Below are 110,897 nucleotides of genomic sequence, written 5' to 3'. Positions count from 1 at the left end.
CAGGATAACCGGTGGGCGTGCGGACTACCCAAAAAGCACCCCCGATTCAACGTCGAAGGTGCTTTTTCTGGGTGGAAACCTAGTGGAAGAAGTGGCGCTCTCCCGTGAAGTACATCGAGATCCCCGCCGCGGTCGCTGCGGCGATGACCTCGGGGTCGCGCACCGATCCGCCGGGCTGCACGACGGCGGCGATGCCGGCGTCGAGCAGCACTTCGAGGCCGTCCGCGAAGGGGAAGAACGCATCCGACGCGGCGACCGAACCCGCGGCTCGTTCGCCGGCGCGGCTCACGGCGAGGTGACAGGAGTCGACCCGGTTGACCTGGCCCATACCTACCCCGACGGATGCCCCGGCGTGCGCGAGCAGAATAGCGTTCGACTTCACGGAGCGGCAGGACTTCCAGGCGAATTCCAGATCGGCGCGGGTGGCGGCATCCACTTCGGGACCGGCTACGAGAGTCCAACCGTTTGAGCTGAAGTCTTCGAAGCTGTCGGTCTCCTGCACGAGCAGGCCGCCGGAGATCTGGTGCAGTTCGAGCGAAGAACGCTCATAGTCGGCGGGCAACTCAAGCAAGCGGATGTTCTTCTTCTTGGTGAGCAGTTCCACCGCTGACGGTTCAAAGCCGGGGGCGACGAGCACTTCGGTGAAGATCTCGCTGATGGTTTCGGCCATTCCCAAAGTGACGACGCGGTTTGCAGCGATCACGCCACCGAACGCCGAGGTGGGGTCGCAGGCGTGCGCGCGCAGGTGGGCGGATGCGATGGGATCCGGTGCATTGGGCTTGGCGATGGCGATGCCACAGGGGTTGGCGTGCTTGACGATCGCAACGGCCGGCTCGCTGAAGTCGAAGGCTGCGCGCACCGCGGCATCCGCATCGACGTAGTTGTTGTACGACATTTCTTTGCCGTGCAGTTGCCGGGCTTGTGCGATGCCGCGGCCGCCGTCCCCGACGTAGAGCGCGGCTGCCTGGTGCGAGTTCTCGCCGTAGCGCAAGATCGCGTCGCGAGTGACCTCGATGCCGAGCCCCTCGGGGAACGGCGACTCGTCGTCGTCATCGTCATCATCGTCGTCGTCATCAAAGGTGGCGTCTTCATCGAGCGCCTCCGTGTCGTCCTGCCACTGGTCGTAGATGTTCTCGGTGAACCAGGCCGAGACGCTCAGGTCGTAGTCGGCGGTGTGCTCGAAGGCGAGCGAGGCGAGCTTCTGACGCAGCTTGAGCGTTGAGCCACCCGCGGCCATAGCTTCGATGATCTCACCGTAGTTGACCGGGTCGACGACGATGGCCACGTTGGCATGGTTTTTAGCGGATGCCCGCACGAGCGCCGGTCCGCCGATGTCGATCTGCTCGATCACGTCGGCCGGTTCGGCGCCGCTCAGGGCGGTTTCGACGAAGGGGTACAGGTTGACGACGACAAGCTGGAAGGCCTTGATACCGAGCTCGGCCAGCTGCACTTCGTGCGCTTCGAGGCGCAGGTCGGCGAGGATGCCGGCGTGCACCCCGGGGTGCAGGGTCTTGACCCGGCCGTCGAGCGATTCCGGAAAGCCCGTCACCGAAAAAACGTCTGTGACGTCGTAGCCGGCGGCGCGAATGGTGGCCGCGGTGGAGCCGGTGGAAACAATTTCGACGCCTCCGGTTGTCAGTGCAGCGGCGAGCTCGAGCAGTCCGGTCTTGTCGCTAACGGAGATGAGCGCACGCTCGATCACGATCTGGTCCCGGTTACGGTACGAGCTGGGCGCGCTGGTGTGAGCGGTCATGCGTTGCTGTTCTCCTTGAGGTTCATGTGTCCGTTGGCGATGTCGAGCACAGCCTGGATGAGTAGGCGCCTCTCGACGATCTTGATGCGATTCTGCAGGGAAGCTTCGGTGTCACCGGTCAGAACGTCGACGCGCTCCTGAACCAGGATGGGGCCCGCGTCGACACCGTTGTCGACCACGATGATGCTCGCTCCGGTTCGAACCGCGCCAGCGGCCAGGGCGTCGCGCACGGCGTGCGCCCCCGGAAACTCAGGCAAGAACGCGGGATGGGTGTTGATCAGGTTCGGCGACAGGGCGGCGACCACGCGCGGCGGCAGCAGCCGCATCAGGCCGCTGAGCACAACCAGGTCGGGCTGCCACTGCTGAATCTGCGCGAGCAGTTCGTCGCCCCAGGCCGCCCGGTCAGCGAAAGAGGAGAACGGAACGGAGAAGGCGGGGACACCGAATTCGACGCCGAGCTCAAGCCCGTCAGCATCGCGATCAGCTCCGATCGCCACGATTCGTGCCGGAAACTCGGCGTCTTCTGACGCTTCCAGCAGGGCCCGCAGGTTGGATCCTCCGCCGGAGATCAGCACGACAATAGACAGCACGATCTTCAGCCTACCGTTTGGCAGAGCGCCGAGACGGGAGCCGTACCCGGCCGGCGAGCATGCCGAGTGCCGCAGCGACGCCGATTTCGGCGGCGGCGAGCGCGCCGACCAGGAGCGGGTTCGGCCCGACCTGAGCCAGTCGACCCGGGCCCATCGCTCCGGCCGACCACCAGGCGAGCAGGCCGAGGAGTGCGCCGGCGACGACGCCCATGCCGAGGCCGGTGAAAACGTGCGCGAGCGTGGTTCTCTCAGGGACCCCAGCGCGGTCCAAAAACTGCCGGGTCACGACTGCGAAAACGAAACCGATCAGAACGGGCGCAAGCAATCCGAGGAAGCCGTAAGTCGGGGTGCCCTGCGGCAGGGCGCCAAACAGAGGCAGGCCGGGAAGGGTTCCCACGACCGTGCCGATCGGCGAGACGGTGGTACCGATGCCGAGCGCGATGCCGGGCCCGACAAACCACGCGGCAGCCCAGATAACGAGGTTGGGAATGAGTGCGAGCTGCGCCAGGGTGATGGTAGCGCCACCGAAGACACCGGCCTGCACCGCCTCATAGAGCCCGATAATGGTCGCGTAATTGACCGCGATGAGCACGGCAACAGCCACGGCCGACACGATCAGCACGCCCGCGGCGGCGGCTGTTCCACCGCGCAGTGCACCCTCGATGACGGTGCGACCGGTGTGCGGTATCCGTTGGTAGGCCGCGCGGATACCGCGGTTCACCCGATNGCGACCGGTGTGCGGTATCCGTTGGTAGGCCGCGCGGATACCGCGGTTCACCCGATCCAGGCCCACCACCGCCCCCCCGGTCTTGCGCCGCCCCAGTTCCGCCCCCACCAGAACCCCGGCAGCATAGATGAGCGTCGGCAGCACGAGCCCCTGCAGTTGGTTGGGCGCAACCGTTTCCGACACCGCGGACAGGGTCACCAGCGCGGCGAGAACGGCATACGTGCCCACGGCGACGCCGACGCCGGTGACGAGGTGCGGGGTCTCGGCGGCGCGACGGCCAGTGTGCACGCCCATCAGCACCGAGAGCATGGCGAAGCCGAGCGGCACCACCGAGATGAGAAAGGGGGTGTCTGCGCCGGTCAGGGCGAGCGCGGCGGCGACGTCAGGGCCAAGCTGCACCGTGAGGTCGACGCCGTTGCCGAGCAACCAGATATCAGCAGCAGCGCGCCAGAAGACGAACCATTCCACAGAGAGGCCAAAGTGGGCGGCCCAGAGCACGGTGAGCGGCACCATCGCGATGCCGATGCCGATGGCGACGACAAGTAGAGCCTCAAGAGCGGCGAGCAGGGCGGTCGTTATGCGATTCATCCGTTGCGAGCCTATATCGCTGGGCCGGCAATGCTCACCAGCACGCGCCCACCCATGCAGAAAGGGCCCGCCGAAATTTCGGCGAGCCCTTTCCGACAGCGAATTACAGTGCGGCGAGTGCCTCACGCAGCAGGTTCGCAGCCTCGCTCGGCGTCTTGCCGACCTTGACTCCGGCGGCTTCGAGGGCTTCCTTCTTGCCCTGGGCGGTTCCGGCTCCGTCGGAGACGATGGCGCCGGCGTGGCCCATGGTCTTACCCTCGGGGGCGGTGAAACCGGCCACGTAGCCGATGACCGGCTTTGTGACGTGCGCCTTGATGTACTCGGCGGCCTTCTCTTCAGCGTCGCCGCCGATTTCGCCGATCATGACGATGGCCTTGGTCTCCGGGTCGTTCTCGAAGGCCTCGAGGGCATCGATGTGCGTGGTGCCGATGATGGGGTCGCCACCGATACCGATCGCGGTGGAGAAGCCGAGGTCCCGCAGTTCATACATCATCTGGTAGGTGAGGGTACCCGACTTGGAGACGAGTCCGACCGGGCCCTTGACCGTGATGTTCGCCGGGGTGATGCCGACGAGTGCTTCACCGGGCGTGATGATGCCGGGGCAATTCGGGCCGATGATGCGGGTCTTGTTGCCCTTTTTGATGGCGTAGGCCCAGAACTCGGCCGAGTCCTGCACGGGAACACCCTCGGTGATGATGACGAGAAGCGGAATCTCGGCATCGATCGCTTCAATGACGGCGTCCTTGGTGAACACCGGCGGCACGAAGATGATCGACACGTCGGCGCCGGTCTTGGCGACGGCCTCGGCGACCGTACCGAAAACGGGCAGTTCGACGGTGCCGTGCACGACAGTGGTGCCGGCCTTGCGGGCGTTGACGCCACCGACGACCTGGGTACCGGCCTTGAGCATGAGGGCGGTGTGCTTGGTGCCCTCACCTCCGGTGATGCCCTGAACGATGACCTTGGAGTCCTTGTTGAGGAAGATTGACATGCGTGGTTGTCCCTTACTTCGCTGCGTGGGCGAGTTCGGCGGCCTTGGCGGCGCCCTCGTCCATGGTGGCGGCCAGTGTTACGAGCGGGTGGTTCGCCTCGGCGAGGATGCGACGACCCTCCTCGACGTTGTTGCCGTCGAGGCGAACGACGAGCGGCTTGTTGGCGCTCGAACCAAGTTCGGCGAGCGCACCCACGATGCCCTTGGCGACGGCGTCACACGCGGTGATGCCACCGAAGACGTTGACGAACACGCTCTTAACCTGCGGGTCGCCCAGAATGACGTCGAGGCCGGCGGCCATTACCTCAGCGGATGCTCCGCCCCCGATGTCGAGAAAGTTGGCCGGCTTGACGCTGCCGAAGTTCTCGCCGGCGTAGGCGACGACGTCGAGGGTACTCATGACGAGCCCCGCGCCGTTGCCGATGATGCCGACTTCACCGTCAAGCTTGACGTAGTTGAGGCCGGCAGCCTTGGCCTTGGCTTCGAGCGGATCGGCCGCAGCAGCGTCCTCGAGCAGAGCGTGCTTGGGGTGACGGAAGTCGGCGTTCTCATCGAGGGTGACCTTACCGTCGAGCGCGATGATGTCGCCCTCTTCGGTGAGCACCAGCGGGTTGACCTCGACCAGGGTCGCGTCTTCACCCGTGAATACGTTGTAGAGCTTGACGAAGACCGGGGCGACCTTGTCAACGAGCTCGGCCGGGAACTTGGCGTCGATAGCGATCTGCTTCGCCACGGCGAGGTCGATGCCGACCGAGGGATCGATGGCCGTGTAGGCGAGCGCTTCGGGCTTCTCGACGGCGAGAACTTCGATCTCCACGCCGCCCTCGTAGCTGGCGAGCGACAGGTAGGACCGGTTGGAGCGGTCCAGCAGAACCGAGAAGTAGAACTCCGACTTGATGCGGGCTCCACCGGCCACCATGACGCGGTGCACGGTGTGGCCCTTGATGTCGAGGCCCAGGATGCTCTGCCCAGCGGCCTCGGCGTCATCCGGAGTCTTGGCTACCTTGACGCCGCCGGCCTTGCCGCGGCCGCCGACCTTGACCTGCGCCTTGACCACGACAACGCCACCGAGCTTCTCGGCCGCTGCGCGCACTTCGGCGGGGGTGTCCGCGATGATGCCCGGCAGAACCGGCACACCATATTCCTCAAAAAGGTCTCTCGCTTGGTACTCGTAAAGATCCACGCTGCTCTTCCAATCCGCGTCTTGGCGATCACACCGCCGGTGAAGATATATGAGGTTGTTGGTAACAGCAGTCCTCGCCGTAAATTAGCTCGACATCAAGACATACCGGCCCGTGAAAACTCTAGCGCGTGATTCGAGCGCCAAGGCGCACTCGCGGAACTGCCGAAACACCGCCGTGCTGCCACAAAACACGACCGCGAAGGCTAGCCACACCTTGCTGGACGACGCCCCCGCTCGGTGCTTATCTTGTACTATGCCTGATCTTGCTCAAGCGGTCGAACCGCACGCCGCCGGCCTCGCTTCCCGGCTGAACTGGCTGCGCGCCGGTGTTCTGGGCGCGAACGATGGCATTGTCTCTGTCGCCGCCCTCGTCGTCGGTGTTGCCGCCGCCACCACCGACTCCCACGTCATCCTCATCGCCGGGGTTGCGAGCCTGCTCGCCGGCGCCATTTCGATGGCCTTGGGCGAGTACGTGTCGGTGAGCAGCCAACGCGACTCCGAACGCGCCCTCATCGCCAAGGAAACCTGGGAACTCGAGAACGAGCCCGAGGAGGAGCTCGCCGAATTGGCTGGCTTCTACGAAGCCAAGGGACTCTCATCCGAGACCGCCCGGCAGGTCGCGGTCGAGCTCACCCAGCATGACGCCCTCGCAGCCCACCTCGAGGTTGAGTTGCACATCACCGAACAAGACGTGTCGAACCCCTGGCATGCGGCCTACGCATCCGCCATCGCCTTCACCGTCGGCGCTGCGCTCCCCCTGCTCGCCGTGCTGCTGCCGCCGGCTGAATACCGTATCGGTGCCACGTTCGTCGCGGTCCTGATCGCCCTGGTCATCACCGGCTGGCTCAGCGCCCACCTCGGTAACAGCCCCAAACCGCGGGCCATCGCCCGCATCGTCATCGGCGGAATCCTCGCCCTCGCCGTGACTTATGTGATCGGCGCCCTCATCGGCGGCAGCGTCTGATCGAGCTGAGCTCACAGCCAACTCCGGGTTCCGGACCGACCGGGTGGATAGGCTGAAAATATGGCAACACTGCGCATCGGAGCTGGCCCCACATCGCGATCATCGATCAGTACGGCGGGCGTTTTTGACGCGGCCCTCGTGCTGGCTTTCGCGGCGATCGGCCGATTGAGTCACGGCGAGAGTCTGGCCGGACTCGGCGTGACCTATTGGCCGTTCCTCGGCGCCCTGATTATCGGCTGGCTCCTGCTGCGCGCTTGGCGACACCCGCGCCGTATCGTCTGGATCGGCGTCGGCATTTGGATTGCCACCGTAGCGGGTGGCCTGCTGCTGCGCCTCGCCAGCGGCCAGGGCGTTCAACTCAGTTTCGCGATCGTCACGACTATCGTGCTCGGCGTGTTCCTGCTCGGCTGGCGGGCCATCGCCGCGCTCCTGCTCCGCCGAGGCCGCCAGCGGATGCCCGCCGCGGCCTGAGTTCAGGATCAGCCCCTCCCGCACGCGAGCGCGGTCGATTCACAGCAACAGAACCGTCGCGTCACCAGACGACCAGACGCCACGGACCAACTGTCCACCACGCTGTCCACCACGAAGAATCGCCTATGCGGTCCGCCTCAGTCCCGGAGTTACGAGCAACTGACCGTCGCGCAGCACCGCGAGTGCGTCGACGGCGAAGCGCTCGGTCATCTCATTCAGCGTCGACTCTCCGCCGGCCACGATCGCCGTCGCGAGCACGTCAGCAGTGACGATATCGGCCGCGAACACACTCACCTGTCGAAACGGCGACGGTTCACCGTTCAGGGCCGTCCAAATGTGTTCGCCGCGTTCCGCGCTGCCCGACGTGGCCACGGCCCGAAGCAGATACCCCAGCGGCACGTTCGCAATCACCTCACTCCGATTGCCCGGATCGACGATTGCCACGACCCATTCGGGGTGCCCGGCATTCCCACCGACCAGGACATCACCGCCAGCGTTGATCGACCAATTGGCCGGGCTGCTCACCGTCAGGACGGCTCCGGCTTCGGCGATGGCGAGCGCTTTGACCACGCCCGAGAGGTCGATGACGCCATCGGCACGATGTGGCGTGAACACGCCCTGGGTGCGTTCACGCCAGTCCAACGCGAGGGCGTAGCAGGTACGCAGACTCTTGCTCGCCTCGGTCAAACGGATGTCCCCGCGCGCGATCCGACTCAGTTCCGAGTCCTCCCGGTACAGGCTGAACCGCTCGTCCCAGCGACGAAAGACCGTCTCGACCGCTTCAACGGCAGCGCAATCAACAGCTGCGGCGAAATCACCCAGGCGCAGGCTCACGACCGTCCCCATCGTTGCAAAGGTGCGCGCCGGCATCCCCTCGTAGTCCCCGACCACAGTCGCCGCCCTAGAATCCGGCCGTATCGAGCGCCGATTGCAGCGACCGCAGGTAGCCCTCGCTCGTGTACGTGGCACCGCTGACGTTCTGCACCTTCGCTGACTGCGCGGTGAGCACCTCGGAGCGCAGAATCGGCGCGGCCTGATTACTGATGCCGACCGACCGACCGCCACGGTTGGTCAGCTGCAGCGGGAGGACTTCGGTGATCGCGCCGTTGGCGATGGTCACCGACACCTGCATGTTGCCGTATTGGGTCTGCACCACCGCGCCGGTGAAGGTGCCTGACTGCGCTGCCGCCTGGGCCGCTGTTGCGGCAGCGGCCGTCGCGGCGGCTTGGGCGGCAGCAGCAGCATTGGCCGCCGCGGCATCCGCTGCAGCTTGGGCGGACGCGGCGGTGTTCGCGGTGTCGGCCTGAGCTTTGGCGGCGGCGGCGACATCGGCGGCGCCCTTGGCGGCGGCGGCGGCGCGCGCCGCGGCATCCGTTGTGGCGGTCACGGTTGCGGCCATGGCGGTGCCGCCGCTGGACGCGGTCAGGCTCTGCGAGGCCTCAATCGCCGAGGAACCCAACTGCCACCCGATACCGACGATCGAAACAGAGGCCAGGGTGGCCAGAGCTACCGCGCGTGCTCTCACCAGTCAAACCTTTCGTAGTGGATCTGCTTTTTGGGCACCCCCGCGGAGCGGGCGTCGCGCACGACGGCGTCGGTCCAGGGTCGGGGACCGCAGATATAGATGTCTGAGCTTTCCAGCTCGGGCACGATCGTGCTCAGGGAGATCCCGGCACTGACGGCATCTGCTGGAAGCCAGGTACTGACTCCCTTGGGACGTTTGCCGGCGATGATGCGCAGCTCGGCGCCGCGCCGCCGGCACAGGTCGGTGAGTTCATCGACCAGGTAGGTATCGCCGAGGCTGTGCGAGCGGAGCAGCACGGTGGCGTTGCCGGGCGCGAACGACACCGTTTCCAGCAGCGACCGAATGGGGGCGACGCCGATGCCTGCGGCGATCAGCACGACCCGGAGCAAAGTTCGAGCGTTCTCGGTGAACAGGCCATATGGACCTTCGAAGCTGACCCGAGTGCCGCGTTTCACGTGGGGAAGCTGCTTCGAAGCATCGCCCAGGCCGCGAACCGTGATGCGCAGTCCGCGCGCACTCGGCGCTGACGACAGCGAGAACGGATGCGCCTGCCACCAGAGCCCATCGGCCCAGAACCGCCAGACGAAGAACTGTCCGGAGGTCGCCCTGAGCCTGTCCAGCTTGCGGCCGGTCAGTGTGATCGAGGCGACGCCCGGAGCGACCGCGTCCACCCGGTCTACGACCAGGCGGTGGCGCAACGACCGGATGACCGGCAGCAAAAATCGGAACACGATGATGGAGCCGGCCACCGCCGCGTACAGGGCGAGCCAGTAATACCGTGCGATGGCACCGTCCCTGAGCAGACCACCGACGCTCAACTGGTGCGGGATAGCCACGAGCACCGAGAAATAGGCGAGCAGATGCACAGCGTGCCAGGCCTCGTAGCGAAACTTGCGGCGCACCACCACGAGCGAGGTGATGACGACACCGATCATGAGCGCGAGGCCGAGAAAAGCGAGCGGCATGTCGGGCAGGGTCGTGAACATGTTCCAGGTTTCGACGACCACGTTGACGTTTTCGGCGAGCGAGTAGCCGGTGATGAGCAGCGCAGCGTGACCGAGGATGAGGTAGAGGGCCGGCTTGCCGAGCGACTGATGCACGGCCATCGCCTGGTCATGCCCGAAGGCGCGGTCGATCGGGGGCAGCCGAGCGGCCAGCACGAGCATGATGAGCAGCAGGTCGGTTCCGACCAGGCCCGCGATGATTCCCAGGGACGTAAACGCGTCGGCGGGCGTGCCGAACTTGGCTGCTCCCCCGTCGGCGAGAAAGATGGCGATGACGATGGCGACCGAGGCAATACAGAGAATCTGCAGGCTGTCAGCGAGGCGCATCCGCTTCTGGTACGCGGGGTGCGGCGAGGTCACCCGTGGGGTGTTTGCAGGCGCGGTGCCGACTCGAGTTTTGCGCGTGTCAAGGCTCATGAATAGAGCATCGGGCGGGCGCCCCTCGAACAGCTATCGAGAGCCTGTGAACAGTCTGTGTGTTACCAATGCGTCGAGCACTGCCGCAACAAGCACGCTAGATCTTTTCGATCGGGGCGATCTTGATCAACAGCTTTTTGGCACCCGCTGTGTCGAATTGCACGTGCGCGATGCGCTTGGTGCCCTCACCGGTGACCTGGTTGACCCGGCCTTCGCCGAAGTCGTGGTGACGGATGCGGTCGCCCGCTTCCAGCTCGAGGCCGCCGTTGTCGCGCACCGTTCCGGTGATCTTGTTGGCCCACTCGGTCTTGGGCTTGCCCGGCGGCAGCCCACCCTGCTTCGCGCTGTTGCCGTAACCGCTGCGCCCGCCGTAGCCGTCGCTCGAACTGCCGTTCAACGAATTACCAAAACCGCCGAAGCCACCGTCGCGGCGCGCGTTGAGAGCACGCGGCTGGGTCCCCCCGCGAGAGTTGGCCATGCCCGGCGATTGCTTCCAGTCGATCAGCTCGGCCGGAATCTCCTGCAGGTACCGGCTCGGCATGGCCACGTTGATGTCACCGAACTGTGCCCGGGTCATAGCGAGCGAGAGGTAAAGCCGTTTGCGCGCCCGGGTGATGCCGACGTAGAACAGGCGACGTTCCTCGGCCGGACCGCCGGGCTCGTTCGCCGACATCTGGTGCGGCAGCAGCCCTTCCTCGACCCCGGTGAGGAACACGGCCTCATATTCGAGGCCCTTCGCGGTGTGCAGGGTCATCAGCGACACCGTTCCCGAGGCGTCGTCGAGGTCGTCGGCGGCCGCCACGAGTGACACCTGCGTGAGAAAGTCGACCAGGCCGCCGTCGGGGTTTTCCTTGTTGAAGTCCTTGGTCTGGGCCACGAGCTCTTCGATGTTCTCGGCCCGAACCTCGTCTTGCGGGTCGCGGCTGTTTCGCAGTACGGCGAGCAGCCCGCTGCCGCTCAGCAGAAACTCCAACACGTCGGACACGTTGGAGCCGCCGACCGGCACACCGTCATCGGTGACCGAGGTCGGCACGAGCATGAGCGCTGCGGCATCGAGCAGTTCGGCCAGTTTCAGGATGGCCCCGGTCACCTTGGGGCCGAGGCCGAGCGCGGCGGAGTTGCGCATGGCCTGCCGAAACGTGAGGTCGTTGTCGTCGGCGAAGCTCGACAGCCCGGTCTCGGTGGCCGGGCCGATGCCGCGCTTGGGGGTGTTCAGGATGCGGCGGAGGGCGAGTTCGTCGACCGGGTTGGCGACGGCGATGAGGTAGGCCAGGGCATCCTTGATCTCGGCTCGCTCGTAGAACTTGGTGCCGCCGACCACCCGGTACGGTGTGGCCGAGCGCACCAAAATCTCTTCGAGCGCTCGGGTCTGCGCGTTGGTGCGATAAAACACCGCCATGTCGCGGTAGGCCATGCCGGCGCCGTGCAGCACCTGGATCTCGTCGGAGACGAACTGGGCTTCGTCGTGCCCGGAATAAGCGGTAAAACCGACGATCTTCTCGCCGTCGCCGCCCGCGCTCCACAGCTTCTTGTCGGTGCGGTCGAAGTTGTGGCCGATCACCGCATTCGCTGCGGAGAGAATATTCTGTGTGGACCGGTAGTTCTGCTCGAGCAGAATCACCTTCGCGCCCGGGTAGTCCCGTTCGAAACCACTGATGTTGCGGGTGTCTGCGCCGCGGAAGGCGTAGATCGACTGGTCGGAGTCGCCGACCACGGTCAGCGACGCTCCGGGGATGGCGCCGGTGGCGTCACGCAGGTTGCGCACGTGTACGCCATCGTCTTCCATCTCCTGGGCGAGCTCGGCGGTGACCGGCCGGGTGAGCTCGTGCACGAGGGCGTACTGGGCGTGGTTGGTGTCCTGGTATTCGTCGACCAACAGGTGCCGGAACCTACGCCGATAGAGGGCGGCCACCTTGGGGAATGCGCGGAACAGGTACACAGTCTCGCCGATGAGATCGTCGAAGTCGAGCGCACTCGCGGCGCGCAGCCGGGCCGAATACTGTCGAAAAATCTCGACGAACATGACTTCCTGCGGGTCGCTCATGTTCGCATTGCGGGCGTAGGAATCCGCGTCGGCGAGCTCATTCTTGAGCTTGGAGATCTTGGCGCCGGCCGAGCCGGGCGTGAACCCGTAGGTGTCGGCGTCGAGAGCCTTGATGATGCGCTTGAGGGTGACCTTGGTGTCGGCCGAGTCGTAAATGCTGAACGTGCGGGCAAGGCCGATCTTCTCGGCTTCGCGGCGCAGGATGCGCACGCAGGAGGAGTGGAAGGTGCTGATCCACATTCCGTCGGAGGCCTGACCGAGGATGGCGTGCACGCGTTCGCGCATTTCGGCGGCGGCCTTGTTGGTGAAGGTGATCGCCAGAATCTGGCTCGGCCAGGCATCGCGGGTTTCGAGCAGGCTTGCGACTCGACGGGTGAGCACACTGGTCTTGCCCGAACCGGCGCCGGCGATGATGAGCAGCGCCTGGCCGCGGTATTCGACCGCCTCTTTCTGCTGCGGATTAAGCCCATCGAGCAATGGGCTCTGTGCGCTTTGCCCCGTGCCCGCGTACCCGTTGGAATCGAGAATGATCGGCGTGGCCGAGCGGCCGGTGGTAGCGGGCGCGGATTCCGCGTTCAGAGGTGTGGTCATGTCGGTTTCCAGTGTAGGCGAGGCCCCTGACATGAGGCCGGGTCAGCGCAACCCGTCGCGCACGTGCACGGCCAGATCGGGGTGGTCAGCGAACACACCGTCGACGCCCGAATCGAGGATGACGCGAAACTCCGCCTGCCAATAGCCGAAGTCCGCCCGGCGAATACCGCGCTGGAACGTTTTCGCCAGAAACTTATTCTCTGGCCGCAGAGTCCAGCAGTAAATCTCCAGCCCTGCTTTGTGGGCATCATCGACCAGAGCGGATGCCCCGACAACATCACCCCCTTCATCCGTTTCGAGAATGAGCGATTTCACAACGCTGATGCCGTCGATACTTTCAGGCCCGGCGGCGAGGTTCGCAAGCCCATCTGGCGTGAGGTGGTCGGCGTAGCTGAGCGCGCCGGCGCCGTACTCGGCGACCTGGTCAGCCGGGTGCCCCCGGTCTTCGAGCAGGAAGATGCGTGTGCCGCGCACCCCTTCGGCCCGCACCTGGGCGAGCACGCTCGGTTCGAAGCTTTCCACGGTGAGCCGGTCGGTATTCCAGCCGGCCGCGGAGACCTCGGCGGCGAACAGTTCGGAAAGGGGCAGGTCGAGCCCCGCAAAATAGTTGGCGTGCTTGATTTCAGCGACGATGCCGAGCACCCGGTCGGTCCGCTCGGCCGCGGCATCGACGAGGTCGAACAGGTCGCGCAGTCGCAGAATCGGCTGCTGACCGTCGAAGGTAGCGTTGTTCTGCCGCAACCTCGGCAGCCTTTCGCGTGCACGCAGGGTGCTCAGTTCGGCCCAGGTGAAGTCCTCGGTGAACCAGCCGGTGACCAGCTTGCCGTCGACGCGCTTCTCGGTGCGGCGAGCGGCGAATTCGGTGCGGGTGGCGACATCCGTTGTGCCGGAGATCTCGTTTTCGTGGCGGATCACGAGCACGCCGTCGCGAGTTGCCACCAGGTCGGGTTCGACGGCGTCGGCGCCGAGCGCGAAGGCAAGATCGAAGGCGGCACGGGTGTGTTCTGGCCGGTGGCCGCTCGCCCCGCGGTGTCCAATGACGATCGCTTGCATGGTTTCAGGCTAACCGCGCCGCCGGAACGGATGCTGAGGGGAAGATCCGCTGCGAGCGGAACGCATTCGCGTGCCGCCCGGAATACTGCAAATCGGCTGATCCCCAGCACATTCGAATGCGCTCTCGGGTACCTTTAATGAAGTGCCGCACTAGGCGCTGCGTGTTGGTCCGCCCGCGCGCACCCGTTACTCCCCCACCTGATTGTGAGTACAGCAACACATGGCATCCTCCAACCCCGCTTTCTCCCGCAACGAGGCGTTCGGCCCTCGCGGCGCAGTGGCGTCGTCGCAGGCCCTCTCGGACAACGATCTGCAGTCGATGTACAACCGGCCGTCTGCTGGTTCGCAAGACACCGAGCGCATGACCTATGAAGACACCATCACCAAGACCGGTCTCGGTTTTGCGCTGCTGCTCGTGGCGGCAATGATCTCCTGGGTCGCCACGCCGGTGCTTCCCTTCCTCTTCATTCTGGGAGCCATCGCCGGCTTCGTACTCGGCCTGGTCAACACCTTCAAGAAAGAGCCGTCGGCTCCGCTGATCCTGGCCTTCGCCGCGGCGCAGGGCCTGTTCGTCGGTGGCATCTCGCGCGTCTTTGAGATCCAGTGGCCCGGCGTTGTGCTACAGGCTGTGCTGGCCACCCTCGTGGTGGTCGGTGTGACACTGGCCCTCTTCAAGAGCGGCAAAATCCGGGCCTCGAAGAAGGCCACCAAGGTCTTCCTGATCGCCATGATCGGCTATGCCGCCTTCTCGCTGATCAACGTCGGCCTGATGATCTTCGGTGGCAGCGACCAGGCCTTCGGCCTCCGCAGTCAGAGCATCAACATTCTGGGCTTCGACATCAAGCTCGGCATCATTATCGGAATTCTCGCCGTGCTCATGGCCGCGTACTCTCTCGTACTCGACTTTGATTTCATCCAGAAGGGCGTCAATAACCGCCTTCCGCGCAAGTACGGCTGGACCGGCGCCTTCGGCATCATGATGACCGTCGTCTGGCTCTACGTCGAGCTGCTGCGCATTTTCGCCCTCAGTCGCGAGTAGCAGTACCCCTCGATAAAGCGTCCTCGTTCCCCGGAGCGAGGGCGCTTTTTTCGTTCCCGCGGCACACCAAAATGTGGTTGGCTGAAGCAATGAGTTTTACTGACCTGCATGCGCTGCTCCCGCTCGAAGCAAACGGCATGAACGCCGTGTTCGGCTATATCGGCAGCGCCATCGTGCTCCTCGGCCTCGCCTGGGTGGTCATCATCGCTATCCGGCGCTACCTCAAGGCCCCCAAGGACTGATCTGCCGGCGAGGACTGATCTGCCGACGAGGAGAGCGCCGTCGGCCAGCAGCGACGCCGTCATCGCGTTCGCCTGTCCTAAACTCGGAGTCATGTCGCTCGGTCTCCCCTTTCGAGCGCTGTGGACATCGAGCGTCTCCTCTAATCTCGCTGACGGGGTTGCGTTCATCTCGATGCCGCTCCTGGCCGCATCACTCACCGATGATCCGCGACTGGTCGCAGGGCTGGCGACGACCTACGCCTTGGTTCGACTTCTGGTAGCGCTGCCCATCGGGGTCTGGGTCGACCGGGTCGATCGGCGCACGCTGCTGATCGGCGCCAACCTCATCAGGGGACTCGTCGTGATCGCTTTGGCCGTCTGTGTGCACCTGGAGCTTGGAAACTTGCCGCTGCTCTATGCCGTGTTTGCGGTGGTCGGAACGCTGGAGAGCGCGGCGGATAACGCATCCGTTTCTCTGCTGCCCGGGGTTGTGCCGGTCGAGCAGCTGGATCGTGCGAATGGCCGTATCTCGGCGGCACAGCTGGTTGCCGATGAGTTCGCGGGCCCCCCGCTCGGCGGACTGTTGTTCGCCGTCGCGGCCGCGGCTCCCCTATACCTTATGGGCGGGCTGTGGGCTGCGGCCGGGCTTCTCGCACTGGCGCTGCCGGTGCACGGGCTCGAGGTGCACGGGCTCGAGGTGCGCAGTGGAAGCTCGCTGATACGACGCCAGCCCGCCGTCCACGAGGCCATGCAGGGTGCCCGGTGGCTGGCCGGCAACCGCACGGTTGGCGGGCTCGCACTAATCGGTGCCCTCGCGAGCGTGGGCTATATGCTCCCCTTCTCGATCCTCGTTCTGTTCGCTGCGGAGCGGCTTCACCTCGATGGCTTGGGCTACGGGGTGATCCTCGCCGTTTCCGCACTCGGTGGGCTCGTCGCATCGTTCGCCACACCACGCGCGATAGGCCGCATCGGCTACCGCGGCACGATCATCGCAAGCCTCGTCACGGGTGCCGTGTCACTGTTCGCGCTCTCCATCAGCACGAGTGGTGCCATCGCCGCCGCGATTCTGGCGGTCTATATCCTCCACGCTGTGGCATGGGGAATCTGCGCAACCTCGCTCCGACAACGGCTCGTCCCCGACGATCTACGCGGCCGAGTCAACGCAGCGTCCCGCGTGCTCAGCCTTCTCGGGCTGGCGCTCGGTTCCGCGCTCGGCGGCCTGCTGGCCGTGGTGAGTCTGCCGCTTTCGATCGCCGTCGGTGGCGGAGTCTTCGTATGCTGCGCGGTACTGGCGGCCATCGTCATTCCTCACGACGGAAAGCACAACTAGCCCTGCCTGTCCCTTACGCAGGAATCACTCCCACTCAATGGTTCCCGGCGGCTTCGACGTGACGTCGAGCACCACGCGGTTGACCCCGTCCACCTCGTTGGTGATGCGGTTCGAAATCTTGGCCAGCAGATCGTAGGGCAGGCGAGTCCAGTCGGCGGTCATGGCGTCTTCCGACGACACCGGGCGCAGCACGATCGGATGCCCATAGGTACGTCCGTCGCCCTGCACGCCCACTGACCGCACATCGGCGAGCAGCACGACCGGGCACTGCCAAATCTCACGGTCGAGGCCGGCGGCGGTCAACTCGAAGCGCACGATCGCATCCGCTTTGCGCAGCAGATCGAGGCGTTCCTGGGTAATCGACCCGACGATGCGAATGCCCAGGCCGGGGCCCGGGAAAGGCTGACGCTGCACGATCTCCGCCGGCAGGCCGAGCTCGGCACCGATTGAGCGCACCTCGTCTTTAAACAGGGTACGCAGCGGTTCGACCAGTTCGAACTTCAGGTCGTCGGGCAGTCCGCCCACGTTGTGGTGGCTCTTGATGTTGGCGGTGCCGCTGCCGCCGCCGGACTCGACGACGTCGGGGTAGAGGGTGCCCTGTACCAGGAAGCGGATCGGGTCGCCGTCGATTTCCTTGGCCTCTTCGATCAGTTCAGCCTGGGCCTGCTCGAAGGTGCGGATGAACTCGCGACCGATGATCTTGCGCTTGGTCTCCGGGTCGCTCACGCCTTTCAGCGCATCGAGGAACTGCTCGCGCACATCCACGGTGACCAGGCGAATGCCGGTGGCCTTGACGTAGTCCTCCTCGACCTGGCGGCGCTCGTCTTCGCGCAACAGGCCGTGGTCGACGAAGACGCACACCAGCTGGTCACCGATGGCCTTGTGCACGAGGGCTGCGGCCACGGCGGAATCGACTCCGCCGGAGAGGCCGCAGATGACCTTTCCGGTGCCGACCTGGGCGCGAATCTTCGCAACCTGCTCCGCGATGACGTTGCCGCTGTTCCAGTCTGGGTTGATTCCGGCGGCGCGGTGCAGAAAGTTTTCGAGCACGTGCTGGCCGTTTTCGGAGTGTTTGACCTCGGGGTGCCACTGCACGCCATAGAGCCGCTTCTCGTCGTTGGCAAACGCGGCGACCGGGGTCGACGTCGACGAGGCAAGCACGGTGAAGCCGTCAGGCGCGGTGGCAACGGAGTCGCCGTGGCTCATCCAGACCGTCTGACTGTCGGGCTGGTCGGCCAACAGAACGTTGTCGGCGTTGCTCACAACGACCGGGGTCGAGCCGTATTCGCGGGCTCCGGTCTGGGCGACGGTACCGCCGAGTGCCGTCGCCATCACCTGGAAGCCGTAGCAAATACCGAGCACGGGCACCCCGAGCTCAAAGATCGCGGCGTCGAAGGTGGGTGCCCCCTCGGCGTAAACGCTCGATGGGCCACCGCTCAGAACGATTCCGCGCGGGTTCTTGGCGAGTACCTCGGCGGCGGTGATGCAGTGCGGCACGATCTCCGAATAGACGGATGCCTCACGCACGCGCCGTGCGATCAGCTGCGCGTACTGCGCACCGAAATCGACCACGAGAACGGGGCGATCGAGTCCTGAATCTGGGAGGGCCGGCTTCGCCGATGCGGTGTCGAAGGTATCCCTCATGAACGCACCTCGGCAGCCTTTTTCGCTTCGAGCTGCGCGAGGGAACGTTTGACGCGGCGGGTCATGGGGCCTTCCAGGAAGAACGAGAGCGTGGGGATGATGCCGCCGAGCGCGATCAGCACGAAGAGTGGCAACGGCCAGCGCATCAGGCTCCACAAGCGGAAATCGGCGAACAGGTACAGCACGTAGAACCAGCCGTGCACGATCAGAATGATCGTGCTGAGGTTGATCGCGACGACCGTGTCGCGCGGCACGAAGGCAAGAAAACCCTCGGAGCCGTTCATCTCGAGTTCGTAGCCGAGCACGAACTTGGCATAGACCTCGGCGCAGAGCAGCAGCAGAAAAACACCGGTGATGATGGACGACACCTGGTAGAGCCGCAGCGCACCGGGGATTCGAGAGATGTCGGCGGGCTTGGGATCAAGTGGCATAGGGCAATTCTATGCGCCCGTGCTGGGAGCCCCTGCAGCCACGTCTTCGAGCGCGGCTTCTTCCTGCTCACGTTCCAGGGCATCGCGCACCAATCGGTACCAGAAGAACACAGCGAACCCAGCGAAGACGACCCACTCGATGGCGTAGAAGATGTTCAGCCAGTTCAACGACTGGTCGACTTGGGGTATCGGGGAGTCAATCAGGTCGAGGCCGGCCGTGGCGTCAGCGCTGACGATGTAGGCCGAATAGACCGACTCGTCCGTGAAATCGGCCCACAGATTGATCAAAGCGGATGGCGCGACCTTCGTCAGCTCCATCGAATCGCCCTCGGGGTCGGGCAGCTCAGGGGCCTCCCCGGTGAGAAAACGCCCGGTCACAGTAGCCGGGGTGTTTTTCGGATCGGTCTGAAGTTCAGCGATGACGGTCTCGGCCGTGGCTTTGTCTGCAGCCCAGCCGCGCGCGACGGCGATGCTGGCTGCGCTATCCGTTCGAAAATGGCTGACGACCCAGAACCCTTCGACACCGCCGTTGAAGCGGCTGGTGATGAGGGTCTCGTCACCGGCCACCCAGGTGCCCGTGGTGGCTACCATCTGGCCGGTCGCGATCTGTGTCACCCCGCCGTCAGGCTGCGCCACCTCGGCGAGCGGCTTCACCTGCTCGGTGGCTCGCTCCACTACGACGCCGGACTCGATGGCGCGCTCCAACTGCCAGTGCCCGAGCAGGGCAAAGGCAGCGGCAACACCGAGGGCAAGCAGCAGTGCGGCCACCCAGCGGGGGCGCAGCATCATTCTGATCACGAATAGTCACCTGTGTGGGTTTCTCGCCCGGGTTTGCGTGCCGGTGTGTCGGCCGTGTCATCGGGTTCTAGAGGGTGCTGACCGAGAGCGAAATCGGCCATAGAATCTGCGTCTGAATCGCCCGAACGCGAAGGTCGTACCGTGTTCACAGTATCGGCCGACGCTTGGGAATTGGCCGAGTCGCGCTTGGACCCCCGGCGCGTGGATACGTCGGCATCCGCTGCCTGAACGGCCGTTGCCGCGTCGACGAGCGCGATCTCTTCGTCGAGCATCGGGTTACGCGGCGCACGAGTAACCACGGATGCTGGCCCCCGGCCGCGCAGCGCCGACCCGATCTTCTCGGAATTCGCTGCGAACAGCGGACCAAGAATTGCCATGACCAAAACGTAGAGGCCCGCGAACGGTTGCAACCGCGGGTCGAGCCCGGCCGCGACGGAGAGCGTTGCCAGAATCAATGTGAACTCGCCGCGGTTGACGAAGATCGCGGCGGTGTTGAGGGCCTCGCGTGGCCCCATTTTGTGCAGCCAGGCCAGCAGTGCTCCCGACAGCAGGCTCAAGACGAAGGTCATCACGATGGCTACGAGCACCACGCCGATCACCGATCCGAACTGGGCCACGTCGAGGGCGAGGCCGAAGTTGAGAAAGAAGAACGCCGCGAAAATGTCGCGCAACGGTACCGCGACGCGCTCGATTCGGGCGCGGTAACTGCTCGCTCCGAGCACGACGCCGATCAGGAATGCGCCAATCGCGTCGGTCACGCCGATGATCTCACCGATGCCGCCGAACAACACGACGAGGCCGAAGAACAAAATAGTGAACAGTTCGTCGTCTTTGGTACGCATGAGGCGGGACACCACTCGGCCGCCCCACCTGGCGAGCGAGAACATGGCCACGAGAAAGAGGAAAGCGATGGAAAGCTGGAGCACGATCGGCCAGATCTCGGTCTTGCCGCTGAGCACGACGGAGACAATCGACAGGTAGATGGCGATGAAAATGTCGCCGACCACGGTCACGCCAAGGATCATCGGTGTCTCTTTGTTCGCGAGGCGGCGCAGTTCGATGAGCAGTTTGGTGATGATCGCGCTCGAGGAGGTGCCGGTCATGCCGGCGATGACGAGGGCTTCGCGCGGTCCCCAACCCACGAGCAGACCGAAAATGAAGCCGGCGCCCATGTTGATGAGAATCCAGGATCCACCGGAGATGATCAGGGTTTTGGCATTGCCGAAGAATTCCTCCTGGTCGAACTCGAGGCCGAGGCTGAACAACAACAGGATCAGGCCGAACACGGCGATGAGTTCGATGTCTGCGGACTCAAAGTCGAGGGGAAAGAAGTCGGTGTTCGGGCTCGCGAGCAGGCCCACGATCATGTAGATCGGGATGGTGGGGAGCCCGATCAGTTTGCCCAGGCGGCCAAGAACATACGCGACGACGAGCAGGGTGCCAAGAACGAGGAGATCTTCGCCCACGTGCATCGCTTACCCCCCGGGTGGAGCGTCGACGGTCTTCGCCTTCACTTCACCGGTACGGAAGAACGCGAAGGCCTTGACGACTTTTTCGGGCGAGCCCGCGACGACCAGGGTGTCACCGGGGAAGACCTTGAAGTCGGCAGCGGGGGCCGGATTGGCCGATTCGCCGCGCACGACGGCGACGACGGTGAGTCCGGCGATGCCGCGGTCGGCCGGGTTGCCGAGAGCCTGGCCGGCGATGTGGTCTTCGTAGTCGACGGTGAACCAGTCGATACTGAGGCCGGGAATCTGGTCGAGGGCACTGAGCGACTCGGTGATCTGAGTACCGCCGAGCAACTCCGCGAGGGTGTGCGCCTCGTCTTCGTTGAGCCGAAGCGACACCTTGCTCGCGTCGGGCCCGCCCTCGTCGTCGGCGAAGGTGATGAGGTCGCTGTGGCCGGAGCGGTGGGCGATGACGCCGACCTTGCCGCCGTCATCCGTGATGAAGGTGTGCAGAACACCCACGCCGGGAAGTTTGACCCGCCGAACATCAACCATTGTCATGACTCCTGAGGTCTAGGGGCAGTCCTCTTATTCTACCGGAGCCGCTTTCGCTGTCCGCGCGCCGCCTGTTGCGTCACCGCGCCCAGTGCCGGTGGGCGCTCCCGCTAGAGGTGGCGCGACCGGCGGCACTGGGCGCGGTCAGCGCCGATCCACCGGTGTTCTCCCACCACTCCGCGGCGGCGATCTGGGGGTTCCCCCGACCTACAAGCTGGCCGACGGATGTCCACATCACCGTCCCGCAGTCGTTGGGCGGTCGTTCCAAGCCCGCAATCGTGCGGCATAGCGCCACCACCCCGGACGCCCTGCCGAGCGGCGCTATCGCGCGCGGCGGACTGTTGGTCACGTCTGCGGCCCAGACCGGCGTCACGATGGCACGCGTACTGCCGTTTCCGCAGGCTGTCGCAATGATGGACAAGGCCATTCACATTCCACGCAGGATGGCACCCGGAGGCAGCCCAGTGACGATACTGGTGACGCGCGACGAGTTGCAGTCGGCCATGGACACGCTCGCCGGCTCTGGCCGACGCTATGGCAAAAGCGCAGCACTCCGCGCCGGGGACTTCGCGTCGACGCAGTCCGATTCCGGCGAGGAGTCGATCAGCCGCGCGCACATGTTTCTGCTCGGATTCACCGCTCCCGAGTTGCAGGTGCGCTTCGACGATGCTGCAGGGTTCATCGCTTATGTCGATTTCTTCTGGCGAGGCATCAACAAGGTCGGCGAGTGCGACGGGCTCGGCAAGTACGTCAAGGAGGCCTACATGAGCGGACGCACTACGGCCGAGATCGTGATGAACGAGAAGCGCCGTGAAGATCGAATTCGCGCGTGCGGACCGTCCGTTTCGCGGTGGGACTGGCCGGTCGCGCGCGACCTCGGGGCCTTCGGAATATTTCTCTCCCGAATCGGCGTCCCCCGGACTCGCTAGCACACCCGCGTCCTAGCGCCGTCACCGCGCCCGGTACCGGTGGGCGCTCCCACTAGAGGTGGCGCGGCGACCGATAGCGGGCGCGACCACCGGAAGTGGGCGCGGACGGGCTAGTTGGTGACCACGATGTCGGGGGCCTCGAGGCGCACCCGGTCAGCGGATTCGTCGTTGGGCTCCTCCTGCGACGCACGCTCGGCGGCAACCCGGGTGAGGTAGAAGCCGACCTCGCGGTCGATGCGCTCCTGGTCCCAGCCGAGCACGCCCGCCATCAGCGCTGCGGCGACCGGCGCGGCCGAGACCCCGCGGTCCCACGCCTCGATCGAGATGCGGGTGCGGCGGGCGAGCACGTCTTCAAGGTGCAGCGCGCCCTCGTGCGAGGCCGCGTAGACGACCTCGGCACCGATGTAGTCGTCGGCGCCAGGCAACGGTTCGGCGAGCGCCGGGTTGGCGCGAATGAGGTCAAGCAGCTCGTCGGTGAGGGTTCCGTAGCGGTTGAGCAGGTGTTCCACCCGCACCGTGTGCACACCGAACGCCTTGGCTATCTTGCCGCGCTTATTCCAGGCCGCCTGATAGCCCTCAGCACCGAGCAGGGGGATGTCCTGGGTCGCCGAAGCGGGAATGCGGCCATCGAGGGCCGACACCGCGGCATCCACTGCGTCCTTGGCCATGATGCGGTAGGTGGTCCACTTGCCGCCGGCGATCACAACCAGGCCGGGAACGGAGTGTCCGACGAGGTGTTCGCGGGACAACTTGGAAGTCTGGTCGCTCTCACCGGCCAGCAACGGTCGCAGGCCGGCATAGACACCCTCGACGTCTTCCCGTGTCAGAGGAACCGTCAAAACCTCATTGATGTGCTCGAGGATGTAGTCGATGTCGGCCGCCGTCGCGGCGGGATGCGCCTTGTCGAGGTACCAGTCGGTATCGGTCGTGCCGATGAGCCAGTGCCGGCCCCAGGGAATGACGAACAAGACGCTCTTCTCGGTGCGCAGCAACAGGCCCATGGCGCTCTGGAACCGGTCGCGCGGTACCACGAGGTGCACGCCTTTGGACGCCCGCACCTTGAAGGTTCCCCGCTCGCCGACCATGCGTTGGGTGTCGTCGGTCCAGACTCCGGTCGCGTTCACGACCTGCTTGGCCCGCACCTCGAAGTGTTCGTCGGTCTGCAGGTCGTGGGCGCGCACGCCGACGACGCGCTCCCCCACCTTGATGAAGCCTTCGACGCGCACCCGGCTGGCCGCATGGGCACCATAGAACGAGGCGGTGCGCACGAGCGACGAGACGTAACGGGCGTCGTCGACCTGGGCATCGTAGTAGGTGATACCGCCGATCAGGGCGTCGTTGGCCAGGCTCGGAATGAGCTTCTGCACCTGACTCTTCGACAGGTGGCGGTGGTGCGGCACGCCGGGCGGGCGGCCTCCGGTATAGGAAAAGATGTCGTAGAGCAGCATTCCGGCGCCGATATAGAACCGCTCGGTGAAGCGCTTCTTGAGCGGATAGAGAAACCGGACCGGCTTCACCAAATGCGGCGCGATGCGCTGCAGCAGCAGACCACGCTCGGTGAGTGCCTCGCGCACGAGGCGAAAGTCGAGTTGCTCCAGGTAGCGGATGCCACCGTGCACGAGCTTGGACGACCGGCTCGAGGTGCCCGACGCCCAGTCCCGCGCCTCGAGGATGCCCACGCTCAGACCGCGGGTGACGGCATCGAGTGCGGCGCCGGCGCCGACGATGCCGCCGCCGACGACGAGAATGTCGAGTTCCTTTTCTCGGAGCTTGGCGAGAGCGGAGACCCGCTCCTCAGGACCCATTTTCGTGGACCGCGTGACCGAATTGTGAGAGGCCATTACTACTCCTGTTCAGACTCAGTGTTTAAGACGAGAGGTCAGGGGAGGTGCGACAAACAACTGCGACATCAGTGTTGCGGGTAATGCTGAAAAGTACGTCTGTTTTCGACGCTAGTTCACTCGGTACGGCGCGACAACCACTTCAACCCGCTGAAATTCCTTGAGATCGGAATATCCGGTGGTTGCCATCGACCGACGCAATGCGCCAATGAGGTTGGCCGTGCCATCGGCAACCGGTGCCGGACCGTACAGAATCTCTTCGAGCGGGGCAACCGTGCCCACCTCGACCCGCTTGCCGCGCGGCAGCTGTGGGTGGTGCGCCTCGGCGCCCCAGTGGAATCCCCCGCCGGGGGCATCCGTCGCCCGGGCCAGCGCGGTTCCGAGCATGACGGCATCAGCGCCGCAGGCGACGGCCTTGACGATGTCCCCCGAGGCACCGAGGCCACCGTCGGCGATGACGTGCACGTAGCGCCCGCCGGATTCGTCCATGTAGTCGCGGCGCGCGCCGGCGACATCCGCTACGGCAGTGGCCATGGGCGCGTGGATGCCGAGGGTCGCCCGGGTGGTCGACGCCGCTCCCCCGCCGAAACCGACCAGAACGCCCGCTGCGCCCGTGCGCATGAGATGGAGCGCCGCCGTGTAGGTGGCTGCGCCGCCGACGATAACGGGTACATCGAGTTCGTAAATGAACTTCTTAAGGTTGAGCGGTTCCTGGTTCTGCGACACGTGCTCGGCCGACACCGTGGTTCCGCGAATGACGAACAGGTCGACGCCAGCGGCAACGACGGTTTCATAGAGTTCCTGGGTGCGCTGGGGCGAGAGCGCCCCAGCTACCGTGACGCCTCCCGCACGAATCTCCGCGAGCCGGGCAGTGACCAGGGCCGGCTGAATCGGGGCGGAGTACATCTCCTGCATACGTGCTGTGGCCTTATCGGCGGGCAGGTTACGAATTTCAGCGAGCAGCGGCTCGGGGTTCTCGTGCCGGGTCCAGAGGCCCTCGAGGTCGAGAACACCGACGCCGCCGAGCTGCCCCATCATGATGGCCGTGGTGGGCGAAACGACGGAGTCCATTGGCGCGGCGAGTACCGGAATGGCGAACTGGTACGCATCGATGGTCCAGCTAACCGACACGTCCTCCGGGTCGCGGGTGCGCCGACTGGGCACCACCGCGATGTCGTCAAAGGCGTATACGCGGCGTGCGCGCTTGGAACGGCCGATCTCGATTTCCATGGTCCTAGTTTAGACGGAGCGACCGACATCCCTTTTTCGAGCGGACGCCGCCGCCCCTGCCCGATTCAGAAGCAGGAGCGGCGAACCGACAAGCCCTACCGACGGTAGTTCGGGGCTTCAACCACGATCTGCACGTCGTGCGGGTGCGATTCCTTGAGTCCGGCGGGCGTGATACGCACGAACTTGCCTTTTTGCTTGAGCTCGGCGATGGTGCGGGCTCCGACGTAGAACATGGACTGCCGCAGGCCGCCGACCAGCTGGTACGCCACGGCGGCGAGCGGGCCGCGGAACGGAACCTGACCCTCGATGCCTTCGGGAATGAGTTTTTCGTCACTGGGAACGTCGTTCTGAAAGTAACGGTCTTTGGAATAGGACGTCTTCGTGCCGCGGGTCTGCAGCGCTCCGAGCGATCCCATGCCGCGATAGGTCTTGAACTGCTTGCCGTTGACGAAGACGAGTTCCCCGGGGCTTTCGGTGCAGCCGGCGAGCAGAGAACCGAGCATGACGGTGTCAGCGCCGGCCACGAGAGCCTTGGCGATGTCACCGGAGTATTGCAGCCCGCCGTCGGCGATGACTGGAATACCGGTTTCCCGTGCGGCCAGCGAGGCCTGGTAGACGGCGGTGATCTGGGGTACGCCTACCCCGGCCACGATGCGGGTGGTGCAAATTGAGCCGGGGCCAACGCCCACCTTGATCGCGTCCGCGCCCGCGTCAATGAGCGCCTGGGCACCGGACCGGGTGGCCACGTTCCCGCCGATCACATCGACGTCGGCAAAGGCTTTGTCGGCCTTCAGTCGTCGAATGATGTCGAGCACGCCGGCGCTGTCACCGTTGGCGGTGTCTACCACGAGCACGTCCACCCCGGATTCGAGCAGTGCGGTCGCGCGCTGCCAGGCATCACCGAAGAAGCCGATGGCCGCGCCGACGCGGAGGCGTCCTGCATCGTCCTTGGTGGCGAGGGGATATTCCTCGCTCTTGTCGAAGTCCTTCACGGTGATCAGGCCGGTGAGCTTGCCGTTGGCGTCGATCAGGGGAAGCTTTTCGATCTTGTGTTTCGCGAAGATCGCCAGGGCGTCTTCGGGAGCCATTCCGACCTTGCCGGTGATCAGCGGGGACCTCGTCATGACCTCGCTCACCCGGGTGGACGCCTTCCGGGCGTATGGCACGAAGCGCATGTCCCGGTTGGTGATGATGCCGACCAGAATTCCGCCGCCGTCGATGACGGGCAGCCCGCTCACGCGGAATTGGCCGCACAGGGCGTCGACCTCGGCCACTGTGGCGTCGGGCGACGTCGTGACCGGGTTGGTGATCATTCCGGATTCGCTGCGCTTGACCAGGTCGACCTGTTCGGCCTGATCATCGATGGAGAGGTTGCGGTGCAGAATTCCCAGGCCGCCCTCGCGGGCCATGGCGATCGCCATGCGCGTTTCGGTGACCGTGTCCATGGCGCTGGAGAGCAGCGGCAGCGACACGTCGATTCGTCGGGTCAAGCGGGATTTGGTTACCGCTTCGCTGGGAATGACGTCGGTGTGCCCCGGCAGGAGCAGCACGTCGTCGTAGGTGAGCCCGGTGAATCCGAACGGATCTGGCTGATCCATGTAACCCCTTACCTATAGCTGAAAACAGAAAATTGTCCGCCAAATCGCATGATTTAACGGGTTCTTCAATGTTAAGCGTGTTTGCGCTCATCACATTCCGCCCACGAATCGTGAACTGGTGCGAACTTTCGAAAAAATTAGGACATAATCGGCTCTTACAACACCAACGACGCTGGCTGTACTTGTCCGGCGCCCGCTCGGTCAGCCACCGGTCGGCACCAACATGGAGGTCCCGTGAAGTCCACTCTGACGGCTCAGAGATACCTACCCAGAATGCTGGTCATTCTGTTCGTAACGCTCCTCGCAGCTCTGTCCATGGCTACGTTCTCGGCGGGCAGCGCGCACGCCGACGAGGTAGGCACCGAGTACGGCTTCACTCTTTCGGGCAACGTGAAGTTCAATGGTGAAGCCCTTGACGGTGTGGCCATCGCAGTCAAGGGCAACGGCTACACAGCCGACACCGTGACGGATGCCGCCGGCAAGTGGGCGATCGGCGTTCCCGAGAAGGGCACCTACGAGGTAACCCTGGACGAGCAAACCCTGCCGAAGGGCGTCGTCGTGGCCAAGGGAGGTAACGTTATCGACACGGAATTCGGCCTGACCGACCGCAAGTCGGTCAACTTCTTCCTCGGCGAAGGCACCCGTAACACGGTGAGTTTCTTCGACCAGTTCGTCAACCGGTTCGTGAATGGTTTGAACTTTGGTCTGCTGCTCGCGCTCGCGGCGATCGGGCTGTCGCTGATCTTTGGCACCACCGGCCTGAGCAACTTCGCACACGCCGAGATGATCACCCTTGGCGCCCTGATGACTCTGGTCTTCTCGGTCAACCTCGGGCTTCCGATCTGGCTCGCCATTCTGATCGCCATCGCGCTCAGCGGCGCGCTGGGGTACGGCCTCGATGCGGTGATCTGGAAACCATTGCGCCGCAAGGGTGTGGCCGTGATCCCCCTCATGATCGTGAGCATCGGCCTGTCGCTCGCCCTGCGCTACCTGTACCAGTATTTTTTCGGCGGCAGCACGAGTCAGCTCCCCGGATCCGGAATGACCGACCTGAAGTTCGGTCCGATCTCGTTGTCTCCGATTGACCTGGCCAGTATGGGCATCAGCATCGTGGTGCTGCTCGCCGTGGCTTTCTTTTTGCTGCGCACTCGCATTGGCAAGGCCACTCGCGCCGTCTCGGATAATCCCAGCCTGGCGTCGGCTAGTGGCATTGACGTTGATAACGTCATTCGCATCGTCTGGGTGGTCGGAGCCGCGCTGGCCGGGCTCAGCGGCGTCTTGTGGGCATACTTTCGCCCAGGCGTCAGCTGGGACATGGGATTTCAGATATTGCTTCTCGTCTTCGCCGCGGTGACCCTCGGCGGTCTCGGCACGGCCTTTGGAGCCCTCGTCGGTTCCCTCATCGTCGGGCTCTTCGTTGAGCTGTCGACGCTCTGGCTTCCGTCCGACATGAAAGTCGTCGGCGCCCTGGTTATTTTGATCCTGGTATTGCTGTTTCGACCGCAAGGCATTCTGGGTCGTAAAGAAAGAATTGGTTAGGGGTTCACATGGACTGGGGAGCAATCTTTAGCAATGCGGCCGTCGAGCTGATCAGCCCGACCACTGCCGCCTATGCACTCGCCGCCCTCGGGCTGGCCGTGCACTTCGGTTACACCGGCCTGCTGAACTTCGGCCAGGCCGGCTTCATGGCTCTCGGGGCGTACGGCTACGCGATCTCGATCCTGACCTTCGGGTTTCCCGTCTGGGGTGCCTTTCTGGTCGGCGTCGGCGCGTCCGTTATCTTTGCGCTAATTTTGGGGATTCCAACGCTGCGACTGCGCGCCGACTACCTCGCGATCGTCACAATTGCTGCCGCCGAGATTGTGCGGCTGTTGTTCACGACGAACACCTACGCCTCCGTCACGGGTTCGGCCAACGGGCTGAGTGGCTACAAGAACGAGTTCGCGGCCCTCAACCCGCTCGCCGACGGCACCTACGGTTTCGGCCCTTTCACGAACAACGCCTATGACACCTGGCTGCGGATCGTGGCCTGGTCCATCGTGATTCTTGCGGCGTTGCTGGTCTGGCAGATCATGCGGAGCCCTTGGGGCCGCGTCATCAAAGGCATCCGGGAAGACGAAGACGCCGTACGCGCCCTCGGTAAGAACGTCTACGCCTACAAAATGCAATCACTCATTTTCGGTGGCGTACTGGGCACTATCGCTGGAATGATCTTTGCCCTGCCGCGGGCGGTTGTTCCGTCGAATTATCAGACCACGCTGACCTTTTTCATCTATGCCATTCTGTTGCTCGGCGGTGCCGCGACAGTGCTCGGTCCGATCATCGGTTCGATGATTTTCTGGGTGCTATTGTCGTTCTTCTCTGGCTTCGTCGCCCGTGCTGTGGAAGCGGGCTGGTTGCCGTTTATGACGTCCATCCAAGGCGGCCAACTGCGCTTCATCCTGGTTGGGGTGGCGATCATGTTGATAGTCATCTTCAGGCCGCAAGGCGTCTTCGGCAATAAGAAGGAGTTGGCTTTTGTCCGCTAACGCTGTTTCTCAGGCGGCGGCTCCGCTGGAGCCGCCCGTTCCCACCAAGAAGCCGGTCAAGACGACCGGCCTGCATATCGGCGAGGCCGGACCAGGCTGCGCGAAGGTCGATCCAATTCTCGTCGTCGATAACGTGCGCCGCACCTTCGGCGGCCTCACCGCCGTCGATGTCGCCCATCTAGAGGTTCCGCGCGGCGCGATCACCGCGCTGATCGGCCCGAACGGCGCTGGCAAGACGACCCTGTTCAACTTGCTGACCGGTTTCGATAAGCCTAACGACGGCAAGTGGACCTTTGACGGCCGTTCCCTCGCCGGCGTTCCCGCATATAAGGTCGCCCGCATGGGGCAGATTCGCACATTCCAACTCACCAAAGCCCTCGGGCTGCTGACCGTCATGGACAATATGCTCCTCGGCGCCAAGGGTCAGACCGGCGAGAACATGTTCCGGGCCCTGATGCCGTTTCTCTGGCGCAACCAAGAGGAGGAGAACCGGGCGAAAGCGCTCGACTTGCTCACCAGGTTCAAGCTCGAGACCAAGAAGAACGACTACGCGGCGAGCCTGTCCGGCGGGCAGCGCAAGCTGCTTGAAATGGCTCGCGCGCTCATGAGCGACCCGACTCTGGTGATGCTCGACGAACCGATGGCCGGCGTCAACCCCGCGCTGACCCAGTCGCTGCTCGATCACATCCTCAACCTCAAGTCCCAGGGCATGACCGTTCTGTTCGTCGAGCACGACATGCACATGGTGCGCCACATCGCCGACTGGGTGATCGTGATGGCCGAGGGCAAGGTTGTCGCGGAGGGCGACCCCCACGAGGTCATGCAGAACCCGGCCGTGATCGACGCCTACCTGGGGCAGCACCACGACGAAGACATTGGGGTAGACCCCGATACCGAAACCGAGCACGTGTCAGCCATAAAGGAGTTGCTCGATGACGAACGCTAACCCGCTGGCCGTGCCGGCTCCAACCGAAACCCGCGACGCTGTCGTCGAGGTCAAGAATGTCACCGCTGGCTACGTGACCGGTGTGAACATTCTCAACTCCTGTTCACTCACCGCCTACGATGGTGAGCTCATCGGCATCATCGGTCCGAACGGCGCCGGCAAGTCGACGCTGCTCAAGTCGATCTTCGGTCAGGTCAAGGTGCGCGATGGCGAAATTCTGCTGCGCGGCAACAACATCACCAACCTCAAGGCCAACAAGCTGGTCGCGCAGGGCGTCGGTTTTGTACCACAGAACAACAATGTGTTTCCCACCCTGACCATTCGCGAAAACCTCGAGATGGGCATATTTCAAAAGCCCAAGGGGCTCGTCGAACGACTCGAATTCGTCACCGAGATCTTTCCCGAGCTTCGTAAGCGCATGTCCCAGCGCGCGGGATCGCTCTCGGGTGGCGAACGACAGATGGTCGCCATGAGCCGTGCGCTCATGATGGGTCCGCACGTGCTGCTGCTCGACGAGCCGAGCGCCGGCCTCTCCCCGGTCCGCCAGGATGAAGCATTCCTGCGGGTGAAGGAGATCAACAAGGCCGGCGTGACCACGATCATGGTCGAGCAGAACGCCCGTCGTTGCCTGCAGATCTGCGACCGCGGCTACGTGCTCGATCAGGGCCGGGATGCGTACACCGGCACCGGACGTGAGCTTTTGAATGACCCCAAGGTGATCGGCCTGTACCTGGGAACCCTCGGGCAGGACTAGAGCATGTCTCCAAACCGGTGGGGTCGGGGTTCGGGCGGAGCCATGCGCCGCGCCATTACGATCTGGTTGGATCCGTTAGGAGACACGCTTTAAGAGGGGTACGCCGCTAGCCCGGTGTCGGATGGCCCGCGTCACCAGCGGCGCGCTGAGGAGGCGGAGATGATCGTGAGCAGCGCGTCACGCATCGCGTCCACGTTTTCGAGCTCGGGAAAGAGGTCGGCCTCGAGCGTGCGGCACTTCTCCCAGACGGCGGTACCGGCATCCGTTCTGACCACGGAGTGTCGGCGGGCGTCGTGCTCGTCCCGGGTGCGCGCGACGTAGCCCTCGCGCTCGAGTCGTTCGAGGGTGCGAGACATGGTCTGCGTTTGCACGCGGGCGGCATGAGCGAGTTCGGTCTGGCTGAGCGGCCCCGGGCCGAGCAAGTGCAGTGCGATCATGCCGGCATGGGTGAGTCCCAGCTGATCCAGCGCCTCCACCCAGGCGTGTTCGACCAGCCGCGCGGCGGTCGACAGCAGTCGTCCGGTCGGCCAGCAGGCCATGGACTCCTGCACGGGCGCCGGTCTCGGCTCCTGCTCCGCTGGGGGTTCCGGATCAGGTGTAGTCATGCCCCTAATCTAGTGCTAGCGTCAACTAATCAGCTAGCTGACTAGTAGGAGACTGAGATGAAACTGAGCAGCGATCGTCTGCGCCAGACCGTGGTGCTGGTCAGTGCGATCCTGGCCATCGTAGGATCATTCATCGGTTCGGGCGCCGCCGGTGGAACCCCGATCCAGAACGCGTCGGGCGGGGCCCTAGCCGCCGATGCGACCCCGATCGCCCCCGCCGGCGCGGCATTTGGCATCTGGACGCCGATCTACCTCGGCCTCATCGCCTACGCCATCTGGCAGTTCCTGCCGGCGCAGACAACGGATGCCCGGCAGCGCGCCCTCGGCTACCCGGTCGCCGCAACACTGGTCCTGAACGCGGCCTGGATCCTCAGCATCCAATTCGACCTGCTCGCACTCAGCGTCCCCGTGATCGTGCTGCTTCTGGCCGTGCTGGTCCGGGGGTTCCAGCTCACCCTCGCCTCTCGGCCGAAGAACCTGGTCGAGACGATCGTCGCCGACGGCACGATCGGCCTGTACCTGGGTTGGGTCAGCATCGCCACCGCGGCGAACGTGACGGCCGTACTCGTCGCCGGCGGCTTCGGCGGCTTCGGCATCAGCGCGGACGTCTGGGCAGTCGGGGTGATCGCGGTGGCCGGTTTCGTCGGCGTGCTGATCGCTCTCTCCGGGCATGGCCGGCTCGCCCCCTCCGCGTCCCTCTGCTGGGGACTCGCCTGGATCGCCGTCGCCCGCCTCACCGGCCCCCTTCTCTCCACCCCGGCCGCGATCGCGGCCCTCGTCGCGGTGGTTGTCATTCTCGCCGTCACCGTCACCATTCGCATCCGACGCGCCTCCCCCACGTCAACGCGAGGACTGGTACCCGCATGACGAGCACCTCTCCCCCGCCCCCACCTCCCCCACCGCCCGCCGCCGCTGGGCCGGCCTCGTCGTCATCAGCGTCGCGGTCGCCCTGATCATCGTCGACTCCACGATCATCAACGTTGCCATCCCGTCGATCGTGGACGATCTGGGCATCACGTCGACCCAGGTGCAGTGGGTGCAGGAGAGCTACACCCTCGTCTTCGCCGCGCTCCTGCTCGTGTTCGGCACGCTCGCCGACCGCTTCGGGCGCCGCCGGCTCCTGGTGCTCGGCGTGATCGTCTTCGCCACGGCATCCGTCTTCGCCGCGTTCTCCCAGTCGGGCGACCTGCTGATCCTGGCCCGGCTGATCCAGGGCGTCGGGGGCGCGATGGTGCTGCCGACCACGCTGTCGATCATCAACGCCACCTTCCGTGGCCGGGACCGCGGCATCGCGTTCGCGATCTGGGGCTCCACCATCGGTGGCATGGTGGCCGTCGGCCCGCTGCTCGGCGGCTGGCTCACCACCTACTTCTCCTGGCGCTGGGCGTTCGGCATCAACCTGCCCCTCGGCATCGTCATCATCATCGGCGTGCTGGTCTTCGTGGTCGAATCCCGGGATGCCGGGGAGCCCCACCGCGTCGACGTGATCGGCGCCATCCTCTCGGTCATCACCAGCGCCTCGCTCGTCTTCGGGTTGATCGAGGGCCGCACCTACGGCTGGTGGCTCACCAACAACGCCCCGACGATCGGCGACTGGACCTGGCCGTACTCCTGGTCGGTTATCCCATTCGTTTTCCTGCTCACCATCGTTTGCGGGATCGCCTTCGTCTCCTGGGGGCGCTACCGGCAGCGGGCCGGCCAGACCACCCTGCTCGCCTTCTCCCTGTTCGCGATCCCCTCGTTCCGTAACGGCAACATCGCCGCCATGATCGTATCGCTCGGTGAATTCGGCATCATCCTCTCGCTGCCGCTCTGGTTGCAGAACGTGCTCGGCTATGACGCCCTGCAGACCGGTTTCGTGCTGCTCGCCCTCGCGGTGGGCTCGTTCGTGGCCAGCGCGCTCTCGGGCGCGTTCGGCAACAAGACCTCGCCAGAGACGATCGTGCGCCTGGGCATCATCGCGGAGATCATCGGTGTCACCGGGCTCGGCATCATCATCACCGCGGAAACCACCTGGCTAACGGTCGTGCCGTTCCTGTTCGTCTACGGGATCGGAGTCGGTCTGGCCACCGCGCAGCTGACCGGCGTGGTGCTCAAGGACGTCCCGGTGGCGCAGAGCGGCCAGGGCTCCGGCACCTCCAGCACCGCCCGGCAGATCGGGTCCGCGCTCGGAATCGCAGTGCTCGGCACGGTGCTGTTCACCGCGGTCGGCGCATCGCTCGACGCGAAGTTGTCTTCCGTGCCGGGCCTGCCGGCCCAGACCCAGACGCAGATCGTCGACGCGGTCGTCAACAGTGCCGGCTCCGCGATCCCTGCTCTGGAGGCGCAGAGCCCGGCCGTGGCGGATGCCGCCCGGGAGGCCTTCAGCGACGGCACCCGGTACTCGGCCTTCGCCGCGGCCGGGTTTCTCGTACTCGGCTTCCTGGCGACGCTGCGGCTCTCCGGAACGGCGCCGCACCACGAACAGCGCGACGAGGAAGCGGCCAGCGCAAGCGTCATCGCCGCCCGGACGTCGGAGGAACCGGTCTAGGGCCTGTTCCTCATAGCCTGGCGAGGGTGTTTGCGGGAAATATTGGCACATGTCTCGTACTGGCATGGTGACGCCCGCACGCATGAAGAAGGGCCCCGGCAGAACCCGGGGCCCTTCAGGTCAGGCAGTCGAGCTAGTTGGTACGGGAGTACTTGTTTTCTGCATCGAACTTGTAGATGCCGATGGTTGCACCGGTGGGGTCGCCGTTCTCATCAAACGTGATCGGACCAGAGAAACCATCATAATCGACTTGCTCACCCGCCTTGAGCGCTGTGGCAGCAGTCTTGAAGTCGGTGGTCTTGGTGCCATCGCCGGTTCCGCCGGAGACCTGACGCAGATAGCTCGCAATCGACTTGCCCGACACGTCCTGGCCCGCGTAGGCGGCCAGGGCGATCAGAACGACGGCGTCATACGACTCGGCGGCGTAGCTGAAGTCGGTTAGCTTCGGGTCGATTTCGAGCAGGCGCTTGGTGAAGTCACCGAGAGATGCGGTATCGAGGCCGGGCAACGTGCCTTGGGCACCTTTGATGAGACCGGGCGCAAAGACAGCGCTGTAGTCGGAGACGTTTCCGTCGACGAAGTACAACTTGTCGCCCGCGAAGCCCGCGGCGACCAGGTCGGGAACGATGACCTTGGCCTGGTCAAACGTGATCAGGGCAATCGCGTCGGGATCCTGAGCCGTGACCTCGGCGATCTGAGCGGTGAAGTTCGGGTCGCCCTCGTTGAACAAGGCCGTCGCGACGACCTCGCCACCGCCGGCGGTGAATGCATCACTGACATATTTGGCCAGACCGGTTCCGTAGGCGTCGTTCAGCACGATCAGGCCAAGGGTTTCGTTTCCATCGTCAGCAATCAGGTTGCCCAGCACTTCACCCTGCAGCACATCGGAGGGCGCTGTACGCCAGTACAGACCGTTATCGGCGTACGTGGTGAACGCGTCCGAGGTGTTGGCCGGGGAGAACTGCACGACGCCGGCACCGGTGATCTGGTCAATCACGGTCTTGGACACACCCGACGAGGCTGCACCAACGATGGCCGAGACGTTCTTCGACAACAGGTCGGTCACGGCGACGGTGGCGAGGTCGGTCGTGGTGTCGCTCGAGTCGCGGAAGATCGGCTCGATGTTGATGCCGAGGCCCGCCGCGTTGATGTCGTTGATAGCGAGCTGAACGCCCGCTTCTTCGGGCGGGCCGAGGAAGGCCAGTCCACCACTCTGCGGGAGGAGAGTACCGATCTTCAGGGAAAGATCACGATCACCAGCCTTGACCGGCTGGAAGTCCCCAGCAGAATCCGCAGTGGGGGCTGCTGATTCTGCTGGCGCCGTAGCAGCGCCATTGCTGCAGCCGGTGAGCAAAAGGGCGCTCACGCCGATGAGGGCGACACCGGTAACGAGGGTATGAACTGAGCGGGAGGCCGAGGCCTTCGCGAAAACGCTCATGTTGCTCCTTGATTGATAAAGGGGGTAAGACTGATCAGCCGATTGACTGCCGTGGTGTCAGAGTAGGCAATCAAGGCCCCGGAAACCTACCCCTTCACGGGAGAACTTGGTAAAGCGACCAAATCGTTACGAACGACGGCCGGTCACCCCTTGATAATCGATGATCTGGTTCTCCGTCAGGGCAAAAACACACTCCCCCCAGGATGCGCACACGGCGGTTCCAGAAACCACCCGGGGCCAGCCAGCTTCGAGCGAGGCGCCACCATCATCCGCGGTGATGACGGAGGCCAGGGCTGCCGTGATGACCCCGTCGTAGGCTTCCGCACCGCCAGCCGTGACCGTTAGCCCTGGGTCGGCGGTCTTCAGCCGGGCAGTGAACTCCTCGTCAGCGGCAAGCGGAGTTCCCCCGTTGGCAAAGTCGATGAGGGCCATGATGGCGGTGTTGCCAACGGAACTTTCAACATCCGCTGGCAACGCTGTCGTTGCGTCCCACAGCACCAGGTCGACGCCGCGCGCCGCAAGGTCGGCGTAGGCGGCGGCGAGGTCTCCGTCGGAGTTGCGGTGAATGAGCTGCACGGGCTGGGTGGGAGTGGTCTGGTCGGCGAGGATATCGCGCACGGCGATTTCGGTGCCGGCTACCTGGGCCGCGCCGCTCGCGGCATTTTCACCGGTCATGGGAAACAGCGTGCCGATGCTCAGCGTGCCGTCGCCGGTCGGGCTGGTGCTCTCGACCGGAGTTGGAATCGTGGTCGACGTGGCCGCCGGGGCGCCAGTACAACCCGTCAGGGCCAAGGCGAGCAGAAAAACTACGGCGATCATGGGGCGATGGGGCATGTGGATCCTCAAGTACGGAAATGGCGTGAAATGAACTGAACTGGACTGACGCGTGCAAGGTGACGGTTCACCGTATCGGCTAACCGGCCCGGTCTTGGGAGCTAGGCGACTTCACGGATGCTGCGCCGGGGACTGCGACCGGAAGCCACCATGTCAGCCATCAAAACGATCAGGGCCACCCAGACCAGACCGAAGCCGACCCAGCGTTCGAACGGCATTGCCTCGTTCAGAATGAACACGCCCACGAGGAACTGGAACACCGGCGCCACGAATTGAATGAGTCCGAGCACGGTCAACGGCAGTCGCCGAGCGGCCGCGGCGAACAGCAGCAGCGGTACCGCGGTGATAATCCCGGCCGCGAGCAGACTCGCCGTGTGCCAGGGCGACACCGTGCCGAAGGTGATTCCGGACAGTCCCGAGACGACAACGAGTTGCACGACGGCGACCGGGGCCAGCCACGCGGTCTCAAGGGTGAGGCCGGTGACGGCATCCACACTCGGACCGACGCGCTTTTTGATCAGACCGTACAACCCGAAGGAAAATGCGAGAATAAGCGAGATCCATGGTACGGAACCATATCCGACGGCGAGAACGACGACGGCGACACAGCTGATCACGATGGCCACCCACTGCAGCCGGCGCATATTTTCCCGCAGCACGAAAACGCCGAGCAACACGGTAACGATCGGATTAATGAAGTAGCCCAAGGCCGCTTCGACGACGTGTCCGGTGGTCGCGGCGATCACGTAGGTCTGCCAGTTGATGAAAATGAACACCCCGGCCAGGCCCATGGTCCACACCAGACGCCGCTGCCGCAGGGCCCGCCCGAGCACCGTCCAGGTGCGAGTGACCGTGATGATCAGAGCGCAGAAGACGAGCGAGAACAGCACCCGCCACGCCACGATCTCAAACGCGCCGGAGGGCGCGAGCAGCAGAAAATAGAGCGGCAGCGCCCCCCAGAGGGCGTAGGAGAGACCACCGAAGATAAGGCCGGAACGGTACGTGGAATGGGCTCTCGTGCGGTCCGATGCGGCAGCATCCGTCATGGTCTTCTCCTGCGGAACAAAAGTACACAAACAAAAACTCCCGAACAGCACTGCTATTCGGGAGTTTCAGTCTAGAGACTAGAAGCGAAGAGAACTACTTAGCGTACGACGACGGCGAGCACGTCGCGAGCGGAGAGAACCAGCAGGTCATCGCCACCGAACTTGACCTCGGTTCCGCCGTACTTGGAGTAGATCACCTTGTCGCCGACGGCGATGTCGAGGGGGACGCGGTTGCCGTTGTCGTCAATGCGGCCGGGGCCGACTGCAACAACTTCGCCCTCCTGGGGCTTTTCCTTCGCGGTGTCAGGAATGACCAGACCTGATGCGGTGGTCTGCTCGGCGTCGACCTGCTTGATGACGATGCGATCCTCGAGCGGCTTGATGGAGACCGACACGGTTGACCTCTTTCTAAGATTTGGGTTAGCAGACTCCCAGCGAGAGTGCCAAGTGAAGTTTAGGGGGGTTCTGGCACTCACGCAACGTGAGTGCCAGATGGGGGGTCATTTTGCTAACGTTGCAGCATGGATCGAACCGAACTCGTTGACCTGCTTTCCCCCGCGAGTTTGCGACTGCTGGACTCCCTGCCGTCGTATGACAGCCAGGGCGACGTGCTGAAGCTTGTGAGCGACCTGCGTAAGGCCGGACACCCATCCGACGTCGTGTCGGCCGTGCTCAACCAGTCCCGGCTTCGGGCGAAGGCCACCGTCAAGTTCGGTGAATTCGCCGAGCGGATGCTGTTCACGGAGGCTGGTCTGGAGCAGGCGACACGATTACGCGTCGCCGCGCTGCACGCCGGTCGGTTCGCCGGGCTCGGCGCGGCCCTGGGCCGCCCGCCGCGGGTCGCCGATCTCGGCTGCGGCATCGGCGGCGACGCCATGGCCCTCGCCGCCCTGGACGTTTCGGTCGTCGCCATCGACGCCGACGAGGTCACGGCGACCGTCGCGAGCTTCAACCTCGCACCGTTTCCCAACGCTTCTGCCCTGCAGGCCGACGCGGAGACGTTCGACCTCGGTGATGTCGACGCGGTCTGGCTCGACCCGGCCCGCCGTACGAGTGGACACAGCAACACGACGCGGCTGACCCGCTCCGAGGATTACTCCCCCTCACTCGACTTCGCGTACCTGCTGGCCACCCGGTTGCCGCTTGGGATGAAGCTCGGCCCCGGTCACGACCGCGACCGGATTCCCGTCGACGCCGAGGCCCAGTGGGTGTCGGTGGATGGCCAGCTGGTGGAAATGGGGCTGTGGTTTGGCGCACTCGCACGCATCGGCATCCGTCGATCGGCTCTGCTCCTGACTCCTGACGGCACGCACGAACTGACTGCCCCCGAAGACAGTGCAGACGTCGAAGCGGGCAGCCTCGGAAATTACGTCTACGAACCCGACGGCGCGGTCATTCGGGCGCGGCTGATCGGTGATCTGGCCCGCTCGCTGAACGCGCATATGGTGAGCGAGGGCATCGCCTACCTGACCAATGACCGGCTCACTCCAACACCGTTCGCGAGTGCCTTCCGGGTGCTCGAGACTCTGCCCTTCGACGAAAAGAAGCTGCGGCTGGCGTTGCTTCAGCGACGGATCGGTACTCTCGAAATCAAAAAACGCGGCGTCGACGTGGATCCGGCGACGTTGCGCACCCGACTCAAGCTCAAGGGGCCCGAGTCAGCAACCCTGATTCTGACGCGGGCGGCCGGGCATCGCGTTGCACTGCTCGTGGAGCGCGTGCGCTAGCCGGCGAGGCCGCTGCCTGACTGCGAAAATTCTCGGCGGGTACGTGTTTTCGAGCGAATGTCCAAACTTCGGTCCGGACCGCCCTAGAGCAGGGGCAGCACGGTCTGACTGATATAAACGATCCAGCCGGCCGCGAGTAGAACGCCGACGAGACCACTCACGAGGCCGCTGAGCCAGAGAGTGCGCGCCCGATTCTCGGTGCTGCGCGCAATCAGCGCGAGGGCGATCGCGATGAGCGCTGGCGGCAGACCGAACACACCGATCACTCCCAAGCCGAGCCCGGCCAGGCCACAACTCACGGCGGCGATCGAGAGCCGGCGACGGCCGGTGATGCGCTCCACCTCCGCCTCGGTGTAGGTATACGGCACGAACTCGGTGGGAGCGGTCACGGTGGACGCCCAGTCGAGCTGGCTACCCGGCGGCGCGGGAGCACGCGTGTAGCCCAGCTGCGCCGAGGCGTCATCGTGCTGGTGGGGTGTCGTCATGGGCGTCCTCTGGCCGCGAACCGCAAGCAACGGAACGCTGGGATCGACCCGGAGTCGGTCGAAACGTGCCGAGCGGCCCCGCACGGGGCCACTGCTGCGTCGCTATCTGTAATAGCCCGCGCCCGTGGAGGCTGCGGCTATCACGAAAGCGATCGTGATAATGATGAAAATGGTGCCGCCGAGCAGTCCGACGTAGCCGAGGATGGTTCCCCAAAGGGCGAGCCCGCGTCCCTTTTCGCCGGTTTTCTTGATCTGGCTCAGGGCAATGTGGCCGGTGACGATACCGACGACCGAGACAAAGAGGATCGAGGTAACGAGGGAGATGATCGACAGAACGTTGTATTTGTCGTGCGGGTTCTGTTGGCCGTATAGATTCTGGCCGTACGCCGGCGGCTGCCCATAAACCGGAGCCTGGCCATATCCCGGCGCTTCCTGACCTCCCGTTGCCGGGTAACTTGGCGCCGCCGGGTAAGCCGGAGCGGCCGGAGTTTCGTAAGCGGGGGATGCGCTGGGATCGGTCGGCTTCGAGCTCGTCGGGTCGCTGCTCGTCGGGTCGCTGCTCGTCGGGTCGCTGCTCGTCGGGTTGTCGGGGGGCTGGGTGGGATCAGACATCTGCGGTCTCCTCTGTGCTAAAAATTCAGGGTCGCTGATCCAGAATATCGCGTGGGCTTGCACGTCGGTGATTTCCGGAGTAGATCAGACCTGAATCTGGTCGACCGGCAGGGTCGAGTCCGCGCCGAATTCCAGCGTTGACGGTTCGCGTCCGGCCATGATGAGTTGCGCGCCCAGGGCTGCGATCATGGCGCCGTTGTCGGTGCACAGAGAGAGCGGCGGGATGCGTAAGGCGATGCCGGCAGCATCCGTTCTTTCGGTGGCTATGTGGCGCAGCCGCTGGTTAGCGATGACGCCGCCGCCGAGCAGCAGCCGCGGCACGCCGTAGTCGGCGCAGGCTGCGAGAGCCTTGGTGAGCAGAATATCGACGACCGCTTCGCGAAAACTCGCCGCAACATCGGCCGTGGGCACCGGTTCGCCGGCATCCTGACGCTGTTCCACGAAGCGAGCGACCGAGGTTTTTAGACCCGAAAAGGAGAAATCGTAGCGGTGCGCGGCCATGTCCTTGGGTTGGCTGAGCCCGCGCGGAAAGCGAATGGCCTTCGGGTTACCGTCAGCGGCGACTCGGTCGATCTGCGGTCCGCCGGGGTAGGGCAGCGAGAGCAGCCGGGCCACCTTGTCGAAGGCTTCGCCAGCGGCATCATCGATGGTCTCGCCGAGTAGTTCGACATCGCTGACCAGGTCGCGCACCAGCAGCAGCGAGGTATGCCCGCCGGAGACCAGCAGCGCGATCGTCGGGTACTCGAGCGGGGCTGCGTCGCTGGTCTCGGTCCTGCTGGTGTGAATGGAATGATGGAGCAGGTCGGCCCCGACGTGGCCGACCAGGTGGTTGACCGCGTAGATCGGCTTGTCGAGCGCAACGGCGAGCGCCTTCGCAGCACCGACTCCGACCATCAGGGCGCCGGAGAGTCCGGGGCCGCAGGTGACGGCGATGGCATCAAGATCGTGCAAGCGGATGCCAGCTTCAGCGATGGCCGCGTTGATGGCCGGCACCAGTTCATCGAGGTGCGCGCGGGCCGCGATCTCCGGCACGACGCCGCCATAGCGGGCGTGCTCGTCCATCGAACTCGCAATCGTATTGGACAGCAGGGTGGTTCCGCGCACGATGCCGATGCCGGTTTCGTCGCAGGAGGTCTCGATGCCGAGCACGAGGGGATCGGTGCGGTTCGTAACCATCACGGGATCTCCACGGCTACTAGCATTGATTCCAATTCGGGAATACTCAGGCGCATGACGATGGCGTCGACGTTGTCTGGCTGGTAGTAACCGCGGCGCACCCCCATGTCCAGGAATCCGAGGCGCTCGTAGAGACGCTGGGCACCCGGGTTATCGGCGCGAACCTCGAGAAAGATCAGCCGGGCGCCGCGTTTGCGAGCTTCGCTGATGAGCGCCTCCATGAGTGCACGGCCGAGTCCGTGACCGCGGGCCGAGTCGGCGACGGCGATGGTCTGGATGTCGCCTTCTGTGGCGCCGCGGGGGGCGAGCAGCCCGGCGTAAGCTTCGATCGTGCTCGGGGAATCCGGCGGGAAAGCCACGAGGTAATAGCAGGCCGGGTCTCCAAGATCGCGCAGCATCATGGGCGCCGACCAGGCATCGTTCTCGAAAATGGTCGTCTCGAGGTGCATGATGGCAACCAGGTCGGCTTCGTGCGCGCGGCGCAGCTGCCAGGTCATCGGCTGACCCGCTTGGGGCCGTTCGACAACGTGACATCGGGTGAGCGCAAGTACAGCGGCACATTGGCCGCGAAAGGGCGGTGGTGGGCGAAGCTCAGCTCGGCCACCAGTCCGAGATCTCCAGCCGCGACCGTGGCGGCGTCGATTCGGGGCCACAGCGCGTGCAGCCAGGCCGGGTCGTCGAGTTCGGCCGGTTTGGCGAGGCCGGGTGAACCAACGCGCACCGGCAAACCCACGGCATCCGCTTGGGAATAGGCGCTCCAGTAGATTTCGCGGCGGCGGGCGTCGGTCACGACGACGAGCGGGCCGCTGTGTCCACGGCGGTAGTGGCCGTAGGCGATGGCATCGTGGCTGATGACCGGCACGAGCGGTTTGCCGGCGCCGAGGGCGAAGACCCGGGCCGAGGCGATGCCGACGCGCAGGCCGGTGAACGGGCCGGGGCCCATACCGCCGACCACGCCGGAGAGTGCCGCTGGCGCGATATCCGCTTCCCGCAGACACTCGAGAATGAACGGACCGACAATTTCGGCGTGGCGCATCGTGTCGGCTTCACCGCGTTCGGCGATGACACCCCGGGTGAAATCGACGACGGCAACGCTCGTGCCAGCAGAGGTATCAATGGCGAGTAGCACCCGTTCAGCCTAGCTTTGATGGGGCAAGCGTTTTGCGCGCCGGGCTCCGGTGTGATCAGGTCAGAAAGAGCACGGTGGCGGCCGTTAGTGCGACGACGACGAGGATCGTGCGCAACACCGGGGCCGAGAGGCGCCGACCGATGCGGGCGCCGATCCAACCGCCGAAGGCTGAGCCCACGCCGATCAACAGGGCGATCACCCAATCCACGGTTCCGCTCGAGATGAAAATGATCGCCGACACGAGGTTGGCCGTGCCGGCCAGAACGTTCTTGGCTCCGTTTGCCCGGTGTATATCGGTAGTCCAGAGGATTCCCAGCAGGGCAAGGAGCACCACGCCCTGGGCTGCTCCAAAATATCCGCCGTACACACCCGTACCGAGAATGCCGAGTACCAAACCGAACGTGATCGGGCGGGTGTCGGTGGTTGTGCCTTCGGGCGCTTTGCGCCGAACGTACCGTGCCACTTGGGGCTGCACCGCCGAGAGCATGGCGGCCAACAGCAGGAGGAACGGAACGACCACCGAGAAGGCCTCCTCCGGCAGGATCAGCAGCAGCAGACCGCCGGTCACCCCACCGACAGCCGAAAACACGGCCATCCAGGCCACCGGTCGCCACTGTGACTTGAGTTCCCGCCGGTAACCGTAGGCACCCGCGATCGACCCGGGAACCAGACCAACGGTGTTCGACACGTTCGCGGTGATCGGCGGGACGCCCAGGGCCAGCAGCGTAGGAAAAGTGATCAGGGTCCCCGCGCCGGCGACCACGTTGATGATGCCAGCGGCAATGCCGGCGACCAGAATGATCGCGCCTTCAAGAAGAGTCATTGAGTAAGAGTTCCCTGGGTTTGAGTGTTCAACGGCGACGTCGCAGACAGCGGGCAGCAATGGACACGCTAGACCAACGCCAGACGGTCCCAGCGGGGGCCGTGACCGGCCACGGTCACGGTACGCGGCTCATCGAGGTCGTGATCCAGATCGAGAACGGATGCTTCAGCATCCGTTCTCGACGTCACGAGCGCCCGGCCCTGCGGCCGCTCGATCTCGATGTCCAGCCAGGATTCGGTGATGCCATCGAGCAGGCCGCGGCCCCACTCGACCACGACGATCGAGCGGACGAAGTCGATATCGAGGTCGTCGAGTTCCATGGCGCTGCCGAGGCGGTACGCGTCGACGTGCACGAACGGCGGCCCGCCCACGAGACTCGGGTGTGTGCGAGCGAGCACGAAAGTGGGGCTGGTCACGGCCCCACGCACCTTTAGTCCCTCGCCGAGGCCGCGCGTCAGCGTGGTCTTGCCCGCCCCCAGCGGTCCGGTGAGCACGATGAGGTCACCGGGCAGCAGGGCTCCGGCGAGGTCCACTCCGAAGCGGTGCATCGCCGCCGCATTCGCAATCGTGCGGTGCAGCTCAGCCATTGAGGTGTCGCCGCGTCACCCGGGGCCCGATTCGCGTGACGATCTCATAGTTGATCGTGCCGGCGGCGTCGGCCCAGTCGGTGGCACTCGGCGCTCCCGTGGCCGGGTCGCCGAACAGTACGACCTCGTCGCCGACAGCGACTCCCGGGTTCTCGGAGCCGAGGTTCACGACAAACTGGTCCATCGCCACCCGTCCGACCAGCGGATAGTTCGCGCTGTGAATGTGCACGAGCGCCGCACCCGAGGCCTGCCGGGGAATGCCGTCGGCATAGCCGAGCGGAACGAGCACGAGCGTGGAATCCTGCGGCGCGCGCCACAGGTAGTTGTACGAGACTCCAGCGCCGGCACTGACCCGGCGGACGAGGGCAACCCGGCCGCGCAGGGTCATGGCCGGAATCAAGCCGAGATCGGCCGAGGTTGCATCGTCGAAGGGCGACAGCCCGTAGATGGTGATGCCGAATCGCACCATGGTGAAGCGAGCGGCCGGCAGCCGCAGTGCCGCTGCTGACGATGCAAGATGCACGAGCGTGGGGGTCAGCCCGGCCGCGCGGGCGGCGGCGACGCCGCGTTCGAAGCATTCGAGCGCCTGCTGATCATCGAACGCCGACGCGTTGGCGAGGTGGCTCATGACACCGTCGACGCGCAGCAGCCCGACCCTCTCGAGCGCAGCGGCGAGCGCGAAGACCTCGGCCCAGTCGTTCTCGTGCACGCCATTCCGGCTCAGGCCGGTTTCCAGTTTCAGATGAACGGATGCGCTCTGGCCGAGTTCCGCCGCGGCATCCGCTACCTGTTGCACCTGCTGCGCTGAGGAGAGCCCGAGCGTGACGTCGTCGTCGATCGCGGCGCTGAAATCAGCGTCGGAGTCGTGCAGCCAGGCGAGAATCGGTGCGTCGATGCCCGCGTCACGTAGGACCAGGGCCTCATCGATGTCGGCGACGCCAAGCCAGTCGGCCCCACCCGCGAGGGCAGCGCGCGCCACCGGCACGGCGCCATGACCGTAGGCGTTGGCTTTGACGACCGCCATGGCGTGCGCGGTGCCGGCGACAGCGCGCAGGTGGGCCATGTTGTGGCGAATGGCAGCGAGGTCGACCATGGCCTCGCGAAAACCGCTCATCACTCCCCCTCGGCGACGACGAAGGCGCAAGCCACGCCCGCGTCGTGCGTCATGGTGACGTGCACCCGGGTGATGCCACGCTCGGTGAGCGCTGCCTGGGCCGCCCCACTGAGCTGGAATTCCGGATTGCCGTGCGGGTCGTTCACAATTTCCATCTCCTGCCAGGTAGCGCCCACACTATCGCCGAGAGCCTTGATCAGGGCTTCCTTGGCGGCGAAACGCGCTGCGAGAGAGTGCACCGGCAGACCGCGTTCGTTTTCCGTGAACAACCGCGGCACCAGGCGCGGCGTGCGCGCGACCTGACGAGCGAACCGCGCCAGGTCGACCACGTCAACCCCGATGCCCTTGATCATCGTGCCACCTCGACTGGCACTACTCGACCGTGACGGACTTTGCGAGGTTGCGCGGCTGGTCGACGTCGAGACCCTTGGCGATGGCGAGCTCCATGGCGAACATCTGCAGCGGTACCACGGCCAGCAGCGGCTCGAACAGCGGCGCCGCGAGGGGAATGTGAATGACAGTGTCGGCAAACGGCAGCACCGCTGCGTCTCCGACCTCGGCGATGACGATGATGCGCGCGCCGCGGGCCCGGATCTCCTGAATGTTGGAGACGACCTTCGGATGCAAATGGGCTGAGCCGCGCGGGCTCGGCACGACGACGAAAACCGGCTGGCCGGGCTCGATCAGGGCGATCGGGCCGTGCTTGAGTTCACCGGCGGCAAAGCCTTCGGCGTGGATGTAGGCGAGTTCCTTGAGCTTGAGCGCCCCCTCGAGCGCGATCGGAAAGCCGACGTGGCGGCCGAGGAACAGTACCGCTCGGGTATCGCTCATCCAGCGCGCCAGCTGGCGCACCTCGTCTTCAACGCCGAGAACGGTCTGGATCTTCTCCGGGATGGCCTGCAGTTCGGCAACCTGCGCGGCCTGCTCGGCAGCACTCAGGCTCCCGCGCACCCGGGCGAGGTGCAGGGCGAACAGGTAGAGGGCGGTGATCTGGGCCACGAAGGCCTTGGTCGACGCCACGGCAACCTCGGGCCCGGCGTGGGTGTAAATCACCGCGTCACTCTCACGCGGGATGGTCGCTCCCTGCGTGTTGCAGATCGAGATGGCCTTAGCGCCGAGCGACATGGCGTATTTGACGGCCATGAGCGTGTCCATGGTCTCGCCGGACTGACTGATCGAGATCACCAGGGTGTCTTCGCCAAGTACCGGGTCGCGATAGCGGAACTCGTGGCTGAGTTCGACGTCCACCGGCACCTGCGCCCATTTTTCAATGGCGTATTTGGCTGTCTGGGCAGCGTAGGCCGCAGTTCCGCAGGCGATGATCACGATACGACGGACGCCAGCGAGCACATCGTCGCCGAATTCGGTCAGTTCGGGAACGACCACCTGTTCGGCGGTGATGCGCCCGCGAAGGGTGTTGGCGACGGCATCGGGCTGCTCGGAGACTTCCTTCGCCATGAAGCTGGTCCAGCCTCCTTTTTCGCTGGCGGAGGCATCCCAGGCAATGTCGAACTCTTCGGTCTCGACGGGGTGACCGTCGAAGTCGGTGACGGTGACGGCATCCGCTGTGATGGTGACGATCTGGTCTTGCCCGATGGCGACGGCGCGACGGGTGTATTCGACGAACGCCGCGACGTCGGAGCCGAGAAAGTTCTCGCCCTCGCCGAGACCGATGACGAGCGGCGAGTTGCGGCGGGCTCCGACGACGATGCCGGGCTGGTCCTGGTGCACGGCGAGCAGCGTGAACGCTCCGTCGAGGCGGGCCACGATGGTGCGGAAGGCTTCCGCCAGGTCGCCGACGCGCTGGTATTCCCGGCCGAGCAGCACCGCGGCGACCTCCGTGTCGGTCTCACTCAGAAAGGTGAAGCCTTCGGCGAGCAGTTCTCCCCGCAGCTCGGCGAAGTTTTCGATGATGCCGTTGTGGATGAGGGCGAGTTTGTTGTTGTCACCGAGATGCGGGTGCGCGTTTTCGTCATTGGGACCGCCGTGGGTGGCCCAGCGGGTGTGACCGATTCCAGTCGTGCCGTCGTTGATGGGGTGGGCTTTGAGCTCCGTGGTCAGTGCCGACAGCTTGCCGGCCTTCTTGGCCGTGTTGAGCACCCCGAATTCGTCGATCACGGCGATACCCGCGGAATCGTACCCTCGATATTCGAGCCGTCCGAGTCCTCCCATGAGAACGTCAACGGTCTTATTGCTTCCGACATAACCTACGATTCCGCACATAGAGATCGATTTTAGTCGGACTAAGCTTGGGGGAATGTCCGATCTGGTGCTGGCCCCTGTAATGAACGGTCACGGTACCCCTTTCGTGGAGCTCGACCGAGCGGACTGGGCTGCCCTCGCACCGACCACTCTGCGGCCGCTCAAAGAGACCGAGATCGTGCAGTTGCGCGGCATCGGTGAGCCACTCGACATCAACGAGGTGACGGATGTCTACCTTCCGCTCAGTCGCCTGCTCAACCTCTACGCGGCGAATGCCCGCACCCTGCACCGCGCAACCAGCGGATTCCTCGGGCAACGCGCTCGCCCAACTCCGTTCGTGATCGGCGTGGCCGGCTCGGTTGCGGTGGGCAAGTCGACGACCGCCCGACTGCTGCGCGAGATGCTCGCCCGGTGGGACGACACCCCCCGGGTGGAACTGGTCACGACCGACGGCTTTCTCTTTCCCAATGCCGAACTCAATCGCCGCGGCCTGATGGAACGCAAAGGATTTCCGGAGTCCTACGACCGGCGTGCTCTGCTGCGGTTCGTCAGCGCTGTCAAGAGCGGCGCCCCGGAGGCGCGGTCACCGTTCTACTCGCACCTGAGCTACGACATCGTTCCCGACGCGCAGATCGTGGTGCGACAACCCGATATTCTCATCGTCGAGGGCCTCAACGTGCTGCAGCCTCCCGCCCCTGGACATGGACTCTCGGTCAGCGACCTGTTCGACTTCACCATCTATGTGGATGCTCGCACCCAGGACATTGCTCGCTGGTATGAGGAACGATTTCTCAAGCTTCAACGCGGGGCGTTCGCCAACCCCAACTCGTTCTTCCACCGCTACGCGGCGCTCACCGAAGACGAAGCGCGCGGCAAGGCACGCAGCATCTGGACCAGTATCAACCAGCCCAACCTGCTGCAGAACATTCGGCCTACCCGGTCGCGCGCAACCCTCGTACTGCGCAAAGACCCCACGCACGCCGTCTCCAAGGTGCTGCTGCGCAAGGTCTGACCCCGCGCACGCGCGCGCCGTGTCCGGACGGGGCCTGGGCCCCGAACGCGGGCCCAGTTTATAGGCTGGGCCCGGGGACGGGGCCTGGGCCCCGTCCCTTCGGGCTAGCTGTACTGAGCCGGTAGGGCTAGAGGGGCAGGCGCTCCCGCACCACGTCGGCGAGGGAGTGTGCCAGGCGGTCGGCTGTGGGCTGGTCGGCGGCTTCCACCATGACGCGCACCATCGGCTCGGTGCCGGAGGGACGCAGCAGCACACGACCGGTGTCGCCGAGTTCGGCTTCGGCCGTGAGGACGGCTTGGGCGATGACATCATCGGCGCCGAGACCCGTGTGGTTGACCCCACGCACGTTCACCAGAATCTGCGGGTATACCGTCATAACGGACGCCAGTTCGGCCAGCGTCTTACCGGTGCGTGCCATTTCGGCCACGAGGTGAAGCCCGGTGAGAATACCGTCCCCCGTCGTGGCGTACTTGGTCATGATGACGTGGCCGGACTGTTCGCCGCCGAGGGAATACCCGTGGGCGTTGAGTTCTTCGAGCACGTATCGGTCGCCGACCTTGGTCTGCACCACGGTGATGTCGTTGGCCGCCATGGCCTTTCGCAGGCCGAGGTTGCTCATGACGGTCGCCACGAGTGTACGGTCTTTCAGCACCCCTCGTTCGGCCATCGACACGGCGAGGATCGCCATGATCTGGTCGCCGTCGACAATGTTGCCGTCGCGGTCCACCGCGAGGCACCGGTCGGCGTCGCCGTCGTGCGCAATCCCGACGTCGGCACCGTGTTCGAGCACGGCTCGCGCGAGGTTGTCGAGGTGGGTCGAGCCCACGCCGTCGTTGATGTTGAGACCATCAGGGTCGGCGCCGATCACGGTGAGGCGAGCACCGGCATCCGTGAACACCTGCGGCGACACGCCGGCGGCGGCGCCGTGGGCGCAGTCGAGCACAACGTGGATGCCATCGAGGCGGTGCGGCAACGTGGTGAGCAGGTGCACCACGTAGCGGTCTTCAGCGTCAGCAAAACGACGAATACGCCCCACGTCGCCGGCGATCGGCATCAGCGTGTCGCGACCGATATAGGACTCGATGCGGTCCTCGACGTCGTCGGGAAGTTTGGTTCCGCCATAGGCGAAGATCTTGATGCCGTTATCGGGCGCCGCGTTGTGGGAGGCCGAAATCATCACACCGAAGTCAGCGCCGATGTCGTTGATCAGAAAAGCTGCAGCGGGCGTTGGGATGACCCCGGCGTCCAGGACGTCGACGCCGCTGGAAGCCAAACCGGCCGCGACAGCAGCGTTGAGAAATTCACCGGAAATTCGCGGATCACGGGCGACCACTGCTACGGGCCGACGGCCCGCTTCGAGGCGTGCTTGGGCACGACGACCCTTGGTCAGCACTGCGGCGCTGGCTTGGGCAAGGCTCAGGGCCAGGCCAGCCGTGAGGTCACGGTTGGCCAGGCCCCGAACGCCGTCCGTGCCGAACAGACGAGTCATATCGTCGTCGGCTATCCGGTTAGCGCTTGCTGAACTGAGGTGCCTTACGAGCCTTCTTGAGTCCAGCCTTCTTACGCTCCTTGACGCGAGCGTCGCGGCTGAGGAAGCCGTTCTTCTTGAGGATGGCGCGGTTGTTCTCTTCGTCGATCAGGTTCAAGCAACGTGCGATGCCGAGGCGGAGTGCGCCAGCCTGGCCGGACGGGCCACCACCGGTGATGCGGGCGATGACGTCGTACGAGCCGAGCAGGTCGAGAACCTTGAACGGGTCGTTGATCAGCTGCTGGTGCAGCTTGTTCGGGAAGTAGTCGGCGAACTCGCGGCCGTTCACAACGATCGTGCCGGAGCCGGGGACGATACGCACGCGGGCGATAGCCTGCTTGCGACGGCCGACGGCTGCGCCGGGAACGTTGAGGACGGCGCGGGGCGCCTTGGTTACGGTTTCGGCCGGGGTCTCGGTGGAGTAGCTCTCCGGAGCCTGGTCAATCTGGTCTGCGATCTTCGCCACGATGATGGGAATCCTTTTTATCTAAGAGTCGAGAAGTCTGGTTGCCGGCGCTACTGCGCGACCTGGCTGAGGGTGTACGGCGTGGGCTGCTGAGCGGAGTGCGGGTGCTCAGGGCCGGCGTACACCTTCAGCTTGGTGAGCTGGGCGCGACCGAGCGAGTTCTTCGGCAGCATGCCGCGAATCGCTTTTTCAACCGCACGTGTCGGGTGCTTCTCGAGCATCTCGGAGTAGTTGGTCGCCGTGAGGCCGCCCGGGTAACCCGAGTGGCGGTACGCGATCTTCAGGTCGAGCTTCTTGCCGGTGAGTGCGACCTTCTCAGCGTTGACGATGATGACGAAGTCGCCACCGTCCATGTGCGGGGAGAAGGTGGCCTTGTGCTTGCCGCGCAGCAGGATTGCCGCGTGGCTGGCCAGACGTCCGAGAACGATATCGGTGGCATCGATGACAACCCAGTCGTGCTGGAGTTCGCTTGCCTTGGGGGTGTGAGTGCGCGTCACTGTTGTGCTGCTTTCTTCTTTTTCGAACGGAGGTGTTCGTGAATCCCGCTCCGGGCGTGTTCTCGTGAGGAGAACACTGTCGATGGAGGGCTCACGTTCGGGTGCCGCGCTGCAACGCACAGACACCAAGGGTCAACGATAGTCGGCCCCGACCGTGGGCGCAACTTGGGCAGCGGTCGGCAGTGACCTTCGGTTGCGCGTGTCGATGGCACGCTGTGCCAAGGAAGCGTCATCGGGGTAACCGACATCAATGAGCGTGAGGCCGTGCGCCTGCATCACCTTGAACTCGCTGATGCGGTGTTTGTCGAAGTGCAGGTGGGCGAGGGTACTCCCGTCGAGGCGCCCCTCCCCCACTGCCACGCAGGCACCAACCATGGCGCGCACCATGCTGTGGCAGAAAGCATCCGCTTTGATACTGGCAATGATCAGTTCGTCGGCGTCGCGGTACCAGCGAAAGTCCTGCACGGTTCGAATGGTCGTCGCTCCCGGGCGCGGCTTGCAGTATGCGGCAAAGTCGTGCAGGCCCACCAATGTCGCCGCTGCGGCGTCCATCGCGGCGAGGTCCAGTGTGAACGGATGCCAGGTCGTGCGCAGTCGCTGCTGCGGGTCGCGCAGGGAGAGCGGGTCCGCGATGCGATATTCGTAGCGGCGCCACATGGCCGAGAACCGGGCATCGAAGCCGCCGGGCACGACCGTGGCGCGGCGCAGCACGATGTCGGGCTTGGTGACGAGAATGCCGCCGAGGCGGCGCAGCACAGCGGTGCCGAGGTCGACCGGCGGGCGGTTACCGGTGCCCCGCTGGATGCGCACGAGGGAGTGGGCTTGTTCGGCAGTGAGGTCGAAATGGGCAACCTGCCCACGAGCGTGCACTCCCGCATCCGTGCGGCCGGCGACGATGAGGGTGGGATGCGGAGGAAAGCTTTGCAGAATGCCCGCGAGTCCATTTTCGATGTCGGCCTGGACGGTGCGAAAGCCAGGCTGCCGGGCCCACCCGGTGAAATCGGTGCCATCGTAGGCAAGGTCGAGGCGGATGCGCGTGGAGCCGAGCGCTGCATTCGCGGCGCGGGGCACGAAAAGATTCACGAGGGTAAGCCTAGGCGGCGCGCTCGGGTTATCGTTGAGTCCGGCCTATGGCCCACCCCCATAAAGAGTGCCAAGAAACCCTGTGTTGCCCATGACTCGTTCCCCCTTGTCGTTCCCGTTCGCCGGGAGGACTCGGTTAGAATCGTCCGCAATCGGCCCCGCGAACACACCGGTCCTGGGGCCGAAAAGCGCCCCGAGCAGGGGGCGACTGGCCGGCCTCGACGGCCTGCGCGCCCTCGCCGTCATCGCCGTCGCGCTGTATCATTTCTTTCCCGCGATGCTGCCGGGCGGCTTCATCGGCGTCGACGTTTTCTTCGTCATCAGCGGTTTTCTGATCACCGGTCTGCTTGTTTCCGAGCACACTCACACCGGGCATATCTCCCTGCGTCGGTTCTGGCAACGGCGCGCCCGTCGACTGGTACCCCCGCTCATTCCAGTCGTTCTGATCTGCTGCACCATCGCGTTTGTCATTGGCGGCGACGTGCTCGTGGGTCTCGACGGGCAACTGCTCGGGGCCAGCACTTTCGGCTACAACTGGGTGTCGATCGCACACGACGCCAGCTATTTCAGTCTCAACGAACCCGAACTGCTGCGCAACCTGTGGTCGCTTGCCGTGGAAGAGCAGTTCTACCTGGTCTGGCCGCTGCTGCTGATGGCCGTCCTGCTGGTTCGTCGTCCCCGCGTGCGATTAGCCATCGTCACCACACTGTTCGTCGCCTCGGCCCTGTGGATGGGTGTGCTCTACCAGCCCGGCGCCGACCCCACCCGGGTGTACTACGGCTCGGACACGCACAGTTTCGGCTTATTCGCGGGCGCCGCCCTCGCCCTGCTGCTGCGCCGCCCGAGCGGGCAGCGCAACGAACTGCCCCGGATGCGTCCGTGGCTCGGCAGCGGCGCGATTCTGGCGATCATCGCCTGCGCCTTCTGGCTGCCGGAAGACGGCTCCATAACCTACCGCGGCGGCCTCGTTGCGGTGTCCCTGGCCACCGCCGTCGCCATCTGGGCGGGAGTACGCGGTGGCCGGTTCGGGTCACTGCTCGATGCAGCACCGCTCCGCTACCTCGGTGAGCGCTCCTACGGCATCTACCTGTGGCACTGGCCGGTGCTCGTGCTGGTCCAGCTGCTCTGGCCGGCGTCGTCCCCGGCCGGCAGTCTGCTGCCGATCGGTCTGCTCGCCTCGGTCATCACCGTATTTGTGGCCGGCGCGTCCTATCGCTGGCTGGAAGTGCCGATCCGGCGGTTCGGCGTGCGTAGCAGCATCCGTCGAATCGGTGCCCTGTGGACCGGGCCTACCCGTCGCCGCCGCTTGGTTGCGGCGACGACCGCTTTATCGCTGCTGCTGGTCGGCGGCACCACGGCCGCCGTTGTCGCAGCGCCGGCGCAGACCTCGGCGCAACTGCGCATCGAACGGGGTCAGCGGGCAATGGATGCGGCGGCGCGGGTCGCCGCGCAGGCTGCGGCCACCGAGGCGGCCCGCCAAGCCGCCGTTGCCCCCGCCCTGGTCGAAGGCCCGATCACCGCCATCGGCGACTCGGTCATGCTGGCCTCGGCCCCGGAGTTGCAGACTACCTTTGCGGGGATGACCGTTGACGCGTCGGTCTCCCGCGGGATGCATTCCGCAGACGACATATTGGTGGCCCTCGCGGCGGCGGGCCAGTTACAGCCGGTTGTGGTGATCGGCCTCGGCACCAACGGGCCGATCACGACCGCTGAACTCACCGAGATTCTGCGCATTCTCGGACCCGACCGGCGGCTCGTGATCGTGAACGCTTACGCTGAACGCGACTGGACCGCCGCAGTCAACGCACGGCTCGCTGATTTCGCTGCCGGCAATCGTCGGGTCGAGCTCGCGAACTGGCACGACGCGATCGCGGGGCGACTCGACCTGCTGGCCGGCGATCACGTGCATCCGGGGCCAACCGGCGGTCAGCTTTACGCCGATGCGGTGCATGCCGCGCTGGAGCGTCTCGCGGCGGTGCCGCCGCTACCGGACAACAGCTGGCTGATGCGCGACCCCGACGCGCAAAGTTCGCCGCCGTACCGCTGAGAGCCGCAGGCGCAGGCGAGCTCAAAACAAGTACGTGTCCGAAGGATCGCAGTCGGCGACAGCATATTTCCCCACGCCCGTGTGTTCCGAGACCACCACACCGTCAACCGTGATGCGACAGGTTGCCGTCGTCGCGGATTGTTCAAGAAGTGCGTTCAGCGCTAGCGGCGTCTGAAGTTCGGATCCGCCCACCACCACCTCAAAGGTCACCGACCACGGCAGTGCTTGCGCGGTTGCGACTGAGTGCGATTCGCCCGGCACGCTGAAGGTGATCGTCTCGGCATCCGAGTCACCCGTGAGCTCGTAAACCACGACAGCACTGCGGGCGGGGGGCACATCGACCGCTGTCGGTGTGGCCGACTCGCGCAGTTCCGGATTGACTATCGAGGAGGAGGCAAAGACGATCGTCATAAACATGCCCATGAAAATGGCACCAATAGAGAAGACGAACCCAAGGATCGGCTGCCAACTGAAACGGTTTTTGCCGAAGAAGAAGACGATGAAATTGAAGAAGGCGAGTCCCACCCCCCACACCCACGCATAGGGGCTCACCCCCGGAATGAACGTGGCCGCGAAGGCCAGCACCGAAAGAATCAGAAACAGGATAATTCACGCCCGGTTTCAGGTGGGGAATTGTGGATCAGGCGCACTGGTGCACTCCGGCTTTCGTTACTCGTGGACGTTACGTCTCATTGTAAGTGCACAGACAGTTCACGGGAAACTCTAAACAAGAAGAAGACCGTTAGAACTCGAGCACGTAGGCGAACTCCCGGTTGGTGGCGAAAAAGCCCATGCCCGTGTACAGGTGGAGCGCCCCGGTCGGGCTCGTCGAGTCCACATCGAGGGTGGCCCGCTCGTACCCGGCGGCGCGGCTGGCGGCCAGCTGCGCCGCTAACAGGGCCTGCGCGATGTGCCGGCCGCGCCATCCGCTCAGCACGCCGACGAGCCCGATATAGCTGCTGCGGTAGCCGGCCGCCGCCCAGTCCTGTTCGTTGACGCTCGACATGATGAAACCGACGACGTGCTCACTGCCGTCGGGTTCCGTTCCGAACGCAACAAACGAGAGCTCGTCGACGAAAGAGGGGCCGGTCACGTAGGAGTTCCAGCTTTCGTCGGGAATCGGCTGGCTGGACCAGTGGTCCATGAATGCCGCGTCGCGTGCGGCGTGCACGGCAGTGGACAACTCCGGCGTGTAACCCGTCAAACGGATGCCAGCGGCCAGCACGAATTCACGAATCGGCTCGGCGAGCATGCGGTCAAGCGTAAGAAAATTTCGGGTGCGCACGAGATCGAATTGTTCATAGAGACTGACGTTCTGTGGGGCACGCTCGTCACAGAACGTGGAGATCCAGCCGGGCAGCAGCTTGTCGGACGTCGCCAGTTGCTGTTTACCGCGGGCTACCTGCCAGTTCAGCAGTTCGCGACCGATGCCGCGGCCGCGCATTTCGGGCAGGACCCCGCCGCCGAGGTCGGATTTCACCAGCGTCTCCTGCCCCGGTTGGAGCAGCACGAGACCGTGGGCGACGAGACGCCCGTCAGCGTCGAAACCGACGAGGGTGTCGGCGTCAACGTCAATGAAGGAGAAGGTGAATGCCTCGCTCACGTCATCGCGCTCACGAACGTAGTTGGGGTGGTCGACGCGGCCGATCGCTATTTCGAGCTGCCAGATGGCGTCGGTATCGGCGGTTGTCGCCGGCCGCCACAGGGCGACATCGGCATGGTCGGGAACAGGCAGCGACGAGAGCGCAGTCACGCGCGCAGAGAGCGGAGTCGTGGGAACGGTCATGCCTCACCCTACCCACGCCACCCCGAACGCGGCCAGGGTTAGAACTCGAGGGTATAAGCCAGCTTGCGGTGCGTGGGCACGAATCCCATGCCGGTGTAGAGGCCGAGGGCCCCGGTGGGGCTGGCCGAGTCGACCGCGAGGGTCACCCGCTCATGCCCGAGAGCCTGCCCGGCGGCGAGTTGTGCGGCCAGCAACGACTGTGCGATGTGGCGGCCGCGCCATCCGCCCACAACACCGACCAGGTCGATGTAGCTGCCGGTGAAACCCTGGGTGGCCCAGACGTTCTCGTTCGCGGTCGACAGGACGAAGCCGACAACCCGTTCGGTTCCGGTCGAATCGGTGCCGTAGGCCACAAACGAAAGGTCAGGACGAAACCACTGTCCGCCGACGAAGGCGTTCCAGTTCTCGTCACTCATCGGCTGACTGCCCCAGTGGTCCATGAACGCGTCGTCGCGGGCGGCGTGCACTTCGGTCGCGACGGCGGGGACGTAGACGGCGATGCGGATGCCGTCGGCGGCGTCGACGACGCGCACCGGGGCATCCAGCGATCGCTCGAGAGTGAGAAAATAGCGCTCGAGAGTCAGGCCGCTGCGCTCGAACAAGGCCGCGTTCTGCGGTGAGCGTTCGTCGGCATAGGTGAGGATCCAACCGGGCAGCGCCTTGGTCGACGACGCGAGCTGCTGTTTGGCCCGGCCCAGCTGCCAGGCCAGCAGTTGGCGGCCGATGCCGCGGCCGCGTAATGATGGGTGCACCCCGCCGATCGGCATCGACCGCACCAGAGTCACCTGACGCGGCGGGAACATGACCATGCCGACCGCGACGATGCGGCCAGCCTCGTCGACGCCGACCAGCGAGTCGAGCTCCGGGTGAAAATGAGAATAACCGAAGTCTGCGGCGATCGCGCCGCGCGCCGTGAGGTAGTTGGGGTGGTCGACTTCACCCATGGCACGGCGCAGCTGCCAGATATCGTCGATGTCGTCGCTGCTGGCTGCCCGCCACGTAGGGACGTCCCGGTGCACCGGAAGCACCGGAGCCGGGACGGTACCGATGCGCTTACCCAGGGCAGTCTCGCGTTGATCCATTTCTCAACCCTATCTTCGGCAAGCGAGACGGACATATACACAAAAAGGGAGGGCCAACAGCTGTTGGCCCTCCCTTTGGTGGTGGTGCTACTTCTTGTCGGCCTCATCGGCTGCTGCGTCATCGGCAACAACGTCTTCTGCTACGACGTCTTCTGCTACGACGGTCTCGTCGACGACAACGTCGTCAGCTGCAACGTCGTCAGCTACAACGTCGTCGATAACGACGTTGTCGCTTCCCACGGGAGTCGCAGCAACGGTCGCGGTCTTGGAACGCTTGACCTTGGGGGTCAGGGGCTCGAGAACGAGCTCCATCTGCACCATCGAAGCGTTGTCACCCTTGCGGAAACCGAGCTTCGTGATGCGGGTGTAACCGCCCTGACGCTCGTTGACCTGCGGGGCGATGACCGTGAACAGCTCGTGCACGACGGTCTTGTCGGTGATCGTCGCGAGGACGCGACGACGCGCGTGCAGGTCGCCGCGCTTGGCGAACTGCACCATGCGCTCGGCGAGCGGACGCAGGCGCTTGGCACGGGTCTCGGTCGTCTTGATCGACTTGTGGGTGAACAGGGCCGCGGCCAGGTTCGCAAGCATGAGGCGCTCGTGCGCCGGGCCGCCACCGAGACGGGGGCCCTTTGTGGGCTTAGGCATTGGTAATCTCCAGTATCAAAAAATCGAAAGGCAGCGTTGAAGCGCGAGCCTTAAATGGTCTCTTCTTCGTAGCCGCTGTAGAAGTGCGCGCCGTCGAATCCGGGAACCGAATCCTTCAGGGACAGGCCGAGCTCAACGAGCTTGTCCTTCACTTCGTCAACCGACTTCTGCCCGAAGTTGCGGATGTTCATCAGCTGGGTCTCCGACAGGGCGACCAGTTCACTGACGTTGTTGATGCCTTCGCGCTTGAGGCAGTTGTACGAGCGCACCGACAGGTCGAGGTCTTCGATCGGAATCGAAAGCTCGGTCGAGAGCACAGCGTCAACCGGCGCGGGGCCGATCTCGATGCCCTCGGCAGCGGTGTTGAGCTCGCGGGCCAGACCGAACAGTTCGGTCAGGGTGCGACCGGAGGATGCGATGGCGTCGCGCGGCGAAATAGCCGACTTGGTCTCCACGTCCACGACGAGGCGATCGAAGTCGGTGCGCTCACCGGCACGAGTTGCCTCGACCCGGTAGGTCACCTTGAGCACGGGCGAGTAGATCGAGTCGACCGGAATCTGGCCGGCTTCGGAGAACTCGTTGCGGTTCTGGGTGCTGGAGACGTAACCACGGCCACGCTCAATGGTGAGTTCGAGTTCGAACTTCGCCTTGTCGTTGAGGGTTGCGATGACCAGTTCCGGGTTGTGCACCTCGACGCCGGCCGGAGCCGAAATGTCAGCGGCGGTAACCTGGCCGGCGCCCTGCTTGCGCAGGTACGCGGTGATGGGCTCGTCGTGCTCGCTCGAAACGACGAGGCCCTTGATGTTCAGGATGATCTCAGTGACATCTTCCTTCACACCGGGAACGGTGCTGAACTCATGCAGCACGCCATCGATACGGATGCTGGTTACAGCAGCGCCCGGGATCGAGGAGAGCAGGGTACGGCGAAGCGAGTTGCCGAGGGTATAGCCGAAGCCAGGTTCGAGCGGCTCAATGATGAACCGTGAACGGAACTCCGAGATGTTCTCTTCGGTGAGCGTTGGACGCTGTGCAATAAGCACTGTTGATTCCTTTCGGCTAAGTGTCCGCTATATGACACTTGCAATGACGAGAGAGTGAAAAGTGAAAGAAAAGAGTCTCGACGGGGCTCGGTAACAATCAAGTACCGAGCCCGTCGAGATGACAGCGTGTGCTTTAGACGCGGCGGCGCTTCGGCGGACGGCATCCGTTGTGAGCCTGGGGCGTCACGTCGTTGATCGAACCGACCTCGAGGCCAGCGGCCTGAAGCGAACGGATCGCGGTCTCGCGGCCCGAACCGGGTCCCTTGACGAAGACGTCAACCTTCTTCATCCCATGTTCCTGCGCCTGGCGGGCGGCCGATTCGGCCGCAAGCTGAGCTGCGAAAGGGGTCGACTTGCGCGAACCCTTGAAACCAACCTGGCCAGACGAGGCCCAGCTGATGACGGCTCCGGTCGTGTCGGTGATCGACACGATCGTGTTGTTGAAGGTGCTCTTGATGTGGGCCTGGCCCACAGCAACGTTCTTCTTTTCTTTCTTACGCGGCTTCCGTACGGCCGACTTGGGTTGTGCCATGAATTTCTCCTGAATCCTAAAGGCGTTAGCGGGCTAGGCCGAGGGCCTAGCGCGCCTTCTTCTTGCCGGCTACGGTGCGCTTCGGGCCCTTGCGGGTGCGAGCGTTGGTTTTGGTGCGCTGACCGCGAACGGGCAGGCCCTTGCGGTGGCGAATGCCCTCGTAGCTGCCAATTTCAACCTTGCGGCGGATGTCAGCGGCAACCTCACGGCGGAGGTCACCCTCAACCTTGAAGGTACCCTCGACGTAGTCGCGGAGAAGGACGAGCTGGTCGTCGCTCAAATCCTTGACGCGGATGTTTCCGTCGATTCCAGTGTCGGCGAGGGTCTTGAGGGCCCTCGTACGGCCAACACCGTAAATGTAAGTCAATGCAACTTCCACGCGCTTATCGCGCGGGATGTCGACGCCGGCTAGACGTGCCATTGTGTCTCCTGTTAGTGATGGAGGTCTGTAACAGCTCCTGTACACCGGCCTCCAGCCGATGGTGTCACCCCGAAGGGCTCCCGGAACTGCTATCTATCTGTGCTTATTTCGTGCGTGTACTCAGGTAAATCTCGAAGCGACAAGTCGCAACGGATTTATCCCTGGCGCTGCTTGTGACGCGGGTTCTCGCAGATGACCATCACGTTGCCGTTACGGCGGATGACCTTGCACTTGTCACAGATTTTTTTGACGCTGGGCTTGACCTTCATGGTGATTCCTTGTTTTTCGCTGTCTTCGTACCCTCGGGATGCCGCGGGCCGTTACTTACAGCAGCCGTTACTTGTAGCGGTAGACGATCCGGCCACGGGTCAGATCGTAAGGACTCAACTCGACGATCACGCGGTCCTCCGGGAGGATGCGGATGTAGTGCTGACGCATCTTGCCCGAGATGTGGGCAAGAACTCGGTGGCCGTTTGACAGCTCAACGCGAAACATCGCGTTGGGCAGAGCTTCGACTACTGCGCCCTCGATTTCGATGACACCGTCTTTTTTGGCCATACCCTCACTGTCGCTCTGTATTGATTGCTGGTCATGCGGGATTGATGCTGGACACGCCCGAAAGGGGCGACACCAGACACCAAGGGTCAATCTTATGGTATGAGATTGCCTTTTGGCAATTCAGCCCTATAATCCCTGCGCGCGTCGTACTTCACGCACGACCAAGGCGAAAAGTGGATGCGCCGCATCGAGCCCGCAGACCTGCAGAACCACCTGCTCTGCGCTTTCGACTCGGAGCATCCGTTGCAGCTCGACACTCTGCTCGTCGGCCGCAACGTCAAAGCGCAGCACCGCACCGATGGCGCCCACAAGCGCCTCGGGCATGAGGCCCGATTCGATCAATTCCGCGGCCGGGCCGATGAACCGTTCGTTGCGGCTGAGCTTGCGCAGCGGCTGGCGGCCCACTCGTTCGACGGTGTCGAGCAGGGCCGGATTACTGAACCGAACGAGAATCTTCTCACGGTAGGCGCGCTGGGCTGCTTCGTCGAGTCCGTGCTTGGCAACGAGCAGCGCCGATGTCTCTTCGAGCACGGCGCGGGCGGTGAGCACGACAGCCGGCACGTCAAGCGCCTCGGCGATCGTACGGACGCCGGCCCGGCTGCCGAGGTAGGCGATGGTGGCGTGCCCGGTGTTCACCGTGAAGAGCTTGCGCTCGATATAGGGCAGGAGGTTGTCCACGAATGTGGCTCCCGGAATGACCGGAACCGCATCGCCGAATGCGCCGCGCTCGATGACCCACTCGTAGAAGGCCTCCACCGTCACCGTCAGGCCCGCATCCGCCGCCTGATTGGGCACGATGCGGTCGACGGCCGTATTCGCGAAGGCGGCGCGCGCCGAGACGGCCGGCCAGTCGGCACCGGTCACGTGGCTGTGCACGTGCTCGGCGAGAAGGTCGGTGGCGTTGATGGCGTTCTCGCACGCCATCACGGCCAGCGGCGGCAGCGACACGGCCCGGCGAGCCAGCCCCGCCGCGATGAGCGGGGCGACGAACTTGAGGATGTTCGGTCCGACGGCCGTCGTCACGATGTCGGCCGTGGCGATCTCCTCGATCAACGCGTCGCTGTCGGTGGCGCTGTTGATGGCGCGGAACCCCGTCACCGTGTGCTGGCGGGCCCCCTCCCCCTTCTCGTGCACCTCATAGCTGGGTGCGGCGTGCAGCGCGTCGATGAGGGTCGAATTCACGTCGGCGAAGACCACCTCGTACCCCGCTTCGTGCAGCAGGAGTCCGACAAAGCCGCGCCCGATGTTGCCCGCGCCGAAGTGAATAGCCTTCATTCTGCGTTGACCTCTTCGAGCAGGGCGTAGATCTCTTCGGCCGTGCCGGCGTCGAAGAGTTTGGCCACCTCGTCTTCGTCGGAGAACACGATGGCGATCTTGGAGAGAATCTCGAGGTGCTCGTTGTTGAGCCCCGCGATGCCCACGGCGAAGCGCACCGGCTGACCGTTCCAATCGATCGGTTCGGCATAGCGCACGAGCGATAGGGCGGAGCGCAGGATGGACTCCTTCGCGTCGTTCGTGCCATGCGGGATGGCCAGGAAGTTGCCCATGTACGTCGAAACGGATGCTTCGCGCTCGAACATGGACGCCACGTAGTCGTCGCTCACAGCGCCGGACGCCACGAGCAGGCCGCCGGCCTCGCGAATCGCCTCGTCGCGCGTGCGGGCCGTACCGCGGGCAATCAGGTTACGGGGTTCGAGGATCTGGCTCATGAGATGACTCCTTCGTTGGTCTGGTGCTCCAGCATGCCCACGACTTCGTCGTACTTCGGGCTGTTCATGAAGTTGTCGACGGAGACATGCACGGAGTCGGGTGACTTGGCCCGCGCACGGTCGGTCAGATCCTGGTGCGTGATCACGAGGTCGGCGCTGCCGTCGAGGTTGGCGATGGCCTGGTTGGTCACCGTGATTCCCACGATGCCGGCCTTCTTGATCTTGTTGCGCAGCACGGAGGCGCCCATCGCACTCGAGCCCATTCCGGCGTCGCAGGCGAACACGATGTTGCGGAAATCGCGGGTGGGGGCGGTGCCGCCGGCTGCGGCATCCGTTGCGGTGGAGCCGACGAGGTTGCCGAGCACCGAACTGGATTTGCCCTTGTTGGCCTGGGTCTTCGCCACGGCGGCGGTCAGGTCGAGGCCGGCACCATCAGCGAGGTCACGGCGACGGCCGGCGCGCAGGATGACGGCGGCGATCAGGAAGGAGACCGCTGCCGCACCGATGACCGACAGGATGACGCCGATGTAGCTGTCCGGCGACGTCTGGAAGAGCACGGCGAAGATGCTGCCGGGCGAGGCGGGAGCACGCAGGCCGGTGGCGAACGCCACGTTGATGGCCACACCGGTCATACCGCCGCCAATGGCGGCCAGAATGAGGATCGGCTTCATGAGCACGTAGGGGAAGTAGATCTCGTGGATGCCGCCGAGGAACTGGATGATGATCGCGCCGGGCGCACTGGCCCGGGCGATGCCGGTTCCAAAGATTGTGAACGCGAGCAGGATTCCCAGTCCGGGACCAGGGTTGGCTTCGAGCAGGAACAGGATCGATTTGCCGGTGTCGGATACCTGCTGCACGCCGAGCGGGGTGAGCACGCCATGGTTGATGGCGTTATTGAGGAAGAGTACCTTGCCCGGTTCGATCAGGATGCTCGCGAGGGGCAGCAATCCGTTGGCGATCAAAAAGTCGACACCGGTTTCGAGCAGTTTGCTCAGCCCGGTCACGAGCGGAGCGATGCCGACGAACGCGCCGAGGGCGAGGATGGCGCCGAGGATTCCCGCCGTGAAGTTGTTCACGAGCATCTCGAAGCCGGCCTTGATCTTGCCCTCCCAGATGCTGTCGACCTTCTTGAGGAGGTAGGCGGCGAGCGGACCTACGATCATGGCTCCGATGAACATCGGTATGCTGCTGCCGACGATCACACCCATCGTGGCGATCGTGGCGATCACGCCACCGCGGGTGTCATAGATCATGCGGCCACCCGTGTTGGCGATCAATAGCGGCAGCATGTAGATGATCATCGGGTCGACGAGGGTTGCGAACGTCTCGTTGGGGGTCCATCCGGTGGGGATGAACAGCGCGGTGATCAGTCCCCACGCGATGAAGGCGGGAATGTTGGGCATGACCATTCCGCTGAGGAATGTGCCAAAGCGTTGCACGTGCACGCGAGTGCCCGTGCGCTTGGTGTCGGCTGACGTCGTCGTCATTTCAGTACCTTTCTAGGGTGTGCTGTAAGGGAAGGTTCACAACGAGAAGATGAATCAAGAAATTTGGCAGCCTGGGTCGTGACCACTTCGCGGGCGGATGCCGCATCCTCGGCTGCGAGGGCAAGCTCGGCCAACAACCGGGCCTGCTCACTGGTGAAGTCCGCCAGGACCGTTCGCACGTCGGCGAGGGCCGAGGCTGACATCGAGAGGCTCGTTGCGCCCAGGCCGACGAGCACCACGGCGAGCAGCGGATCCGCGGCGGCCTCACCGCACACGCCGACGGGCTTGCCGAGCGCGGCACCGGCGGCACCGACCTCGGCCACCAGGCGCAGTACAGCAGGGTTCCAGGGGTCTTGGAAGGCGGCCACAGAGCCGAGCAGGCGGTCGGCCGCGAGCGTGTACTGGGTGAGGTCGTTCGTGCCGATCGAGGCGAAGTCGGCATGCTGCAGAATACGATCGGCGAGAAGAGCGGCGGCGGGGATCTCGATCATCACCCCGGCGGTCTTGAGCCCGAGCTCGCGCGCGAGTGCCACAAAGTAGCGGGTCTCTTCGACGGTGGCGACCATGGGGGCCATCACCCACAGGTCAGCGTCGGTGGCGGCGTCCGCCTGGGCGAGCGCTTCCAGTTGGTCGCGCAAAATCTGTTCGGATGCGCGCAGCGCGCGCAGTCCCCGCAGGCCGAGGGCCGGGTTTTCTTCGCGGGCGTTGTTGAGGAAGGCCAGCGGCTTGTCCGCCCCGGCATCCAACGCCCGCACGACGACCTTCTTGCCGGGGAAGGCGCGCAGCATCCGCTCGTATTCGGCGCGCTGCTCGGCCACGGTCGGTGCGGTGGCGGCGTCGAGAAACAGGAATTCGGTGCGGAACAGGCCAACGCCCTCCGCGCCGAGGGCGAGCGCCGAAGCCGCTCCATCGGCCGACCCGAGGTTCGACAGCAGTGGAATGGGGGTGCCGTCTGCGAGGCGGCCCGGCGACAGCGGCGCGAGCGCGCGGGCAGCCCGAGCAGCCACACGGGCGTGCGCCTCAACGAGTTGATCGGCACGGGGGGAGGTGATCACCAGGTTGTTCGCGGCGTCGAGAATGACCTCGTCGCCATCGGTGAGGTCACCCGCACCGTTCGTGCGCACAATAGCCACGATTGACTTCTCGCGTGCCAAAATCGCGGTGTGCGAGGTGGGACCACCGTCGAGGGTGATGAGGCCGAGCACCTGGCTCAGGTCGAGGGTGGCGGTGTCGGCCGGAGCCAGGTCGCGAGCCACGAGAATGAACGGATGTCCCCGGTCGGGTACCCCGGGCGCCGAGACTCCGAAAAGACGCGCGACTACTCGCTGGGAGACGTCGTCGAGGTCGCCCGCTCGCTCGGCCAGGTAGCCGCCGAGCCCGGTCAGCATGTCGCGAAAGGCCGCGAAGGCTTCGAAGACCGCTCGCTCGGCAGTCGCGCCGGCGGCGAGCCGCAGCGTGACGTCGTCAACGAGGCTGGGGTCCTCGGCCATCATGGACTGGGCCTCGAGCACCTCGCCGGCCACTCCGCCGGCCCGCGCTGCGCGGGCGAGGAGGTCGGCGGCGACGGCGCTGAGGGCTGCGGCGACCCGGACGCCCTCTTCCGCCGGGGTCAGCGCGCTGGGCGCGGCGACGGGGTCGGGCAGCGGGTCGGGCATGCGCACGACACGGCCCACGACGACACCCTGGCCGATTCCGATTCCCTGCAGTTCCATAACGGATTCCTTAAGCGTCGTGGTCGATGAGCAGCAGCCGGGCCAGCTCGTCGAGGAGAGTCTCGGCCGTGTCACCATCGGCCGCAAGGGTGACCTCGTCGCCGTGGCCGATGCCGAGGGAGATGACGCCGAGGATGCTCGCGGCGTTCACGGTCTTGCCGCCGGTCTTGGTGAGCGTGACGGGAATACCCGCTGCCGCGGCGGCCTGGCTGAAGAGTTTCGCCGGACGGGCGTGCAGTCCGTTGGTCGAGCCGATGAGAACCGTTCGTTCGAGCATTGCGGTGCCTTTCGTTGCGTCTGAGTGGTGCAGCATGGGTTGGTTTCCCCGCGTCATGAACGGGTGCCGGCGATCACGAGGACCAGGTCGAGGGCCTCTTCGCCATCGCGGGCGGTGAAGACCGTCGGGGACATCAGGCTGGCCTGCACGCCGGCCGCTGCGGCCTGCTGCTGGATCCGGGCGAACAGCGCTTCCAGATGCGGACCCACAAGAAGCACATCGATGACCGGCAGCATGCTCGCCAGATCTGATTCGCTTCCGGCGGTCACCTGAGCCGCAATGCCTCGGGCCGCCGCGCTCTTGCGCAGCCGCACCGCCACGAACGTGCTGGACGCACCGGCGCCACACACAATATGAATCCTCATCGGTTTACCCTTTCGTCGTCGACGCACAACACGCTCAATAAATTCTGCCGGGCACCTCGTCCGGGGGCCACCAGACTCGTTTCCGCACCCCCGGAAAAGCTCGGGTTCGGCGGATAAGATCAAGGTGTTGGGACCGCGTACGACAGAGAACAAGGCACAGAACAAGGCACAATGAGCGACAAGCAATCGAGGATGCTCGACTATCTCTTCCGCTCCCCGGACTGGGTCACGGCGGGTGAACTGGGCGAACACCTCGGCGTGACTGCTCGCACGGTGCGCAGCTACGTCACGAGTGTGAAGGCGGCGGCGGATCCGCTCGAGGTGATCGAATCGGGGCCGGCCGGCTACCGTGTCAACCACGAGGCCTACACGGCATTCCGTGCAGTACCGCCGGGGCGGCACCCCGAGAACGACACGCCGCAGCGCCGTCTGTACCAGCTGGTTCGTCGCGTCATCGACTCGGCCGAAGGCCTCGATGTCTATGAGCTCGCGGCCGACACGTTCGTGAGCGACTCTACCGTCGAGGCCGATCTATCCCGAGTGCGCGCACTGCTGCCAGGCACGGGACTCTCCCTGGCTCGCCACGGCAGCAGGGTGACCCTCCTCGGATCCGAAACCGACCGGCGCCATCTGATCAGCCGGATGTTCCGGGAGGAGTTCGCCCGTGGTTTTCTCGAACTCGCGGCGATCCAGAAGGAATTCGCGTCCGACAGCCTCGGTGCGTTCAAGACCGACCTGATCGCCATGCTCAACGCCCAGGGTTATTTTGTGAATGAGTACGGCACCAATAATGTTCTGCTGCACGTGGCCATCGCCGTGGACCGGGTGAGCAAACGCGCCGCCGCCCGAGCCGACGATGCACCAGCCGACGACGCACCAGCCGACGGTGCACCCCTCACGGTGGCGTTGGCCAGTCTCATCGACACCCATTTCGGCGTCGTGCTGGATGTCACCGATCTCGCCTATCTCGTGCTCCTTCTCCAGATCCGGGTGGTGACGCCCGGACATGACGAGGCCACCGACGCGATCAGCGCAACCGTCGCCTGCGCCGGTGACCTCGAAGTTGTGCGACGCATCGTGGCTCAGGCCAGCGAGGAATACCTTGTCGACCTGGCCGACGAAGATTTCATCACCCGACTCACGCTGCACGTAGGCAACCTCATCGATCGCGCCCAGGTGCGGGATTACTCACGGAACCCGCTCACCCGCTCGATCAAGACCGCCTATCCGATGATCTACGAACTCGCTGTGTTCATCGCGAGCGAACTGCAGCGTCACGAGCAGATCCAGATCAACGATGACGAGATCGCCTATATCGCGATGCACGTCGGGTCCTACCTGGAACAGCATTCCCCATCCGAGCAACTCGTCTCCTGCGTGATCGTCTGCCCCAACTACTACACGATGCACGTGCAGTTACGTCAGCGCATTGAACGGGTGCTCGGCGATGACTTGATGATCGTGGACCAGATCACGCGCAGTGACGTGCCGTGGGCAGACCTTCACGCCGACCTCGTGCTGACCACGATTGAGCCGCCGGTTCCGGCCGACGGCGTGATCGTCATCCAGCCGTTCCTCACGGAACGCGACGTGCACCGAATTCGCGAGGCGGCCATCCGTGTGCGCCGGGTTCGTCGGCGCTCGCACATCAAGAATGACCTGTTGCAGTTTTTCGACGAGTCCCTGTACCTGCGTAACTTCACCGCCCCCGACGAGGAGGCGATGATCCGTGAGCTGGGCGGCCGCATGGTCGCGCGCGGACTCATCGACCCCAGCTATGTTGACGGTGCTATCGAGCGCGAACGGCTATCGTCGACCGCGTTCACCGACCACCTCGCCGTTCCCCACGCCATGGCCATGACCGCGCAGCAGACGTCCATTGCCATCGCGGTCAACGACTCCCCCATGCCCTGGGGTGACACCCGTGTCAACGTCGTGGCCCTGATCGCTTTCAGCGCTGCCGGGCGGGCGTCGTTCCAGTCCATCTTCGACCAGTTCGTCGAGGTCTTCACCGAGCGCGCCGATGTGCAGCGTCTCATCAAGCGCTCGGTGGACTTCCCGTCGTTCATCGACGAGCTCGTGCACCTCATCGACCAATAGACCCTAGAGGATCGGAACGGGAACGATGCCGAACGGGGCGAGGCCGGCGGCTCCGCCGTCTTCAGCGGTCAGTACCCAGATTCCGTCCTTGTGTACGGCGATGCTGTGTTCCCAGTGCGCGGCGGCCAGGCCGTCGCTCGTGGCAACGGTCCAGTCGTCTTCGCGGGTGTAGGTATCGATCGATCCGAGCACGACCATCGGCTCGATGGCGACGACCAGGCCCGGCTTCACGTCGGGACCCTTCTGGCGCACGCGGTAGTTGAACACCGGCGGGGCCTCGTGCATCGACCGGCCGATGCCGTGGCCGACGTAGTCGGTGAGGATCCCGTAGGTGCCCTGCGATTCCACATAGTCTTCGATGGCATCACCCACCTCGTTCAGGTGCCGGGCAGTGTGCAGTCGGGCGATACCGTGCCAGAGCGACTGCTCGGTCACGTCGGACAGCTTCTGGCGTTCGGCCACGACTTCGGGCCGTGATGGATCGGGAAGCACGAAGGTGAACGCGGCGTCGCCGTTCCAGCCCTCGATGATCGCGCCGCTGTCGATCGAGACGATGTCGCCGGCGCCGAGTCGGCGTGCGGAGGGGATGCCGTGCACCACGTCATCGTTCACCGACGCACACACGGTGTGGTGGTAGCCCTCTTCGAGCTTGAAATTGGGCTTGCCGCCCAGCGCCACGATCGCGGCCTCGGCCGCAGCGTCGATGTCGAGAGTGGTCGCGCCGACGACCATGGCCGCGCGGGCAGCCCGAAGCGATGCCGCGGTGGCCAGACCGGGCGCGACCATGAGGCGCAGCTGGGCTGGATTCTTATAGATGGAACGACGAAGACTCACTGATTTCCTACAAACTAGCTCCGAAGACGGGAGCGATATTTTATGTACCTGGTTGTGCACATGATGATGGGCCGGGCCGTGAGGCCCGGCCCAAAACGGCTAAAAAACCTCGTTCAGGTCGTGGGGGCGCTGGCGCACAGGCCGCGTTCGGTCAGCGCAGCAAGAATGCGTTCGGTGACCTCTTCCACGGCGCCGAGACCGTCGATGGTGACCACGAGGCCGCGGGCGCTGTAGACGTCGATCAAGGGAGCGGTCTGCTCGGCGTAGACGTCAAGACGGTGACGGATGACGTCGGCCGTGTCGTCCGCGCGGCCTTGCTCGACAGCACGCTTGAGCAGCCGCGAGACAACTTCGTCGGTGTCGGCCGTGATCAGCACCACGATATCCAACTGGGTGCCCTCGGCACTGAGCAGACGGTCGAGCTCAGCGACCTGATCGGTCGTACGCGGGTAGCCGTCGAGGAGAAAGCCGCCGGCAGCATCCGCTTCTTTCAGTCGGTCTGCAACGATCGCGTTGGTGAGGGTGTCCGGCACGTAGGCACCAGCATCGATGAACGACTTGACCTCGAGCCCAAGCTCGGTTTTGTTGGTCACGTTGTAGCGAAAGATGTCGCCGGTGGAGATGGCGGGAACTTCGCAGGCCAGCGCCAGGCGCTCGGCCTGCGTGCCCTTGCCCGCGCCGGGTGGGCCGATCAACAGTAAACGCGTCATTTAAGAAGCCCCTCGTAGTGTCGCTGCTGTAGTTGCGAGTCGATCTGCTTGACCGTCTCGAGCCCCACGCCGACGATAATCAGAATGCTCGCGCCGCCGAACGGGAAGTTCTGGTCGGCGCCGACAACCGAGAATGCGATCAGCGGAATCAGAGCGATCAGGCCCAGGTAGATCGAGCCGGGAAGAGTGATGCGCGTCAGCACGAAGTCGAGGTACTCGGCGGTCGGGCGGCCAGCGCGGATGCCGGGAATGAACCCGCCGTACTTCTTCATGTTGTCGGCGACTTCTTCGGGATTGAACGTGATGGCGACGTAGAAGTAGGTGAATCCGATGATGAGCAGGAAGTACATTGCCATGTACAGCGGCTGGTCGCCACCGGTGAGGTTCTGCGAGATCCACACCACCCAGGCCGGGGCTTCGGTGCCTGCTGCCGGTTGGTTGAACTGCGCGAGTAGGGCCGGCAGGTATAGCAGCGAGGAGGCGAAGATCACTGGGATCACACCGGCCATGTTGACCTTAATCGGAATGTAGGTGTTGTTGCCGCCGTAGGTGCGACGCCCGACCATGCGTTTGGCGTACTGCACGGGAATTCTTCGTTGCGATTGCTCCACGAAGACGACGCCGGCGACCACCAGAATGCCCACGATCAGCACGATGATGAGGGTATTCAGTCCCTGCTGGTTGCCGATGGCGCTCAGCGAGCCGGGAAACAACGCCGCGATCGAAATGAAAATCATGAGCGACATGCCGTTACCGACGCCGCGCTCGGTGACGAGCTCACCCATCCACATGATGACACCGGTGCCGGCGGTCATGGTGATGACCATGAGCATGATGGCGTACCAGGCGTCGTTGGTGATCAGCTGTGTGCATTCGGTACTGGCGGAGGTGCCGAACAGGGCGCCGCTGCGGGCCACGGTGATCAGTGTGGTCGACTGCAGAATGCCCAGGGCGATGGTCAGGTAGCGGGTGTACTGGGTCAAGGTGCTCTGGCCCGCTGCACCTTCTTTGTACAGAGTGTCAAAGTGGGGGATGACCACGCGCAGCAACTGCACGATGATCGAGGCCGTGATGTACGGCATGATTCCGAGTGCGAAGACACTCAACTGGAGCAGGGCGCCACCGCTGAAGAGGTTGACGAGCTCGTAGAGGCCGCTCGTGCCCTGGTTGGCAGCGAGACACAACTGCACGTTGGCGAAGTCCACGAACGGGGTCGGAACGAACGAGCCCAAACGGAACAGAGCAATGATGCCCAGGGTGAAGCCGATCTTCTTACGAAGGTCGGGTGTGCGGAAAATCCGCGCAATGGCGCTGAACAAGAAGGCCTCCAGATTTTTACGCAGATCGACCCGTGTAGGTCTACTTAAAACGATCGAGCTTGTCGAATCACACCAAACGATTTACTCGATTGACGGATTCGACAAGCTCGATTGAGCGTCTACGGATTTACTTTACAGATCCACCCGCGGCGACAATTTTCTGCGCAGCTGACGCAGAGACCTTGTCGACCGTCACGTTCAGCTTAACGGTAATTTCACCGGTTCCCAGAACCTTGACTTTTTCGTTGTCACGAACCGCACCCTTGGCGATCAGGCTGGCGATGGTGACATCGCCGCCGTCCGGGTAGAGCAATTCGAGCTTTTCCAGGTTGACAACCTGGTACTCGACGCGGAACGGGTTCTTGAATCCACGCAGTTTCGGGGTGCGCATGTGCAGAGGCATCTGCCCACCCTCGAAGCCAACGCGCACGCTGTAGCGTGCCTTCGTGCCCTTGGTGCCTCGACCCGCGGTCTTACCCTTGGATCCTTCACCACGGCCGACGCGCTGGCGGGCCTTCTTCGCTCCGGGAGCCGGGCGAAGGTGGTGTACCTTCAGCACGTGCTCGCGGGGCGCAGTCGACTCCGCTGCAACAGCAGCCTTCTTGGGTGCAGCGGCCTTTTTCGTGGCAGGCTTGTCGGCTACCTTGGTAGCTTCCTTCTCGTCAGCCATTAGTCAATCTCCTCGACCTTTACGAGGTGAGCGACGGTGTTGACGTAGCCACGGTTCTGCGAGTTGTCCTCGCGGATTGTGACGGCGCCAATGCGTCGCAGACCCAGGCTGCGAAGAGTGTCGCGCTGGTTCTGCTTCTCACTAATTTTGGACTTGATCTGTGTGATCTTCAGCTGGGCCATCAGGCACCTGCCTTCGCGGTTGCAGCCGCTGCAGCTGCAGCAGCGTCGGCACGAAGAAAACGAGCCGGAGCCACGTCTTCGTAGGCGAGGCCGCGGCGAGCCGCAACCGCACGCGGCTCTTCGAGCTGGTGCAGTGCCTCAACCGTGGCGTGCACGATGTTGATGGTGTTCGATGAACCGAGCGACTTGCTCAGTACGTCGTGGATGCCAGCGCATTCGAGTACGGCGCGCACCGGGCCACCGGCGATAACGCCGGTACCTGCTGCTGCCGGACGAAGCAGAACGACGCCGGCTGCGGCTTCACCCTGCACGGGGTGCGGGATGGTCAGGCCAACGCGAGGAACGCGGAAGAAGTTCTTCTTCGCCTCTTCAACGCCCTTGGAGATAGCGGTCGGGACCTCGCGGGCCTTACCGTATCCAACGCCGACCAAGCCGTTACCGTCACCGACGACGACGAGAGCGGTGAAGCTGAAGCGACGACCACCCTTGACGACCTTCGATACGCGGTTGATGGTGACGACGCGCTCCAGGAACTGGCTCTTGTCGGCATCGCGGCTTCCGCGGTCCTTGTTCGGGTTGCGCTCACGTCCACCACGACGAGCCTCGCGAGGCTCGTTCTGCGGCGGAGTAGTGGAGGCGGCGGTTTCAACCGGCGCCTCGGCAACGGCAGCAACAGGTGCTGTGGTTTCGATCTTTTCAGTGCTCACAGGTTCAATCCACCCTCTCGAGCTCCTTCAGCGATGGCTGCGACGCGTCCTGCGTACTTGCTGCCACCACGGTCAAATACAACGGCTTCGATGCCGGCGGCTTTCGCACGCTCAGCAACAAGCTCACCGACCTTGCGGGCCTTGGCGGTCTTGTCACCATCGAAGGTGCGCAAGTCCGTTTCGAGCGTGGACGCCGACGCAAGGGTGAAACCCTTGCTGTCGTCGACGACCTGCACGAATACGTGGCGAGCCGAGCGTGTCACGACAAGGCGCGGGCGAAGCGCTGTTCCCTCGATCTTCTTGCGAAGACGGGTGTGTCGACGTCCGCGGGCTGCGGCCTTGCTCTTGCCTCTAGTTCCGAGTCCCATGGTTACTTACCGCTCTTTCCGGCCTTGCGGCGAACAATCTCGCCGGCGTAACGCACACCCTTGCCCTTGTAGGGCTCTGGCTTGCGAATCTTACGGATGTTGGCGGCAACCTCGCCGACGGCCTGCTTGTCGATTCCGCTGACCGTGAGCTTGTTGACGCTCTCAACGGTTAAAACGATTCCGACAGGCGGCTCGACGACGACCGGGTGCGAGAAGCCGAGGGCGAACTCGACAGAGGTGCCCTTCTGCGCCGCGCGGTAACCGGTACCGACGATTTCAAGACCCTTGGAGTAACCAACGGTTACGCCGATGATCTGGTTGTTGATCAGGGTGCGGGTCAGACCGTGCAGCGAACGCGACTGGCGCTCGTCGTTCGGACGCGTAACGAGAACGTGACCGTCCTCGATCGACACCGAGATGGGGTTGGAAACGACGAGAGCGAGCTCGCCCTTCGGGCCCTTGACGGAGACGGCCTGGCCGTCAGCCACAACCGTTACCCCAGCGGGGATCGGGATGGGCAGTCTTCCAATACGTGACATTCTCAGTTACCACACGTAGGCGAGAACTTCTCCGCCTACGCCCTTCTTCTCAGCCTGGCGGTCGGTGAGCAGACCGCTGGAGGTGGACAGGATGGCAACGCCGAGGCCACCGAGAACCGTGGGGATCTCGGTCGACTTTGCGTACACGCGCAGGCCGGGCTTGGAAACCCGCTTGATGCCTACGATGGAACGCTCGCGGTTCGGACCGAACTTGAGGTCCAGCGTGAGGGTCTTGCCTACTGTTGCATCCTTGACGGTCCAGGCGGAGATGTAACCCTGAGCCTTGAGGATGTCAGCGATGTGCGCTTTCAATTTGCTATGCGGCATGGACACGGTGTCGTGATACGCCGAGTTCGCGTTGCGCAGTCTGGTCAGCATGTCTGCGACCGGATCTGTCATTGTCATTTTGTGGTGCCTTTCTCGCCTGGTTTCGCCCATCCGTTACACGAATGACGACCTGTGGTGGTGGGGAAACCGATCGGTTGATCGGCTTCCGGGGTGAAAATCTGTGTGCGCCCGGCTTACTCAGTGTTTATGCACTGGATGCGGACGGGGCCAACCGGGGTTGGGAGCCTGCTAGGCGCAAGCTCCCAACTCTAGTTGAATTTGTTCCGGTGTAGTTGGACTACTTCTTGGCGTCGTCCGTCTTGAACGGGAAGCCGAGCGCCTTGAGCAGCGCGCGACCCTCGTCGTTGGTCTTCGCGGTCGTGACGACCGTGATGTCCATACCGCGAACGCGGTCAATGCGGTCCTGGTCGATCTCGTGGAACATGACCTGCTCGGTCAGACCGAAGGTGTAGTTGCCCGCACCGTCGAACTGCTTGTCGGACAGACCGCGAAAGTCACGGATACGAGGAAGGGCCAGGCTGAGCAGCCGGTCCAGGAACTCCCACATGCGGTCGCCACGAAGAGTGACGTGGGCGCCGATGGGCTGTCCCTCACGCAGTTTGAACTGCGCGATGGACTTGCGGGCCTTGGTGACCTGCGGCTTCTGGCCGGTGATCTTGGTGAGGTCAGAAACCGCACCATCCATCACCTTGCCGTCGCGTGCTGCTTCTCCAACACCCATGTTGACGACAATCTTCGTCAGGGTGGGGATGCGGTGCACGTTGGTGAAACCGAGTTCCGTCGAGAGCTTGGCACTGATCTCATCGCGGTACTTCTGCTTCAGACGCGGCAGGGCCTTGACGGGCGCGGCGCCCGCCGTGCCTTCAACAACTGCGGTGTCAGTCATTAGAGGTCCTTCCCTGACTTCTTGGCGTAACGGATGCGGACCGTCTTGGTGACGCCGTCCTTCGTTACCTCTTCCTGGCGGAACCCGACGCGGGTCGGCTTCTTGGTCTCCGGGTCAACGATGGCAACGTTGGACACGTGGATGGGTGCTTCGAAGGTCTCGATGCCGCCCGTCTTGGTGCCGCGCTGGGTCTGGCCGACACGAACGTGCTTGGTCACGAAGTTGATGCCCTCAACGAGGACACGGTTCTTCGTGGCGTCGACGGAGATGATCTTGCCCTGCTTGCCACGGTCTCCGCCGCGAGCCTGGCTGCGGCCGCTGATGACCTGAACGAGGTCACCCTTTTTGATTCTGGCCATGATTAAATAACCTCCGGTGCCAGCGAGATGATCTTCATGAACTTCTTGTCGCGAAGCTCGCGACCGACCGGTCCGAAGATTCGGGTGCCGCGGGGGTCACCGTCTGCCTTCAAGATCACTGCAGCGTTCTCATCGAACTTGATATAGGAGCCGTCTGGACGACGCGTCTCCTTCTTGGTACGAACGATGACAGCTTTGACGATGTCACCCTTCTTGACGTTGCCGCCCGGGATTGCATCCTTGACCGTGGCGACGATGACGTCGCCCAGACCGGCGTAACGACGGCCGGAGCCACCGAGAACACGGATGGTCAAGAGTTCCTTGGCGCCGCTGTTGTCGGCAACCCTGACTCGTGATTCTTGCTGAAGCACTTTATAACTCCTTTACGTCAAGTAAGCGCGAGGCTTACTTGGCCTTCTCAAGAATCTCGACCAGGCGCCAGCGCTTGGAAGCGCTCAGCGGACGGGTCTCACTGATCAGGACCAGGTCGCCGATGCCGGCGGAGTTCGTCTCGTCGTGCGCCTTCAGCTTGGATGTACGGCGGATGACCTTGCCGTACAACGGGTGCTTCACGCGGTCTTCGACCACGACAATGATGGTTTTGTTCATCTTGTCGCTGGTCACGTAACCACGCAGCGTCTTGCGGTAACCGCGTACGAGCTCGGTGGCTTCGCCCGCGACGACCGTTTCGTCAGTCTTCGCCATGACTAGGCCTCCTTCGTCTCGACGGCCTCGGCTGCAGCGTCATCGGTGGACTCCACTGCTGCCTTGGCCTTCTTGGTCTTCTTTTCAGCCTTCTCAGCCTTGGCCGGAGCCGGGGCTGCGATGGGCGTGGCACGAATGCCCAGCTCGCGCTCACGGAGAACCGTGTAGATGCGAGCGATGTCGCGCTTGACCGCGCGGAGGCGGCCGTGGCTCTCAAGCTGACCGGTAGCCGACTGGAAGCGCAGGTTGAACAGCTCTTCCTTGGCCTTCTTCAGCTCTTCGAACAGCTTTTCATTGTCAAAAGTATCGAGCCCGACTGGGGCGAGCTCCTTGGTGCCGATCGCCATTATGCGTCGCCCTCCTCGCGCTTGATGATGCGTGCCTTGAGGGGCAGCTTGTGAATTGCACGGGTGAGCGCTTCCTTCGCAACGGCGTCGGTGACACCGCTGAGCTCGAACAGAACGCGACCCGGCTTGACGTTGGCAACCCACCACTCGACCGAACCCTTACCGGAACCCATGCGGGTTTCGGCCGGCTTCTTGGTCAGCGGACGGTCGGGGTAGATGTTGATCCACACCTTCCCGCCACGCTTGATGTGACGCGTCATGGCGATACGAGCGGACTCGATCTGACGGTTGGTCACATAGGCGGGGGTGAGCGCCTGGATGCCGTACTCACCGAAGGACACCGTGGTGCCACCGGTAGCGTGGCCGGTGCGACCCGGGTGGTGCTGCTTACGGTGCTTGACTCTACGTGGAATCAACATTATTTAGCCTCCGCGACCGCTGCGACGGGAGCCGCTGCCGGCGCATCTGCACGAGGTGCACGACGCGGTCGATCGTCACGACGCTCGGGGCGGGACGACTTAGCGTTGGCCTGCTCGCGAGCGAGTTCCTTGTTGGTGATGTCGCCCTTGTAGATCCAGACCTTCACGCCGATACGGCCGAAGGTGGTCTTGGCTTCGTAGAAGCCGTAGTCGATGTTCGCGCGCAGGGTGTGCAGGGGCACACGACCTTCGCGGTAGAACTCGCTGCGGCTCATCTCGGCCCCACCCAGACGACCGGACACCTGGATGCGAACACCCTTGGCGCCGGCGCGCTGTGCACCCTGCAGGCCCTTACGCATCGCGCGGCGGAACGCCACACGTGCGGAAAGCTGCTCGGCAATACCCTGCGCGACGAGCTGGGCATCCTGCTCGGGGTTCTTGACCTCGAGGATGTTCAGCTGGATCTGCTTGGCGGTGAGCTTCTCAAGGTCGGAGCGGATGCGCTCGGCCTCCGCGCCGCGGCGACCGATCACAATGCCCGGACGGGCGGTGTGAATGTCAACGCGCACACGGTCACGAGTGCGCTCGATCTCGATGCGGCTAACGCCGGCACGGTCAAGGCTGGTGCTCAGCAGGCGACGGATCTTGACGTCTTCTGCAACAAAGTCAGCGTAACGCTGACCCGGCTTGGTCGAGTCAGAGAACCAACGCGATACGTGATCGGTGGTGATTCCCAGACGGAAGCCATAGGGGTTTACTTTCTGACCCATTACTTCGTACCCTCCTCAGGAGTGGTGAGCACAACCGTGATGTGGCTGGTGCGCTTCTTGATTTCGAATGCGCGGCCCTGGGCACGAGCCTGGAAACGCTTGAGGGTCGTACCCTCGTCAACGAATGCCCGGCTAATGAACAGGTCCTGCTCGTCCAGATACGTGTTGGCTGCATCTGCCTTGACCCGGGCGTTGGCGATGGCCGAGGCCACCAGCTTGTACACCGGATCGCTCGCGCCCTGGGGTGCGAACTTCAGAATTCCCAGCGCTTCGTGCGCCTGCTTGCCGCGGATCATGTTGACAACGCGACGAGCCTTCTGGGGGGTAACGCGGATGTGACGCACGCGTGCGATCGACTCCACCATTTCTTCTCCTCCTTCACGTCACCGCGTTAGCGGCGACGGCCCTTCTTGTCGTCCTTCACGTGTCCACGGAAGGTGCGGGTGGGTGCGAACTCACCGAGCTTGTGGCCGACCATGCTCTCGGTGACGAACACCGGGATGTGCTTGCGTCCGTCGTGCACTGCGATGGTGTGTCCGAGCATGTCGGGGATGATCATCGAGCGGCGCGACCAGGTCTTGATTACGTTCTTGCTCTTGGCTTCGTTCGCCGTGAACACCTTGCGAAGCAGGTGGTCGTCAACGAAGGGGCCTTTCTTAAGACTTCTTGGCATCGTCTACTCCTACTTACGCTTCTTGCCGACGGTACGGCGACGAACAATGAGCTTGTCGCTTTCCTTATTCGGGTGGCGGGTGCGCCCTTCCTTCTGGCCCCAGGGGCTGACGGGGTGACGTCCACCGGACGTCTTACCCTCACCACCACCGTGCGGGTGATCGACCGGGTTCATGGCAACACCACGAACGGTCGGGCGAACGCCTTTCCAGCGCATACGTCCGGCCTTGCCCCAGTTGATGTTCGACTGCTCGGCGTTGCCGACCTCGCCGATCGTCGCGCGGCAGCGAGCATCCACGTTGCGGATTTCACCAGACGGCAGACGAAGCTGGGCGTAGACGCCCTCCTTCGCGACGAGACGAACCGACGAACCGGCGGAGCGGGCCATCTTGGCGCCACCACCCGGACGCAGCTCGATCGCGTGAATGATGGTACCGGTGGGGATGTTCTTCAACGGCAGGTTGTTGCCGGGCTTGATGTCAGCCCCGGCTCCCGACTCGATGATGTCGCCCTGGCTGAGCTTGTTCGGCGCGATGATGTAACGCTTCGTGCCGTCGATGAAGTGCAGGAGCGCGATGCGCGCCGTGCGGTTCGGGTCGTATTCAATTTCAGCGACGCGGGCGTTGACGCCGTCCTTGTCGTTGCGCTTGAAGTCGATCACGCGGTACTGGCGCTTGTGGCCACCACCGATGTGACGGGTCGTGATGCGGCCCTGGTTGTTACGTCCACCGGTCTTGGAGAGCGGACGCAGAAGCGACTTCTCCGGGGTGGAACGCGTGATTTCCGCGAAGTCGGCAACGGATGAACCGCGTCGACCCGGGGTCGTGGGCTTGTACTTACGAATAGCCATTAGTTATCCCTCTGCCTGTCGCTTAGCCGACGGCCGTGAAGATGTCGATGGAGCCAGACTTGAGCGTGACAATGGCACGCTTGGTGTCCTTGCGCTTGCCCATGCCGAACTTGGTACGGCGAGTCTTGCCCACGCGGTTCAGGGTGTTGATCGAAGCGACCTGCACCTTGAAGATCTTTTCGATCGCGAGCTTGATCTCCGTCTTGTTCGAACGGGGGTCAACGATGAAGGTGTACTTACCCTCGTCGATCAGGCCGTAGCTCTTCTCAGAGACGACCGGAGAGATGATGATGTCGCGGGGGTCCTTGTTGGTCGCGATAGTCATTATGCGGCCACCTCTTCCTTCTTGGTCTTACTCTCCACGAACGCGTTGAACGCGCCGGTGGTGAAGACGATGTCGTCGCTGACGAGCACGTCATAGGCGTTGAGCTGATCCCACGAAAGGATGTGCACCGTCGGGATGTTGCGAATGCTTCGCAACGTGGTCTCGTCGGTACGCTCGAGGACAACCAACACGTGCTTGCTCGTGGCGATCTGCGTGAGCAGCTCCAGGGCAACCTTGGTGTTGGGGGTCTCAGCCGTGAACAGTGCCTCGACGATGTGCAGGCGGCCACCGCGGGCGCGGTCGCTCAGTGCACCCTTGAGGGCTGCGGCGATCATCTTTTTCGGGGTGCGCTGGTCGTAGCTGCGCGGGGTCGGTCCGTGGACGATTCCACCACCGGTCATCTGAGGAGCACGGATCGAGCCCTGACGAGCGCGACCGGTTCCTTTCTGCTTGAACGGCTTGCGGCCGGCTCCGGAAACTTCTCCACGGCGCTTGACCTTGCTCGTTCCCTGGCGTGCGGCAGCAAGCTGCGCAACAACGACCTGGTGGATGAGAGGAATGTTAGCTGGAACGTCGAAGAGGTCGTCGGGAAGCTCAGCAGAGCCTGCCTTCTTGCCCTTGGCATCAATGATGTCGAGTGCTGTAGCCATGGTGACTAGGCTCCCTTCACTGCGTTGCGAACGAATACGAGGCGGCCACGAGCACCGGGAACGGCACCCTTGACGAGCATGAGGCCCTTGTCGGCGTCAATGGCGTGCACCTTGAGGTTCAGCACGGTTACGCGCTCGCCACCCATACGACCGGCCATGCGCATGCCCTTGAAGACACGGCTCGGGGTCGAGGAAGCACCGATGGAACCGGGCTTGCGGTGGTTACGGTGCGAACCGTGAGAGGAGGAGACACCCTTGAAGTTGTGACGCTTCATAACACCGGCGAAACCCTTACCCTTGCTGGTGCCCATGACGTCAACCTTGGTACCTGCAGCGAAGACACCATCAACGGTGAGTTCCTGGCCCAGGTTGTAGTCAGCAGCATCCGCGGTGCGGAGCTCGGTGATGTGGCGACGCGGCGTGACGCCGGCCTTGTCGAAGTGACCGGCAAGAGGCTTGTTGACCTTGCGCGGGTCGATCGGGCCTGCGGCGATCTGGACGCCGTTATAGCCGTCCACTGCCTTGGTGCGAATCTGCGTGACAACGTTCGGCGCGATCTCGATGACGGTAACGGGAACAAGCTTGTTGTTCTCGTCCCACACCTGGGTCATGCCGAGCTTCTTGCCGAGGAGACCCTTGGTGGTCTTGGTATCGGAGTAAGACATCGCGGGCCCTAGAGCTTGATCTCGATGTTGACGTCGGCCGGAAGGTCGAGGCGCATGAGCGAGTCAACAGCCTTCGGGGTCGGGTCAATGATGTCGATCAGGCGCTTGTGAGTGCGCATTTCAAAGTGCTCCCGGCTGTCCTTGTACTTGTGAGGTGAACGGATGACACACACCACGTTCTTCTCGGTCGGAAGCGGCACCGGGCCGACGACTGTAGCGCCCGCGCGGGTCACCGTGTCGACGATCTTGCGTGCCGAAATGTCGATGACCTCGTGGTCATACGACTTAAGTCGAATGCGGATCTTCTGTCCCGCCATGTCGAACTCTCTCTCTGTCGAGGCGTCTTACAGACAACGGCACGATTTACCGAGGTTGCATTGGACGCCGTAGTAGCACTGCTGCCATTAGCACCACTGTTCATATGTCAATTTCGAATCGCGTACGAATAAACGACGCTCATCGTCAACGTCGACTCCCAGAAGCAGAAGCTGGGGGACGGCACGGTTTCACCCATGCCAACCAGATCGTTGATTTGTGCTGCGCTCTGCTCCCTGCGGCCTAGCCTGCAATCTGCGCTCATCCGACGATGTGTTTTTCGAAAGAGCGTGACGCGACTATGCACTGCCTGGCAGTGATTCCGGCGACGCGTAGCGCACACCGAAAGTGTTGAACTAGAAGATTCTGCCACACAATTGCCACTTGATGCAACCCGGGCGTGTCGCATGCTTCTCGTCGGCCCCACGTGTCGCCCGCTATGCAGACGAATACCCGCGGGCAGCTGCCGTGGGCATCGACTGTGCCGCAACTCGAGCGGCTACCCGGTGGCGATGCCGGAGGCCACGCGCGGGCTCTGGTCGGAGCAGCTCTTCGCGGTGGATTCGGTAAGAACGCGCTGGGCCATAATCTGTCGGGATTTCTCAGACAAGCCGGTCGTCGGGTATTCGGCCAGCACCTCGCTGATGATCGCGGGAATCGACAGGGCGGCGTACTGCGTGAGGCTGTCGCAGACCAACACGCTGTACACACTGACGGTACTGGCCACGATGCTGTCGAGAACCTGCTGTTCCGACTGAGCGGTAGGCGTGAGCGTTGGGGTTAGCGTGCCGAGAGCTGACGAAGTGGGAATGGGTGCCACCTGGGCGATCGCGGATTCGGTGACGGGAGCAGACCCGACCAGGCGCGGCACGATCACCACGGCCAGGATGGCGATCACGACAACGGCAATCCCCATCAGGATGCGCATTTCCAGTTTCGATATCTGCATGCGGAAACCATAACCGGATCAAGCCATTCTCGCCTCGGGCAATCACATCTGAAGCCATGCTCTGGAATCACTGGCGGTCGCAGCACGAGGTGAGGGACGCCGGGTACGAAAAAAGGGGCCGGGCCCGAAGGCCCGACCCCTTTTTCAGGAGATCAGTAGAAAGTGACTACTTGATGATCTTGGTCACCGTGCCGGCGCCGACGGTGCGGCCACCTTCACGGATAGCGAAGCCGAGGCCCTCTTCCATGGCGATCGGCTGAATCAGCGCGACAGTCAGGTCGGTGGTGTCGCCAGGCATGACCATCTCGGTGCCCTCAGGCAGCGTGATGACGCCGGTGACGTCCGTGGTGCGGAAGTAGAACTGCGGGCGGTAGTTCGCGTAGAACGGGTTGTGACGGCCACCCTCGTTCTTGCTGAGGATGTACGCGGTGCCCTCGAAGTCGGTGTGCGGCGTAACCGAACCCGGCTTGACGACGACCTGGCCGCGCTCAACGTCTTCGCGCTTGGTGCCACGAAGAAGAAGACCACAGTTCTCGCCGGCCCACGCCTCGTCGAGCTGCTTGTGGAACATCTCAATACCGGTAACCGTCGTCTTCTGCGTCGGGCGGATGCCGACGATTTCGATCTCGGAGTTGATCTTGAGGGTTCCACGCTCGGCGCGGCCCGTTACAACGGTGCCACGACCGGTGATCGTGAAGACGTCCTCGATCGGCATCAAGAACGGCTTGTCCTTGTCGCGGATCGGGTCGGGAATGAAGTCGTCAACGGCCTGCATCAGAGTCAGGATGTTGGCGGTCCACTTCTCGTCGCCCTCGAGCGCCTTGAGTGCGGAAACCGGAACGACGGGGGCGTTGTCGCCATCGAAGCCCTGGCTCGAAAGCAGCTCACGAACTTCGAGCTCAACGAGCTCCATGATCTCTTCGTCGTCAACCATGTCGGCCTTGTTCAGCGCGACGAGCAGGGTCGGAACGCCGACCTGCTTGGCGAGAAGAACGTGCTCACGGGTCTGAGCCATCGGGCCGTCAGTAGCGGCAACCACGAGGATTGCGCCGTCCATCTGAGCAGCACCGGTGATCATGTTCTTGATGTAGTCAGCGTGGCCCGGAGCATCGACGTGCGCATAGTGACGCTTGTCGGTCTCGTATTCAACATGCGAAATGTTGATCGTGATGCCGCGCTGGCGTTCTTCCGGAGCCGAGTCAATCGACGCGAAGTCGCGCTGAACGTTGATCTTGGACGGGAACTTATCGGCAAGAACCTTGGAGATCGCTGCAGTCAGCGTGGTCTTTCCGTGGTCAACGTGACCGATCGTTCCGATGTTTACGTGCGGCTTTGTCCGCTCGAACTTGGCCTTGGCCACTGTGGGTCCTCCTCAGGACTCGCGTGCAAATTCACGGCCGCCGTTATGAGCGGCCGGTATGCGCTGGATGTGTCTATTTATATTACTCGGGCCAGGTGGCCTAAGCGATTCAGGCCCGAAGGCCACCTTAGGGCTATTCGCCCTTGTTCTTGTTGATGATCTCGTCGGCAACTGCCTTCGGGACCTCCGCATAGCTCTCGAACGTCATCGAGTACACCGCACGGCCCGAGGTCTTCGACCTCAGGTCACCGATGTATCCGAACATCTCCGACAGTGGAACGTGAGCGCGAATTACCTTCACGCCCTGCGCATCCTCCATGGTCTGGATCTGCCCACGACGCGAGTTGAGGTCTCCGATTACGTCACCCATGTATTCCTCAGGGGTACGAACTTCGACGGCCATCAACGGCTCGAGCAGAACGGGGTTCGCCTTACGAACGGCTTCCTTGAAGCCCATCGAACCGGCAATCTTGAAGGCCATCTCCGAGGAGTCGACGTCGTGCGCAGCGCCGTCAAGCAGGCTGGCTCGAACGCCCACCATCGGGTAGCCGGCCAGGATGCCTACGCGGAGCGCATCCTGGATTCCAGCATCCACCGAGGGGATGTACTCACGCGGGATCCGGCCACCAGTGACCTTGTTGAGAAACTCGTATGACTTCTCAGCAGTGATTTCCATCGGCTCGATCGCGATCTGAATCTTCGCGAACTGGCCAGATCCACCGGTCTGCTTCTTGTGCGTGTAGTCGTGACGCTCAACAGACTTGCGGATCGTCTCGCGGTACGCCACCTGGGGCTTGCCGACGTTCGCCTCAACGTTGAATTCACGCTTCATGCGGTCGACGAGGATATCCAGGTGAAGTTCACCCATTCCCTTGATTACCGTCTGGCCAGTTTCCTGGTTCTGTTCGGTACGGAAGGTGGGGTCTTCTTCAGCGAGCTTCTGAATAGCGAGGCCCAGCTTTTCCTGGTCCTGCTTGGTCTTGGGCTCGATGGCGACCTCGATGACCGGGTCAGGGAAGGTCATGGACTCGAGTACGACCTGCTGGTTCGGGTCGCACAGGGTGTCGCCCGTGGTCGTGTCCTTGAGGCCGATGACCGCGTAGATGTGACCGGCGGTCACGAAACCCACCGGGTTCTCCTTGTTGGCGTGCATCTGGAAGATCTTGCCGATGCGCTCCTTCTTGCCCTTGGTCGAGTTGATGACCTGGGCTCCGGAGTCGAGACGGCCCGAGTACACGCGCACATAGGTGAGGCGACCGAAGAACGGGTGCACCGCAACCTTGAACGCGAGAGCCGTGAACGGCTCCTCGGCGTCGGGGTGACGCATGATGACCTTTTCTTCGTCGCGCGGGTCGTGTGCCTCAATGGCAGGCACGTCGAGCGGCGTCGGAAGGTAATCGATGACAGCGTCCAGCATCGGCTGAACGCCGCGGTTCTTGAACGCAGAACCGCACAGAACCGGGTAGATCTCACTGTTGATGGTGAGCTTGCGGATGGCGCCCTTGATCTCGGCAACCGTCAGCTCTTCGCCGGCGAAGTAACGCTCCATGAGGTCGTCGTCGGTTTCGGCGACGGTTTCGAGCAGAAGCTTGCGGTACTCGGCAGCCTTCTCCACGAGGTCGGCGGGGATCTCTTCGATGGCGTACTTCGAGCCCATCTCCACGTCACCCTTGGAGTCGCCACGCCAGGTCAGCGCACGCATCTGGACGAGGTCGACGACACCCTCGAACTCAGACTCTGCACCGATCGGCAGCTGGATGACCAGCGGCTTCGCGCCGAGGCGCTTGATGATGGTGTCGACCGTGAAGTAGAAGTCGGCGCCGAGCTTGTCCATCTTGTTGACGAAGCAAATGCGCGGCACGTCGTACTTGTCGGCCTGGCGCCATACGGTTTCGGACTGGGGCTCAACGCCCTCCTTGCCGTCGAACACGGCAACGGCACCGTCGAGAACGCGGAGCGAACGCTCCACCTCCACGGTGAAGTCCACGTGTCCGGGGGTGTCGATGATGTTGATCTGGTTGTTGTCCCAGAAACAGGTCGTCGCAGCGGAGGTGATCGTGATGCCACGTTCCTGCTCCTGCGCCATCCAGTCCATCGTCGAGGCGCCGTCGTGGGTCTCGCCGATCTTGTGGTTGACACCCGTGTAGAACAGGATGCGCTCAGTTGTGGTGGTCTTGCCAGCATCAATGTGAGCCATGATGCCGATGTTGCGGACCTTACTCAGGTCGGTGAGCACGTCAAGTGCCACGGGGGTCCTCCAGCGGGTAGGGGTGGGAATGCGGAACGAGGCCGTGAGCATCCGCTTTTTCAGCGGTCAGGCGCGTGCCGACGCAAGCCGGAACGCGCCTGAACCGATGATCAGGAATGCTCGAGAGCCGAACTACCAGCGGTAGTGAGCGAAGGCCTTGTTCGCTTCAGCCATTTTGTGAGTGTCTTCACGACGCTTGACAGCGGCACCGAGGCCGTTGCTCGCGTCGAGGATCTCGTTGGTGAGACGCTCGGTCATGGTCTTCTCGCGACGCGCCTTGGCGTAGCTGGTCAACCAGCGAAGGGCCAGCGTGTTGGCGCGGTGCGGCTTGACCTCAACCGGAACCTGGTACGTGGAACCACCGACGCGGCGCGAACGCACCTCGAGGGTCGGACGAACGTTGTCGAGTGCCTTCTTCAGCGTGACAACGGCATCCAGCTCGTTCTTGGCGGAGACACCGGCGAGGGCATCGTAGACGATGCGCTCGGCGAGGCCCTTTTTGCCGTCGAGAAGGATCTTGTTGACGAGCTGGCTGACGATGGGTGCACCGTAAACCGGGTCGGCAATGACAGGGCGCTTGGGAGCGGGTCCTTTACGGGGCATTACTTCTTCTCCATCTTTGCGCCGTAACGGCTGCGAGCCTGCTTACGGTTCTTGACGGCCTGGGTGTCCAGTGCGCCGCGAATGATTTTGTAACGCACACCGGGAAGGTCCTTAACACGGCCTCCGCGCACGAGCACCATGGAGTGCTCCTGCAGGTTGTGGCCCTCGCCGGGAATGTAGGCGGTGACCTCGGTGCCGTTGGAAAGCTTGACACGGGCGACCTTGCGCAAAGCCGAGTTGGGCTTCTTCGGGGTGGTCGTGTACACGCGCGTGCAAACGCCGCGCTGCTGCGGGTTGGATTTCAGGGCGGGAGCCTTGGTCTTGGTGACCTTGGGGCTACGGCCCTTCCTGACCAACTGCTGAATGGTGGGCACTAATTACTCCTTGTTTTTGCTGCACGGTGACAGCTTTGTGATGGTTAGCATTCGACCTCTTCATTCGAGTTGGTCGAGTTCATCTGGACCCACTTGAACTCACGCGATTGCTCGCGCGTGTTTTGGTGGGTATGCCGTGGGGGCTTGCTCGAAGAGCGAACCCTGCATGTGTGGAATCTTGCCCCGACCTGGTGCTTCCTCGATGCGAACATCGTGAGGGCATAATTCAGGCGCACGACAAGCGCACACCCTATAATTCTAGCCCGGCGCAGCCACGCCGGTCAAATGGGTTGCGCCCCGTCTCGATCCCGTCTGGCGCCCATGTTCGTATCGTTTATGGGGACGGGGCCCGGGCCCCGTCCCCGGGCCCAGTTTATAAACTGGGCCCGTGTTCATAAGGTGGGCCCGGTCGTTGAGGAAGCGGATGCCACAGCTCGGCTAGGGATTGCGCGGCCACAGCGGGGAATCAAGCGTGCTCCCGAGGTCGACGAGCAGGGCCTGCACCTGGGGTTCGACGAATTTCGCGATCGCCGTGAGCAGGCGGGGCCTCTGCTGACTGAGTTGGGCGCAGACCCGCAGGCCTACCTGGGTCGCGAACTCGTCCGCAAGCTGCATCTCCGCTTTGAGCGCTCGTTTTTCTGCGGGGGTGAGCGGCGGGAGGGGGTCGGAGGGCGCGGGAACACTGTGCTCGTGCTCGTGCTCGGACCCGGCGCTGTCGGACTCGGCGCTGTCGAACTCGGCGCCGTCGGACTCGGCGACAGGTGGGGGCGGCGATTGCACGGCGGGGAACTGCTGGTCGGCGAGCTCGCTGAAGGTGAAGAGATAGGGGGCATCCGCTGCTGGTTGCGGGTCGAGGTCCAGGCCGCGAAACTCCGGGTCCAGGCCCTCGGCGGGCCGGTAGGCCTGGGCCGATTCGCGGCGCTCACTCAGGTTGAGTTCGTGCGCGAGCCGGGGCAGGTTGAGTTCCGTGTATTCGTCAACCGAAGCGTCGATCACGATCTTCATCCGCATCGACAGGGCGTGCTGCACGACGTGGGGTACGTCGACCGCGAGTCCGGCGGAGGCGATGATCGGCGACCCGAAGCACTGTCGGCACAGGCGCGCCCGCCCGCGGTGTGTCGCGGGGCGCCACCGGGTGATCCAACGCAGCCAGTTCTCAACCTCGTGGTTGACGCGCGACTCGATGGACCTATCCATACTGATCAGGGTACCCGTAACACTTCCTGCGTGAGATGCCAAGATTGCACCGTCGTCGCGGGCTAGTTATCGTCGTTTTTCTCCCAGGGCCACTCGGGGGCGCCGGACCCGGCAGGCTTAGCGAGGAGTACGAGAAAGAACAGAAAGGCAATGAGCCATCCGCTCACGGCGATGGCGATGGCGAACGGGCTCGTCATCTCTGCGCCGATGAAGGTGACGGAGCGAAAGAGTTCGCCGGTGCCGAGGCTGTAGACGACTCCCCCGAAGATGCAGTAGCCGAGATAGGCCGCGACTCCCGAGAGGAAGATCGGCAGCGCAGGAATTTGCGTTAGTCGCTCTGGGGACCGCAACACGGCACTGAGGATGACCCAGACCAGAGCAGAGACCGCGGTGGCGACCATGATGGGGCCGAGGAGAGCACCGGCATCCGCTTCGTTGATGACATCGCGATTGAGCAGCAGGCTCAGGACGCCGAACGCTGCCACGATGAACGCGGCATAGAGCGCGGCCGAAAAGGCCGCCATGGTGATCGCGTACTTTCGGTATTCCCGCATGGGTCCAGCGTAGGCCCGTCGGGTGCAACGCGCCGTGCGGGGACGGGGCCTGGGCCCCGTCCCCGGGCCCAGGTTAGATCTTGGGCCCGAGTTCCGGGCCCAGGCCCCGTCCGCCAGANATGGTGATCGCGTACTTTCGGTATTCCCGCATGGGTCCAGCGTAGGCCCGTCGGGTGCAACGCGCCGTGCGGGGACGGAGGACTCGGGTTAGGGGCGGGTGACGTGCGGGCCGTCGGCCAGGAGGCGCTCGTATTCGGTGCGGGCCTCGAGGTTCTTGGCGGTGACGCGGCGTCCGCGGCGGGCGATCCAGGCTCCGGCCCAGATGGGCACCTCACGGGCAATGATCGCGGCAGCGATAGCGTAGGGGTTCAGCCACAGCGACGCAACGAACCGGCTGACGTCGGCCTGGCTGAGCGCGTCGGACGTGCCGTCGAGCAGGAGGCCGAGGAGCGCGGCACCGATGAACGAGAAGTACACGATCACGGCAACGACAAAGCCGAAGAGCACATAGGCCCACCAACCGCCCCGATTGACCAGGGAGATCAGCCCGATGAAAGCGAGGAAGAAGAACAAAACCGGCACATACGAGATCGGCAGGGAGGCGAAGAGCATGAAGCTGCTCAACGTCACGGCCATGGTCGTGCTGGTCATCCCGATAAGGATGAATGCCGCGACGGCGTACAACAGGGCGAAGACGACCGTAGCGAGAAGGGCGATCAGAACGCCGCCGCCGCGGTTGCTGCGGTTTTTCGGCTTGGTCGGCGCCTGCACGTAGATCGGCGACTGGGCCGGGGGCGTGTACGACGGCGCGATCGCGACCGGTACAACCGGCACAACCGGCGTCGTCGGCTCGGAGTCAACGGCGGCACTCGTGGCGGGAACCGTTGCGGCGGGCGTATACGACTCGGCGTAGTCATCGGTGAGACTCGGCGCGGTGGCATCTGTCGATGCGACCGGAGTGGCCGTCGACATGGGGGCCAGGTTGTGGGCTACGACGGAAGCGGACACCGCGTCGGCGCGCTCGGCCGCACTCAGGTTGGCGTTGATGGCGTCATAGTCGATGACGATGGGTTCCTGCTCGGGTTCCGGCTCAACCGAAGATTTCGACGAGGCTGACTCCGATTCGGCCACCACCGCTGCGTGCTCTGGAGCACCGTCTTGGTCGGTGGGACCCTGCTCTGACACGGTCAGATCAGGCGCTGCGGCAGCATCCGTTTCCGGGTTCTTCTTGCCGTCGGTTGGCGTGTTGTCGTTCATGCTGAACTCCTCGTGGCCTTCGCCGTGATTGACTCCTACTGTACCAAGGGCACGGCAAATGCCATGGAGACTCGGCGCGGCGGCCGTTTTATCCCGCCGTTGCCGCCACGGGGGTCACCGGCGTCACGAGCGAGTACACCAGTCCCGATATCGTCGCGTTCACCGTGCCCGGAAGTTCGGGCGCCGCGGCGGTGTTCAGTCCGTCGACGAGAAATAACCGACTCCCGGATTGCAGACGCGAGACGAAATCGAGCACCTGGTCATAGCTGCCTGCGACCGTGACCTGCAGCGGGAAGGCGGCGAAGTTGGTGTTGTTGATCTCGGTGGCACTGGCGGCCGGAGTAACGGCCGGAACGATTGCTGGAGCTTCGGCCACCACCGGCGCCACCGGCGCGACCGGCGCGACCGGCGCGACCGGCGCGTACGCTACCGCCTCGGTCACCGTCATCCCGGTCAGGGTGATGCCGGTGGCCAGAGCCTGGGCGTCGAGCTGGTCAACCACAGCCGGCATGGCCGAGCCACTCGGTACCGATTCGGCGAGCGCCTCTGCGGTCGCGGTAAGCACGTCGAGGTTCTTGAAGTCATGCTTGAGTCGCGCCAGCAGGGCGACGTGTTCGGCATTTGTCGCCTGCACGATGGTACGGTTCGCATTCGCGGAATTCATACTCGCCAGCTGCGGCTGAATTCCCAGCACGACGCCGAGAACGACGATAACGCTCGTCACCAGAACGGAACCGATGAGCCAGAGTTTGTTGCTGTCCATAGCTAATTCTTTTCGGTCGGGTCGAAACGACGCACGAATGCGGAGTCGTTGATGTGCATGGTGATGGTGACCGTGTAAATGCCCGTGGCTTGCTCCAGGGTGACCGATCCAGGCAAGGCGTCGGCGAACCCGTCGAGGGTGCCGAGGGCGCTGAGCCAGGCCGGGATGTCCGGCAGTACGGTGCTCGTGGCGGTGAACGATACCGTCGCGACTCGTGAGCCCTGCAACGGAGCGGTCGCCTGGGTATAGGCGACCAACGGTGTGGCCGAATCAACCTGCACGGTGGTGATCGCCACGCTGCGCGGCAGGGTGTTCTGCACGGCATCGAGGTAGGTCTTCCAGTCGATCTCGGTGGAGGCTCCAACCCTTTGCGCCGCCTCGGTGAGCGTGACCTGATTCTGCAGTGCACGCACGGCAAAATATTGACCCTGATCGGTCAATAGGGTTGCGGTGCGATCCTGCTCGCTGGCTAGATTCACCTGGGCCGTATACGAAAGGGCGCTCGCCGCCCCGACCATTAGCGCGACGACCGCTGCTACCCCGATGACACCGAGGATCAGGCGCCGTCGTTGCTGCTGGGCGCGACGTTCAGCCCGTACCTCGGGCGGGAGCAGGTTCAGCCGATGGTCGCCGCCAATGACCAGCACGTCATCTTTCGCTGCGCGCTTCATGCTGCACGCCCGAGCGCAAGCCCGAGCGCCACGGTGTAAGCGGTACCGCTTTGGCGCAGTGCCTCCGCATCGATAGCGGATGCCAGCGCCACCGTCGACAACGGTTCTCCCGTGGATACCCCCAGGCGGGTCAGTCTCGACACGGCCCCGGGCAGCCCTGGCATCTGGGCTCCCCCGCCGCTGAGCACGATCGCGGTCACCGGATCGCTGGGTCGAGTGTTCGCGTAATAGTTGAGGGTGTTGAGCACACTGCCGAGTTGATCGTTCATGACCTCCGCGATGATATCGGCGCCGACCGCGTCGATCGGGCCTGATCCGCCAGCGATGACCCCGTCGAACGGCACCGCGCCGCGGAAGGACCCCGGTCGGGTATCGGCTGCAGCACGGGCCAGTAGGCCGACGCGACGTTTGAGGAGGTCGGCGGTGCCGACATCCGTTGTCAATCCGGTAGCGAGGGCCTGGGTGACGTCGTCGCCGCCGGTCGGGATGATGCGCACGAACTGCGGTACACCCTCCCGGGTGACGACCACACTCGTGGTCGAGGCGCCGAGGTCGATCACCGCGACGACACCGTCGATGCCGGGGCGGGTGACCAGCAGGCGGCTGATTGCGAAGGGAATCAGGTCGACGTCGATTGTGGTGAGGCCGGCCAGCCGAACCGCGGACACGTTGGCGACGACCGCTGCCTTGACCGCCGCGATGAGCAGCCCGTTCACGGTGGGGCCTTGTTCTGTGGTGGATTCCGAGATGGGATAGAAGTCCAGCAGGGCATCAGTGACGGGCACCGGCAGAAGGTCCTGCACCTCGAATGGAAGCGACTGGCGGATGCGCGCGAGCGACATTTTGGGCACGCTCAGGTTGCGAGCGAGCACCCGCTGATTTCCCATGCCGAGCACGACCTGGCGGGTGTGAAACCCCCCATTCGACCACATGGTTTTGAGCGCCGCTGCGACGGTATGCGGCTCGAGCACCTCGCCGCCGACGACGGCGCCGACGGGCAGCGCAACCTCGTGATAGCTCAGCACGATTGGCCGAGATTTGCCGGGGTTGCGCACCTCGACGGCACGCAGGTGCGCCGTACCGATGTCTATTCCTACGATGTTTGAGGACACGCGCGGTGCTCCTTTATATAGGTGTCGTAATTGATGCTCATGGAATCAACGCTCCTGCGGCGGTAAACGCCGTACTGACTTCCACCAGCAGGTTGACGCTGTAGGTCGCGGCAACCGGAGAAAGGTATTTGGGGGGTGCGATATAGCGAAAGCGCGGATCGTAGGTGTAGTTCTTGCTGTAACCGTTGACCCCGCCGCTATTCGTCACCCGCACGATTCCGCGGTATTTCTGGGCAAGCGATCCGTTGACGGTGAGCACTCCCTGATTGCCGCCGCGATCGTTGTTCTGCACCTGCACGGTGTGGTCGAGCGAGAGCATGGCCGCGTCGATGCGGCGGTTATCGGGCAGCATCGCGCCGCCGTGGGCCGGGCAGCTGCCGACACAGACCGGGTTCCAGATCCACAGGGCGTTTTGCGCGACCAAACCGAGCACATCGACTGCGGAATCGGCATAAATGATGTCACCGGTGACATAAAGAAAATTGTCAGTGGCGACGGTCATGGTGCCGGCTAGCGTGCCCTTGATAAAGGCGTCACCGTGGCGGCAGCCGTACGAGGTAGGAATGGAGGCCACATTCTCGTTCGACCGGGGAAAGCCGATCCCGTTACCGGCCGCGCAGGTCGCGGCACTCTGGCCGCCCGGCCAGACGGTATCACTTGTGAAGTTGGGATCGGCCGGCAGCAGCGGCACGCTTTGCACGAACAACAGGTTGGCGTTCAAGACCGGTATGGTGGCGCCGCCAGTAGATCCGAGTGCGCCGGTTGCGGTGCCGGGCGCTCCGCAGGCCGCGGGCATGCTGCCCGATGAAGCCGGTTCGCCGACGACCCGGGTAGCTTTGCTCCACGGTGAGCGGATGGTCATGGTGCCGTTTGAGTTCAGCACGATACTGGTGGGCCCGGTGTAGAGACAGCCGGGTTCGGCGATGCCAACGTCGGTGCGGGTCTCACCTCGCAACGACGCGTTCGTGGCGGGCATCGCGACCACGGGGCTGTTGGTGGGCAGTCCGGCGTTGAATACCTGCCCGGTGCAGTTCGATCCGGAGGAGGTCCGCCGCAGGTAGTTCCCCCCGGGGTTGCCCGTGGTGACTTTTCCATTGAACGTCGCCTGGCACACGCGGATGGTGTCATTGGAGTGAACCGGGCCGTTCACCACGTCACCACCACCGAACGCCACGTCGCTGCACACGGTCGAGCCACCGGTTGGCGCCGGTCGCCCCGCCCAGGCGTAGGTGTCGGCGCAGGCAGGGTTGGTCGCGCCACTTTGGACCGGATCCTGAATCTCGTACATGGTGAAGTACAGAAAGTCGATGAAGCCTGCTTGTTTGAGGTTGGCGACGACGCTGCGGGTTTTGGTTCCGACCCGCCCCGTCGAGCGGATGCGCAGCACCCCCGACGAGGCGTAGGCCGAGTTATCGACCTCGTAGCGAAACGACGCGGTGCCGTCGCCGCCGGTGACACTCGCCCAGCTGCCGGCTGCGCCGATGCCAAAGGCTGGATTGGCCACCGTGGGCGCGGTAAGCGTACTGCTGGAACTGAACGCGGCCGTGGGGTTGCCGAATCGGTAATACGTGTTGTCGTTGGCGAGCCGGCTCTCGTATTCGTCGACCCCGGCGTAGGCTGCGGCCATTGCGCCGTTCCAGTGCTGGTCGCCGGTGGCTTTGAGGCTGCCGCTGACCGAGAAGGTCATGGCCGTCGCGACGAAGGTGAGCAGCACGAGGCCGATACCGATCACGACGAGAAGGGCTGCTCCGCGTTCTGGCGACTCCGCCAGGCTCCCGGTGCGCCACAGCCAGCCGCGACGAACGAAGCCACCCATCATGGTCCCCCCACGGCGAGGCGTACGTTGGGCATACCGACCGTATTGCTCAGGGTGACCGCGCTGCGGGCATCCGCCGTGCTGGACTGGACCGTGAGAGTGACCATGACTGTGACGATGCTGCGCAGCTGTACCGGGGTCAGCGCCGCATCTACCGACAGAACAACGCCCGCCGAGTCGGCAAAGCTGAACAGCGGCAGACCGCTGCCGGACGGTGCCACGGCCTGGGCCAGGATACGGGTGGACAGCGCGGTGGTCGCAAAGGTGAAGAGGCCACCGGGGTGCGGGATCGACGCCCAGCGCGTCTCGACCAGGCGTCGCTGAGCGTCGACCGCGAGGCGAATTTTCACCGGCTGTTGGGTGGACAAACCGAGGTTGACGTAGGTATACAGGGTCAGTGATTCATTTCTCGCCTCGGAGAGGGCGGGGTCGGGGAGGGCGGGGCTCGCTACGGGGTTTGCCGTGGCAGCGCGAATCGACCGCGCCATCGCATTCATGCCGTTGGAAGCTTCACGGGTATTGGCGCCGAGCGCCGACGCCGAGCCGAGCGCCCGCGTCGCGCTCACGTAGAGTCCCGAGATCATGACCAGAGTCACGCTGAGCAACACCATCGACACGAGCAGTTCCACGAGAGACAAGCCGGTCTGATCGGTGCGAATTGTGCGCCAGCGCATCACGGGGTCACCACCCGGCGCGGATCGAGTGTGAGAACGGCGCCCGCACTCCCCCGGGTTTGCACTGTCACGCTCGCGGCGACGACCGGAACGATTTGTGCGCCGCTCGTCACTCCGGAGAACAGCGCGAACGAGCCAAACGGCAGACCGAGCTGCGCCGTAGCCCCGACCGGAAGTGGCCCGAAGGTGTACGTGGTGCCCAGAGCGCAGCCGGGGTCACCGGGCACTGCCCCCTCGGGTTGGGACACGGCCCGGAGATACTGCCCGGCCAGGCCAGTGATGGTGAAGACACCGAGCGGCACATTCACGCTGGCCGCACCGCCGGGTAAGGTCGCTACCGAAACCGCAGCCGTGCCGATCGCGCCGTCCGCGGCCGGAGTGGTCCAGGCTGCTGGATCGACCGAGACACAGCCCTGCGTTGCCGGCGTGGCAGGAATGATCGAAGTGGGCGCTACATAGATGCCGGCGAACACCTGATAGCCGGAAGCGAACGGGTGCAGCCGAAAGGTCTGGGTGGTCGCGACGCTGGCATTCAGTGGCGTGTAGGCAGCATAGTTGCTGCGCCAGGTGGTGTACAGGTCGCTGGGCAACAGCGTCGTTCCGGTGGTGACATTGGTGGCGTAGTGGGCCGTGAGCGTTCCGGCGAGGTCATAGGCGAACGAAACGGATGCCGCGGTTCCGGCCGCGACGCCCACCGTCTTCACCGGGGTGGTCGCCTGGTTCTTGTCCACATAGTTGGGGCGGGAAGCGCTGACGTTGTAGGTGCCGGGCTTGACCTTGAGCAGGTAACTGCACCCCTGGGCATCCGTTGCAGGCGGAGCAACGGACAGGGTTTGGGCCCCGTTGGGTACCGCGTTCGGCACGGCCGAGATGGACACCCCGCCGGCGCCACCGCCGCCGGCGGTGAGCACCGACACGAGGATGGTGCCGAGGGTGGGATCGTTGATGCGGCTGCCGGGGGCGAGCGCGCTATCGGCGCGCACGAGCGGGGTCGACGCTCGCATACTGTCCCAGCCGACAGTGACGTTGATGTGGCGGTAGCGCAGCTGGCCACCTCCGGAACCACAGTTACCATCGGCGCCGGTGGACGTCTCCCAGGCTGTGGCCCGGTGCACGGAGAAGGTGGTGCCGTTCTGCACGACCGTGCTGTCGCGGTCGAGCACGCTGAATACGTCGCCGGCCGACCGGGCGAGGTCGATCTCCTGGGCGGCCAGGTTGGTGGCGACTTCGCGGGACCGGGCGTCGTTGCTGAGGTAGAGCGAGGTGACGATGCCGTAACCCGCACCGACGGCGATGATTGCAAAGATCATCATGGCCACGAGAATTTCGATGAGGCTGATGCCTTCGTCTTTTCGGGCAATGCGACGGCCCAGGTGACGGAGCAGGGTGTTCACACGAGCCTCCTTCGCGAGGGTCAAGGTGAGAGAGAACGGCGCGGCCGGGGCGACCCGAAGGCCCACCCCGGCTGACGCCGATTGAGTAACGACACAGTGCTGCCCCAGCGCATGCTGCGGCCGAGCCGACGCATCCGCTTGCGCGGCTTAGAAGGTGCAGGCAGCGGGTGCAGGGGTCGTGGCGTTGTTGTTGGTGATGCCGAGCGAATCGGTCACGTAGTACTCAACCAAGGTCGCACTCGTCGCGCCGATGCAGAAGGTCGAATCCGAGATGTTCACGAAGCTGATCGAACTCGAGTTCACACCCTGGGTGAACCCGGCGGCCGTAATGCCAGTGACGGTCGTGGACAGCGGGTTGGCGGCGGTTGCCGGCAACACGCCGTTCTGTGTCTGCAACGAAATAATCGCGGTCTTGGCGTTGGCCAGGTCGCTCTTCACGCTCGCGTCCTTGGCGTTGTTCTGCACGCCCAGGTAGACCGGAATGGCGATCGCGGCGAGAATTCCGATGATGATCACGACGACGAGCAACTCGATCAGCGTGAACCCTCGCTGGTTCTCGGTGAAGCGTGCGCGGCGCAGGTTGAGGGAAGCAAGCAGGCGAGTAATCATGGTGAGTCCATTCGGGTTGGAAGTGGGTGGTGTGACGCGAGTCGGGTAAGAACTCGTAATGCCGTGCGGTGTTTCTTCCGATCGAGGGTGCGATCGGAGCTTCAGATTACGGGTGAGATTTTCTCGCCCACGACCCACGTTCGCGGGTGATTTGGGTTTTACCCACCCCCACTAGGAACGGCACTCGAACGGGGAGTCGCTGGCGGGCAGGCGCGCCAAACGCCCCCGTCGAGCGAGGGTATTCGCACAGTCAGGACTACTTGATCATGCTGGCGATGCTGAAGATGGGCAGGTAGAGGGCGATGACCATGCCACCAATAACGACACCGAGAAAGGCGATCAGCAGCGGCTCAATCACGGCGGTGAGCTGCTCGGTGGCCGTGTGCACCTCCTGATCGTAGAAGTCGGCGATTTTGTCGAGCATCAGCTCGAGCGTGCCGGCATCCTCTCCCACTGCGATCATCTGGGTGACCATGGCCGGAAAGATCGGATGCTCCAGCAGCAGCTCCGAGACCGACTGTCCGCGGCGCACACCCTCGGCTACCTGGGTGAGGGCGTTCTCGATGGCCCAGTTGCCGCTGGTCTCCCCCACGATCGCGAGGGCGTGCAGAATAGGCACGCCGGCGCCGAGCATGTTGGCGAAGTTGCGGCTGAACCGTGCCACGGAGATCTTCTTCTGCAGTGGGCCGAACACCGGTACTCTCAGCCGCAGGGGGTCGAGTACCCGGCGCACCCGGTCGGTGTGTTTGTTGCGACGCCACCACACGGCGAACGCGATACCGGCAACGAGAGCGATCGGCACGACGTAGATCATCGATCCGGACACGGTGACGAGCAGCTGCGTGGGCAGCGGCAAGGAGCCGCCAAGCCCGGCGAACATATCCTGAAAGATCGGCACGATGAAGATCAGCATGATCATCACGGCGGCGACCGACATGGAGAGCACGATCACCGGGTAGGTCATGGCCGACTTGATGGTGTCGCGCAGCTTGACCTCCGTCTCGAAGTTCGCGGCGATCGAGTTCAAAGCCTGGTCGAGAAAACCGCCGGTCTCGCCGGCCCGCACCATGCTGATCATGATGGGCGGGAAGGCCAGCGGATGCTTCGCGAGCGACTCCGAGATCGACTGCCCGGCCTCGACGTCGTCCCGCACCAGTGCGAGCACCGCCGCGAGCGGTTTGCTCTCGGTCTGCTCGGTGAGAATGCACAGAGCCCGCAGCAGCGACAGCCCGGCCGAGATCATGGTCGCGAACTGCCGACTCAGAATGGCGAGATCCTTCAGGCGCACCCCGCGTGAGAAGCCCGGCAGCGCTATGGAGCGCGCCATACCGGTGGCGGGCGGAGATTCCACGATCGAGATCGGCGCGATGCCCTGCGAGTTCAGTCGCGCGGCCACCTGACCCGAGTTCTGCGCGTCGACTCGTCCCTTGACGTTCCTGCCCCTCGTGTCGCGACCGGTGTAACTGAAAACCAGTGTGGCCGACATCAGTTCACCGCGCGGGCGAACCCGACGTTGTTGTCGGCGTCGTGGTCGGAATCGTACCCGGCGCCGACCGCAGCGAAGGTAAAGACCCCGGCCGCCGGTTCGGTGCGGTGGATGAGCAGTTCCAGTCCGGCAATATCGTGGGCCTTGGCCAGCGCGGCAGCGCGGGTGATCTGTCCCGTGTTGACCAGTTCAGCGAGGTGCTGGTCCATGGTGTGCATGCCGCGCTCCCGACCGGTTTGCATCATCGACTCGATCTGGTGCGTTTTGCCCTCGCGAATGAGGTTGGCGATGGCCGGAGCGGTGACGAGAACCTCGGTCGCCGCAACCCGACCGGCCCCGTTCGCCCATTTCACGAGGATCTGGCAGACCACACCCTGCAGGGTCTGGGCCAGCTGCGCCCGCACCTGGTTCTGCTGGTGCGGCGGAAAGACGTCGATGATACGGTCGATGGTTTGCGCCGCGCTCTGCGTGTGCAGCGTCGCGAACACGAGGTGACCGGTCTCGGCCGCGGTCAGCGCTACCTGGATCGTCTCGAGATCGCGCAGTTCACCAATAAGAATCACGTCGGGGTCCTGCCGCAGCACGTGCTTCAAAGCGGATGCGAAACTCGCCGTGTCGTGCCCCACCTCGCGTTGGGTGACCAGGGACTTCTTGTGGGCGTGCAAAAACTCGATCGGGTCTTCGACGGTGACGATATGGTCGGCCCTCGTGCTGTTCACGAGGTCGACGAGGGCTGCCAGCGTTGTGGATTTTCCCGAGCCGGTTGGCCCGGCTACGAGCACCAGCCCGCGAGGCAGCCCGGCGAATGCCGACACCGATTGCGGGATTCCCAGGGCTTTGAGGTCTTTGATCTCGTGCGGAATGAGTCGAAAGACCGCACCAACGGCGCCGCGCTGCTGGTGCACGTTGACCCGAAATCGACTGGACACACCGGTGACCGCGGCATCCTCCAGCGTGTAGGCGAAATCGAGTTCATGGTCGCGATCGAAGATGACCTGCTGGGCCCGGGTGAGAATGCTGCGGATGGCCCGGTCTGCTTTCAGGCTCGACCAGGCTGGGCCGGCGCCTACCGGGCCGAGATCGCCGTCGCGGCGAATGCTCGGCGGAGCGGCGACAGAGACGTGCAGGTCGGACGCCTGCCGCAGCACCACCTCATGGAGGGCCTCGATCAGGTCGACGTCGGGTACGCCGAGCACATCGGGTACCGCCGGGTCGACACCGCGCGGAATCCAGTTGCCGGGACCGCTACGGGGGGCCACGCGCGTGCGCCGACGCTTGGTGGGCAGCACACGGATTTCGTCGTGATGGGTGGCGCTCACTGCGACGCTCGCCGATACCGGGGTGAAGCTCGCGAGCTCGCCGCGCATGCGGGTGTCGTTTGGCGACAGGGAGGTTTTCGGGTCGTCCATGAGCGATTCCTTCTCGGAGCAAGCGTGTCGGGTACTGATTGCCGCGAACAGGCACGGCCGTTCGGGTACGCGACCACTCGCCCACGTTGCGACGAACGGTCGTTGCAGGCCTCGCGAGAATGGAGTCAGGGTAAGTCTTGTTCGCGGGAGGTCTACGCCACGCGCAACGTTATTGAAGCTCGTTTCGCGGCGGTAGCCCGCGATCTGGGGGTGTGCCGCTTAGTGCTCGAGCGCCACACCATCTGGATCCAGCAGAACGTAGATCGTGCCGAGAACGGTCATATCGTTCACGATCTCTCCCGCACCGGTATCGGTCGTCACCGAGGAAATCGCGATGCTGCGCTGGCCGTGCTGAAGGCCGGCCACGAAATCGAAGAGATTACTGTGGGCACCGGCGATCGTCAGTGCAACGGTTATAGCCAGATAGTTGTCCGGGGTCAGTGCCGACGATGTATCGGGAACAGCGGATGCGACAGCTGCGGAATCCGCTCCCGTGCCTGACGCCGCTAGAGCGCTCCGGTCGGCTGCCGGTTCCGCGACGGGCTGGAAGGCAACGGCATCGCTGATAACCAGCGAATTCAGTGTCACGCTGTTCTGGCGGGCAATAACTTCCAGCTCATCCAGAAAATCGGGAATGCCGGCATCTATCGGGACCCCGCTCTGCAGGGTGGCGAGATAGGTGCGAAGTTCCGCGATTCCGGCAAAGTCCTGTTTTAGAACGATCAGATCGGCCTCGTGCTCTGCATATTTCGCCAGTATGACCTCACGTTGCGCCGTTGTGGCCTGAATCTCGTCCAATTTTGGCGCGATCCCCAGCATCCCGCCGAGAACCACCGCCGTGCCGATGATCAAGATCAGCACGGCACCGAATAGTCTGTTGCGCGTCATGGCGTCACTGTCCCCCAGCGATGCGATTTGACCGCGCATCTTTATTGATATTGATGACCAGTTCGACGACGTACTGGCCGGTTTCCGTGCGGGTCACCGAACCGGGGTGGGCATCCGCGTAGCCGGGAAGCGTGCGCAGGTTCGTCAACCACATAGGAACAGCGGGCAAGGTCGGACTGGTGAGACTGAGCGTCAGGCTGGCAACACGCGGGTTGTACAGGGGAACGCTGCTCTGCTCATATTCCGCCCACGGCGTGCCGGATCCGACGGTAATCGCCTGGATGGTGACATCAGAGGGCAGACTTGCTCGGACGGCCCCCAGGTAAGCACGCCAATCGACCTCGGTGGCAGCAGCCAGCTGCCGCGCCGCCGTTGTCAGGTCGATTTGATTCTGCACAGTCCGTACCTCCGAATATTTTGCAGACTCCAGCAGCAATTCAGTGGTACGGGCCTCGGATGCGTCGAGCCGGGACTGTGCCCGCCCCGCCTCGAGGGACACGGCTGCGACGGCGGCAATAACGATCAGCACGATGCCGGCCGCAACGATCGACATGATTCGGCGGAGCAGCCGGCCCTGACGGGCGGCCTTGAGTTCGGAGGGCAGCAGGTCTGCGCGTGGCTCCCCGCCGAGGATCAGCTCGTGGCCATCCGTTGTGCGTTTCATGCTTTACTCCCGAGAGCGAGGCCGAGCGCAGCAACGAACGTGCACTGGGAGTTTTCGAGATATTCCTGGCTGACATCGGGACCGAGCTCGAGTGCGCCGTACGGTTGCGCCGAAACCACCGGAAAACGGGTCAGCTCGCTGAGCGCAGCACCGAACCCTTCGAGCCGCGCGCCCCCACCCATCAGCACGATGCGGCCGATGGGTAGCTCCGGACGACTGTTCGTGAAGTAGGCAATGGTGTTGCGCAGGCTTTCCAGCAGTTCCGAGGTGATCTCCCGAATGATGGTGGCGGCTATTTCATCTTCTGGTGCAACGTCATCCAGAAGGCCCAGCCGCGTCTTGAGCAACTCCGCCGCCTCTTCGTCAAGGCCGAGGCGCACACGCAGCGCCTTGGTGAACTCATTGCCGCCGGAAGGAATCACCCGCACGAACTGCGGCACGGCATTCGACGAGATCAGTACGCTCGACGAACCGCCACCGATATCAATCTGCACGATCACCTCGGGAGTGGTCACCGCACGATGGATGGCACGACTGCGAGCGAATGACATGATGTCAACGGTGACGGTGTGCAGTCCGGCGAGCCTGGCGGCCTTGATATGCGACTGCACGACTCCTTTCATGGCTGCGATCAGCAGCCCGGAAATTTGCGGGCCAGACTCTCCCTCAATGTCGACCTCGGCAATAGGGTAGAAGTCGAGCAATGCCTCCGCGGTGGGAAACGACAGCAGGTCCTGCACCTGAAACGGCAGCGACTCACGAATGCGGCGCAGCGACATCTTGGGCACGGTCAGGTTGCGCACGACCATGCGGTGGTAGCCCATACCGAGCACGACGTCCTTGGTCGTGAAACCGCCGCTCGACCACATCCGTTTCAGCGCCGCGGCGACGACAGCCGGTTCGAGTACCTCACCACGACTGACCGCGCCAAAAGGCAGCGGCTCTTCATAGCAGCGCACGAGCACGGGATGATCCGTTTCGGCATCCCGCATCTCTACGGCGCGCACGGCGGTAGTGCCGATGTCGAGTCCGACCACACGAGTAGTCATTTGTTTCCCCCAGTGAGAATTTGATGTGTAAGCGGTGGTCGAGGAGTGGGCCTGGCGATGACAATTGCCAATTACGCGAGGCCGTACAGCGTGAGGTAGCCGATCGCTATCTGGTCACCGAAAAAGACGCCAAGCCAGGCCGCCAGGAGCATCCACGGACCGAACGGGATACCACTGCGGCGCTTGGCCTTGCGGGTGGCGAGCAGAAGAAGCCCGAACACGCCGCCGAGCAGAAAGGCGCCGAACGCCCCCACGATCAGGGGCCCCCACCCCAGATAGCCGAGGTATAAGCCGAGGAGCCCGGCAAGTTTGACATCACCGAGCCCCATGCCGCCGGGACTGATCAGCGCCAGGGCCAGGTAAAGACCGAATAATGCCGCAACCCCAATGAAGGCGGTCAGCACCCGACCCGGTTCGCCCGCCACGAGGGCAGCAGCAGTGAGCAACACGGCGGCGACCGGATAAGCCGGCAGCAGAATCTTGTTCGGCAAGGTGTGAGTGTCGAAGTCGATCATGGCCAGGGCAACGCTGATCGCCGCCAGGTAAAGGAACGCCACGAGCAGGATGAGCTGAATCGCGAGGGTGTTGTCGTTGGTAGTGACACCCGCCCAGCCAAAATCATCGATCGAGAACACCCAGACGGCGACGACCGCGAAGACAACCCCGGTGCCGAGTTCCACCATCGGGTAACGGGGCGAAATCGGCGCCTGGCAGTCGCGACATTTACCGCGCAGCACCAGCCAGCTCAGAACCGGAATGTTGTCGTACGGCCGAATGCGCGCGCCGCAGCTGCTGCACGAACTCGGCGGGGAGACGATGGAGCGGCCAGCCGGTATGCGGTAGATCACCACGTTCAAAAATGACCCGATGAGGGCTCCCAGGATGCCGAATACCCCCGCGATAGTGCTATCCATTCAGGTCTCGAATCGAAACGCGTGCGCCGAGGTGTGCAATCGATTCGCCCGTGTCCGGTGTCGTTCCCGTGGACAGGTCGACTCCGGGGATACCCACTGGCGCATAGTGCAGCGTCGCTGTGCCGGCCATGCCGACGGTGCCACCGTAGAGCTGGCCGCGCCACTGCGCCGAAAACCCGAGGTCGATCGAGCACGGCGTGTAGAGCATGGCCGTCACGGGGGCCTGCACGATGAAGACATGTGTAATGTCCGAGTAGTCGCTGGGATTCCGGCACGTGGGCGATCCGTCAGCCGTCTCATCGGGCGAGATCAGCCATAGTTTGCGAGACGTGGCTCCCGACGCATCGATCTGCGTTTCGAGGCCGATTTCGAATCGATCCGCAAAAATCGCCAGGTCCTGGGGCAGGCTCAGGGTCACGTTATTCTCCTTCAGGAAAACGCCCTGAGGGCACTCGCGGGCGTCGATGATTCCCGGACCCGTGAATAAGTTTGCGACTGTTTGTATGTCTGCGAGCCTACAGCCATGGTTCATTGTCGCCACCTGGAACCCGGGCCAATCGGTCAGGTCATAGTTGACATCGACCCAGTCGGGCACAAATGGTGCCGGAGCCGGTGCTGAACCCGCTCCGGGACCGACCGCGACCACTGTCGTGCCGCCGGTGATAACGCCGGGCCCGCTGTTGGCGAGAGACTGAGTCGTCAGGTGACCGGTGATCACGTTCGTGCTGTGGCCGATGGTCGTCTCGCCGGCGGACCAGGCGTCGTTGTCGATTTTTGCGCTGTTGATCATGCTCAGTGAACCGGCCGTGACCGAACCCTTGATCCACGCAGAAGATTTCAGCACCGTCGCCCCCGTGGTCCAAATACTCCCGTGGATGATCGTGTCGTCGATGAACTCTGCGCTCGGCGCCACGACGTTGCCGCGCACCTGAGCTAAATCGTGCAGGGCGACAGGTTCGGTGGCCCAGACGTCGCCGACGATCGTGCAGGTTGCCCCGACTGCGAGCCCTCCGTCCGCGATCACGAGATCGGCGTTGAGAATGCTGGTATCAGCCCTGTGGGTACTGTCACAGGAAACGTTGTCGTGGCGCACCTGCACCACCGGCTCAGACCCGTCGACGGAATTCAACTGGCTCGAGCCCGCGAACGTTCCGAACTTGTGGGAGTAGAGGGCGGAGCCTGCGCCGGGAGTGTCGGTGTCAGCCGGCACGTAGGCGTAGATCGCTTCGACCGTGCGCGCGTCGCCGGTGGTATTGCCCCCGACACCGATATCGACAGCTTCTCCGGTCGCTAGAATTTTGACCCGGACTGCTGCCGATGATGGGCACGCGTTGAACCAGGTGTCAGAGGTGGCACTGGTGGAGTACGAGACCAACACCGTCGAAGCCGGGCTGATGGTGCTCCAGCTCGCCACCGTGCAGGTGTTGTTGGTCAACTTGAGAAGGGCATCGTCGATGCCCGCTTCCGCCGCCGATTGCGCCTGCACTCCGGCGCGGGTCGCGCTGCTGACACCGAGTGAGTTCATGGTGGAACCAGCAATGGCGACGGTGGCCACTGCCGCCACGGCCATGAGCCCGATCACGGCGAGCATGCTGCTTCCACGCTCGCCAGCCAGGAAAAGGTAGGTCTTGCGAACTAGAAACATGTGGGCTCCATGGAGGGTACCGCGCCCTGGCGGCTCGTGACTTTGGTCGACATCAGCGCCGGGCTGCTGTCCCCACCGGCGTTGATTGTGAAGTTGACGGTGACGGCCCGGCGGTCGGCAGTGACATCGGGGTTGAAGACGGGTTGGGCAGACGCCGCAGACAAGCCGGTACCCAGCAGGGTCCAGCCCGTCATGTCATTGGTGAGGGCGTCCGGCGTGGGGGCAACGAAGGTTTGCGGAGCCGCTGCGCGCCGGTAGAACATGGCGCCGCCGTTGGACTCGGTGTAGAACCAAGCCTGGCAAATCCGCGCGGTCGCCAGGGCTGCCGGATCGCTGCTCACAGCTGTGATCACAAAGAGCTGGTCATCGTTATCGGGATTCGCGCTGTCGGTGACCTGAAGCGCCGTGGCATTGCGCACACCGGAGTGTACCGACGTGGAGATCAGCTGACTGACGGCATTTGCGTCTGCGCTCTCCAGCACCTTGGCTTTAGACGTCAGGGTGTTGAGCAGCATGCCGCCCACGATGGTCACAATGATCACGAGCAGGCTCGAATAGATGAGCAGTTCAATGAGGCTGTAACCGCCTTCACCGCGCTGTCGCCGCTGGTTCGACCCGGTGCCCGACGCGACATCGCGCTGGTGGTGACGTGCTCTCGCAAACATGCCGAGGCCTAACCATTCACGAAAATGCTCGTGGTCGCTTCGGCCAGAATTTCCCTGGTCGAAACCTCAGTAACGAAGACGTGCACCGGTACTGTAGCCGGGTAGGTGAGCGGGCAGGTGATTGGATCGAAGCTGGGCTGTAGGGCACGACCGTCGGGGTCGAAGGCGGCCGGCGGCGTGGCAGCATGCGAGCGGAGCGGCGCGCAGGTCGTGCCGATGGAACGGATGTTCTCCATCTGAGTGGCGACGAGCTGGGTGGCCGAGGCGAGGGTGGTATTGGAGACCGAGACACGCAACGACGTGACGAGCATCGGCAGAAAGGCGATGGCGAGCAGGGAGAGCAACAGCATCGACACGACGATCTCGATCATGCCAAAGCCTGCCTCACCGGTTCGAGAATTAGTCACGGAGCGGTGTCCGACTCGCACTAGTTCCCTTTCACTACGGGCGATTTTCGACCACCGGTGGGGCGTCTGGGACGCCCCACCGGTGAAAGGACGGTGAGGCAGTGTTACCCCGCAACGTCGGACGACGCGGCGACAGGCACCGGACCTTCTATCGCAGCACCCTTTTCGGTGATGTAGTGATCGTGATCGAGGTCGGTCATCGGACCCCAGGTACCGGTAATGATGAAACTCGTCGAAGAAGTTACCTCCATGGCGACTGAAATTTCTCCGCTCGCGGTGTACGCGGTGAGGCCACTCGGAAAGCCGGTTTCAAGGGTGGAGAGCTCGGTTCCTTCAACCAGTTCCGCGACAACGGCCGTCTTCGCGTTAGTGATAGCGGCTGCCACAGCGCTGTCCTTGGCCTTGTCCTGCTGGCCCAGGTAGATCGGGATGGCGATCGCGGCGAGAACGCCGAGAATAAGTACCACCACGAGAAGCTCGATGAGCGTGAAGCCCTTCTCCTTCTCGCCGAGGGTCGTGCGCTTATTGACCAGGGCTGATGTGAAGAAGCGGTTCATAGGTGTGTCCTTTGCGTTGTTCAGCAGGGAGCAATGCAGTGGCTTGCCCGTTTTCAAGCCTAAGTTGGCCACCCCGGTGAACCGTTGTTTTTTCAGCGGTCGGACTACCCCCAGTGGGAGTGCAGCCTAAACGGGGGTTGTGACTCCTGGCGGCTATTTGACGTAGTCGAAAACGCTGAACATGGGCAGGTAGAGCGCCACGACCATGCCCCCGATAATCACGCCAATGACGGCAATCATGAGTGGCTCGATGAGCGCGGTGAGCTGCTCAGTGGTCGACTGCACTTCCTGGTCGTAGAAATCGGCGATCTTGGTGAGCATCTGCTCGAGCGCACCGGCCTCCTCTCCCACGGCGATCATCTGCGTGACCATGGCTGGAAAAATCGGCTCGAGGGCGAGCGGTGTTGCGATGGAGCGGCCCTGGCTCACCGATTCCTGCACCTTGCCGAGGGCAGACTCGATGACGTAGTTACCCGAGGTCTCGCCGACGATCTTGAGCGAGTGCAGTATCGGCACGCCCGCGCCGATCATGGTCGCGAAGTTGCGGCTGAACCGTGCAATGGCAAGCTTGGTGAGCAGTAGGCCGAACACGGGCAGCTTGAGCTTGAACGGGTCGACCACGCGGCGCACGGCCAGGCTGTGCTTGTTCTTACGCCACCACACCGAGAAAACAATGACGGCAATGAGTAGTACCGGGGCCACCCAGATCATGCCGTCGGAGAGCACGACGAGCACCTGCGTGGCCGGGGGCAGATCGCCGCCGAGACCCTGGAACATCTTCTCGAAACCGGGAACGATGAAGATGAGCATCCCCACCACGGCGAGAAGCGCCATGACCAGCACGATCACCGGGTAGGCGAGCGCGCTTTTGATCGTGTCGCGCAGTTTCACCTCGGACTCGAAGTTGTCGGCGATGGAGTTGAGGGCATCTTCGAGAAAACCCCCGATCTCCCCCGCGCGCACCAGGTTGATCATAATCGGGGGAAACACCACGTCATGCTTATCGAAGGCCTCTGAGAGGGACACGCCGGTCTCGACGTCGCCGCGAATGACTGCGAGCACCTGGGCGAGCTGCTTATTCTCGGTCTGCCCCGAGAGAATGTTCAGTGTGCGCAAAAGCGACAGCCCGGCCTGGGTCATGGTCGCCATCTGACGGCTCATCACAGCGAGGTCGGTCAGGCCGATGGGCTTCTGAAACCCCGGAATGCTCAGATCTGCGTGGAGTCTCGTGAGCTTGCGGGCCGGCGCGATTGTAATGGGCGAGAGTCCCATAGTGCGCAATTGGGAAAGCGCTGCCCGCTCCGACGCCGCATCCAGACGGCCTTTGACCACGCGGTCGCGGGAGTCCCGACTGGTGTAGCTGAAAGAGGTTTCGATGGACATCTAACGCCTCCCAGGCGAAAACGAATCGTTGAAGTCAATTTCGCCAGTGCTTAGGCGGCCCACCGGAACATCTGTCGGATCAATCCGGTGCACGAGCTGCCTGAGCACCTCGACGTCCATTGCCTTCTCCTCGGCGGCCTCACGGGTGATCTGGCCGGCGTCGACGAGTTCGGCCAGGTGCTGGTCCATGGTGTGCATGCCCAGCGATCGACCCGACTGTAGCGCCGAAGCTATCTGGTGCGTTTTGCCTTCTCTCACGAGGTTTGCGATGGCTGCCGTGGTCACCAGAATTTCAGTCGCGACCACGCGTCCGCCGCCGATCTTGCGTACGAGCGTCTGGCAGACCACCCCGCGCAGGGTCGCTGCTAACTGCGCGCGCACTTGCGCCTGCTGATGCGGCGGAAAAACGTCGATCACGCGGTCGATGGTCTGGGCGGCATCCTGAGTATGCAGGGTGGATAAAACGAGGTGGCCGGTCTCAGCGGCCGTTAAAGCGACCGAGATCGTCTCGAGATCACGCAGCTCGCCGATCAATATGACGTTGGGGTCCTGGCGCAGCACGTGCTTCAGAGCGGATGCGAAGCTGTGCGTATCCTGCCCGACCTCACGCTGGCTGATCATCGCTTTCTTGCCCTCGTGAATGAACTCGATCGGGTCCTCCACCGTCACGATGTGGTCATCCCGGGTGCGATTCACCAGGTCAACCATTGCGGCCAGGGTCGTGGTCTTGCCGGAGCCGGTGGGACCGGTGACCAGCACAAGGCCGCGCGGGAGGTGCGCAAACCGTGCAACAGATTCGGGAATGCCCAGCTCGGCCAACGATTTGATCTCATTCGGAATGAGACGAAAAGCGCCACCGACCGTGTTGCGCTGCTGGTAGAAGTTGACCCGAAAGCGGGTGTACCCCACCGTGTGGGCGAAGTCGAGCTCGAGTTCTTGATCGAATTCCTCCCGCTGCTCGGGCGAGAGAATGCTCCTCAGGGCGGAGGCGACTTTCTCGGGCGACCAACGATCCCACCCGGGAATCGGCCGCAGGGAACCGTCAACGCGCATGCTGGGCGGTGCACCGCCAGAAATATGCAAGTCGCTCGCTCCCTCGTTCAACACGAGTCGCAGTGCCGTGAGCAGATCGGGATCGGGCATCGGTGTGCTGAATTGTGCCGATGATTCGGACCGCATCAGCTTCCTGGCACGGATATCAACGGTAGAGACGGGCGCGGCAGCGGCCGGCTCCCCATATTCGATGTGATCGGATTCCTGCACGGCATAACCGAAGTCAGGCGACCTCACTGAGGTACCTGCGCGGTCCGTCGGTGACAAACCGGGCCATCCCAGGCGCTAGGAAACCACACGGAGCACCTCGTCGATCGAGGTCAGCCCGAGGGCGACCTTGGCCCAGCCATCTTCACGCATGGTGATCATTCCCTGCTTGCGTGCCGCGGCTGCGATCTGCGCGCTCGAGGCGCGTGCCACGGTCAGCCGCTCGATTTCTTCGGACACCGTCATGACCTCGTGAATGCCGAGTCGTCCGCGGTAGCCCGTCTGCGAGCAGCTGGCGCACCCGGCGGGCTTATAGATGATGGTGCCTGTTATGGTGGGATCGATGGCCGGACCGATCTCCGGCATGACCGTAGAACGGTTCGAGACGTAACCCACCGTCGGATTGACCACAAAACCCAAAAAGGCCAGGTCGGTGCGATCGTCGGGTACCTTGCAACGGTCGCACAGGCGCCGGGCCAGCCGCTGCGCCACAACGCAGTCCAATGCCGAACCCACCAGAAACGGCTCGATACCCATCTCGATCAGCCGGGTCATGGCGCTTGGCGCGTCATTGGTGTGCAGGGTCGACAGCACGAGGTGACCGGTGAGCGAGGCCTCAATGGCGATCTTTGCGGTCTCCTGGTCTCGAATCTCACCGAGTAGCACGACGTCGGGGTCTGCCCGCAGAATGGAACGCAGAGCGACGGCGAAGGTGAGGCCCGCCTTGCGGTTCACCTGCACCTGGTTGACCCCGTGCATGCGGTATTCGACCGGGTCCTCGACGGTGATCACATTGATCTCCGGCCGGTTGATAGCGTGCAGTGTCGTGTAGAGGGTGGTCGACTTGCCCGAACCGGTCGGCCCGGTGACCAGAATCATGCCGTAGGGCTTGGTGTACGCCATCTCGTACTCGTTGAAGTTATCGGTGAGCAGGTTGAGGCCCTCCATACTCATCGACGAGGTTGCGTTGTCAAGAATTCGCAGAACGACCTTTTCACCCCAGACCGTGGGCAGAATGGCCACACGCAGGTCGACCGTACGACCGTTGTGGTGCACGGACATGCGGCCATCCTGAGGTTTGCGGCGCTCGGCGATATCGAGGTCGCTCATGATCTTGATGCGCGAGGTGACGCCGCCGGCGATGGTTGACGGTGCCTTCTGCATCTCGTGCAGCACACCGTCGATGCGGTAGCGTACGCGCACGTCGTTCTCGCCGGGTTCAATGTGAACATCCGACGCTTTGTCCTGAATCGCCTGACTGACCAACAGGTTGACGAAGCGCACGATCGGTGCTGCGTCATCCGTTTCGGCCGGTGTCGTCGTGTCGTCGGGCTCCTCACTGTCGGCCGTGAGGGTGGTGCTGAGGTCGATCAGCTCGTTGTCGGCACGATGGTAGCGGGCGATGGCCGCTTGCAGATCAGACGGCTCGACGACGACCGGGCTGACCCGCATGCGGGCAGCCTCCCGCACGTCGTCCACGGCGAACACGTCGCCGGGGTTGACCATGGCCACCACGAGACGACCGTCTTCGAAGCCGATGGGCAGCACGTTGGCCCGGCGGCAGACGGCGGCCGGCACTTTGGCTACGGCCAGCCGGTCAACGGGATAGTCCAGCAGCTCGACAAACGGCAGGTTTTTCTGCTCGGCACGCGCCTTGGCGAACTGTAGCTCGGTGATCGTGCCCACCTCGACCAGGTTGCGCACCATAGCTTCGTCAGCGCGGTCGTTCAACCGCACGGTGTCGAGCCGCTCGGTTGGGAGCAAACCGTGCACGATTAAAATTTCGGTCAGGCTGGTCACGTATGCGCGGCTCCCCCGTGGTTCTCAGTCAGCTCAATGTGCCACCGAAGAGGCACACCGCAGTCGCGGCACGACACTGACTCTTTACGTTATCGCGGTGGGCGACGGCTGAACCCGTTCCCACCGATGGGAACGCCCCCTATAGCGGACCCAATTCAGGGGTAACTTTGCCCATGATGAATCCCGTTCGTCCACCCCCGTTGCGGTGCATCTCGCGAGAGCGGGTAAATCGGTGCCTCCTGAAACAACCATTTTTCTGCACTTGTAAATGAGAAGAAACTTTTGATTTGACATCACTTTTATGCTGAGATTTACTCGCTTTAATGGTCGATTCGGGCTATAATTGTGGGTGAAGGAGGCACTGACGCCATGACCCTCACCGCTCCGCCCGCTGCAACTGGCTCCGCGCCGGAACCCGAGGGTTCTCGGGTTGCGGCCGTTGCAAAGGCTGGTGCGATTTTGGCTGTGGCGTTTGACGGGGTGCGGTTTGGTCTTCTGGATGATGCTGAAGCCGTCGCGGTACTGGTGGCGTTGGAAGAACTGGGTCGCAAGGTTGATGGTGTCACGCTACGAGCCACCACCGACATTGGCGTGCGCGCCGAAACCGACCTCGGTAACGGGTCCCTCGCCTACCAGAACGGATGCCGTAACCGGGTTGAATTCATCACCCAGCTCGCCGGTATCTCCAGCCGTGAAGC

At 63.8% G+C, this 110,897-nt stretch carries 120 protein-coding genes; 17 read left to right on the top strand and 103 right to left on the bottom strand.

Features of this window, described 5'->3' with window-relative positions:
* Positions 1-79 precede the first annotated feature (79 nt).
* The 5 genes from purH to sucC all read right to left on the bottom strand — a co-directional run bounded on the left by purH (position 80) and on the right by sucC (position 5,832).
* Complete coding sequence (gene purH / locus CXY72_RS12030; RefSeq protein ID WP_104127916.1) at positions 80-1,753, bottom strand: bifunctional phosphoribosylaminoimidazolecarboxamide formyltransferase/IMP cyclohydrolase; 1,674 nt, start codon at positions 1,751-1,753, stop codon at positions 80-82.
* Positions 1,750-2,343 (bottom strand): phosphoribosylglycinamide formyltransferase, encoded by a 594-nt coding sequence (gene purN / locus CXY72_RS12025; protein ID WP_104127915.1) that lies wholly within the window; start codon positions 2,341-2,343, stop codon positions 1,750-1,752. The genes purH and purN overlap by 4 nt, the downstream gene beginning before the upstream one ends.
* A 10-nt stretch (positions 2,344-2,353) precedes the next feature.
* Positions 2,354-3,658: a DUF6350 family protein gene (locus CXY72_RS12020; protein WP_104127914.1), complete on the bottom strand. Its 1,305-nt coding sequence runs from the start codon at positions 3,656-3,658 to the stop codon at positions 2,354-2,356.
* Positions 3,659-3,761: 103 nt separating this feature from the next.
* Positions 3,762-4,649: a succinate--CoA ligase subunit alpha gene (gene sucD / locus CXY72_RS12015; protein WP_104127913.1), complete on the bottom strand. Its 888-nt coding sequence runs from the start codon at positions 4,647-4,649 to the stop codon at positions 3,762-3,764.
* Between the two features lie 13 nt (positions 4,650-4,662).
* Positions 4,663-5,832 (bottom strand): ADP-forming succinate--CoA ligase subunit beta, encoded by a 1,170-nt coding sequence (gene sucC, locus CXY72_RS12010; protein WP_104127912.1) that lies wholly within the window; start codon positions 5,830-5,832, stop codon positions 4,663-4,665.
* 253 nt (positions 5,833-6,085) lie between these two features.
* Between sucC and CXY72_RS12005 the strand changes: the two genes are divergently transcribed.
* A complete protein-coding gene (locus tag CXY72_RS12005) occupies positions 6,086-6,796 on the top strand; it encodes a VIT family protein (protein WP_104127911.1) in 711 nt (236 codons plus the stop codon).
* A 60-nt stretch (positions 6,797-6,856) separates the two neighbouring features.
* Complete coding sequence (locus CXY72_RS12000) at positions 6,857-7,267, top strand: DUF3054 domain-containing protein (protein WP_104127910.1); 411 nt, start codon at positions 6,857-6,859, stop codon at positions 7,265-7,267.
* A gap of 123 nt (positions 7,268-7,390) precedes the next feature.
* Here the strand turns inward: CXY72_RS12000 and CXY72_RS11995 are convergent, their stop codons facing one another.
* From CXY72_RS11995 to CXY72_RS11975, 5 genes are all read right to left on the bottom strand, one after another.
* Positions 7,391-8,158, bottom strand: a complete 768-nt coding sequence (locus CXY72_RS11995) for an FAD:protein FMN transferase (RefSeq protein WP_370446258.1) — start codon at positions 8,156-8,158, stop codon at positions 7,391-7,393.
* 10 nt (positions 8,159-8,168) lie between these two features.
* Complete coding sequence (locus CXY72_RS11990) at positions 8,169-8,792, bottom strand: FMN-binding protein (RefSeq protein WP_233197794.1); 624 nt, start codon at positions 8,790-8,792, stop codon at positions 8,169-8,171.
* Positions 8,789-10,213 (bottom strand): ferric reductase-like transmembrane domain-containing protein, encoded by a 1,425-nt coding sequence (locus CXY72_RS11985; RefSeq protein WP_233197793.1) that lies wholly within the window; start codon positions 10,211-10,213, stop codon positions 8,789-8,791. The genes CXY72_RS11990 and CXY72_RS11985 overlap by 4 nt, the downstream gene beginning before the upstream one ends.
* Positions 10,214-10,310: 97 nt before the next feature.
* A complete protein-coding gene (locus CXY72_RS11980) occupies positions 10,311-12,848 on the bottom strand; it encodes an ATP-dependent helicase (RefSeq protein WP_104127908.1) in 2,538 nt (845 codons plus the stop codon).
* A 42-nt stretch (positions 12,849-12,890) separates the two neighbouring features.
* Positions 12,891-13,901 (bottom strand): glycerophosphodiester phosphodiesterase family protein, encoded by a 1,011-nt coding sequence (locus CXY72_RS11975; protein WP_104127907.1) that lies wholly within the window; start codon positions 13,899-13,901, stop codon positions 12,891-12,893.
* 220 nt (positions 13,902-14,121) lie between these two features.
* On the opposite strand from CXY72_RS11975, the gene CXY72_RS11970 reads away from it, so the two are divergent.
* The 3 genes from CXY72_RS11970 to CXY72_RS11965 all read left to right on the top strand — a co-directional run bounded on the left by CXY72_RS11970 (position 14,122) and on the right by CXY72_RS11965 (position 16,491).
* Complete coding sequence (locus CXY72_RS11970; protein ID WP_104127906.1) at positions 14,122-14,940, top strand: Bax inhibitor-1/YccA family protein; 819 nt, start codon at positions 14,122-14,124, stop codon at positions 14,938-14,940.
* An 89-nt stretch (positions 14,941-15,029) separates the two neighbouring features.
* Positions 15,030-15,182: a hypothetical protein gene (locus tag CXY72_RS19565; RefSeq protein WP_158252553.1), complete on the top strand. Its 153-nt coding sequence runs from the start codon at positions 15,030-15,032 to the stop codon at positions 15,180-15,182.
* A gap of 91 nt (positions 15,183-15,273) precedes the next feature.
* Positions 15,274-16,491 (top strand): MFS transporter, encoded by a 1,218-nt coding sequence (locus tag CXY72_RS11965; RefSeq protein ID WP_104127905.1) that lies wholly within the window; start codon positions 15,274-15,276, stop codon positions 16,489-16,491.
* Positions 16,492-16,515: 24 nt separating this feature from the next.
* Here the strand turns inward: CXY72_RS11965 and guaA are convergent, their stop codons facing one another.
* From guaA to CXY72_RS11940, 5 genes are read right to left on the bottom strand one after another with little or no spacing between them, the layout of a single operon-like run.
* Positions 16,516-18,135 (bottom strand): glutamine-hydrolyzing GMP synthase, encoded by a 1,620-nt coding sequence (gene guaA, locus CXY72_RS11960; RefSeq protein WP_104127904.1) that lies wholly within the window; start codon positions 18,133-18,135, stop codon positions 16,516-16,518.
* On the bottom strand, positions 18,132-18,566 hold the full coding sequence (locus CXY72_RS11955) for a DUF3817 domain-containing protein (RefSeq protein ID WP_104127903.1): 435 nt from the start codon (positions 18,564-18,566) through the stop codon (positions 18,132-18,134). Before CXY72_RS11955 ends, guaA begins: the two co-directional genes overlap by 4 nt.
* Positions 18,567-18,575: 9 nt before the next feature.
* Positions 18,576-19,355, bottom strand: coding sequence for an SURF1 family protein (locus tag CXY72_RS11950; protein ID WP_104127902.1), 780 nt, complete (start codon positions 19,353-19,355; stop codon positions 18,576-18,578).
* 5 nt (positions 19,356-19,360) lie between these two features.
* Positions 19,361-20,836 (bottom strand): cation:proton antiporter, encoded by a 1,476-nt coding sequence (locus CXY72_RS11945; protein ID WP_104127901.1) that lies wholly within the window; start codon positions 20,834-20,836, stop codon positions 19,361-19,363.
* 3 nt (positions 20,837-20,839) lie between these two features.
* Complete coding sequence (locus CXY72_RS11940; protein ID WP_233193339.1) at positions 20,840-21,373, bottom strand: cation:proton antiporter regulatory subunit; 534 nt, start codon at positions 21,371-21,373, stop codon at positions 20,840-20,842.
* Positions 21,374-21,483: 110 nt separating this feature from the next.
* Between CXY72_RS11940 and CXY72_RS11935 the strand changes: the two genes are divergently transcribed.
* Positions 21,484-22,296, top strand: a complete 813-nt coding sequence (locus tag CXY72_RS11935) for a hypothetical protein (RefSeq protein WP_146071154.1) — start codon at positions 21,484-21,486, stop codon at positions 22,294-22,296.
* Between the two features lie 110 nt (positions 22,297-22,406).
* Here the strand turns inward: CXY72_RS11935 and CXY72_RS11930 are convergent, their stop codons facing one another.
* The 3 genes from CXY72_RS11930 to guaB all read right to left on the bottom strand — a co-directional run bounded on the left by CXY72_RS11930 (position 22,407) and on the right by guaB (position 26,965).
* Positions 22,407-24,137: a glycerol-3-phosphate dehydrogenase/oxidase gene (locus CXY72_RS11930; protein WP_104127899.1), complete on the bottom strand. Its 1,731-nt coding sequence runs from the start codon at positions 24,135-24,137 to the stop codon at positions 22,407-22,409.
* A gap of 111 nt (positions 24,138-24,248) precedes the next feature.
* Positions 24,249-25,367, bottom strand: coding sequence for a GuaB3 family IMP dehydrogenase-related protein (locus CXY72_RS11925; RefSeq protein ID WP_104127898.1), 1,119 nt, complete (start codon positions 25,365-25,367; stop codon positions 24,249-24,251).
* A gap of 95 nt (positions 25,368-25,462) precedes the next feature.
* Positions 25,463-26,965: an IMP dehydrogenase gene (gene guaB / locus CXY72_RS11920; RefSeq protein WP_104127897.1), complete on the bottom strand. Its 1,503-nt coding sequence runs from the start codon at positions 26,963-26,965 to the stop codon at positions 25,463-25,465.
* 273 nt (positions 26,966-27,238) lie between these two features.
* On the opposite strand from guaB, the gene CXY72_RS11915 reads away from it, so the two are divergent.
* Genes CXY72_RS11915 through CXY72_RS11900 form a run of 4 tightly spaced genes read left to right on the top strand, consistent with a single transcriptional unit; the run spans position 27,239 to position 31,193 of the window.
* Positions 27,239-28,504 (top strand): branched-chain amino acid ABC transporter permease, encoded by a 1,266-nt coding sequence (locus CXY72_RS11915; protein ID WP_104127896.1) that lies wholly within the window; start codon positions 27,239-27,241, stop codon positions 28,502-28,504.
* Positions 28,505-28,512: 8 nt separating this feature from the next.
* Entirely contained in the window at positions 28,513-29,493 is a 981-nt protein-coding gene (locus CXY72_RS11910) for a branched-chain amino acid ABC transporter permease (protein ID WP_104127895.1), read from the top strand.
* A 25-nt stretch (positions 29,494-29,518) separates the two neighbouring features.
* Entirely contained in the window at positions 29,519-30,439 is a 921-nt protein-coding gene (locus CXY72_RS11905; protein WP_199184040.1) for an ABC transporter ATP-binding protein, read from the top strand.
* Positions 30,426-31,193 carry an ABC transporter ATP-binding protein gene (locus tag CXY72_RS11900; RefSeq protein ID WP_104127893.1) on the top strand — a complete coding sequence of 256 codons (768 nt, stop codon included), beginning with the start codon at positions 30,426-30,428 and terminating at the stop codon, positions 31,191-31,193. The genes CXY72_RS11905 and CXY72_RS11900 overlap by 14 nt, the downstream gene beginning before the upstream one ends.
* A gap of 131 nt (positions 31,194-31,324) precedes the next feature.
* Here CXY72_RS11900 and CXY72_RS11895 read toward each other — a convergent pair whose 3' ends face one another.
* Positions 31,325-31,798 (bottom strand): MarR family winged helix-turn-helix transcriptional regulator, encoded by a 474-nt coding sequence (locus tag CXY72_RS11895; protein ID WP_370446257.1) that lies wholly within the window; start codon positions 31,796-31,798, stop codon positions 31,325-31,327.
* Between the two features lie 57 nt (positions 31,799-31,855).
* On the opposite strand from CXY72_RS11895, the gene CXY72_RS11890 reads away from it, so the two are divergent.
* Both CXY72_RS11890 and CXY72_RS11885 read left to right on the top strand, forming a co-directional pair.
* Positions 31,856-32,665, top strand: a complete 810-nt coding sequence (locus CXY72_RS11890) for a tryptophan-rich sensory protein (protein ID WP_104127891.1) — start codon at positions 31,856-31,858, stop codon at positions 32,663-32,665.
* Between the two features lie 64 nt (positions 32,666-32,729).
* Positions 32,730-34,328, top strand: coding sequence for an MFS transporter (locus CXY72_RS11885; protein WP_233197810.1), 1,599 nt, complete (start codon positions 32,730-32,732; stop codon positions 34,326-34,328).
* 133 nt (positions 34,329-34,461) lie between these two features.
* Here CXY72_RS11885 and CXY72_RS11880 read toward each other — a convergent pair whose 3' ends face one another.
* The 4 genes from CXY72_RS11880 to groES all read right to left on the bottom strand — a co-directional run bounded on the left by CXY72_RS11880 (position 34,462) and on the right by groES (position 38,041).
* A complete protein-coding gene (locus tag CXY72_RS11880; RefSeq protein ID WP_104127889.1) occupies positions 34,462-35,766 on the bottom strand; it encodes an ABC transporter substrate-binding protein in 1,305 nt (434 codons plus the stop codon).
* Between the two features lie 126 nt (positions 35,767-35,892).
* Positions 35,893-36,600 carry a hypothetical protein gene (locus CXY72_RS11875; RefSeq protein ID WP_146071153.1) on the bottom strand — a complete coding sequence of 236 codons (708 nt, stop codon included), beginning with the start codon at positions 36,598-36,600 and terminating at the stop codon, positions 35,893-35,895.
* A 101-nt stretch (positions 36,601-36,701) separates the two neighbouring features.
* Positions 36,702-37,646, bottom strand: coding sequence for an EamA family transporter RarD (rarD, locus tag CXY72_RS11870; protein ID WP_104127887.1), 945 nt, complete (start codon positions 37,644-37,646; stop codon positions 36,702-36,704).
* A gap of 98 nt (positions 37,647-37,744) precedes the next feature.
* On the bottom strand, positions 37,745-38,041 hold the full coding sequence (gene groES, locus CXY72_RS11865) for a co-chaperone GroES (protein ID WP_092107311.1): 297 nt from the start codon (positions 38,039-38,041) through the stop codon (positions 37,745-37,747).
* Positions 38,042-38,167: 126 nt separating this feature from the next.
* On the opposite strand from groES, the gene CXY72_RS11860 reads away from it, so the two are divergent.
* Positions 38,168-39,373 carry a class I SAM-dependent methyltransferase gene (locus tag CXY72_RS11860; RefSeq protein ID WP_104127886.1) on the top strand — a complete coding sequence of 402 codons (1,206 nt, stop codon included), beginning with the start codon at positions 38,168-38,170 and terminating at the stop codon, positions 39,371-39,373.
* A gap of 83 nt (positions 39,374-39,456) precedes the next feature.
* Here the strand turns inward: CXY72_RS11860 and CXY72_RS11855 are convergent, their stop codons facing one another.
* The 10 genes from CXY72_RS11855 to glmS form a co-directional block, all read right to left on the bottom strand.
* Entirely contained in the window at positions 39,457-39,858 is a 402-nt protein-coding gene (locus tag CXY72_RS11855) for a hypothetical protein (protein WP_104127885.1), read from the bottom strand.
* Positions 39,859-39,960: 102 nt separating this feature from the next.
* Entirely contained in the window at positions 39,961-40,470 is a 510-nt protein-coding gene (locus CXY72_RS11850; protein ID WP_104127884.1) for a DUF4190 domain-containing protein, read from the bottom strand.
* Positions 40,471-40,554: 84 nt separating this feature from the next.
* Positions 40,555-41,646 carry a tRNA (adenosine(37)-N6)-threonylcarbamoyltransferase complex transferase subunit TsaD gene (gene tsaD, locus CXY72_RS11845; RefSeq protein WP_104127883.1) on the bottom strand — a complete coding sequence of 364 codons (1,092 nt, stop codon included), beginning with the start codon at positions 41,644-41,646 and terminating at the stop codon, positions 40,555-40,557.
* Positions 41,646-42,143: a ribosomal protein S18-alanine N-acetyltransferase gene (gene rimI, locus CXY72_RS11840; RefSeq protein WP_104127882.1), complete on the bottom strand. Its 498-nt coding sequence runs from the start codon at positions 42,141-42,143 to the stop codon at positions 41,646-41,648. Before rimI ends, tsaD begins: the two co-directional genes overlap by 1 nt.
* A complete protein-coding gene (gene tsaB / locus CXY72_RS11835) occupies positions 42,140-42,775 on the bottom strand; it encodes a tRNA (adenosine(37)-N6)-threonylcarbamoyltransferase complex dimerization subunit type 1 TsaB (RefSeq protein ID WP_104127881.1) in 636 nt (211 codons plus the stop codon). The genes rimI and tsaB overlap by 4 nt, the downstream gene beginning before the upstream one ends.
* A gap of 55 nt (positions 42,776-42,830) precedes the next feature.
* The gene (locus CXY72_RS11830) at positions 42,831-43,598 is read right to left on the bottom strand and encodes a sulfite exporter TauE/SafE family protein (protein ID WP_104127880.1); all 768 of its coding nucleotides are present in this window, start codon (positions 43,596-43,598) and stop codon (positions 42,831-42,833) included.
* A 68-nt stretch (positions 43,599-43,666) separates the two neighbouring features.
* Positions 43,667-44,185 (bottom strand): tRNA (adenosine(37)-N6)-threonylcarbamoyltransferase complex ATPase subunit type 1 TsaE, encoded by a 519-nt coding sequence (gene tsaE, locus CXY72_RS11825; RefSeq protein WP_199184029.1) that lies wholly within the window; start codon positions 44,183-44,185, stop codon positions 43,667-43,669.
* Positions 44,178-45,299, bottom strand: coding sequence for an alanine racemase (alr, locus tag CXY72_RS11820; RefSeq protein WP_104127879.1), 1,122 nt, complete (start codon positions 45,297-45,299; stop codon positions 44,178-44,180). The genes tsaE and alr overlap by 8 nt, the downstream gene beginning before the upstream one ends.
* Positions 45,299-45,652, bottom strand: coding sequence for a holo-ACP synthase (locus CXY72_RS11815; RefSeq protein WP_104127878.1), 354 nt, complete (start codon positions 45,650-45,652; stop codon positions 45,299-45,301). The genes alr and CXY72_RS11815 overlap by 1 nt, the downstream gene beginning before the upstream one ends.
* A 19-nt stretch (positions 45,653-45,671) precedes the next feature.
* Positions 45,672-47,522, bottom strand: a complete 1,851-nt coding sequence (glmS, locus tag CXY72_RS11810; protein WP_104127877.1) for a glutamine--fructose-6-phosphate transaminase (isomerizing) — start codon at positions 47,520-47,522, stop codon at positions 45,672-45,674.
* Positions 47,523-47,556: 34 nt separating this feature from the next.
* On the opposite strand from glmS, the gene coaA reads away from it, so the two are divergent.
* Entirely contained in the window at positions 47,557-48,513 is a 957-nt protein-coding gene (coaA, locus tag CXY72_RS11805; protein WP_104127876.1) for a type I pantothenate kinase, read from the top strand.
* A gap of 127 nt (positions 48,514-48,640) precedes the next feature.
* Here the strand turns inward: coaA and glmM are convergent, their stop codons facing one another.
* The 4 genes from glmM to truA all read right to left on the bottom strand — a co-directional run bounded on the left by glmM (position 48,641) and on the right by truA (position 52,087).
* On the bottom strand, positions 48,641-50,002 hold the full coding sequence (glmM, locus tag CXY72_RS11800; RefSeq protein ID WP_104127875.1) for a phosphoglucosamine mutase: 1,362 nt from the start codon (positions 50,000-50,002) through the stop codon (positions 48,641-48,643).
* Positions 50,003-50,021: 19 nt separating this feature from the next.
* Positions 50,022-50,507, bottom strand: a complete 486-nt coding sequence (rpsI, locus tag CXY72_RS11795) for a 30S ribosomal protein S9 (RefSeq protein WP_092107287.1) — start codon at positions 50,505-50,507, stop codon at positions 50,022-50,024.
* A 50-nt stretch (positions 50,508-50,557) separates the two neighbouring features.
* The gene (gene rplM / locus CXY72_RS11790; RefSeq protein ID WP_104127874.1) at positions 50,558-51,004 is read right to left on the bottom strand and encodes a 50S ribosomal protein L13; all 447 of its coding nucleotides are present in this window, start codon (positions 51,002-51,004) and stop codon (positions 50,558-50,560) included.
* A gap of 132 nt (positions 51,005-51,136) precedes the next feature.
* A complete protein-coding gene (gene truA / locus CXY72_RS11785) occupies positions 51,137-52,087 on the bottom strand; it encodes a tRNA pseudouridine(38-40) synthase TruA (RefSeq protein WP_233197792.1) in 951 nt (316 codons plus the stop codon).
* Positions 52,088-52,178: 91 nt separating this feature from the next.
* On the opposite strand from truA, the gene CXY72_RS11780 reads away from it, so the two are divergent.
* A complete protein-coding gene (locus CXY72_RS11780) occupies positions 52,179-54,134 on the top strand; it encodes an acyltransferase family protein (protein ID WP_104127873.1) in 1,956 nt (651 codons plus the stop codon).
* Between the two features lie 21 nt (positions 54,135-54,155).
* On the opposite strand, the gene CXY72_RS11775 is transcribed toward CXY72_RS11780, so the two are convergent.
* The 15 genes from CXY72_RS11775 to CXY72_RS11705 all read right to left on the bottom strand — a co-directional run bounded on the left by CXY72_RS11775 (position 54,156) and on the right by CXY72_RS11705 (position 65,751).
* On the bottom strand, positions 54,156-54,719 hold the full coding sequence (locus CXY72_RS11775; RefSeq protein WP_104127872.1) for an MmpS family transport accessory protein: 564 nt from the start codon (positions 54,717-54,719) through the stop codon (positions 54,156-54,158).
* A gap of 157 nt (positions 54,720-54,876) precedes the next feature.
* Complete coding sequence (locus CXY72_RS11770; RefSeq protein ID WP_104127871.1) at positions 54,877-55,920, bottom strand: GNAT family N-acetyltransferase; 1,044 nt, start codon at positions 55,918-55,920, stop codon at positions 54,877-54,879.
* A 38-nt stretch (positions 55,921-55,958) separates the two neighbouring features.
* Positions 55,959-57,002: a GNAT family N-acetyltransferase gene (locus tag CXY72_RS11765; protein WP_104127870.1), complete on the bottom strand. Its 1,044-nt coding sequence runs from the start codon at positions 57,000-57,002 to the stop codon at positions 55,959-55,961.
* Positions 57,003-57,089: 87 nt separating this feature from the next.
* Positions 57,090-57,650 (bottom strand): 50S ribosomal protein L17, encoded by a 561-nt coding sequence (gene rplQ, locus CXY72_RS11760; RefSeq protein ID WP_104127869.1) that lies wholly within the window; start codon positions 57,648-57,650, stop codon positions 57,090-57,092.
* Positions 57,651-57,700: 50 nt separating this feature from the next.
* A complete protein-coding gene (locus CXY72_RS11755; protein ID WP_092107272.1) occupies positions 57,701-58,690 on the bottom strand; it encodes a DNA-directed RNA polymerase subunit alpha in 990 nt (329 codons plus the stop codon).
* Positions 58,691-58,823: 133 nt separating this feature from the next.
* Complete coding sequence (gene rpsK, locus CXY72_RS11750; RefSeq protein ID WP_092107270.1) at positions 58,824-59,222, bottom strand: 30S ribosomal protein S11; 399 nt, start codon at positions 59,220-59,222, stop codon at positions 58,824-58,826.
* 46 nt (positions 59,223-59,268) lie between these two features.
* Positions 59,269-59,643, bottom strand: coding sequence for a 30S ribosomal protein S13 (gene rpsM / locus CXY72_RS11745; protein ID WP_092449488.1), 375 nt, complete (start codon positions 59,641-59,643; stop codon positions 59,269-59,271).
* 155 nt (positions 59,644-59,798) lie between these two features.
* Positions 59,799-59,912, bottom strand: a complete 114-nt coding sequence (rpmJ, locus tag CXY72_RS11740) for a 50S ribosomal protein L36 (protein ID WP_035834639.1) — start codon at positions 59,910-59,912, stop codon at positions 59,799-59,801.
* A 67-nt stretch (positions 59,913-59,979) separates the two neighbouring features.
* Positions 59,980-60,201, bottom strand: a complete 222-nt coding sequence (gene infA, locus CXY72_RS11735; protein ID WP_035834638.1) for a translation initiation factor IF-1 — start codon at positions 60,199-60,201, stop codon at positions 59,980-59,982.
* Positions 60,202-60,327: 126 nt separating this feature from the next.
* Positions 60,328-61,476 (bottom strand): mannitol-1-phosphate 5-dehydrogenase, encoded by a 1,149-nt coding sequence (locus CXY72_RS11730; RefSeq protein WP_104127868.1) that lies wholly within the window; start codon positions 61,474-61,476, stop codon positions 60,328-60,330.
* A complete protein-coding gene (locus CXY72_RS11725) occupies positions 61,473-61,910 on the bottom strand; it encodes a PTS sugar transporter subunit IIA (protein ID WP_104127867.1) in 438 nt (145 codons plus the stop codon). Before CXY72_RS11725 ends, CXY72_RS11730 begins: the two co-directional genes overlap by 4 nt.
* Entirely contained in the window at positions 61,907-63,397 is a 1,491-nt protein-coding gene (locus tag CXY72_RS11720; RefSeq protein ID WP_104127866.1) for a PTS mannitol transporter subunit IICB, read from the bottom strand. Before CXY72_RS11720 ends, CXY72_RS11725 begins: the two co-directional genes overlap by 4 nt.
* Positions 63,394-65,109 carry a phosphoenolpyruvate--protein phosphotransferase gene (ptsP, locus tag CXY72_RS11715; protein WP_104127865.1) on the bottom strand — a complete coding sequence of 572 codons (1,716 nt, stop codon included), beginning with the start codon at positions 65,107-65,109 and terminating at the stop codon, positions 63,394-63,396. Before ptsP ends, CXY72_RS11720 begins: the two co-directional genes overlap by 4 nt.
* A gap of 10 nt (positions 65,110-65,119) precedes the next feature.
* Positions 65,120-65,386 carry an HPr family phosphocarrier protein gene (locus CXY72_RS11710; protein WP_104127864.1) on the bottom strand — a complete coding sequence of 89 codons (267 nt, stop codon included), beginning with the start codon at positions 65,384-65,386 and terminating at the stop codon, positions 65,120-65,122.
* 53 nt (positions 65,387-65,439) lie between these two features.
* Positions 65,440-65,751, bottom strand: coding sequence for a PTS sugar transporter subunit IIB (locus CXY72_RS11705; protein WP_104127863.1), 312 nt, complete (start codon positions 65,749-65,751; stop codon positions 65,440-65,442).
* 171 nt (positions 65,752-65,922) lie between these two features.
* On the opposite strand from CXY72_RS11705, the gene CXY72_RS11700 reads away from it, so the two are divergent.
* Positions 65,923-67,851: a BglG family transcription antiterminator gene (locus CXY72_RS11700; RefSeq protein ID WP_104127862.1), complete on the top strand. Its 1,929-nt coding sequence runs from the start codon at positions 65,923-65,925 to the stop codon at positions 67,849-67,851.
* Between the two features lie 3 nt (positions 67,852-67,854).
* Here CXY72_RS11700 and map read toward each other — a convergent pair whose 3' ends face one another.
* The 51 genes from map to CXY72_RS11445 form a co-directional block, all read right to left on the bottom strand.
* The gene (gene map, locus CXY72_RS11695) at positions 67,855-68,685 is read right to left on the bottom strand and encodes a type I methionyl aminopeptidase (RefSeq protein WP_233197791.1); all 831 of its coding nucleotides are present in this window, start codon (positions 68,683-68,685) and stop codon (positions 67,855-67,857) included.
* Between the two features lie 113 nt (positions 68,686-68,798).
* On the bottom strand, positions 68,799-69,395 hold the full coding sequence (locus CXY72_RS11690) for an adenylate kinase (protein ID WP_104127861.1): 597 nt from the start codon (positions 69,393-69,395) through the stop codon (positions 68,799-68,801).
* Entirely contained in the window at positions 69,392-70,714 is a 1,323-nt protein-coding gene (gene secY, locus CXY72_RS11685) for a preprotein translocase subunit SecY (protein ID WP_104127860.1), read from the bottom strand. The genes CXY72_RS11690 and secY overlap by 4 nt, the downstream gene beginning before the upstream one ends.
* A 127-nt stretch (positions 70,715-70,841) precedes the next feature.
* A complete protein-coding gene (gene rplO, locus CXY72_RS11680; RefSeq protein ID WP_104127859.1) occupies positions 70,842-71,384 on the bottom strand; it encodes a 50S ribosomal protein L15 in 543 nt (180 codons plus the stop codon).
* The gene (gene rpmD, locus CXY72_RS11675) at positions 71,384-71,566 is read right to left on the bottom strand and encodes a 50S ribosomal protein L30 (protein WP_066597599.1); all 183 of its coding nucleotides are present in this window, start codon (positions 71,564-71,566) and stop codon (positions 71,384-71,386) included. The genes rplO and rpmD overlap by 1 nt, the downstream gene beginning before the upstream one ends.
* Complete coding sequence (gene rpsE, locus CXY72_RS11670) at positions 71,566-72,273, bottom strand: ribosomal protein S5 (protein ID WP_369827303.1); 708 nt, start codon at positions 72,271-72,273, stop codon at positions 71,566-71,568. The genes rpmD and rpsE overlap by 1 nt, the downstream gene beginning before the upstream one ends.
* Positions 72,270-72,641 (bottom strand): 50S ribosomal protein L18, encoded by a 372-nt coding sequence (rplR, locus tag CXY72_RS11665; RefSeq protein ID WP_092107252.1) that lies wholly within the window; start codon positions 72,639-72,641, stop codon positions 72,270-72,272. Before rplR ends, rpsE begins: the two co-directional genes overlap by 4 nt.
* 2 nt (positions 72,642-72,643) lie before the next feature.
* Positions 72,644-73,180, bottom strand: coding sequence for a 50S ribosomal protein L6 (gene rplF / locus CXY72_RS11660; protein WP_104127858.1), 537 nt, complete (start codon positions 73,178-73,180; stop codon positions 72,644-72,646).
* Between the two features lie 6 nt (positions 73,181-73,186).
* Positions 73,187-73,585: a 30S ribosomal protein S8 gene (gene rpsH, locus CXY72_RS11655; protein WP_092107248.1), complete on the bottom strand. Its 399-nt coding sequence runs from the start codon at positions 73,583-73,585 to the stop codon at positions 73,187-73,189.
* A 220-nt stretch (positions 73,586-73,805) separates the two neighbouring features.
* Complete coding sequence (gene rplE, locus CXY72_RS11650; protein ID WP_104127857.1) at positions 73,806-74,414, bottom strand: 50S ribosomal protein L5; 609 nt, start codon at positions 74,412-74,414, stop codon at positions 73,806-73,808.
* Positions 74,414-74,773: a 50S ribosomal protein L24 gene (gene rplX / locus CXY72_RS11645; RefSeq protein ID WP_104127856.1), complete on the bottom strand. Its 360-nt coding sequence runs from the start codon at positions 74,771-74,773 to the stop codon at positions 74,414-74,416. Before rplX ends, rplE begins: the two co-directional genes overlap by 1 nt.
* A gap of 2 nt (positions 74,774-74,775) precedes the next feature.
* Entirely contained in the window at positions 74,776-75,144 is a 369-nt protein-coding gene (gene rplN / locus CXY72_RS11640; RefSeq protein WP_092451145.1) for a 50S ribosomal protein L14, read from the bottom strand.
* A gap of 34 nt (positions 75,145-75,178) precedes the next feature.
* Complete coding sequence (rpsQ, locus tag CXY72_RS11635) at positions 75,179-75,478, bottom strand: 30S ribosomal protein S17 (RefSeq protein WP_104127855.1); 300 nt, start codon at positions 75,476-75,478, stop codon at positions 75,179-75,181.
* Positions 75,479-75,480: 2 nt separating this feature from the next.
* On the bottom strand, positions 75,481-75,825 hold the full coding sequence (gene rpmC / locus CXY72_RS20420; RefSeq protein WP_104127854.1) for a 50S ribosomal protein L29: 345 nt from the start codon (positions 75,823-75,825) through the stop codon (positions 75,481-75,483).
* On the bottom strand, positions 75,825-76,244 hold the full coding sequence (rplP, locus tag CXY72_RS11625) for a 50S ribosomal protein L16 (RefSeq protein WP_035880247.1): 420 nt from the start codon (positions 76,242-76,244) through the stop codon (positions 75,825-75,827). Before rplP ends, rpmC begins: the two co-directional genes overlap by 1 nt.
* A complete protein-coding gene (gene rpsC, locus CXY72_RS11620) occupies positions 76,244-77,014 on the bottom strand; it encodes a 30S ribosomal protein S3 (protein ID WP_104127853.1) in 771 nt (256 codons plus the stop codon). The genes rplP and rpsC overlap by 1 nt, the downstream gene beginning before the upstream one ends.
* Positions 77,014-77,379, bottom strand: coding sequence for a 50S ribosomal protein L22 (gene rplV / locus CXY72_RS11615; RefSeq protein ID WP_035880249.1), 366 nt, complete (start codon positions 77,377-77,379; stop codon positions 77,014-77,016). The genes rpsC and rplV overlap by 1 nt, the downstream gene beginning before the upstream one ends.
* A gap of 26 nt (positions 77,380-77,405) precedes the next feature.
* Positions 77,406-77,687, bottom strand: a complete 282-nt coding sequence (rpsS, locus tag CXY72_RS11610; RefSeq protein ID WP_104127852.1) for a 30S ribosomal protein S19 — start codon at positions 77,685-77,687, stop codon at positions 77,406-77,408.
* 9 nt (positions 77,688-77,696) lie between these two features.
* Complete coding sequence (gene rplB, locus CXY72_RS11605; RefSeq protein ID WP_092339441.1) at positions 77,697-78,536, bottom strand: 50S ribosomal protein L2; 840 nt, start codon at positions 78,534-78,536, stop codon at positions 77,697-77,699.
* Between the two features lie 22 nt (positions 78,537-78,558).
* Entirely contained in the window at positions 78,559-78,861 is a 303-nt protein-coding gene (gene rplW, locus CXY72_RS11600) for a 50S ribosomal protein L23 (RefSeq protein ID WP_092107233.1), read from the bottom strand.
* Positions 78,861-79,511: a 50S ribosomal protein L4 gene (gene rplD, locus CXY72_RS11595; RefSeq protein WP_104127851.1), complete on the bottom strand. Its 651-nt coding sequence runs from the start codon at positions 79,509-79,511 to the stop codon at positions 78,861-78,863. The genes rplW and rplD overlap by 1 nt, the downstream gene beginning before the upstream one ends.
* A gap of 5 nt (positions 79,512-79,516) precedes the next feature.
* Entirely contained in the window at positions 79,517-80,176 is a 660-nt protein-coding gene (rplC, locus tag CXY72_RS11590; RefSeq protein ID WP_092107229.1) for a 50S ribosomal protein L3, read from the bottom strand.
* Positions 80,177-80,184: 8 nt separating this feature from the next.
* Entirely contained in the window at positions 80,185-80,493 is a 309-nt protein-coding gene (gene rpsJ, locus CXY72_RS11585; RefSeq protein WP_035834607.1) for a 30S ribosomal protein S10, read from the bottom strand.
* A gap of 497 nt (positions 80,494-80,990) precedes the next feature.
* Positions 80,991-81,440 carry a hypothetical protein gene (locus CXY72_RS11580; RefSeq protein WP_104127850.1) on the bottom strand — a complete coding sequence of 150 codons (450 nt, stop codon included), beginning with the start codon at positions 81,438-81,440 and terminating at the stop codon, positions 80,991-80,993.
* Between the two features lie 166 nt (positions 81,441-81,606).
* Positions 81,607-82,800, bottom strand: a complete 1,194-nt coding sequence (gene tuf, locus CXY72_RS11575; protein ID WP_104127849.1) for an elongation factor Tu — start codon at positions 82,798-82,800, stop codon at positions 81,607-81,609.
* Between the two features lie 133 nt (positions 82,801-82,933).
* The gene (fusA, locus tag CXY72_RS11570; RefSeq protein ID WP_104128051.1) at positions 82,934-85,048 is read right to left on the bottom strand and encodes an elongation factor G; all 2,115 of its coding nucleotides are present in this window, start codon (positions 85,046-85,048) and stop codon (positions 82,934-82,936) included.
* A gap of 132 nt (positions 85,049-85,180) precedes the next feature.
* Positions 85,181-85,651 (bottom strand): 30S ribosomal protein S7, encoded by a 471-nt coding sequence (gene rpsG / locus CXY72_RS11565; protein WP_092107221.1) that lies wholly within the window; start codon positions 85,649-85,651, stop codon positions 85,181-85,183.
* Positions 85,651-86,025 carry a 30S ribosomal protein S12 gene (rpsL, locus tag CXY72_RS11560; protein ID WP_035834602.1) on the bottom strand — a complete coding sequence of 125 codons (375 nt, stop codon included), beginning with the start codon at positions 86,023-86,025 and terminating at the stop codon, positions 85,651-85,653. The genes rpsG and rpsL overlap by 1 nt, the downstream gene beginning before the upstream one ends.
* A gap of 438 nt (positions 86,026-86,463) precedes the next feature.
* Positions 86,464-87,222: a spermidine/putrescine ABC transporter substrate-binding protein gene (locus CXY72_RS11555; RefSeq protein ID WP_104127848.1), complete on the bottom strand. Its 759-nt coding sequence runs from the start codon at positions 87,220-87,222 to the stop codon at positions 86,464-86,466.
* A gap of 62 nt (positions 87,223-87,284) precedes the next feature.
* Complete coding sequence (locus tag CXY72_RS11550; protein WP_104127847.1) at positions 87,285-87,776, bottom strand: hypothetical protein; 492 nt, start codon at positions 87,774-87,776, stop codon at positions 87,285-87,287.
* Positions 87,777-87,983: 207 nt separating this feature from the next.
* Positions 87,984-89,033: a hypothetical protein gene (locus CXY72_RS11545; protein WP_104127846.1), complete on the bottom strand. Its 1,050-nt coding sequence runs from the start codon at positions 89,031-89,033 to the stop codon at positions 87,984-87,986.
* An 88-nt stretch (positions 89,034-89,121) separates the two neighbouring features.
* Positions 89,122-89,796 carry a hypothetical protein gene (locus tag CXY72_RS19560; protein ID WP_158252552.1) on the bottom strand — a complete coding sequence of 225 codons (675 nt, stop codon included), beginning with the start codon at positions 89,794-89,796 and terminating at the stop codon, positions 89,122-89,124.
* A 2-nt stretch (positions 89,797-89,798) separates the two neighbouring features.
* On the bottom strand, positions 89,799-90,467 hold the full coding sequence (locus CXY72_RS11535) for a hypothetical protein (RefSeq protein WP_104127844.1): 669 nt from the start codon (positions 90,465-90,467) through the stop codon (positions 89,799-89,801).
* Positions 90,464-91,579, bottom strand: coding sequence for a type IV pilus assembly protein PilM (pilM, locus tag CXY72_RS11530; protein WP_104127843.1), 1,116 nt, complete (start codon positions 91,577-91,579; stop codon positions 90,464-90,466). Before pilM (CXY72_RS11530) ends, CXY72_RS11535 begins: the two co-directional genes overlap by 4 nt.
* A 37-nt stretch (positions 91,580-91,616) precedes the next feature.
* Positions 91,617-93,398 (bottom strand): hypothetical protein, encoded by a 1,782-nt coding sequence (locus CXY72_RS11525; protein WP_233197790.1) that lies wholly within the window; start codon positions 93,396-93,398, stop codon positions 91,617-91,619.
* Positions 93,395-94,069 (bottom strand): type II secretion system protein J, encoded by a 675-nt coding sequence (locus CXY72_RS11520; protein ID WP_104127841.1) that lies wholly within the window; start codon positions 94,067-94,069, stop codon positions 93,395-93,397. Before CXY72_RS11520 ends, CXY72_RS11525 begins: the two co-directional genes overlap by 4 nt.
* Positions 94,069-95,463, bottom strand: coding sequence for a prepilin-type N-terminal cleavage/methylation domain-containing protein (locus CXY72_RS11515; RefSeq protein ID WP_158252551.1), 1,395 nt, complete (start codon positions 95,461-95,463; stop codon positions 94,069-94,071). Before CXY72_RS11515 ends, CXY72_RS11520 begins: the two co-directional genes overlap by 1 nt.
* A 147-nt stretch (positions 95,464-95,610) precedes the next feature.
* Entirely contained in the window at positions 95,611-96,072 is a 462-nt protein-coding gene (locus CXY72_RS20680) for a prepilin-type N-terminal cleavage/methylation domain-containing protein (protein WP_104127839.1), read from the bottom strand.
* Between the two features lie 256 nt (positions 96,073-96,328).
* Positions 96,329-97,558 (bottom strand): type II secretion system F family protein, encoded by a 1,230-nt coding sequence (locus CXY72_RS11505; RefSeq protein ID WP_104127838.1) that lies wholly within the window; start codon positions 97,556-97,558, stop codon positions 96,329-96,331.
* Positions 97,558-98,967 (bottom strand): type IV pilus twitching motility protein PilT, encoded by a 1,410-nt coding sequence (locus CXY72_RS11500; RefSeq protein ID WP_304466364.1) that lies wholly within the window; start codon positions 98,965-98,967, stop codon positions 97,558-97,560. Before CXY72_RS11500 ends, CXY72_RS11505 begins: the two co-directional genes overlap by 1 nt.
* 219 nt (positions 98,968-99,186) lie before the next feature.
* The gene (locus tag CXY72_RS11495) at positions 99,187-99,855 is read right to left on the bottom strand and encodes a hypothetical protein (protein WP_146071151.1); all 669 of its coding nucleotides are present in this window, start codon (positions 99,853-99,855) and stop codon (positions 99,187-99,189) included.
* 4 nt (positions 99,856-99,859) lie between these two features.
* The gene (locus CXY72_RS11490; protein ID WP_104127836.1) at positions 99,860-100,519 is read right to left on the bottom strand and encodes a hypothetical protein; all 660 of its coding nucleotides are present in this window, start codon (positions 100,517-100,519) and stop codon (positions 99,860-99,862) included.
* A complete protein-coding gene (pilM, locus tag CXY72_RS11485) occupies positions 100,516-101,568 on the bottom strand; it encodes a type IV pilus assembly protein PilM (protein WP_104127835.1) in 1,053 nt (350 codons plus the stop codon). Before pilM (CXY72_RS11485) ends, CXY72_RS11490 begins: the two co-directional genes overlap by 4 nt.
* A gap of 71 nt (positions 101,569-101,639) precedes the next feature.
* Positions 101,640-102,482: an A24 family peptidase gene (locus tag CXY72_RS11480; RefSeq protein WP_104127834.1), complete on the bottom strand. Its 843-nt coding sequence runs from the start codon at positions 102,480-102,482 to the stop codon at positions 101,640-101,642.
* Positions 102,475-104,127 (bottom strand): polymer-forming cytoskeletal protein, encoded by a 1,653-nt coding sequence (locus tag CXY72_RS11475; protein WP_104127833.1) that lies wholly within the window; start codon positions 104,125-104,127, stop codon positions 102,475-102,477. Before CXY72_RS11475 ends, CXY72_RS11480 begins: the two co-directional genes overlap by 8 nt.
* Complete coding sequence (locus CXY72_RS11470) at positions 104,118-104,792, bottom strand: hypothetical protein (protein WP_104127832.1); 675 nt, start codon at positions 104,790-104,792, stop codon at positions 104,118-104,120. The genes CXY72_RS11475 and CXY72_RS11470 overlap by 10 nt, the downstream gene beginning before the upstream one ends.
* Positions 104,793-104,800: 8 nt before the next feature.
* On the bottom strand, positions 104,801-105,199 hold the full coding sequence (locus CXY72_RS11465) for a hypothetical protein (RefSeq protein ID WP_146071150.1): 399 nt from the start codon (positions 105,197-105,199) through the stop codon (positions 104,801-104,803).
* A 104-nt stretch (positions 105,200-105,303) separates the two neighbouring features.
* On the bottom strand, positions 105,304-105,756 hold the full coding sequence (locus tag CXY72_RS20415; protein WP_104127830.1) for a prepilin-type N-terminal cleavage/methylation domain-containing protein: 453 nt from the start codon (positions 105,754-105,756) through the stop codon (positions 105,304-105,306).
* 153 nt (positions 105,757-105,909) lie between these two features.
* A complete protein-coding gene (locus CXY72_RS11455; RefSeq protein WP_104127829.1) occupies positions 105,910-107,139 on the bottom strand; it encodes a type II secretion system F family protein in 1,230 nt (409 codons plus the stop codon).
* On the bottom strand, positions 107,140-108,429 hold the full coding sequence (locus CXY72_RS11450; RefSeq protein ID WP_304466363.1) for a type IV pilus twitching motility protein PilT: 1,290 nt from the start codon (positions 108,427-108,429) through the stop codon (positions 107,140-107,142).
* A gap of 48 nt (positions 108,430-108,477) precedes the next feature.
* Positions 108,478-110,199, bottom strand: a complete 1,722-nt coding sequence (locus tag CXY72_RS11445; protein WP_104127828.1) for a GspE/PulE family protein — start codon at positions 110,197-110,199, stop codon at positions 108,478-108,480.
* Positions 110,200-110,568: 369 nt separating this feature from the next.
* Here CXY72_RS11445 and CXY72_RS11440 point away from each other — a divergent pair.
* A partial coding sequence (locus CXY72_RS11440; RefSeq protein WP_146071149.1) for a hypothetical protein occupies positions 110,569-110,897 on the top strand: 329 nt, incomplete at its 3' end.

Origin of the sequence: Cryobacterium sp. Y57 (assembly GCF_002929505.1) — a bacterium.
In the GTDB taxonomy this organism is placed as follows: domain Bacteria; phylum Actinomycetota; class Actinomycetes; order Actinomycetales; family Microbacteriaceae; genus Cryobacterium.
The sequence above is the reverse complement of the archived record's forward strand: the minus strand, read 5'-3'. Positions and strand labels throughout refer to the sequence as shown.

What these genes read in the sequence shown, in the direction of transcription:
- purH (WP_104127916.1), bottom strand. Translation starts at nt 1,753, where the DNA reads ATGACCGCTCACACCAGCGCGCCCAGCTCGTACCGTAACCGGGACCAG.
- sucD (WP_104127913.1), bottom strand. Translation starts at nt 4,649, where the DNA reads ATGTCAATCTTCCTCAACAAGGACTCCAAGGTCATCGTTCAGGGCATC.
- CXY72_RS12005 (WP_104127911.1), top strand. Translation starts at nt 6,086, where the DNA reads ATGCCTGATCTTGCTCAAGCGGTCGAACCGCACGCCGCCGGCCTCGCT.
- CXY72_RS12000 (WP_104127910.1), top strand. Translation starts at nt 6,857, where the DNA reads ATGGCAACACTGCGCATCGGAGCTGGCCCCACATCGCGATCATCGATC.
- CXY72_RS11985 (WP_233197793.1), bottom strand. Translation starts at nt 10,213, where the DNA reads ATGAGCCTTGACACGCGCAAAACTCGAGTCGGCACCGCGCCTGCAAAC.
- CXY72_RS11980 (WP_104127908.1), bottom strand. Translation starts at nt 12,848, where the DNA reads ATGACCACACCTCTGAACGCGGAATCCGCGCCCGCTACCACCGGCCGC.
- CXY72_RS11975 (WP_104127907.1), bottom strand. Translation starts at nt 13,901, where the DNA reads ATGCAAGCGATCGTCATTGGACACCGCGGGGCGAGCGGCCACCGGCCA.
- CXY72_RS11970 (WP_104127906.1), top strand. Translation starts at nt 14,122, where the DNA reads ATGGCATCCTCCAACCCCGCTTTCTCCCGCAACGAGGCGTTCGGCCCT.
- CXY72_RS19565 (WP_158252553.1), top strand. Translation starts at nt 15,030, where the DNA reads ATGAGTTTTACTGACCTGCATGCGCTGCTCCCGCTCGAAGCAAACGGC.
- CXY72_RS11965 (WP_104127905.1), top strand. Translation starts at nt 15,274, where the DNA reads ATGTCGCTCGGTCTCCCCTTTCGAGCGCTGTGGACATCGAGCGTCTCC.
- guaA (WP_104127904.1), bottom strand. Translation starts at nt 18,135, where the DNA reads ATGAGGGATACCTTCGACACCGCATCGGCGAAGCCGGCCCTCCCAGAT.
- CXY72_RS11955 (WP_104127903.1), bottom strand. Translation starts at nt 18,566, where the DNA reads ATGCCACTTGATCCCAAGCCCGCCGACATCTCTCGAATCCCCGGTGCG.
- CXY72_RS11950 (WP_104127902.1), bottom strand. Translation starts at nt 19,355, where the DNA reads ATGATGCTGCGCCCCCGCTGGGTGGCCGCACTGCTGCTTGCCCTCGGT.
- CXY72_RS11945 (WP_104127901.1), bottom strand. Translation starts at nt 20,836, where the DNA reads ATGCACGTGGGCGAAGATCTCCTCGTTCTTGGCACCCTGCTCGTCGTC.
- CXY72_RS11940 (WP_233193339.1), bottom strand. Translation starts at nt 21,373, where the DNA reads ATGACAATGGTTGATGTTCGGCGGGTCAAACTTCCCGGCGTGGGTGTT.
- CXY72_RS11930 (WP_104127899.1), bottom strand. Translation starts at nt 24,137, where the DNA reads ATGGCCTCTCACAATTCGGTCACGCGGTCCACGAAAATGGGTCCTGAG.
- CXY72_RS11925 (WP_104127898.1), bottom strand. Translation starts at nt 25,367, where the DNA reads ATGGAAATCGAGATCGGCCGTTCCAAGCGCGCACGCCGCGTATACGCC.
- guaB (WP_104127897.1), bottom strand. Translation starts at nt 26,965, where the DNA reads ATGGATCAGCCAGATCCGTTCGGATTCACCGGGCTCACCTACGACGAC.
- CXY72_RS11915 (WP_104127896.1), top strand. Translation starts at nt 27,239, where the DNA reads ATGCTGGTCATTCTGTTCGTAACGCTCCTCGCAGCTCTGTCCATGGCT.
- CXY72_RS11910 (WP_104127895.1), top strand. Translation starts at nt 28,513, where the DNA reads ATGGACTGGGGAGCAATCTTTAGCAATGCGGCCGTCGAGCTGATCAGC.
- CXY72_RS11900 (WP_104127893.1), top strand. Translation starts at nt 30,426, where the DNA reads ATGACGAACGCTAACCCGCTGGCCGTGCCGGCTCCAACCGAAACCCGC.
- CXY72_RS11895 (WP_370446257.1), bottom strand. Translation starts at nt 31,798, where the DNA reads ATGACTACACCTGATCCGGAACCCCCAGCGGAGCAGGAGCCGAGACCG.
- CXY72_RS11890 (WP_104127891.1), top strand. Translation starts at nt 31,856, where the DNA reads ATGAAACTGAGCAGCGATCGTCTGCGCCAGACCGTGGTGCTGGTCAGT.
- CXY72_RS11880 (WP_104127889.1), bottom strand. Translation starts at nt 35,766, where the DNA reads ATGAGCGTTTTCGCGAAGGCCTCGGCCTCCCGCTCAGTTCATACCCTC.
- CXY72_RS11875 (WP_146071153.1), bottom strand. Translation starts at nt 36,600, where the DNA reads ATGCCCCATCGCCCCATGATCGCCGTAGTTTTTCTGCTCGCCTTGGCC.
- rarD (WP_104127887.1), bottom strand. Translation starts at nt 37,646, where the DNA reads ATGACGGATGCTGCCGCATCGGACCGCACGAGAGCCCATTCCACGTAC.
- CXY72_RS11860 (WP_104127886.1), top strand. Translation starts at nt 38,168, where the DNA reads ATGGATCGAACCGAACTCGTTGACCTGCTTTCCCCCGCGAGTTTGCGA.
- CXY72_RS11855 (WP_104127885.1), bottom strand. Translation starts at nt 39,858, where the DNA reads ATGACGACACCCCACCAGCACGATGACGCCTCGGCGCAGCTGGGCTAC.
- CXY72_RS11850 (WP_104127884.1), bottom strand. Translation starts at nt 40,470, where the DNA reads ATGTCTGATCCCACCCAGCCCCCCGACAACCCGACGAGCAGCGACCCG.
- tsaD (WP_104127883.1), bottom strand. Translation starts at nt 41,646, where the DNA reads ATGGTTACGAACCGCACCGATCCCCTCGTGCTCGGCATCGAGACCTCC.
- rimI (WP_104127882.1), bottom strand. Translation starts at nt 42,143, where the DNA reads ATGACCTGGCAGCTGCGCCGCGCGCACGAAGCCGACCTGGTTGCCATC.
- CXY72_RS11830 (WP_104127880.1), bottom strand. Translation starts at nt 43,598, where the DNA reads ATGACTCTTCTTGAAGGCGCGATCATTCTGGTCGCCGGCATTGCCGCT.
- tsaE (WP_199184029.1), bottom strand. Translation starts at nt 44,185, where the DNA reads ATGGCTGAGCTGCACCGCACGATTGCGAATGCGGCGGCGATGCACCGC.
- alr (WP_104127879.1), bottom strand. Translation starts at nt 45,299, where the DNA reads ATGAGCGGTTTTCGCGAGGCCATGGTCGACCTCGCTGCCATTCGCCAC.
- CXY72_RS11815 (WP_104127878.1), bottom strand. Translation starts at nt 45,652, where the DNA reads ATGATCAAGGGCATCGGGGTTGACGTGGTCGACCTGGCGCGGTTCGCT.
- glmS (WP_104127877.1), bottom strand. Translation starts at nt 47,522, where the DNA reads ATGTGCGGAATCGTAGGTTATGTCGGAAGCAATAAGACCGTTGACGTT.
- coaA (WP_104127876.1), top strand. Translation starts at nt 47,557, where the DNA reads ATGTCCGATCTGGTGCTGGCCCCTGTAATGAACGGTCACGGTACCCCT.
- glmM (WP_104127875.1), bottom strand. Translation starts at nt 50,002, where the DNA reads ATGACTCGTCTGTTCGGCACGGACGGCGTTCGGGGCCTGGCCAACCGT.
- CXY72_RS11780 (WP_104127873.1), top strand. Translation starts at nt 52,179, where the DNA reads ATGACTCGTTCCCCCTTGTCGTTCCCGTTCGCCGGGAGGACTCGGTTA.
- CXY72_RS11770 (WP_104127871.1), bottom strand. Translation starts at nt 55,920, where the DNA reads ATGACCGTTCCCACGACTCCGCTCTCTGCGCGCGTGACTGCGCTCTCG.
- CXY72_RS11765 (WP_104127870.1), bottom strand. Translation starts at nt 57,002, where the DNA reads ATGGATCAACGCGAGACTGCCCTGGGTAAGCGCATCGGTACCGTCCCG.
- rplQ (WP_104127869.1), bottom strand. Translation starts at nt 57,650, where the DNA reads ATGCCTAAGCCCACAAAGGGCCCCCGTCTCGGTGGCGGCCCGGCGCAC.
- rpsK (WP_092107270.1), bottom strand. Translation starts at nt 59,222, where the DNA reads ATGGCACAACCCAAGTCGGCCGTACGGAAGCCGCGTAAGAAAGAAAAG.
- rpsM (WP_092449488.1), bottom strand. Translation starts at nt 59,643, where the DNA reads ATGGCACGTCTAGCCGGCGTCGACATCCCGCGCGATAAGCGCGTGGAA.
- rpmJ (WP_035834639.1), bottom strand. Translation starts at nt 59,912, where the DNA reads ATGAAGGTCAAGCCCAGCGTCAAAAAAATCTGTGACAAGTGCAAGGTC.
- infA (WP_035834638.1), bottom strand. Translation starts at nt 60,201, where the DNA reads ATGGCCAAAAAAGACGGTGTCATCGAAATCGAGGGCGCAGTAGTCGAA.
- CXY72_RS11730 (WP_104127868.1), bottom strand. Translation starts at nt 61,476, where the DNA reads ATGAAGGCTATTCACTTCGGCGCGGGCAACATCGGGCGCGGCTTTGTC.
- CXY72_RS11725 (WP_104127867.1), bottom strand. Translation starts at nt 61,910, where the DNA reads ATGAGCCAGATCCTCGAACCCCGTAACCTGATTGCCCGCGGTACGGCC.
- CXY72_RS11720 (WP_104127866.1), bottom strand. Translation starts at nt 63,397, where the DNA reads ATGACGACGACGTCAGCCGACACCAAGCGCACGGGCACTCGCGTGCAC.
- ptsP (WP_104127865.1), bottom strand. Translation starts at nt 65,109, where the DNA reads ATGGAACTGCAGGGAATCGGAATCGGCCAGGGTGTCGTCGTGGGCCGT.
- CXY72_RS11710 (WP_104127864.1), bottom strand. Translation starts at nt 65,386, where the DNA reads ATGCTCGAACGAACGGTTCTCATCGGCTCGACCAACGGACTGCACGCC.
- CXY72_RS11705 (WP_104127863.1), bottom strand. Translation starts at nt 65,751, where the DNA reads ATGAGGATTCATATTGTGTGTGGCGCCGGTGCGTCCAGCACGTTCGTG.
- CXY72_RS11700 (WP_104127862.1), top strand. Translation starts at nt 65,923, where the DNA reads ATGAGCGACAAGCAATCGAGGATGCTCGACTATCTCTTCCGCTCCCCG.
- CXY72_RS11690 (WP_104127861.1), bottom strand. Translation starts at nt 69,395, where the DNA reads ATGACGCGTTTACTGTTGATCGGCCCACCCGGCGCGGGCAAGGGCACG.
- rplO (WP_104127859.1), bottom strand. Translation starts at nt 71,384, where the DNA reads ATGGCTGACGAGAAGGAAGCTACCAAGGTAGCCGACAAGCCTGCCACG.
- rpmD (WP_066597599.1), bottom strand. Translation starts at nt 71,566, where the DNA reads ATGGCCCAGCTGAAGATCACACAGATCAAGTCCAAAATTAGTGAGAAG.
- rplR (WP_092107252.1), bottom strand. Translation starts at nt 72,641, where the DNA reads ATGGGACTCGGAACTAGAGGCAAGAGCAAGGCCGCAGCCCGCGGACGT.
- rplF (WP_104127858.1), bottom strand. Translation starts at nt 73,180, where the DNA reads ATGTCACGTATTGGAAGACTGCCCATCCCGATCCCCGCTGGGGTAACG.
- rpsH (WP_092107248.1), bottom strand. Translation starts at nt 73,585, where the DNA reads ATGACAATGACAGATCCGGTCGCAGACATGCTGACCAGACTGCGCAAC.
- rplE (WP_104127857.1), bottom strand. Translation starts at nt 74,414, where the DNA reads ATGACTGACACCGCAGTTGTTGAAGGCACGGCGGGCGCCGCGCCCGTC.
- rplX (WP_104127856.1), bottom strand. Translation starts at nt 74,773, where the DNA reads ATGGCCAGAATCAAAAAGGGTGACCTCGTTCAGGTCATCAGCGGCCGC.
- rpsQ (WP_104127855.1), bottom strand. Translation starts at nt 75,478, where the DNA reads ATGGCGAAGACTGACGAAACGGTCGTCGCGGGCGAAGCCACCGAGCTC.
- rpmC (WP_104127854.1), bottom strand. Translation starts at nt 75,825, where the DNA reads ATGGCGATCGGCACCAAGGAGCTCGCCCCAGTCGGGCTCGATACTTTT.
- rplP (WP_035880247.1), bottom strand. Translation starts at nt 76,244, where the DNA reads ATGTTGATTCCACGTAGAGTCAAGCACCGTAAGCAGCACCACCCGGGT.
- rpsC (WP_104127853.1), bottom strand. Translation starts at nt 77,014, where the DNA reads ATGGGTCAGAAAGTAAACCCCTATGGCTTCCGTCTGGGAATCACCACC.
- rplV (WP_035880249.1), bottom strand. Translation starts at nt 77,379, where the DNA reads ATGGTGGAGTCGATCGCACGCGTGCGTCACATCCGCGTTACCCCCCAG.
- rpsS (WP_104127852.1), bottom strand. Translation starts at nt 77,687, where the DNA reads ATGCCAAGAAGTCTTAAGAAAGGCCCCTTCGTTGACGACCACCTGCTT.
- rplB (WP_092339441.1), bottom strand. Translation starts at nt 78,536, where the DNA reads ATGGCTATTCGTAAGTACAAGCCCACGACCCCGGGTCGACGCGGTTCA.
- rplW (WP_092107233.1), bottom strand. Translation starts at nt 78,861, where the DNA reads ATGACTATCGCGACCAACAAGGACCCCCGCGACATCATCATCTCTCCG.
- rplD (WP_104127851.1), bottom strand. Translation starts at nt 79,511, where the DNA reads ATGGCTACAGCACTCGACATCATTGATGCCAAGGGCAAGAAGGCAGGC.
- rplC (WP_092107229.1), bottom strand. Translation starts at nt 80,176, where the DNA reads ATGTCTTACTCCGATACCAAGACCACCAAGGGTCTCCTCGGCAAGAAG.
- rpsJ (WP_035834607.1), bottom strand. Translation starts at nt 80,493, where the DNA reads ATGGCGGGACAGAAGATCCGCATTCGACTTAAGTCGTATGACCACGAG.
- CXY72_RS11580 (WP_104127850.1), bottom strand. Translation starts at nt 81,440, where the DNA reads ATGCAGATATCGAAACTGGAAATGCGCATCCTGATGGGGATTGCCGTT.
- rpsG (WP_092107221.1), bottom strand. Translation starts at nt 85,651, where the DNA reads ATGCCCCGTAAAGGACCCGCTCCCAAGCGCCCTGTCATTGCCGACCCG.
- CXY72_RS11555 (WP_104127848.1), bottom strand. Translation starts at nt 87,222, where the DNA reads ATGGATAGGTCCATCGAGTCGCGCGTCAACCACGAGGTTGAGAACTGG.
- CXY72_RS11550 (WP_104127847.1), bottom strand. Translation starts at nt 87,776, where the DNA reads ATGCGGGAATACCGAAAGTACGCGATCACCATGGCGGCCTTTTCGGCC.
- CXY72_RS11545 (WP_104127846.1), bottom strand. Translation starts at nt 89,033, where the DNA reads ATGAACGACAACACGCCAACCGACGGCAAGAAGAACCCGGAAACGGAT.
- CXY72_RS19560 (WP_158252552.1), bottom strand. Translation starts at nt 89,796, where the DNA reads ATGGACAGCAACAAACTCTGGCTCATCGGTTCCGTTCTGGTGACGAGC.
- CXY72_RS11535 (WP_104127844.1), bottom strand. Translation starts at nt 90,467, where the DNA reads ATGAAGCGCGCAGCGAAAGATGACGTGCTGGTCATTGGCGGCGACCAT.
- CXY72_RS11525 (WP_233197790.1), bottom strand. Translation starts at nt 93,398, where the DNA reads ATGATGGGTGGCTTCGTTCGTCGCGGCTGGCTGTGGCGCACCGGGAGC.
- CXY72_RS11520 (WP_104127841.1), bottom strand. Translation starts at nt 94,069, where the DNA reads ATGCGCTGGCGCACAATTCGCACCGATCAGACCGGCTTGTCTCTCGTG.
- CXY72_RS20680 (WP_104127839.1), bottom strand. Translation starts at nt 96,072, where the DNA reads ATGATTACTCGCCTGCTTGCTTCCCTCAACCTGCGCCGCGCACGCTTC.
- CXY72_RS11505 (WP_104127838.1), bottom strand. Translation starts at nt 97,558, where the DNA reads ATGTCGGCCACACTGGTTTTCAGTTACACCGGTCGCGACACGAGGGGC.
- CXY72_RS11500 (WP_304466364.1), bottom strand. Translation starts at nt 98,967, where the DNA reads ATGGACGACCCGAAAACCTCCCTGTCGCCAAACGACACCCGCATGCGC.
- CXY72_RS11495 (WP_146071151.1), bottom strand. Translation starts at nt 99,855, where the DNA reads ATGACGCGCAACAGACTATTCGGTGCCGTGCTGATCTTGATCATCGGC.
- CXY72_RS11490 (WP_104127836.1), bottom strand. Translation starts at nt 100,519, where the DNA reads ATGAAACGCACAACGGATGGCCACGAGCTGATCCTCGGCGGGGAGCCA.
- pilM (WP_104127835.1), bottom strand. Translation starts at nt 101,568, where the DNA reads ATGACTACTCGTGTGGTCGGACTCGACATCGGCACTACCGCCGTGCGC.
- CXY72_RS11480 (WP_104127834.1), bottom strand. Translation starts at nt 102,482, where the DNA reads ATGGATAGCACTATCGCGGGGGTATTCGGCATCCTGGGAGCCCTCATC.
- CXY72_RS11475 (WP_104127833.1), bottom strand. Translation starts at nt 104,127, where the DNA reads ATGTTTCTAGTTCGCAAGACCTACCTTTTCCTGGCTGGCGAGCGTGGA.
- CXY72_RS11470 (WP_104127832.1), bottom strand. Translation starts at nt 104,792, where the DNA reads ATGTTTGCGAGAGCACGTCACCACCAGCGCGATGTCGCGTCGGGCACC.
- CXY72_RS20415 (WP_104127830.1), bottom strand. Translation starts at nt 105,756, where the DNA reads ATGAACCGCTTCTTCACATCAGCCCTGGTCAATAAGCGCACGACCCTC.
- CXY72_RS11455 (WP_104127829.1), bottom strand. Translation starts at nt 107,139, where the DNA reads ATGTCCATCGAAACCTCTTTCAGCTACACCAGTCGGGACTCCCGCGAC.